The organism is Nocardioides sp. NPDC000445, from assembly GCF_040300245.1.
Taxonomy (GTDB): Bacteria; Actinomycetota; Actinomycetes; order Propionibacteriales; family Nocardioidaceae; genus Nocardioides.
Genome location: NZ_JBEPDH010000001.1, coordinates 396,096 through 509,216 on the forward strand (window position 1 = coordinate 396,096; position 113,121 = coordinate 509,216).

Here is a 113,121-nt window from a genome sequence, read left to right on the forward strand (position 1 = left end):
CGGCGAGGAGTTGCCAGGCGTGATGTGCCAGCCGATCTCGGGATAGCGGGCGGCCATCTCCTCGCTGTGGAACGACGGCTTGAGCCCGCCCAGCCCCTCGGCGGTCGTGGTGGGCCGGACGGTCTCGTCGACGACGTGGGTGCTGCCGTCGGGCAGCGTCACCGGGACGACCTCGGGGCCGAAGCTGCCGGACAGCGCGGTCGCGGCGGCGCGGCGGTGCGACTCCGCGGAGTACGCGTCGATCTGGTCGCGGTCGATCTTCCAGCGCGCGGCGACGAGCTCGGCGCCGATGCCCTGGTTGGGCAGGCTCGGGAAGCGGGCCGCGAGCGGCGCGAAGGGGTCACCGTTGCCGACCGAGGTGCCCATGGGCGCCCGGCTCATCGACTCCACACCGCCCGCGATGACGATGTCGTACGCCCCGGCGATCACACCTTGGGCGGCGAAGTGCGCAGCCTGCTGAGAGGAGCCGCACTGCCGGTCGATCGTCGTGCCCGGGACCTCGACCGGCAACCCCGCCGCGAGCAGCGCGGTGCGGGTGATGTTGAGCGCTTGGTCGCCGTACTGGATGACGCAGCCACCGATGACGTCGTCGACCAGGTCCGGGTCGAGATCGTTCCGCTCGACCAGTGCCCGCAGGACCGTTGCGAAGAGGTCGGCGGGGTGGACTCCGGAGAGCGCACCCCCTGGCTTCCCCTTGCCGGAGGCTGTCCTGGCGATGTCGACGATCACGGCGTTGGTCATAGGGGCTCTCCTGATGTTCACAGCTATGGGATCGCGATCACACTAAACCTTCTGTCGTTAGGTTTACAAGAGTGTAACCAGCAAATCACGCCCGAGCCGTCGGCGATTCGGTAAAGACATGCGAGAATCTAAAGTGATGCGGTTATCGAGGGCCGCAGGACCAAGGAGGGCACCATGGCACGACCGAGCACACCGCTGATCAGCCGAGAGGCGACCGTCAAGGCCGCCCTGGAGATCATCGACGGAGACGGCATCGATGCCCTGAGCCTGCCGCGACTGGCCCGTGAGCTCAACGTCAAGGCCCCGTCGCTCTACCACCACTTCAGCGACAAGGACGAGATCCTCGCCGCGGTGGCTCACGCGATCGTCGCCAAGACCCCCTTGCCCCGCAAGCCCGGCCAGAACGACTGGGCGGAGTGGTTCACCCAGCTCGCCCTGAACTTCCGCGCCTCGGTGCTGCGGCACCGCAACGCCGCCCCGATCCTCCTCCGGTTCATGCCGCGCGACCTGCTCACCGAGATGTACGAGCAGGCGGCCCTCTACCTGAGCGAGTGCGGCGTACCGGTCGACCTGCACGTGCAGATCCTCGACGGCCTGGAGAAGGTCTCGCTCGGCGCCGCGATCGCCGAGGCGATGCGTCCACCCTCGCGCGCCCGGGTCCGCTTCGAGCACGCCGACCCCGAACGGTTCCCGGCACTGACGGCGGCCGGCGCGGCGAACCAGCTCAACACCAAGCAGATCTTCGAGCACACCGTTCGCAGCTACCTCCTCGGCGTCGCCCACTTCGGCAGCATCGACTCCGCCGCCGGCACCGACGCACCCGCGTCGGACGCCGACTTCGCCCAGACCGCCTGACCCAGGCCCGGCCCGCCCGATCCTGCCCCGCGGTCACCCCTGGCGGAGACGTACGTCTTCCAATAACCTACTGTCGATAGGTTTACTGGAAGGGGATGGACATGGAGAGCGACCTGTTCGAGACGGACCACGAGGAGTTCCGGGAGGTGGTCCGGGAGTTCGTCTCCCGCGAGGTCCAGCCGAACCTCGAACGCTGGGACGAGCAGCGTGAGATCGACCGGGAGACCTGGCTGGCCGCCGGCCGCCAGGGGCTTCTCGGTCTGGCCGTGCCGGAGGAGTACGGCGGCCCGGGCGAGACGGACTACCGCTACCGGATGATCCTGCAGCTCGAGATCGCCCGGGTGGGTGCCAGCTCGCTGCAGTCGGGCTTCTCGACCAACGACGACATCGTGCTGAACTACCTGCTGAGGCACGCGACACCGGAGCAGGCCAAGCGCTGGCTGCCCGGGTTCGTCACCGGCGAGACGATCGGCGCGATCGCGATGACCGAGCCGGGCGCCGGCAGCGACCTGCGCGGGATCACCACCAGCGCGGTGCCGGACGGCGACGGCTGGCTGATCAACGGCTCCAAGACGTTCATCACCTCCGGCATCCTGGCGGACCTGGTCATCGTCTTCGCCCGCGCCGGTGACTCCTTCAGCCTCTTCGTCGTCGAGGACGGCACACCCGGTTTCACCCGCGGCCGCAAGCTCGACAAGGTCGGGCTACGTGCCCAGGACACCGCCGAGCTCTCCTTCGACCAGGTGCACGTCCCCGCGGACAACCTGCTCGGCGAGGTGGGTCAGGGACTGGCGTACCTGAAGCAGAGCCTGCCCCTGGAACGGCTCGGCATCGCCATCGCCGGACAGGCTTCCGCCGAGGCGGTGCTCGGCTGGACGGTGGAGTACGTCAAGGAGCGGACCGCCTTCGGTCGCCGGATCGCCGACTTCCAGGTGCCCGCGCACAAGCTGGCGCACCTACGTACCGCCGTCGAGGTCTCTCGGGCCTACATCGACCGCTGCGTGCGCGAGTGGAACGCCGGCACGCTCTCGCCGGTCGACGCGGCCAAGGCCAAGGCCTGGGCCACCGACCTGCAGCACGAGGTCATCGATGCCGGTGTTCAGCTGCACGGCGGCTACGGCTACATGCTGGAGTACCCCGTCGCGAGGGCGTTCGTGGACGCCCGCGTGCAGCGGATCTACGGCGGTGCGAACGAGATCATGACCGACATCGTCGCCAAGGACCTGCTGCGCTGAAGAGCAGAACTGCTGGTCGAGCCCCGGCGGGGCTCGACCAGCAGCGAGCTGGGTCAGCGGCGGTAGATCGACTTCGCGACCAGGTAGGGATCCAGCCCCTCCGGACCGAGCTCGCGGCCCAGGCCGCTCGAGCGGACCCCACCGAAGGGCGCGTTGATGTGCAGCTCGTAGTGGTTCACACCCACCGTGCCGCTGCTGATCCGCCTGGCCAGGGCGAGGCCGTGCTCGTCGTCCCCGCTCCACACCACTCCCCCGAGCCCGAAGTCGGAGGCGTTGGCCAGCGCGACGGCCTCGTCCTCGTCCGCGTACGGGGTGATCACCAGGACCGGCCCGAAGATCTCCTCCTGGGCGATGACACTGTCGTTGTCGACGTCGGCGAAGACGGTCGGCTCGACGTACCAGCCTGGGCGGTCGGGGATGCCGCCGCCGGTCGTGAGACGGGCGAGGTCGCGGCCCTGCCGGATATAGCCGGCGACCCGCTGCTGCTGGGCCTGCGACACGAGCGGACCGATCTGGGTGGTGCGGTCCAGGGGATCGCCGACCCTCAGCGCGTGCACCGTCTCGGTGACCGCGTCGACGACCTCTGCGTACCTGCTGCGCGGTGCCAGGATCCGGGTGGCGGCGTGGCACGTCTGTCCGTTGTTGGGCAGCGAGACCTCGAGCAGCTTCGCGGTCACCAGGTCGAGGTCGGCGTCCTCGGCGACGAGCGATGCGGACTTGCCCCCCAGCTCCAGTGTGGCCGGGCGCAGCAGACGGCCGGCCGTCGCGCCGATCACCCGGCCGGCACCTGTCGAGCCGGTGAAGGCGACCTTGTCGACGCCGGGATGCTCGACCAGGTGGGCGCCGGCGTCACGGTCACCCGGAAGTACGTTGAGCACGCCCGGCGGCAGCCCGACCCCCGCGGCAGCGTCGGCGAAGACGAAGGCGTCCAGGGCGGTCTCGGGCGCCGGCTTGAGCACCACCGTGCATCCGGCCGCGAGCGCCGGGGCGATCTTCATCACCGCGAGCGGCTGCGGATAGTTCCAAGGCGTCACCGCGGCGACCACGCCGACCGGCTCGCGGACCACCAGGGTGCTTCCGCCGGTCGGGCTGGGCCGGGTCTCCTCGAGGCTCAGCGACGCGGCCAGCTCGGCGTAGTAGCCGGTGATGAAGCCGGGAGCGATGCCGTTGACGACGTGCGAGAGCGAGATCGGCATGCCGTTCTCCCGGGTGACCAGGGCGGCGGTCTCCTTGCGGCGAGCACCGAGCGCGGCGGCGAACGCGCCGAGGAGCTGGGCCCTCTCGGACGGCGTCATCCGGCTCCACGGACCGGACAGTGCCGCACGCGCCGCGGCGACGGCGGCATCGACGTCCTCGGCGGTGGCGAGAGCCGTGGTGGCGAAGGGATCGCCGGTAGCGGCCTCGATCACCTCGTAGGTTGTCCCCTTCGCCGGATCGGTCCATTCTCCGTCGATGAAGAGTTGGGGGCGGTCATACATCGTGAGCTCCTTCTCAGAGGGTCTGTTCGCTGCCGAGGAGCACCGAGCTGACCAGCGGTGCCATCGGTCCGCCGATGAAGAGCGAGGTGTCGGCTCGGTCGACCTGGTTGGTCGAGGTGCCGCGGATCTGCCGCACGGCCTCCACGGCCAGGCCCATGCCGTTGACGAACGAGTCGGCGATGTTGCCGCCGGAGGTGTTCACCGGCAGCGAGCCGCCAGGGGCGGTGAGGTTCTCGACGGTCATCACCTCGGCGGCCGCGGGGCCGGGCGGGCAGAGTCCGTGGTCGATGAGGGAGGCGACCGCGGGGCCGCTGAAGTTCTCGTAGACCTGGACGACGTCGACCTCGGCCGGCTTCACCCGGGCCTCCGCCCACAGCCGGGACGCGACGCCCGACCCGGAGGAGGCATCGGCGAACCCCGCCGAGGTGTAGGGCTCGTCGTTCTCATTCAGCGCGGAGTAGCCGCCCGGTGCCCCTTGGGCAGCACCCAGGACGTACGCCGCGGGGCGGCCCAGCGCGCGAGCGCGCTCGGCCGAGACCACGATGAGCGCGACCGCGCCGTCGTTCTCCCGTGAGCAGTCGAAGAGGTGGAACGGCTCGACGATGAATGGCGAGGCGTCGTAGCCGGCCTCGTCGAGCGGCTTGCCGTAGCCCGCGGCGCCCGGGTTGTTCTGGGCGTGCTGGTAGGCGGCCAGGACGAGGTTGCGCATCGCCGATCGGGGCACGCCGTCGTGCTCCAGCATCCGCTGCGTACGCAGGGCGCACACGTGGGCCGGGGTGGCGACACCGTGCGGCAGGTAGTTGTTGTCGAAGTAGTACTTGGCGTAGCCGAGACGACCGGTCTCGCGCTGGGACATCCCGCGGAAGGCGACGACGCACTCGGCCTGGCCAGTGGCGACTGCGGCCGAAGCCGCGCCGATGGCGGCTGCCGCGCCGCCTCCTCCCCCGCCCCAGACCATGCTCGACCAGCGCAGCTCGCGCACACCCAGGTCGGCCGCGAGCACCGGCCCGCTGTTGTCGCCTCCGGCGTAGGAGGTGAACCCGTCGATGTCGCGCGGTGAGATCCCCGCGTCGGCGCACGCCTCCAGAATCGCCTGGAGGACGAGCTCGCGCTCGCCCACCTGTGCCTTGCCGCGTGGGTGGTGGATGTCGGCGACCCCCACGATCGCCGTGGTTCCGCGCAGACTCATCGCCCCTCCTCCCCGGTCGAGCGCCAGCGGAGCACCGGCCACTCGGCGTTCGCGGGCTGCTGGATCACGCCCGTGACCCGGTCACCGATCGCCGGCCGCGGGTCCTCGCCGAGGAGGATGCCCAGCAGCCGCACCGGAGCGTCGTCGAGCTGCACCAGGACCGTGACGTACGGGACGGGGACGTCGAGCTCGCTCATGAACGCGCGGGCGCTGCGGACCCAGGTGTGCACGGTGCCCTCGGGCCTGACCTGCGACCACTCGGTCCGGAAGGACCAGCAACCGGAGCACATGACCCGGCCGAGCGCACGGCTCTGTCCGCAGGCGCCGCACCGCGGCAGCAGGAGACGGTCCTCGCGGAGCCCCTCCCAGAAGGGGCGGTCGCTGTCGTCGCCTGCGGGGCCGGTCGGGAGGACCTCGGTCGTGGCTGCGGTCATCCCTGGCTCGCCGGGTCGAAGTTCTCCAGCGAGTCGGCCTTCCAGACGCCGTCGACGAGGCCCCAGCCCGAGCGGAGGCCGATGGTGCCGTCGGGGGTGGTGTAGACGGCCTCGCCGACGCCGCGCTCGCCCTCGCCGTCCACGCGGGCGGAGCGGATCTCGGCGGCGTCGACCTGGGCACCTGGGACCTGGACCCCTTCGAAGACTCCCGGGACCGAGCCCGGGGCCATGTCGGCGAGCACGGCCTTCATGTCGCCGGCGACGACGCCGTCGACGTGCCGGCGATAGGTCGCCTCGAAGTCGGAGGTGGATGCGGTCATGGGACTCTCCTCGGGTAGGGGTTTCAGGGCAGTTCGAAGGTGGCGTCGGCCGCGACGTCGAGCTTGGCCCCGGCCAGGTCCTCGGCCGCCAGACGCTCGGCGATCTCGGGTGCGTCCGACCGCGCCAGCGTCCGGCCACCTCCGGGCGTACGCAGCGCCGCCATCGCCGTCGTCGGCCGGCCGTCGCGGTCGTGGGCGACGGTCCAGGCCTCCATCTCGGCGGGCCCGGTGTAGGCCGTGACCACCGGCGTGGGCGCGACCGCGTCGGCCTGCGCCTGCGCCGAGGCCCGGCGGAAGCCGTCGCCGGGGGTGGGCGCGTAGATGCCCACGGCGTGCTTGGTCAGGTAGCCGCTGTTGGCGGTGACCAGCCCGGGTCGCTGGGTCCGGCGCACCTCGCGCAGCATGGTGGCGATGGCGTGGGTGCTGTAGTTGTTCCACGGTCCGCCGGCGAAGGTGAGCCCGCCGGTGACCGTCAGCGGGCGGCCGGGGTCGTCCAGCGGCAGCCCGATCGCGTTCGCCGCGACCTGCACCGCCGACGGGAAGCAGGAGTAGAGGTCGACCGGCCCCAGATCGTCGAGCGAGAGACCGGCCAGTTCCAGTGCGGTGCGCGCGGCCGCATCGATCGCGGGCGAGGCGTCGAGCCGCGGCCTCGCCGCGATCTGGGCGGTGTCGGAGGCCTCGCTCCCCGAGCGGAGGAAGACCCAGCGGTCCTCGGGCACGCCGTAGCGTCGGGCCGCCTCGACCGAGCAGACCAGCACCGCAGCCGCCTGCTCGACGCTGTTGTTGGAGTTCATCAGCTTCGTATAGGGCGAGGAGACCATCCGGTTGGCCGGCGACGCGGTGGCGATCTCCTCGGCGGTGCAGCGCCGCCGCACCCAGGCGTCGGGGTTGCCGACCGCGACCTCGTTGAACCTCGCCCACAACGCGGCGATGGCATCGCGGTGCTCGTCGGGAGTGCACCCCGAGGCGATCCGGATCGCCTGCTCGAAGAGCGGATAGACGTACGCCGGGCGGTCGAGCCCCGCCATGACCTCGCTCGGGTCCCGCATCGGCACGTCGGGACGGGTCTCGGGCGCGGGCACGGAGTCGTCCTGCCGGGTCCAGTCCGGGCGCTCGCCACGGGCTTTGAGCGCCATCCGGGTCCGCCACGCCTCGGCGCCACCGACCAGCACGACGTCGCAGCGACCGGCCGCGATGTCCTCGGCGGCGTCGTTCACCAGCGCCTGCGGATGACTGCCGCCGTTGCCGGTGTAGACGGTGTGCCGCACCCAGGCCGCCAGCCGCTGGGCCACGAGCAGGCCGGGGTCGCGGTAGCGCCAGGAGAGCATGCCGACGACGCGGATCGAGTCGATCCGCTCGACCAGCTCGGCAGCACCCGCGTCTGCCGCGGCGAGCCGGGCCGCGCGGGCGATCATGTCGACCGGCTCCTCAGGCTCTACCCCGATCTCCGGGCGCTGGTTGAACTGCCCGCCGCCGACGAGCACAGGAGTACGTGGGTCCAAACTCATGCATCGGCTCCTGAACGCGCCACGGTGAGCATCTCCTCGATGTCGACCAGTTTCACGCGCGGGCGCCGGGCCGCCCGGCCGGCACCGGTCTCGTAGGTGTCGATCTGCCGCCAGCCCTCCAGCCCGACGTGGCCGGGCAGCCGCGACTCGATGTCGTCGGACGCCTGCCGGGGCGCGGGCAAGGCGCCCGCGTCGAAGTCGGCCAGCAGGTGTGCCACGGTCTCCCGGGCGCACTGCTTGTTCGTGCCGATGACCCCGCTCGGGCCCCGTTTGATCCAGCCGGTCACGAACAGACCCGGGACCGGCTCGCCTGCCTCGTGGACGCGGCCGCCGGTATTGGGCACCACGGCACGTACCTCGTCGAAGGGGACGCCCGGCACCGCCGACCCGCGGTAGCCGATCGAGCGGAAGACCAGGCCGCAGGCGAGCTCCTCGAGATCGTCGGTGGGCACCGGCCGGACCACGCCGGAGGAGTCCGCTTCGAGCCGGTTGTGCTGCAGACGGATACCCGATACCCAGTCCTCGCCGAGAACGGCCTCGGGCGAGGCCAGGAAGCGCAGAACCACCCGCCGGGGCGCGGTCAGAGGACGCGATCCCAGCTCCTGCAGCAGGCGCTGCTTCTCGGCGGCGGCCGATCCGGGCTCGGCCTCGGCCGGGGTGAGCTCTTCGCTGCGTACGACGACGTCGATCCCGGGCGTCTGGATCAGGCCGAGCAGCTCCTTGGTGGTGAACGCCGCCTCCTGCGGTCCGCGCCGTCCGATCACGACGACCTCGCGGATGTTGCTCTCCCGCAGCTGCGCGAGCGCGTGGTCGGCGATGTCGGTGCCCGCCAGCCGTTCCGGGTCCGAGGCGAGGATCCGGGCGACGTCGAGGGCGACGTTGCCGTTGCCCACGACGACGGCACGCTCGCTGGAGAGGTCGAAGGTGCGGTGGGCGAAGTCGGGATGGCCGTTGTACCAGCCGACCAGCTCGGTCGCCGAGTGGCTGCCGGGGAGGTCCTCCCCCGGGATGCCGAGGCGACGGTCGTCCAGGGCGCCGACCGCGACGATCACGGCGTGGTAGCTGGCACGCAGCTCGTCGACGGAGATGTCCCGGCCGACCTCGGTGTTGAGGAAGAGCCGCAGTCCCTTGCGCTTCAGCGTGCGCGCGAAGGCGACCGAGGTCTGCTTGGTGTCCTGGTGATCGGGGGCGACCCCGAAACGGACGAGTCCGCCAGGGATCGGGAGCCGCTCGTACATGTCGACGGCGACATCGAGACCGCGCTTCGACAGAAGCTCCTCAGCCGCGTACGACGCCGCTGGACCGGACCCCACGATCGCCACCCGAAGCTGCTCCCCGCTCCGCCCGGCCCAGGTGGTGGGCCGGGACGGAACGGGCTCCTGCGCATAGTCGCGACGCCCGTCGCCGTCGAACCAGGAGGCGTTGATCCGTGCGTACGGCTCCTGGTCGGCGGCGAGGTCGTAGTCGGCGCTGATCGCTCCGACCGGGCACACCTCGACGCAGGCCCCGCAGTCGATGCACGCATCGGGGTCGATGTAGAGCATCTCGGCGGTGCCGTAGTCCGGCTCGTCCGGTGTCGGATGGATGCAGTTGACCGGACAGACCGGTACGCAGCTGGCGTCGTTGCAGCAGGCTCGGGTGACGACGTGGGTCATGGCGACTCGTCAGGCCTTGAAGTCGATGACGCCGCGGAGGTTGAGCCCGGCGTGCATGTCCTCGTAGCCCTGGTTGATCTCCTCCAGGGCGTAGCGGCGGGTGATGAGCTCCTCGAGCTTGATGTTGCCCTCGCGCCACAGCTGCAGGATGTCCGGCACCGCACGGGTGGGCTGCATCATCCCGAACAGGGACCCCTGGATCCGCTTCTGGTACATCGCCAGCTCGAACAGGCTCACCGGGATGCCGTACTCGGTGACGTTGCACATGCTGGTGAGCACGATGGTGCCCGCCTTGCGGGTCGCCGCGAAGGCCTCGGCGACGTGCTCGCCGTTGGCGACACCGACGGTGACGATCGCCGAGGCGGCGCCCTGACCGTTGGTGAGCTGCTGGGCGCGGTCGGTGGCCTGGGCGATGTTGACGAACGCCTCGGTCGCACCGAGCTCCAGCGCCTTCTCCCGGTGGAACTCCACCGGGTCGACGGCGAGGATGTGCGACGCACCGGCGAACTTGGCGCCCTGCACCGCGTTGATCCCGATGCCGCCGATCCCCATGATGACGACCACGTCACCGGGGCGGACCTGGGCCGCGTTGACCGAGGAGCCCCAGCCCGTCGGCACCCCGCAGCCGACCAGCGCGGCGATCTCGAGCGGGATGTCCTTGTCGATCTTGATCGCGCCCCACTCGGGGAGGATGGAGTACTCGGAGAACGTCGACACCAGCGAGCACTGACCGACGTCGGTGCCGTCCTCGGTGTGCAGACGGAAGGTGCCGTCGAGCTGGGTGCCCAGCATCATGTAGGCGCCGTTGTCGCACAGGTTCTGCATGCCCCGCGCACACCACGTACACCGGCCGCAGCCGGGGATGAAGGCGGCGACCACGTGGTCACCGACCTCGAGATCGCGTACGCCGGGACCGACCTTCTCCACGACGCCGGCGCCCTCGTGGCCACCGGCGAACGGGTAGGCCATCGCGGGGACGTCGCCCTGGGCGTAGTGGTCGTCGGAGTGGCACAGGCCCGCGTGCGAGAACCGCACCAGGACCTCGAACTCCTTGGGCTCGTCGACCTCGACCTCGATGACGTCCCACTTGCCGGGGCCGTCGAGAAGAACTGCTGCTCGTGACTTCATCGTTCAGTTCCTCACTCGAAGTCGATCTTCGCCATGGTTTCCTGGATGTACATGAACGCAGGCATGTTCTTGAGCATCTGCGCCATCTTGCCGCGCACGCGCAGCTTGCCCCGGGTCATCGCGACCGTCGGGTTGATGCTGCCGTCGAAGCAGCCCTTCCAGGTGTCGCTGGAGCCGCTGATCAGGAAGTCGGCGTTGTCGAGATCCTCCTGGGAAGCGTCGCGGACGCTGGTCACCTGGCCCTTGTCGAAGCTGACGAAGAACTGGCCCTCGAGCGGCGCCTCGTACTTGTAGGCCATGTCGAAGTCGATGTTCTTGCCCTTGTCGGCCCAGACCGGGTCGTTGTTGAGGGCATCGCCCATCGCCTGGTAGAACTCCACGGTTCCGAACTTGACGGTCATCTTGGGTACTCCTTTGGTTGGGATGCGAGATTCCGGGTACGACGGGTCAGATCGACTCGCCGAGGAAGAGCGGGAGCGAGACCACGCCCTTGACCTGGCTCAGGTGACGCTCCGGCGGGTTGTCGGGGTCGAGGCGGTAGTCCGGGATCCGCCGGTGGAGCTCCTCGAAGGCGACGCGCAGCTCGAGCCGCGCCAGGTGCGACCCGACGCAACGGTGGTTGCCGGCGCCGAAGGCGAGGTGCGGGTTGGGGTCGCGGGTCAGGTCGACCACGTCGGCGTCGGGGTAGACGCTGGTGTCGTGGTTGGCCGCGCCGAAGGGGATCAGGATCTTGTCGCCCGCCCGCAGCTGTACGCCGTCGAGGACGTAGTCCTCCTTGACGACCCGGGCCGGGCAGACCGCCGACTCCCAGCGCAGCATCTCCTCGACCGCGGTGGGCACCAGCCCGGGGTCGTCGACGAGCTGCTTGCGTACCTCGGGGTGCTCGGCCAGATAGATGACCGAGTGGGCCAGCTGGCCCTGCACCGTGTGGAGCCCGCCGATGAGGAAGAGGAACAGGATGTTGAGCACCTCGAACTGGGTCAGCTCGCGGTCCTCGAACGTGCCGTTGATGAGGATCTGGGTGATGTCGTCGGCGTCACCGGACTCGGCGCGCTCGTCGATCATCTCGCCGAAGTAGGCGTAGACCTCCATGGCTGCCGCCATGCGCACCTCGGTGGCGCGCTCCTCACTGGCACCGGGCTCCCCCAGCACGATGGTGTCGGCCCAGTGGTTGAACTGGGCGCTGTCCTCGAGGTTCCAGCCCATCAGCGCCAGGAACACCCGGCTCGGGAACTCCTTCGCGAACGCCTGGATGAAGTCGACCTGCTCCTTCTCCAGCATCTGGTCGATCAGCTCGTTGGCGATGTCGCGGATCTGCGGCTCGAGCGCTGCCATCCGCTTCGGCGAGAAGAGCGGGTTGATCAGCTTGCGGTAGATGCCGTGGTCGGGCGGGTCGACCTCGATCGGGATCATCGGTCCGTCCTGCCCGATGGTGCCGGGCACGTTGACCGACTCGCTGGAGAAGACCGTCGGGTTCTTGAGGACCTCCTGGATGTCGTCGTACTTCGTCGCGACCCAGTGCCCGCCGTAGTGCTTGCTGTGCGCGACGGGGCACTTGCTGCGCATCTCGTCGTAGACGTCATAGACGGTGTCGGCGATGTCGGGTGAGTGGATGTCGAAGTCGGTCTGGATCTCCGGGCTCTCGGCGTCCTTGAGCTCGCTCATGACGGTGTCTCCTTCTTCCGGTGGCTAGTGCGTGGCTGCGGAGGACGCGAACGCGATCGCGCGCTCCGGACAGTTGTTGACGGCGCGTTCGAGGGCGGCGGTGTCGCCGGGGGTCGTGGCCTCACCGACGACGACGCCGAAGCCCTCGTCGTCCGCGTCGAAGACGGCGGGCGCCAGCATGTAGCAGCGTCCGTGGCCCTTGCAGATCGTGCGGTCGATCGATGCCTGGCTGGTCATGGTCACTCCCACTCGCTGCCCACGACGCCGTACGCGCGCAGGTCGATGTCGGTGTCCAGCGCCGTGTAGAGGCTGCGGACCTTGGTGTAGGCCAGGAGGCCGTCGCGGCCGTTCTCCTGTCCGACGCCGCTCATCCCGCGCCCGGCGAGCGGAGTCTTGGTGACGTCGGCCTGGGCCGCGTCGTTGATCCAGGTCAGCCCGCCACGCATCCGCAGCGCGACCTCGCGGGCGCGCACCAGGTCCGTGCCCCACACCGCGGCGGCGAGGCCGTAGCGGGTGTCGTTGGCGATCCGGATCCCGTCCTCGACGTCGGAGTAGCGGATCACCGAGAGCACGGGCCCGAAGATCTCTTCGTGCGCGGCCGGGTTGTCGTTGTCGAGGTCGACCAGGACGGTCGGGCTGACGTAATGGCCTCCGGCGGGCAACCCGGTGGGGGCCTCGCCGCCGACGATCGCCCGGGCGCCTGCCTCCAGCCCGGCGGCGACGAACTTCTCGACCTTGATGCGGGCGGCGTCGGAGATGACCGGGCCCACGTCGGTGGTGAAGTCGGCTGCCGGACCGACGGTGAGCACCTTGGCGCGCTGCTCGAGCAGGTCGACGAACTCGTCGTAGCGTGAGTCCGGCACCAGCATCCGGGTCAGCGCCACGCAGGCCTGACCGGCGTGCATCATGCTGGAGAAGAGCATGCCGCGTACGGCCAGCTCGGCGTCGGCGTCGGGCAGCACCAGGCCGGCCGACTTGCCGCCGAGCTCGAGGATCACGTCCTTGGCGGTGGCGGCCGCAGAGGCCATCACCTGGGTGCCGACCGCGGTGCTGCCGGTGAAGCTGACCATGTCGACGTCGGGGTGGGCGACCAGGGCCTCACCGGCGATCCTGTCACCATGGACCAGGTTGATCACGCCGGCCGGGATGCCGGCCTCCAGGCTGGCGGCGGCGAGTGCCTCGGGCCCGATCGGGGTCAGGGGTGAGGGCTTCAGGACCACCGTGTTGCCGGCGAGCAGTGCGGGGGCGACCTTCCAGACGGTCATGAAGAGCGGGAAGTTGTAGGGCGTGAACGCCCCGACCACGCCGATCGGCTCGCGGTGCAGCTCCCACTGTCCCAGCGCCGGCCCGGCCTGGAGCGGGAAGGACTCCGGCGTTTCCAGGTGATGGGCCATGTCGGCGAAGTCGCGCAGGTGAGCGAGCGGTGCACCGACCTGGAGCATCGGGGCGAACCGCGCGGTTGCGCCGCTGTCCATGATCAGCTCCTCGACCAGGGTGTCGAACCGCTGCTCCAGCGCGCCCGCGAGCCGGCGCAGCGCTTCGGCGCGGTCCCCGACCGACATCCGGGCCCAGGGGCCCTCGAAGGCCGTCCGCGCAGCCCGGACGGCGGCGTCGACGGCAGCGGCGTCGGAGTCCGGCACCAGCCCGTAGACCTCGCCCGTGGACGGGTCATCGGCAGGGATCACGCCTTCGGCGTCGATCCACTCGCCGCCGATCAAGTTCTGGAATGCACGCATCACATGTCCTTCGTTCACTTGCCGCACGAGGGAGCCGGTGTGGCGCCCCTCACAGTCGCAAAACTTATACAATTAGGTTTACGCGGTCAATGCCCTACCCCGCACACGGCGTGGCGGCCAGTCCTCAGAGGGCCCTGACGTAGAGCAGGTCCGACTGGTCATGCTGGAATCCGAGCGCCCGGGAGGCACCCACGAAGGCCTCGGACAGGGCATCGACGTACATCTGGGCGACCCGGGCGCCATCGGCCTGGACCCGCAGGAGCGCTGTCGCGAGCAGAGCCCGGAGGTCGTCGGCGGCCACACCCGCGGTGTCGACTGCGATGCAGGCCGGATGGCCCGCTGGATCCTTCTCGTCGACGCCGACGAGGACGCTTCCGGCGGGCGCGACCAGACGGGTCCGCGCCCGCGCGAGCACAGACCGCTCCCCAGGCGCCATCGCGGCCAGATGACCCTCGACCGTCTCGTCCGGACCGTCGAGGTCAGGCTCGACGGCCGGCTTCAGGTCCTCACCGACGAACGGACGGGACCCGCCGATGAAGCGCAGGGTCTTGAAGAGCGCATGGTCGACCCGCGCGCCGAACCGGCGTGCCATCCGCTCGGCGGCGGGGTGGGCGCCGTGCGCCCACGCCCTCAGGCGGCGTACGCCCTCGACGGAGGACCAGCCGGTCGGCTGCTCGTCGAGGAGCTCGGCCAGCAGCGTGGCGATGCCATGAGAGCGGAACTCGGGCCGCACCACGAGCTGAACGTCGGCGATCTCCCCCCGCACATCGAGACGCAGGTACGCCACGACGGGCACATCCGGCAGCCGGTCGAGCGCGACGCTGCCCCGCTCGCCGGGCGGCGCGATCGAGACCAGCAGGTGGCGGACCTCTCCGCGATCCGCCGTGGTCGGGGTGGCCGTCGAGAAGCCGGCCTCGGCGTCGTACTCGACCGCATGCTCGAGCAGGCTCTCGACGTCCGCCAGCTCGTTGTCGGCCAGCTCGGTACGCCACGCGTAGGTGATCATGCCTGGCCCGTCTCGTCCGTCTCGGGGGTCTCGGCCAGGAGGCGCTTGAGCAGGCGTCGGAACACCTGGTTGGCGACCTCGTTTCGACCGAGCACCATCGACCCGGCATCGGCACTGCCCATCGCGCTCTGGGAGTCGCGCAGCACCGGGAAGTCCTCGGCGTGGAGTACCGCGAGCAGGATCTGCCAGTTCTTCTCCCACAGGTACTCCCAGCGTTCCTGGGTGATGCCGGCCTCGTCCGCGGACGGCACGATCAGGCGCATCTCCATGACCGAGTGCGTCGGCGAGGTCGGGTGCGGGCGGAAGGTGAGCAGCTGGAAGTGGTCGGGCTGCTTGAGCAGCGTGCTGTTCGGACCGAGGAAGTGGGTCTCGGTCACGTCCTCGACGAGGCTGCGGTCACCGGGCTCCTCCTCGAGCCAGCGGTCGATGCTCTTACGCGGGGCGATGAAGCGGCAGTGCCGATCGAAGTCCTCGAAGACCATCACGTTGGTGTGGATGTACTTCGCGGCGGAGTTCGGGTGGGCGTACTGGATGTGGTAGCCGTCGAGGAACGCGTCCTGCATCACCTTCCAGTTCACCGGTTCCTCGAAGCCCTCGGCACGGATGCAGCCGAGTCCGCCGAGGTCGTAGCCGGCGAGGATTTCGTCCATCTCCGGACCCAGCCAGGCGGCTACATCGATCTCCGCGTCGGCGTTGTCGACGACCCAGATGAAGCCGTGGCGCTCCTCTGCGGGGAGCTCGACGAGGCCGTAGTCGGCCTGGTCGAGGTCACCGACGGTGGTGTCCCGCGTGATGGTGCGCAGCGTGCCGTCGATGTCGTAGGACCAGCGGTGATAGGGGCACGAGAACAGCCGGCGCTTGCCGCACGGATCACCCTCCAGCAGCCCGCCGCGGTGGCGGCAGAGGTTGACCAGGGCCTTGACACCCCCGTCGCGCTGACGGGTGATGATGATGTTGTTGCGTGGCAGTCGCACGGTCTTGAAGTCGTACGTCTTCGGGATCTCGGACCCGTGGGCGACGATCGTCGGCACCCGCCCGAAGATCAGGTCGCGCTCCCGGGCCGCCAGGTCGGGGTCGGTGAACTCGTGCGCCTCGAACGGCTCGACCTTCTCGAACTGGTCCGTCGTGTCGTTACGAAGGTGGTCCAGAGCACGCCTGATCCGCGCCTCGCGGTCGGTATGGACGTCGTCCGTCATGACGTACCTCCTCTTAACTAATGATTTTAGATATTTCAAGTGATGACTGTACGCCGCCGGCCGGTCTGGCGCAGCGGGTCAGGTCCGTGCGGTGCCCTCGGGGCGGCGCAGCATCGACTGCCACGAGAGCCGTTCGGCGACAGCGGCGCGCAGCTTCATGAGCGGCCCGGTGCGGTCGAATCCGAAGGCGCCCACCAGCTGGCCGTCGTAGCGGTACTGGGCGAGGAACGGGTCGGTGGCGCCCCCGTGACCGATGAGCTCGACCTGATCGGCCGGCTCACCCAGGAGCTGGAGCTTGTGGCCGTACCACTCCGACCAGAAGTACGGAGTGATGCTGCACGGGCGGCGGTCGGTGGTCAGCGCGTTACGGACCACGAACTCGGCCTGCTCGCCGGTGGAGGTCCAGTGCTCCATCCGGGTCGACCGCCCGTTCCACGGGTTGACCCAGCGGGCGACGTCGCCCACGGCATAGACCCCGGGAACCGTGCTCTCCAGGTAGGGAGAGCAGGCCACGCCGTCACTGATCGCCACCCCCGAGCCGCGCAGCCATGCGGTTGCGGGCTCGACGCCGATGCCCACGATCACCAGGTCGGCCGGCACCGTGGTGCCGTCGCTGAGGGACACCTTCTCCGCCCGGCCCTGGCCACGGATCCGGCGCACCTTGGTGTGGGTGAGGAGCTCGACGTCGTACTGCCGGTGCAGATAGGCGAGACGCTCGGCGACGAGCGAACCGACCGCGTCGACCAGCGGAAGCTCCCGGGCCTCGACCAGCGTCACCTCGGCGCCACGGGCGCGGGCGCTGGAAGCGACCTCGCCGCCGATGAACCCGGCCCCGACCACCACGACACGTGCGCCGGGCTCGAGGGAGGCTCGGATGGCTCGCGCCTGGTCCAGGGTACGCAGCGTGGTGACCCCGTCGAGCTCGGCACCGTCGACCTCGAGCGGTCGCGGCTGGGCACCGACGGCGATCACCAGCGCGTCGTAGTCGATGTCCCACTTGTCGGTGCGGACCCGCCGGTTGCGCGAGTCCAGCGAGATCGCCTTCGTGCCGGTGAAGAGCTTCACGTCCTGCGAGTCGGGGTCGGGCAGGTGCCAGAACGGCGCCGGGTCCTCCTCCCCCGTCCCGGACTCCTTGGCTAGGAACTCCTTGGTGAGCGGTGGCCGGTCGTAGGGTCCGTGCGGCTCCTCGCCGATCACGGTGATCTCGCCGTCGAAGCCGATCCGGCGGGCCTCCTCCACGACGCGCGCGGCCCCCAGGGACGCGCCGACGATGACGAGCCGGCGGATCCCGTCGACCAGCTCGACGTCGGCCATGTCAGCGACCCTTCCACTCGGGATCGCGTCTCTCCGCGAATGCCCGAGTGCCTTCCCTGAAGTCCTCCGAGCGCATGATCCGGGCCATCGCCCGGTCATTGATCTCCCAGGGCCCCTGGTCCCAGTCGGAGCCGGCCGCGAGAGTCCGGTGGAGGGCCTCCTTGGTCGCGGCCACCGACAGCGGCGCGTTCGCGGCGATGCGGTCGGCAAGCTCCAGGGCGACCTCGAGAGCGGTGCCGACGGGCGCGACCCGATTGGCCAGGCCGAGCTCGACGGCCCGCTCCGCGCTCACCGGGTCACCGGTGAGCGCGATCTCGAGGGCGTGCTTGAGCGGCACCTGCCGCTGGGTACGGATGACGCCGCCGGCCGCTGCCATCAGGCCACGCTTGACCTCCGGCAGACCGAGCTTGGCCCCCTCGTCGATCACGGCGAGATCGGAGGCGAGGACGATCTCGGTGCCCCCACCCAGCGCGAACCCGTTGACCGCCGCGATCGTCGGGATCGAGACGTAGTGACGTACGTAGCCGGCGAAGCCCCGCTCCGGATGGTCGGGGTCGTCGACCCGCTCGCCCCGCGAGAGCGCCTTGAGGTCCGCGCCGGCACAGAACGCCCGCCCGCTTCCGGTGACCACGAGCACGCGTACGTCCTCGTCCGCGTCGGCCTCGGCCAGCGCCGCGCCGAGTCCGACCGAGACCGCCGAGTTGACCGCGTTCATCGCCTCCGCCCGACGGATGGTCGCCACAGCGACGTGGCCTCTGCGCTCCAGCGTGACGATCTGGTTGTCGGCTTCGACCGGGGCTGTGCTCATGGATGGCTTCCTTCTCGTCATACGTCGTCGTGCATGGGCGGGCTGGCGGCGGACGGGTCAGCGGACCTTCTGGTACTGCTCGACCAGGTCGGCGTACTCCGTGCGGATGTCGGTCTTGCTGATCTTTCCGCTGGGCAGCCGCGGCAGCGGCTCGTCACGGAGCACCACGTAGCGGGGCACCTTGAAGTCGGCCAGCACCTTCGACGCCTCCCGGATCACGTCCTCCTCGGTGAGGTCACCGGAGGCCTGGATGATCGCGGCCGGCGTCTCGCCGAACTTCGGGTCGGTGGCCGCGATCACGGCGACCTCACCGACCCCGGGGATCGCGGCCAGGACCTGCTCCAGCTCGACCGGCGAGACGTTGATCCCGCCGGTGATGATCAGGTCCTTGAGGCGGTCGACGAACCTGATCCGACCATCCTCGTCGCAGACGCCGAGGTCGCCGGAGTGCAGCCAGCCGTCCCGGAAGACCTGAGCGTTGATCTCCGGCGACTCCCAGTATCCGGGGGTGACGCCCGGCCCCTTGATCACCAGCTCACCGGTCTCGCCGGGAGCGGCGAACTCGCCGTCGGCGGTCATCACGGCGACCTCGGTGAAGATGTGGCCGGCACCGCAGCTGTCGGGGTGGTCGCGGAACTCGCTGACCGGGGTCGACGTGGCGATGCCGCCCGCCTCGGTCATGCCGTAGATCTGGCGCAGCGCGACGTCCTTCTTCGCCCACGCCTCCAGGAGCGCGCCCGGCACGGCCGCGCCGCCGACGACGGCGGTGGAGAGGGACGAGAGGTCGGCGTCGGCGAACTCCGGGGCCCCGGCGATCGCCTGGTAGATGAGCGGCACGCCGAAGATGGCCTCGACGCTGTGCTCCTCGATGAGCCGGACCGCCCGCGAGGGCACCAGCTGCTTCTCGATCACGAGCTTGCCGCCGAGCACGGTCGACATCAGCATGCCCCACACCAGCCCCGGCGTGAACGCCAGCGGCAGCACCAGGAGCGCGGTCGATCCGCGATGGAATCCCTGCTCGACAAGGCTGGCCTCGAAGACGATGTTGAGCAGCGTGCGGTTGGTCAGCACGACACCCTTGGAGCGCCCGGTGGACCCGCTGGTGAAGATCACCGAGATCGGATCCTCATCGCCACGGTCGATGCGGAAGGTCTCCGGGCCTCCGTCGCGCAGCGCGACCAGGTCGGCGAAGGGGACCACCCTCACCGGGGACCCGCTAGCGCCGGCCTCGGTGGCGGTGGCGACGAGCGAGTCGTCGGTCACCACGGTGGTCGCGCCGGCGTCGTCGAGCACCTTGCGCAGCTCGGTGGCGGTGAACCGGCTGTTGAGCGGCACCAGGACGGCGCCGGCCTTCAGGATCCCGAAGGCCGCAACCGGCCACGGGACGTCGTTGGGGGCCATCAGGCCCACCCGGTCGCCGGGTCGGACACCGTCGGCCTGGAGGCGGAGCGCGAACCGGCTCGACCAGTGCTCGACTGTCGCGTAGTCGAGCGTCTCGTCCTCGAAGACGAAGGCCGGTGCGTGCGGCTGTGTCCGCGCCCACCAAGCAAGAGCAGAACCGATGGTGGCGCTCATGGCATCTCCTTCAATAAACCTATTGGTTGTAGATAACAGATTTGTAACCCGTGACGTGCGTCACTGTCAATGCCCCGAGAGCGATTCAGAGGTCAAGAATGAGCGGACCCGTGCGGCAGCGGCCGACGCAGATCATCATGCAGTCGTTGGCGGCCCGCTCGTCGTCGCTGAGCACGGAGTCGCGATGGTCGGGAACCCCGCCGAGGACGCCGGTCTCACAGGTCCCACAGGTGCCTTCGCGACAGGAGAAGTCGACCTCGATCCCGATACCGGCGAGAGCGTCGATGATGCTCTCGTCCTCGGCGACCTCGACCCGCGCGCCGGTCGAGGAGACCTCGACCTCGAACGCAGCCCCGCCGGTCTCGACCAGCTCCTTCGGCGCGAAGCGTTCGGTGTGCAGGGTCTCCCCCGGCCGCGAACTCATCTCCTGCTCGACCGCCGACAACAACGGCTCCGGGCCACAGCAGTAGACACGCCGGCCGTCGACCGGCTCACCAAGGACCGCGGGCAGGTCGAGCAGCCCTCGTTCGTCCTGGGGCCACAGGTCGACCCGATCCCCGTACGCCTCCAACTCATCGAGGAACGCCATCGATCCACGCGAGCGGCCGCCGTAGACCAGGCTCCAGTCGGAGCCGGCGGCCGTCGCAGCAGCGATCATCGGCAGGATCGGCGTGATGCCGATGCCGCCCGCGATGAAGATGTGGCGCTCGGCCGGCTCGAGGCGGAAGTGGTTGCGCGGGCCACGGAGGTCGAGCTCGTCTCCCTGCACAAGCTTGTCGTGGATGCGGACCGAACCGCCGCGACCGTCCTCGACCCGCAGCACCGCGACGCGGTAACGGGTGCGGTCGCCGACCTCGCCGCACAGGCTGTACTGCCGGATCTCACCGCCATCAGGAAGGACGTCGACGTGCGAGCCCGGATCCCATGACGGAAGCTCGCCGGTGAGCGGCTCCAGCACCAGGCCGACGACCCCGTCGGCCAGGTCCTGTCGCTCGACGACCCGGACTCGCCTGCACTCCTCGGTCATCCGTCTCACCTCTCTTCCGATGCGTCACTTTATCTAATCATGTTAGGTTTGTGAACCACAACGCATAGATTCCCCCGGAGGTGGCCATGAACCCGCTCGACCTTTTCCGCATGGACGGGCGCACCGTCGTCGTGACCGGCGCGAGCAGCGGCCTGGGCGCCGGCTTCGCCCGCGCCCTCGCCCACGCAGGAGCGAACGTCGTCATCGCCGCTCGGCGCGAGGACCGGCTCAAGACCCTCGCCGACGAGCTGCGCGAGATCGGCCCGGAGCCGGCGATCGCTGTCGCCGACGTCGCCGACCCCGACGACTGCGAGCGGGTCGCCGAGGTGGCGGTCTCGGCGTTCGGCGGCATCGACGGACTGGTCAACAACGCCGGCTTGGGGTCCGCGGTCTCCTCCCTGAAGGAGACACCTGCGGGCTTCCGCCGCCTGATCGACGTCAACCTCAACGGGACGTTCTGGATGGCCCGCGCCTGCGCCGCGCGGATGGAGCACGGCGGCTCCATCGTCAACGTGGCCAGCGTGCTCGGCCAAGTGGCGCCGCGCTACCCGCAGGCCGCCTACGCCGCCAGCAAGGCCGGCGTCATCGGCCTGACCCGCAACCTCGCCGGGGAGTGGTCAGCCCGCCGCCGGATCCGGGTCAACGCGCTGTGCCCGGGCTACTTCGACTCCGAGATGACCGCCGGCGAGGGTGAGCTTCTCCGCGAGATGGTCGCCGAGCAGAGCATGCTCGGACGCTTCGGGGAGCAGCACGAGCTCGACGCCGCACTGCTCTTCCTGATCAGCCCGGCCTCGACGTACGTCACCGGCACGACCCTCACCGTCGACGGCGGCCTCACGTCCTACTGAGTCGATCCCGAGCCGGGCCAGCGCGGGCCGTACTCGGGGTAGTCGCGGGGCACCCGGAGCGGGAAGGCCGGGTCGCGTTTCTCCAGGAAGGCCGCGACCCCTTCACCGACATCGCCGAGGCCGGGCAGCTCGTAGACGCCGCGCGACTCGATCCGGTGAGCCTCCCACGGGCTCGGCGCCGCCCACATGCTCCACATCAGCTGCTTCGACAGCGAGACCCCGACGGTCGAGGCTCGCTCGGCGATCTCGGTGGCGATGGCGTAAGCGGCGTCGAGGAGGTCGGCGTCAGGAACGACGCGTCCGGCCAGTCCGCCGGCGACCACCTCGCCGGCGGACAGCAGGCGGCCGGTGAGGACCCACTCGGTGGCACGGGCAGTGCCCACGAGTCGCGGCAGGAACCAGCTTGCTGCGGACTCGATGAGCATCCCGCGCCGGGTGTAGACGAAGCCCACCCGGGTCGACTCCGCCACCACCCGGATGTCGGCGGGCAGGATCATCGAGGCACCCCCGCCGACGGCGGCGCCGTTGACCGCTGCCACGACCGGCTTGAGCATCGCAGCCATCCGAAGGGTGACCACGCCGCCCGCATCGCGGGGCACGCCACCCAGAGCACCGAAGCGCTCCACGAAGGCCGCATGCTCGGGCGAGGGGTCACGGTCGCCGTGATGGAACCCCTCGTCGAGGTCGGCGCCGACGCAGAAGTTGCGGCCCCGCCCGGTCAGCACGACCACCGCGACCTCGTCGTCGGCCTCGGCCCGGTCGATCGCGTCGACCAGCTCGCTGCACAGGCGCAGCGTCATGGCGTTGCCCTGCTCAGGGCGGTCGAGAGCGATGGTCGCCACCCTTCCCTCGACCTGGTAGTCGACCACGGGACCAGCAGTCATCTCAAAGCTCCTGACATTGGCAGATAAACCGTACGGCATTAGGTTAATCTGAAACCAGGAGGAAACAACATGGCTGCTGAACTGCTCTTGACCGGAGTCCGCGTCGCCGATCTGGGAGACGCCGTCGGAGAGGGCGCCGCCCGCCTCTTGGCGGATCTCGGCGCCGAGACGCTGAAGCTGGAACCCCCGGAAGGTGCCCGGACCCGGACCGACGAACCCGTCGTGGACGGCCGCTCGCTGCCCTACAGCGTCCGCAACGCCAACAAGTCGGCGCTGGTCGCCGACCTCGCCACCGCCGAGGGCCGGGCGGATGCTCGCGCGCTGGTCGCGGAGGCGGACATCGTCTTCCTCTCCCCCGCCACGGCCGATGCCATCGGTCTGGCGGAGCTGCGCGCGGCCAGTCCAGGCCTGGTCGCGGTGATCTCCTCACCGTTCGGGCTCACCGGTCCGCGACGCGACTGGCAGGCGACCGGCCGTACGCTGCTCGCCCTCGGGGGCGCGATGTCGCGCTCCGGCAGACCGGGCGCGGCACCGCTGGTTCCGCCCGCGCAGCTCGCGACCGCGACGGCCACCGCTCAGGCCGCCTGGCTGGCGATCGTCGCCCACACCCAGCGGACGCGAACCGGCCAGGGACAGACCATCGACCTGTCCCATCACGAGGCCGTGGCGACCGGGCTCGACCCGGCGTTCGGAGTGCAGGGATCGGCCGCTGCCGGGCGCTCGGGGAAGTTCCGGCGTGGACGTCCGCCGGCCGACTCCTATCCGATCTACCGCTGCGCGGACGGCTTCGTACGCCTGTGCCTGCTGTCCAAGCGCCAGTGGCGGGGCATGTTCGGCTGGCTGGGCGAGCCGGCCGAGTTCGCCGACCCCAGCTACGACTCGATCACCGCTCGTGTCGCCGCCTCCGACCGGCTCGAGCCGCTCATCGAGGCGCTCTTCGCCGACCGCACCGCGGCCGACCTGGTCGATGAGGCGGCCACGCGCGGGATCCCGCTCGCCCAGGTGCTCTCCCTCGGGGAGGCGCTCGCCGCGGACCACTTCACCAATGCCGGGACCGTCTCGAGCACGGAGGTGGCTCCCGGCCTGACCGCGAACCTGCCGATCGGCTACCTCACCGCCGACGGACACCTGCTCGGCCTGCGCACGCCGAGTCCGGACCTGCCGACGCAGGTCGCCACAGCCGACGCGTGGACGCCTCGCGAAGAGCGGGTCCACCTGAGCCCGGACGCGGACGATGCTCCGTTCGCCGGTCTCCGCGTCCTCGACCTCGGCGTCATCGTCTTCGGCGCCGAGGCTGGACGCGCCTTCGCCGATCTCGGCGCCGACGTGATCAAGGTCGAGAGCCGCACCTACCCAGACGGGCTGCGCCAGACCCGGCACGGCGAGGCGATGAACGCCTCGTTCGCGTGGGGGAACCGCGGCAAGCGCAGCCTCGGGCTGGACCTGCGCACCGACGAAGGACGACGGCTCTTCCTCGACCTGGCCCGGCACAGCGACGTGGTGCTCTCCAACTTCAAGCCGGGCACGCTCGACTCGCTCGGGATCGGCTTCACGGCCCTGGCCGCCGCCAACCCGGGCATCGTCGTCCTGGAGAGCTCGGCCTTCAGCGCCGACGGGCCGTGGGCTCAGCGCCTCGGCTACGGCCCGCTGGTACGGGCGGCCTGCGGGGTGACCAGCCTGTGGAAGTACGCCGCCGGCGACACCGCGTCCTGGGACGGCGTCACGGTCTTCCCGGACCATGTCGCCGCCCGCCTCGGCGCTCTCTCCGTGGCCGCCGCTCTGCTCGCGCGCAGCCGCGACGGACGCGGGCGTCACCTGCGGATGGCCCAGTCCGACGTCGTCCTCCACCAGCTCGCCGACCTGGCGCTGCTGGAGAGCCTGCGACCGGGGTCCGTCTCGGCTGTCGGCAACCGCGGACGGGAGATCTTCGGCGGTGTCTTCGCGTGCGCAGGCGACGACGAGTGGTGCGTGATCGACGCGCGCACCCCCGGCGAGGTCGAGACGCTCCGCGACGCCGTGCAGGCAGGTGACCGGGGGCTCGCCGACGCGGTCGGCGCCTGGACCGCCGTACGCTCGCCGGCCGAGATCAGCGAGCAGCTCCAGGGGCGCGGGCTGCCGGCCGCACCGATGCTCCGGCTGCCCGAGCTGCGCGAGGACCCCCAGCTGATCCATCGCCGGACCTACACGACCTTGAGCCACCCGCTCCTGGAGCAGACGCTGCCGGCGGAGGACCCAACGGCGGCGTACGAGCGGCTCGAGGTGCCGACCCTCGGGCCGGCCCCGCTGGCGGGGGCGGACACCGAGTCGATCTGCCGGGACCTGCTGGGGCTCGACGAGGACGACCTCGCGGACCTGCTGGCCCGCGAGGTCGTCTTCGTCCCCTGAGCTCAGCCGGCCGGGGTGCTCGGCGGAGCGTCCGGGTCCTTGGGACGGTAGTCGTCGGCGTACTCGACCTCGGCAGCCTTGATCTGGCGGCCCAGCCACGTGTTCCAGGCCTTGGTCTGAGCCTGGGTCGTCAGTGTCTGGGTCAGGGTCTGGGCGGCCTGGTCGAGGCTGACCGGGATCGGCTCGGTGATCTCGGTGACCAGGCCGACGTTCCAGCCGTTGCTGGTCTGGACGGGGCCGAAGGCCTTGCCACGCGGAGCCGCGAAGGCGCTCTTGGCGTAGGTGTCCTCGAGCTGGGAGGCCTGAACGGCGCCGAGGCTGCCACCCTTGGCCGCGGTGCTGGAGTCGCGGGAGGTGGTCCTCGCGAGCGTCGCGAACGCCGTGCCCTTGCCGAGCTCGGCGAGCACCTGCTCGGCCTCGTCCTCGGTAGCGACCACGATGTTGCTGATCGAGCGCTGCTCCGGGGTGACCATCTCGGCCTTGTGGTCCGCGTAGTAGCTCTGGACCTCGGCCTGGGTGACCTCGGGGACGCTCGAGGTGATCTCGGAGTAGAGCCGGCTGGTTGCGATGACGCGGGTGATCTCGGCGAGGACCTCGGTCTCGGTGACCCCGGCGGTGGCGAGGAACTGTTCGTACGTCCTCTGGTCGCCGAGCATCTGCGACTCGATCACCTTGTCCAGCTGCTGCTGCGCCTGGGTGCGGGTGACCGTGATGTCCTTCTTCTTCGCGGCCCGCTCGAGGATGAGGCTGACGGCCATCGACTTGGCGGCGTCGCGACGGAAGGAGGCCTTCTTCGCCCCCTCCGTGGGCTGCTTGACGTTGTAGAGCCCGCCGAGCACCTTGATCCGCTTGTCGAGCTCGGAGATCTTCACCGTCCGGTCGCCGACCTGCATCACGGCGTCGGAGGGAAGCGCGTTGGCGCGTTGCACGACGAGGAACGCGCCCGCGCCGACGACCGCAACCGCCACCACGGCGGCGAGCAGCCGAGGCCACCAGATCGGGACCATCGAGCGTAGGTGGAGAGGTTTGATGGCGAGCTTGGTCATGCGCTGACCTCCTGGAGTTCTCGTGTGGGTGGGTGTTCGCCGGACTCAGGCTCCGGAGCCTGGTGCTCCGTCGTGCCGAGCAGGCGGGCAACCAGATGGGCGGCGGCGTACGAGCTGATGACGCCGGCGGCGAGCAGGAGCCCGAAGTCGCGGAGCACGGTGAGGCCAGAGAGCCCGAGGGCGAGATAGCCGACCGCGCCGGCGATCGCCGCGGTCAGGACCGTCCGGCCCGACGAGGCCAGCAGTCTTCGCTCTCCGAGCATGGTGACGAACTCGCACGACGTGACCGTCACCAGCGCCCCGATGGCGAGGGTGAGCGGGCTCAGGTCGATGCCGGCGAGCCGGACGGCGGCGAAGAGCCAGCCGGCGGCGAGCAGGGCGGTGGCCAGGACGCGTACGCCGGCACGCCACGAGCGCAGCCCGAGCCCGACCAGGAGCGCGGCGACGAGGATGCCGACCGCGTTAACGGTGTAGCGGGCATCCTCCATCGCGCTCAGGCCGTCGGCGGCGAGCACGGGCAGGCCGACGATCTCGACGCGGTAGCCCTTCGGTGGCTCCGGCAGCTCCCGGCGCAGCGACTCGATGAGCCGGCGCTGGGCGCGTACGTCGTCGAGCGTGATGCCGTAGGTGGCGACCGCGGCCTGGTGGTTGCGGGACAGCACGGCGTCGGCGAGATAGTCCGGGACGACCTCGGTGCCCGCGCTGACCTGTGCCGCGGTGGCGCTGCCCCCGAGGAAGGCGAGCAGCTGGCTGTACGTCAGCAGCGGCCGCATCTGGTCGGCGTGCTCGCGCACGACGAGGCTCTGGGCCTGCTGCGACCAGGCGATCGCTTCGGGCGAGGCGACGTTCTTGCCGCGCAGCACGATGTCGAGCTCGCCGGAGAAGCCCAGCGTCTGCTCGATGCGAGCCGCGTCGGCCAGCTCGGGTACGCCCTGGGCGAGCTCTTCGGGGCTGGACTGGATCCGCATCCCCGGCAGCATCACCCAGCCCGCGATCGCGGCCGCTGCGAGCACGACCATGCTGCCCTTGGCCACCTTGGGCGACAGACTCAGCGCGCGGCGCGTCCTGCTCGCCGCGGCTCGCGGCTCGACCCGTCCGATCATCAGGCGCAGCACCAGGGCCCAGCCCACGGTCAGCACCAGGCCCAGGGCGAGAGCGAGACCGAACTCGCGCACGAAGGGCAGTGGGGTCAGCGCGAGGCTGGCGAAGGCCGCGGCCGCCGCGCCCGCTGTGACGAGCACGCCGCGCAGCCGCTCGGCCTGCAGCAGGTAGAGTGGGAAGTCGCTGCCCACGCCGAGCAGCACCGGCAGGAACGCGGCGGCACCGAGCGAGAGCGGCACCCCGAGCAGGCCGAAGACCGCGACGGTGGTCGCGGTCCCGAGCAGCGCGCAGCCGAGCGGCAGCAGGCTGTGCCTGCGCCGCCGGCTCCAGCCCGCGCAGACGAGCACCAGCGCGACCGCGCCGAGCGCCACCGCGCCGAGCCGGAGGATCTCCGTGTGAGCGCGGTCGGCGACACCGGAGACGACGACAGGCACGCCCGAGACGACCGGCCGCTCGATGCTCAGCCCGGAGCCGCGTACGGCCTTGCGGATCTCCGCCACCAGGCGCCGGGTCTGCTCCTGGTCCAGGCCGGGCTCAGGCCGGACGAGCAGGGTGGCCGACTTGGCGCTGGGCACCAGGAACCGCCACTCCGGGCGGGGGTTGCCGGCACGGTCCATCAGCACCGAGGCGACGAACTTCTGGTTCTGGACGGTCGGGAGGCCGACCGGCAGCGCCTCGGCGAGAAGCTTGCCGTAGCGGCGGTCGAAGGGGGCGAGCGCGACGTCGCCGGCCGCGGTGATCTCGGCCTTGCTCTTGTGCTGGCGCCGAGCCTTGGCCTCGGCGACGTTGCGGATCTGGTCACGCGCGCCGGCGACCTGGGCCAGCATCCCCTTGACCGAACCCGCGGTCTGGTTGAGCACCGTGCCGGGCCCGTAGACGCTGTGCACGTTCGGCAGGCCCGACAGCGACCCCTCGAGGCGGATCAGGCGCACCAGCTCGGTCGGGTCCAGGACCAGCCCGAGCTGGGTGGTGCCCTTCATCTCCACGACGACGGCGTCGCCGCCGAACGTCTCCTGATAGGCCCGCAGCTGCCGGTCGGCGCTGTCCCCGGCGGGGACGAAGGAGTCGACCTTGGTGTCGACCTCCACGCGCGAGATCCCCAATCCCACCGCCACGAGGACGAGGAGCACCAGCAGCGCGGACCTCCAGGTCACTTGTCCTCCTCGACCCGCGGAGCCTTGCCCCTGAACGGTGCCGGCTCGTCCGCCTGCCCCGGAGCCGGGTAGGGGTTGTTCCAGTGCAACGGGTTGATCGTCTGCAGGTTCAGCGGGTTGCCGCGCACCGAGTACTCGTTGAAGATCGTCGCCAGCCGCGCCGGCGCGACCCCGTTCTCGAGCGGGATGTCGAACGCGCCGCCGAAGTTGCCGAAGAAGGAGCCGATGTCGTTCGCGTACGGCTCGATGTAGGTCAGCATCGGGTTGATGTTGCGCAGCAGCAGGTCGAGGTAGGGCGTGATCGCGATCAGGTTGCGCGAGAGCGCCGGCAGCTGGTTGACGGTCTCCGGCGCGATCTTCAGCGCACCGTTCATGTAGGGAAGCAGCGCCTCGAGGCTGGCGGTGACCGAGGGCAGGTTCACCAGCGCCGCGTTGAGGTCGGGCGCCGCCTGGTCCAGGGAGCGTACGACCGGGCTGAGGTCGCCGGAGAGCTCACCGAGGGATCCGGTCGCCACCCGCGCGCTGCTCATCAGTCCGGGCAGGCGCTGCATCGTGGCCGCCAGCGCCTCCTGCTGCCCGGCGGTCGCCTGGGTGATCCGCTGGGTGTTGTCGATCACCGAGACGATCGCCCCGCGGTTGGTGTCGGCGGCGGCGAGGATCGCGTTCGTCTCCTGCACCAGCGACTGCAGGTCGTCGTTCTGCGCGGCCAGCGCGTCGACCGCGGTGTAGCCGGTGCCGCCGATCTGGCCCAGCCCCTCCATCACCTGGGTGATGCTCTGCTGGGTGCCGTCGGTCGTCGTGCCGAGGTCGGTGAGGGCCGCGGCGAGCTGCTTGCGGGTCTGCGGCGTGAACGTACGCACGACCTCGTCGATGTCGGTGGCGGCTTGGACCGACTCCGGCGACAGGGTGGTCCCGTCCGGGATCTCCTCGCCGGTGCCGTCCTTGATGTCCACGAAGGACTGGCCGATGACGGACTTGACGCCCACGCGGACGGTCGCGCCTTCGTGCAGCGGCGCCACCTCGTCGTCGAGATCCAGCACGACGCGTGCGGTGCGGCCCTCGACCTCGGTCGAGGCGACCCGGCCGACGATGACTCCGGCGACGCGAACCTCACCGGCCTCCTGGAGGTTCTTCAGGTCCGCCGACTCGAAGGAGACCTGGTAGGCGCGGTCGCCGCCCGGGAGCGTCCCGCCGGCACCCTTCCACAGGTAGCCGAACCCGAGCACGCACAGCAGCGCGATGGCCAGGATCACCACGACCGACGTACGCGGCCGAAACCGGGAGCGGGTGGTCGGGATCGTGCGCAGCGTGACACTCATGGGGTGTCTCCCTTCTTGCCCTGGTCGATGCCCTCGTCGGCGAGTCCGCCGGTGGGGTTGGTCAGGTCGACGTGGAGGTTGGCGCGGCCCATGCCGCCGTTGGCGTCGTAGAGGCTGAACGAGGACGAGGTCTGGTAGGTGAAGGCGGCCAGGTCGTCCATCCACGGCACCAGCTCCTTCGTGGCCTGAGGCAGGTAGCCGACGACCGGCTTCAGGTCGGCGAGCGCCGGGTTGGCGTCGGCGACGAAGGGCCGCAGGTCGTCGACCACGGGCCCGGCACGGTCGACGACGGGAGCTGCTCCGTTGACGAAGTTGTGGACCGAGCCGACGGTGCCGTCGAGGTTCTCGACCGCCTCGGGCAGCGTGTCGGAGGCCTTGTCGAGGTCCTTCAGGGTCGGGTCCAGCTGACCGGTGAGATCGTTGACCTCGCCCATCGACCCGGAGAGCTGCTCGGTGAACCCGGGCAGGGTGTCCAGCGACTCGGAGAGCTGCTTGTCACGCTTCGCGACGGCGCCCAGGGTCCTGTCCATCGAGGTCGTCAGCTCGGTGAGCCGTTGCCTGTCGTGGCCGACGGCCTCCGAGATGGTCGTCAGCGAGGTGACCAGCTGGGAGATGTTCGTACGCCGCTCGTTGAGGGCGTTGATGACCGGCTCCCACTGCTTCATGGTCGCGGTGGTCGCGTCCAGTCCCGCCGGGAGCGTGGTCGGCGCATCCTTCAGGCCGATCTGCGTCTGGTCGATCAGCGAGGTCAGCGCCGCCCGGGTGCGCGCGTCGAGCTTGTCCAGAACCTCGTACGGCTGGACGGCTCGCTTGGTCTGCGCAACCGGGAGCGCACCCCCGTCCTCGAGCAGATCGGCGGGCGGGCCGCCCGGATCGAGCTCGATGTACATGACGTTGAGCGGGGCCTTGGTGCGAAGGATCGCGGTGGCGTTGCGGTAGATCCGCTGCTCCTTCTCGAACTCCACGGTGACCTGGGCGGTGCCGGAGTCGGTCGGGTCGGCCGCGGTGATCCGGCCGACCGGCACACCGGCGATCCGGACCTCCTGCACCGCCTCGGGACGTACGCCGGGGGCCGCGGTGAACTCGATGGCGACCGACTGGCGGTCCTGCCACGGCAGCCGGATGTGCTGGTTGCCGAGAACGTAGACGGTCGCGGCGAGGCCGGCCACGAGCGCGATGGCCACCGCGATCGTGTCGCGCTTGAGCCCGGGGGTGTTCCGGATCCGGTCGGCGAGGGTGCTGAGGCTTACCATCAGTTTTCACCTTTCAGCTGCGGGATCAGCTGGGCGAGGGCGTCGTCGAGGTTGAGCGGCGCGACGCTGCCGGCGCTGACACCGGCCTGGAAGTTGAGCAGGCTGCCCTGCGCGTCCTGGGTCATCGAGGCCCGGTCGAGGTTGGTCACCATGTAGGCGAGCTCCTGATAGAACTTGTTGTCCGCCTGGACGCCACCGCCGGTGTCCTTGAACGGGCCGGTCCCGCGGTAGGTGCTTCCCAGCGACTCCAGGACGGGGCCGTTGACGCGGTCGATCACCGGACCCTTGATGTCCTTCAGGATCGGCTTGGTGGTCCTCGCCGTCGGCACCAGGTCCTGGACCAGCGGCTGGGCGTCCTCGAGCAGCCCGGGCAGCTTGGCTGCGACCGGCCTGGTGTCGGCGAGCATCGGCTCGAGGGTCCTGACCAGCGGGCCGACCTCCTCCGCGGTGGGCTGCAGGCCGACCGCGGTCCGGTCGAGCTGACGCAGCGTCGGGGTGAGCTGGTCGGTCGCGGCCTTCGTCTCGTCCAGGGCCGTGGGCAGGCCGGCGACGGTCGCGGAGAGGTCGTCGCTGTGGTCGGCCATCGTGGTCGTCGTGGTGTTCAGGTTCACCAGGCTGCGGGCCAGCGCAGCGTCCTGCTCGTTGAGGGTGGCCGCGAGACTCTCCACATTGCCGATCAGCTCGGGCAGGTCGCGCTGCGGCCGGGTGCCCTGGACCGAGGTCAGCAGCTTCGTGGAGGGGTCGAGGACCTGCGGCGCCTGACGGGTGAACGACCGGATGGGCTTCTGGTTCTTGTTCGACAGGGTCGCACCGGCTTCCTTGATGGTCCCCTGCAGGTCCTTCCTGGTCTCCGTCGGCAGCGCAGCCAGGATCGCGTCGAGCTCGACGGGAACATGGGTGCGGCTCTTCGGGATCGTCTCCTCGGAGTACTCCCCCGATCCGCCCGGCACCAGGTTGAGGGCGTACTGGCCACCGAGGACGGTCAGCGGCTCCACCCGGGCGCTGGGCTTCGCGCCGAGCCGCTCCTTGACACCGTCGTCGATCTTCATGTCGACGTGGGTGGTGCCATCGGCATCCTGGCGTACGTCCGAGACGACACCGACCTGAAGCCCGGCGACCTTCACCTTCGTCTTGCCGGAGACCAGACCGTAGTTCTGGTCGAAGGTCGCGTGGATGGTGTCGCCCGAGCGGACCAGCAGCGACAGCTGGGTCTTGAAGGCCAGCGCCGTGAGGGCGGCGAGCAGGACGACGATGAGCACCACCGCCCGACGAGTCAACACAGACATCAGCACTTCCCCTTTCCGTACTTCAGACCGTGGGAGAACGCCTTGCCCGGACCGGAGTACGGATCGACGTTCGCGAGCGGGTCGGGCTGGCTGGCGACGTAGACGCCCGGGAAGACGAGCATCGCGCTGAAGTAGTGCTTGTCCGGTCCGTAATTGCCGCTGAGCAGGTCGTGCTCGCAGAAGAGCGTGCCGGCGTCGGGGGCGTACGGGCTGAGCACCTCCAGCGTCGGTGCGGTCCTACCGAGCGTCTCGCGGGCGCGGCCGACGGTCGGCTCCACCTTGGTGACGGCGGGCACCAGCGTCCCGACCGGCTCCGCGGACCCTTCGGCGAACTTCTTCACGGTGACCGCGACCGGAGGCGCCTCCACCAGGAAGTCGCGCAGGTTCGGCACCGACTCGACCAGGTCGTCGACGCCTGGGCGCAGCTCGGTGACCGCATTCGCGGTGTCGTCGAGGGCCGGGTTGATCTCGGACAGACCCTGGCGGGCGGTCACCAGCGTCGTGGGCGCCTGGGCCACCGTCTGGCGGAGTGGCTCGGTGTCGTCGGTGTTGACCGCGCCGAGCGTGGTGTTGGTGGTGGTGACAAGAGTCTGGATCTGTCGCTCGTGCCCGTGGATGTGTGAGACCAGCCGGTCCCCAGTGACGAGCAGGCCGTCCAGGTCGGTCTTCGGATCGGATGCCGTGTCGAGCACGAGCGTGGCGTCGTCCATCATCCCGGGCGCGACCTGGAGGGCGCTGTAGAGGTCCTTCTGGTGGCCCGATACCCCACCGCCGACCTCGCGCAGCCCGACCTGCAAGCCCTTGCGAGCCTTGGGTGGCAGCGCGGAGAGCACCGTGTTCAGGTCGGCGGAGCTCGTGGTCTTCTCGGCCGCGATCGGCTTCCCTCCGAGCAGGCCGGAGCTCGCCGTGCCGGGATCGAGGGAGACGAACTTGCGGCCGAGGACGGAGGCGTTGCCGACCGCGGCGGTCGCGTCGGCGTACAGCTCTCGGTCGCCGTCCAGGCGCATCTTCACCAGCGCCTGGTCGTTCTCGTAGGAGATGTTCGTGACGACGCCGATGCGGATGCCGTTCTGGGTGACGTTCTGCTGGGGCTTCAGGGTGCCGACGTCGTCGAAGTACGCAGACACCTCGGTGTGGTCCTTCAGGGGCAGCGCACCGCCGCCCTGGACCAGGGTGCCGACGTAGGCGATCACGCCGCCGGCGGCGATCGCGACGATCCCGATCAGGAGTCGCCGGGCGTCTTGTCGGTGCAGTCGTGCGCTCATGAGTGGCCTCCGATGAGCTGGTCGAGGAGGTTCTGCTCCTGCGAGGACGTGAGTCCGGTCGCGCTGTTGGGATCGGTTGCCTCGGTCAGCGGGCCGGTGAGGTCCGGGAGCGCTTCGTCGGTCTTGTCGGCGCCCTTCGCAGGCTTCTCCCCGCCGACGGTGCCGATGTTCGGCAGCACCTCGGCACCGACGAGCGAGTTGAGCGCCTCGGGCGTGACGTGGACCAGCCCGCGGAAGTAATGGCTCAGCCCGTCGCGGGAGTTGGTGCTCAGCGCCCACTTGGTGACGAACGACATCAGGTCACCCAGGTGCTCGTCCAGGAGCTCGTCACCCACGGGCCGCAGCTCCGAGGCGGTCGTACGCAGGTTGTCGCCGGAGGCGCGCAGGTCCTCGGTGATCGGCTTGATCCGCTTCAGCAGCGCGTCGAGCTCGGCGAAGAGCGGCCCGAAGGAGTCGAAGGCCGGGTCGGCGTAGGGCGAGAACCGGTTGATCTCGTCGGCGATCTCGGCCAGGTCGCGGGTGACCGGGCGGGCCTTCTTCAGGGTGGGGGTGACCGTCTCGGAGACGGTCTCGAGAGAGGTCAGCGTGCGCTGGGCCTCCTTCAGCGTGGCCGGCAGCTCGGCGATGGTCGCCTCGAGCGCCGCCTGCTCATCGGCCAGAGCGTCCAGCGTCTGTCGCGCACGCGAGATCAGCAGGTCGAGCTGCTTCCCGTTCTCGCCGGTGAGCGATGCGGCGACCGGGTCCGCCTTGGCGATCAGGTCGTTGAGCACCTCGTTCTGGCTCCGCAGGATGGCGCCGACCTGGTCGAGATCCTTCATCAACGGTGCGAGCGCCTTGAGAGCATCGGCCATCTTCTGGCCGCCGCCGTTCATGGTGCCCTCGCCCAGCGTGCTGACCAGCGCCGCGAGCGCGGTCGAGGTCGGGTCGTCGAGCGTGTCCAAGACGTCTTGGAGGTTGACGGCCGAGTCGGTCTGCTTCAGCGGGACCGTGTTGTTCCTCAGGTAGGGCGAGGACTCCTTGCCCGGCTCGATGGAGACGTAGTTCTCACCGAGGGCGTTGATCGGCTGGATGAGCAGCTTCGCGTCCTCGTGGACCGGGAGTACGTCCTCATCGAGATCGAGGGTGACCCGGGCGACACCCTTCTCGAGCTTGATCGACTTGACCTTGCCGACCTGGACACCGGACGTGCGGACCTCGTTGCCGACCTCGAGAGGGCTGGCATCCTCGAAGTAGCCCACCAGCTCGGACCGGCTCACGGAGCTTCCCATCAAGTTGGTGCCGGTGACTGCCGTCGCTGCCCCGACCACGACGGTCGCGGAGATGACGGTGAATTTCGAGAGCATCATCAGTTGAGCCCGTCCCCTTCTGCATCGGTCCACGGCTGGCCGGCGATCGAGCCCGGCAGCGGCCGCGCGTCCTGTTTCATGCCCGGCGGCATGACGCCGGGGTTCTGGTCGAAGCTGCTCGCCGACGCGGTGATCAGCGCACGGGCGTAGTGGCCGGAGGCGTCCCGGCTGCCGAAGACGCCGTTCCAGTTGCTGAGCCAGCCGACGAGCTCTGGCGTGTACGGCCGCAGGTAGGAGACCATCGGGCCGGCCTGCTCGAGCGCGCTGGTCGCGGTCGGCAGGATGGCGTTGGCGTCGTTGACCAGCCCCGGCGTGTACTGCAGCAGCTCCTGGGCATCCGCGAGGGTGCCGGGCAACATGGCCAGAGCGGGACGTACGTCGGCAAGGACCGGATTGGCCTGCTTCGCGATCGCCGGAAGCCGGTCGGTCGACGGCCGCAGGGTGCGGAGCACCTTCCGGGTGGAGTCGACCGGCTCGGGGACCGCCTCCAGGGCCGTGGTGGCCGAGTCGATCGTCTCGGGCAGCTTCTCGATGCTCTGGGAGAGCTCGGCCTGGCGCGCCGCGATCTGGGTCGTGAGCGTGTTGAGGTTGTTGATGCTGGCCGCCAGCTCGGCATCGTTGGCCGAGACGTTGGAGGTCACGCCGTGCAGCTCCTTGATGATCTTCTTCAGCGCCGGCCCGTCCTGGGCGATCGCGCTGAGCAGATCGGCGATCGCCTTCACCGTCGGTCCGGCGTCGGCCAGGGTCTTCCGCAGGTCCGGCTGGGTGCCGGCGAGTGTCTTGTTGAGCTGGGCGACGAGGGTCTGCAGCTGCTTGCGGGTGGGCGCGTCGAGGGTGGCGAGCAGCTCGTCGATGTCGACGGCCTCGGCGTTGCCGGTGACCAGGTGCCCTGAGGGCATCTCCGGGTTGGTCCTCGCGCCGGGGACGAGCTCGATCATCCGGGTGCCGAGCACGGACGCCCACTTGATCCGCGCAGTGGTGCCGGCGCGGAGCGGGGCGTACTCGTCCTCGATGGCGACCTCGACCTCGGCCTGCCCATCGCGGACGCCGACCGAGGTGACCTTCCCGACGCGCTGGCCCTTGATCATGACACCGGCGTCCTCGAAGGTCGTGCCGGCCGAGGGCATCAGCAGGGTCAGGCTGTAGTCGGGCCCGGAGGTGAGCTTGACGACGCCCCAGGTGAGAAGGGAGCCGACGATCACCAGGGCGATGACGCCCTTGACACCGGCTCGTTGACGGATCGCGTTCATCGTGGCTCCTCAATCCATCCCGAGCGGGCCGTCGGCGGCTCCGGCCAGGAACTGACGCACGAACGGATCGTCGGAGGCGAAGGTCTCCTCGGCGGTGCCGGCGTGGACGATCTGGCCCTTCCACAGCACGGCCACGTGGTCACTGACCTCCTGGGCGGTCGGGATGTCGTGCGTGATCACGATGTAGGTGCCGCCGTGCTGGCGGTGGACCTTCTGGATCAGACGCCCGAGCAGCTTGGTGCGGACCGGGTCCAGACCCGAGTCGGGCTCGTCGAAGAGCACCACGTCAGGCCGCATCACCAGCGCTCGCGCGAACCCGGCACGCTTGCGCATGCCGCCGGAGATCTCGTTGGGCGCCTTGTCCACGGCCGCCTCGAGGCCGACCTCGCTGAGGTGGAACATCACCGTGTCGCGGATCTCGGCCTCGGAGAGGTCGGTGTGCTTGCGCAGCGGGAACGCAATGTTGTCGTAGATGTTCATCGACCCGAAGAGCGCACCGTCCTGGAAGAGCACGCCGAACCGCTTGCGCAGCTCGTAGCGCTCGTGCTCGGAGACGCCCCAGATGTCGCTGCCGAAGACGCGTACCTCGCCGGCGTCGGGCTCGAGCAGGCCGACGATGTGCTTGAGCAGCACGCTCTTGCCGGTGCCGGACGGACCGAGGACGGTGGTGATGGCGTTGTGGACGAACGTGAGATCGATGCCATCGAGGATGTTGCCGGAGCCGAACGACTTGCGGACGCCGACCAGCTCGATGCTGTGGGGGCTGTTCGGCGACTGCTCGAAGTCGGTGTGCGGAATCGTGAGATTCGCGGTCATCTTTTCCTCCCGTGGACGTGGCGCGCGAGTCATCTAGTTGCCGATCGGTGCGTTGGGGGTGTTGCCGTAGAAGAGCTGGACCAGAGCCATGCCGATGAGGCTGACGAGGACGAGGTTGACGAGCATCGACCGCGCCGTGTTGAGGCCGACGCCGACCGGGCCGCCCTTGGCCGTGTAGCCGAAGTACGAGGCGACGGTGAGGATCACGACGCCGAGGACCGTGCCCCAGATGACAGCGAGGACAAAGTCCCGCGGGTTCTGGAACAAGAACAGGTAGTACTGGAAGCCACCCGGACTGACCGTCTGCAGCAGCTGGACGTTGAAGAGGAACCCGGCGAAGAAGTTGACCACCATCGAGGTGACGAAGATCAGGGGCATGGTGATGGCTCCCGCGATCACCCGGGTGCTGACCAGGTAGGGGATCGACCGGATACCCATGACCTCCATGGCGTCGATCTCCTCGGAGATGCGCATCGCGCCGACCTCGGCCACGATGCCGCAGCCGATCTTCGCCGCGACCATCCAGCCGAAGACCACCTGGATGATCCCGCGGACCCCGGCCACCGAGTTGACCGCGGCGATGTAGGAGTCGATGCCGATGCTGGCGAAGAGGAAGTTGGCGGTCAGGCCCATGACCGCGCCCATCATGAACAGCATCGCCAGGATCACCAGGCTGTTCTCGCGGACGATGGCGCTGGCGTGCCGCACGATCTCCGAGGGGTAGAGACGGATCGCGACCGGAATCTCGGCGAAGACCTTGCCGACGAAACCGACGAACTCCCCCACCCCGTCCAGGCGGTCCTTCGGCGGTGCGGCCGGTCGGCGGCGCCGGGTGGCGACGGGCGCGACGGGGCGTACCGGGCGTACGGGCTCGGCGGCGGTCATCGGAAGTTCCCCAGGTTCGGGAAGAGGCCGAGCAGCAGCGCGTTGAAGGCGAGCTGGAGCACCCAGACCCCCACGAAGGAGAGCACCACCGCCTGGTTGACCGCGCGACCGAGGCCGATCGCGCCGCCGGAGGCGTGGAGGCCCTTGTAGCAGCAGATCGTGCCGATCAGCAGGCCGACCAGGAAGCAGTTGGCGACCACTGCCAGCACCTGCACCGGAGAGACGTTGGCGAACAGGTTGCTGTGGAAGTCGGCGCTGGTCTGGCCGGCGACATAGTTGGCGCCGACCTGCATCGAGACGATCGTGACGATGATCGACGGCACCGAGATCAGGGTCGTGAGCAGGGTCAGCGAGACCACGCGGGGAACGGCGAGGTCTCGGATCGGGTCGACGCCCATGACCTCCATGGCATCGATCTCCTCGCGGACCTTCCGGGCCCCGATGTCGGCGGTCAGTGCCGAGCCGATCACGCCCGCGACGACCATGGACACGATCCACATCGTGAAGGTCCGCATCGCCTGCAACAGCAGCAGCGGGCCGAAGAGCTGTGTGGCTCCGGCCATCGCGAAGAATTGGACCGTCAGGATCGACATGAAGATGAGGAACCCGAAGATCGCCGCGGCGATGGGGAGCGAAGCCTGCTTCAGGGTCTGGTACATGTCGTCGGCGACGTCGACCCAGTAGCCGCGCGGATGCAGCACCGCGCTCTTCACGATCTTCACCAGCAGGTCGACCATCCCGCCCGCCTCGACCACCGGTCGCCGAACCTTCGGCGGCAACCATCTGAGCGAGTTGGACAACGGGTTGTCGTAAGGACCACGCCTGACGATCGGCGGGGCAGCGGCACCTGTGCTCATACCTGTCTGCGCTCCTCGTGCAACTTGATGGGACGGGCAGGAACACCACCCGAGGCGGGTTCCAGCTCGGCGCATCGGGATGCGACGCGCATCACACTCAACGAGGTCATGTGATGCAGGTTACGGGAAAATCCGTATGGCTTTAGGTTTTTTTTCTATAGGTATTAGTTTTACGTTGACGATGCCTCGCCGGCTCCGACATGGGCAGCACGCTGCCAGGCGCCCCGACGGCCGGCGTCAGCGCGACGCACCGGAGGTGCGCGCATCGGAGCGAAACGATCCGAGTCCGCCCATGACGTCGCACAGAGGCTCCGAGAGCGGAACGACAATGTGCCTCAAAAGCGATCGAGCCGCGTTCTCAACCTTCGGTGAAGGTTCAGAACGCGGCTCTGATCAGGTGTTTCGGTGGAGGTGAGGGGACTCGAACCCCTGACCCTCTGCATGCCATGCAGATGCGCTACCAGCTGCGCCACACCCCCGTGGCGTTGTCCCGGTTGATCACCCCGGGCAACGAGAAGAACAGTAGCGGAATGCTCCCGCGATCACGAAATCGGGGTGCCCATTCCGTACGTCGCGAGTCGCCAGGGCGCCGACGGGATGAGCCCGTGGGCGGACTCCCGGGCGGTGAGCTCGATCCAGGCGCAGTTCGTCAGCGGGGCGAGGGTGGTGACGACGGACGGGTCCCAGCCGAGGAAGGCGGCCAAGCCCTGCCGGATGGCACCGCCGTGAGCGACGACCACGACGGTCTCGCCGGGCGCGACGGTCTCGGCGACGTCGTGGAGCGCGCCGCTGAAGCGTGCCGCGACGGTGGGCCAGGACTCGCCGCCGTAGGGCTCCCAGCTGGCCGGCATCTCACCGAAGCGCTCGAGGATCTGGGCGCGGTTCATCCCTTCGGCCTCCCCCGCGCAGACCTCCCGCAGACGCGGGTCGTACGCGGCCTCGAGACCGGTCTCCTCGGCGACGTACGCAGCGGTCTGCCGGGCCCGCATCAGGTCCGAGGAGACCAGGCGGGTGACGGCGAAGGTCGTCCCGAGAGCGCGAGCGGCGGCCTTGGCCTGCTGGTGGCCGGTCTCGGCCAGCTCGATGTCGGTCTGGCCCTGGTAGCGGCCGTCGGCGTTCCAGCCTGTGACTCCGTGGCGGAGCAGGACGATGCGACGGATCTCCGCAGGCTCGACCACCGGACCTCAGCCCTCGGAGACGATGTCGGCGGGCAGCGAGATCGATGGGCAATCACGCCAGAGCCGCTCGAGGGCGTAGAACTGGCGCTCCTCCTCGTGCTGGACGTGCACCACGATCTCGCCGTAGTCGAGCAGCACCCAGCGCCCCTCCTTGTGCCCCTCGCGGCGCAGCGGCTTGGAGCCGAGGTCGCGGAGCTTCAGCTCGACCTCGTCCACGATCGACTGCACCTGCCGCTCGTTGGGGGCAGAGGCCAGCACGAAGGCGTCGGTGATGGCCAGCTGGTCGCTGACATCGAAGGCCAGGATGTGCCCGGCCTTCTTGTCCGAGGCCGCCCGGGCGGCGGTGATGGTGAGCTCGATGGCGTGCTCGGTCGCGGTCATACGCGGTCCTTATTGTGGAGAGTCTTGGATTGAGGGGCCCCGGGTTCCCTGGGCCGGTAGAGGTCGTGCTTGCCGATGTACTGCACCACGCCGTCGGGGACGAGATACCAGACCGGCTCGCCACGGCGACGCCGCTCGCGGCAGTCGGAGGAGGAGATCGCCAGAGCGGGGATCTCGAGCATGGTGATGCGGTCGGAGGGGATCTTCGCGATGACCTCGGGATCCATGGCGTAGCCCGGGCGCGTGCACCCCACGAACTGGGCGAGCTCGAAGAGCTCGTCGGTGTCGCGCCAGGTGAAGATGTCGGCGAGCGCGTCGGCCCCGGTGATGAAGTAGAGCTCGGCGTCAGGAAGCGCCTTGGCGAGGTCGCGCAACGTGTCCCGCGTATAGGTGCGGCCGGCTCGGTCGATGTCGACCCGGCTCACGGTGAAGCGCGGGTTGGCGGCGGTCGCGATGACCGTCATCAGGTAGCGGTGCTCGGCCGGCGAGACATCCCGGTCGGCCTTCTGCCACGGATCGCCCGTCGGCACGAAGACGACCTCGTCGAGGTCGAAGAACGACTGCACCTCGGAGGCCGCCACCAGGTGGCCGTGGTGGATGGGATCGAAGGTGCCACCCATCACCCCGACGCGGCGCTTGCCGGTCAGGCCCTCCAGACCTGGCTCGGGCGCTCCCCCGCTGCCCATCGGATCAGCGCTCAGGAGTGCTCACGGCCACCGGCGAACCAGACCAGGACCAGGAGCGCGAAGACCAGGATCGCCAGGGCGCCGCCACCGATGACCCACTCGATGCCAGAGGTGCCGTGCTCGGCCCCGTGCTCAGCGGAGGTGATGATGCTCGACACAACAGAGTTCGACATGGCGCACAGATTACCTTGTGGCTGCTGCCGCTAGCGCACGTGCCCGTCCCCGGTGACCACATACTTCGTCGAGGTCATCTCGGGCAGACCCATCGGGCCCCGGGCGTGCAGCTTCTGGGTCGAGATCCCGATCTCCGCGCCGAAGCCGAACTCGCCGCCGTCGGTGAACCGCGTCGAGGCGTTGACCATGACCGCCGCGGAGTCGACGGCGGCGGTGAACCGCCGGGCGGCGCCCAGGTCCTCGGTCAGGATCGCCTCGGTGTGACCGCTCGACCAGCGCCGGATGTGGGCGATGGCGGCGTCGAGGTCGGGTACGACCGCGGCGCTGATCTTCAGCGCCAGGAACTCGGTCGCGTAGTCCTCGTCGGTGGCGGGCTCGACGAGGTCGTACGCCTGGAAGGCCTCGTCGCCGTGGATCTGCACCCCACGCTCCTGCAGGGCAGGAACGATCATGGGCAGGAACTCCTTGGCGATGTCGGCGTGCACGAGCAGCGACTCGGCGGAGTTGCACACGCTGGTGCGCTGGGTCTTGGAGTTGATGACGATCGAGACCGCCTTCTCGAGATCGGCGGCCTTGTCCACGTAGACGTGTACGTTGCCCACCCCCGTCTCGATGACCGGCACCGTCGACTCCTCGACGACACTACGGATCAGCCCGGCGCCACCACGCGGGATGAGCACGTCGACCAGGCCGCGGGCCCGCATCAGCGCCTTGACCGAGTCGTGGCCCTCACCCGGCACGACCTGGATCACGTCGGCCGGGAGCCCGACGGAGACGACGGCGTCGCGCAGCACCGCGGCGATCGCCACGTTGCTGGACGCGATGTTGGAGGAGCCGCGCAGCAGCGCCGCGTTGCCGGACTTCAGGCAGATCCCGGCCGCGTCCACGGTCACGTTGGGACGCGCCTCGTAGATCATCCCGACGACGCCGAAGGGCACCCGCACCTGGCGCAGCTCGAGGCCGTTGGCGAGGGTGCTGCCGCGTACGACGTCTCCGACGGGGTCCGGGAGCGCGGCGAGCTCGCGGAGCGCGGCAGCGATGCCGTCGAGACGCTCCGGGGTCAGGGTGAGGCGGTCGATGATGTTGGCCGGGCTGCCCGAGGCCTCGGCCCGGGCGACGTCGTCCGCGTTGGCCTCCAGCACCTCGTCGGCCCGCGCCAGGAGGGCGTCGGCCATCGCGTGCAGCGCCGCGTCCTTCACGCTGCGCGGCGCGACCGCGAGCTCGTAGCTCGCCTCTCGTGCCTTCGCCGCCACCTCTCGGATCACTGCCTCTGCACTCATGCGAGAAAGCCTATGCCGTCGGCGGCACGCAGCCATCACCCTTTCGCCGTGCGGACCGCAGGGCCGGGGTCAGTCCTCGTCACCGAGTCCCAGCAGGACGCCGAGACCTCCGAGCGGGTCGAACGGGCTCTCGGACGGCTCAGGCGTCGCCATCGGCTCGCCGCTCCCCGATCCGGAGGCCGAGGGCCGAACCTTGCGCGGCGCCTTCACCGGCGTCGGCTCGGGCGCGCCCGTCGGTCGCGCCGAGGGTGACTCGCGCCTGTCCTGCTTCGCCGCAGCGGACGGCGAGGTGCTCGCCGCAGGCTCGGACTCGGTCATCGCCGGGTAGTCCACCGGCGGCCGGTAGGACTTCCGGACGTACGCGATCCCCGATGTCGCACCTGCGAACAGCGCCGACAGCACGAGCGCCGAGATCCAGGGCGTCCAGCCACGCCACCAACTTCCGGCGGGGCCCCGAGCCCCGTCGAACTCACTCACTCCCACAACCATCCCCCAGGTTGCGCCGGCACCGTCCGGCGCGCTCCGATCCTAGCCGCGATCGGCGCCCTCCGGGGCGGTGTGGACATCCCCGGATCGGGCGATCTCGAGCAGGAGGTCGTGTGCCCGGGCGGCCACCGGATTGGCGGTACGCCGCGCCCCGAGCTCGACCAGCGCGACCAGGTCCGCGGCCCGGGCCAGCTCGAGAGCATCCGTGGCGCTGCCCCCACGCACCGCGACGTAGCCCTCCAGCACCCCCGAGACGTACGCCACCCCACGATCGAAGCGCACCAGGTTGCCGAGGTCGGCGAACGGTGAGCCGGCGTGGGCGAACTCCCAGTCCAGCACCGCGCGCACGCGTAGCGTCTCCGGGTCCACGATGAGGTTCTTGGGGTTGAGGTCGCTGTGCACCAGGCTCACCCGGGAGACCGTGTCGAGCAGGTCCTGGGCGTCGGCGGCCACGTCCCGCAGACCCTCCAGGTCGGCCGGTGACCAGTCGAGACGCTCGGCGTACGACTCGACCCACTCGGTCAGGTCCAGGGCGAACGTCTCGACCCGCAGGTCCTTGTCGGCGAAGGTCCCGGCGGTCAGGAAGGGCATCCCGGCGAGGGTGCCCGCGACCTCTCCGAAGCCACGCCCGAGCCTGCCCTGCTGCGCGTCGTCCAGGTCGGGGAGCAGCAGGTCGCCGCGTACGCCCTCGACGAACTCGGTCACCAGCAGCGCGGGCGTGCCCGTGGCCGGGTCGGCGCGGCGTACCTCCAGGACGTCCGGGACCGGGACGAGGCCCCGCACCAGACGGTGCAGGGCCTCGTGGACCTCCGCGGCCTGCGGGTGGTGGCGCGGGTCGGCGAAGACCCGCACGACCGACCTCTCCCCGCCTGCCTCTGCCAGGAACGTCTCGCCCGACCAGCCGCCGTCGAGCGGCCGAAGGCCCCCACCGAGTTCACCGAAGCTCACCCGGCGAGGGTAGCGGCCCGACGGTCAGGCGCAGGGGCGGGTCTTCGGCTCCAGGTAGATGCGGTGCGTGGCCCGCGGGCTGTCCCACATCTTGTTGAATCGGGCGGTGTAGGCGGTGTAGTAGCTCTTCGAGGTGAACCGGAAGGTGACCTCGTCGTTGCTGAACGACGGCGGCGACCAGTTCTCCGAGCCGGTCCAGACGCTGTAGGTGCCCCGGTCCGCGAATCGGCCGTTGACGCTCATCCACTTGTAGTGGGAGTAGCAGCGCGAGCCGTAGACGATGTTGTCGCCGCTGGTCGACTTCTTCTGGCCCCAGTCCCAGGCGGCGTCGCGCGCCGGGATGCCGACCGCCCTCAGCTTGCGGTAGACCACGTTGCTGGTGACCGAGCCGATCACCCGGACCACGCAGCCGCGCTTCTTCAGCCGGACGACCTCGTCGGCGATGCGCTCACCACGGCGGCCGTACCAGGCGTACATGTGGATCCGCAGGATCGTCTTGCCCTTGGTGCCGTAGCCGCTCGGCGCGCTGCAGCCGATCAGCCGCAGTCGGTCGATGACCCGGTCGCCGGTGCCGCGGGCGTAGATCTCGTCGCTGGTGGTGCCTGGACGCGTGCGCTGGAAGCCGACGGAGGTGCCGCCACCGGACCACGACACGTAGCGCGGCGTGGCCTTCCGGTCCGCCTTGAGCTCGCTGAACATCCGCAGCCAGGTCTTCCACAGGCTGTCGTTGGCGTAGATCGTCTGGGCGTCGTTCCACTGCGAACCGGCCGCGCCGCCACCGAGGTTGCCGGAGCTGTTGATGATGACGTTGCGCTTGGCGCCGATCTGGGTGAACGAGTGGATCTTGATGTGCAGGTTGCCGGTGTCATAGCCGCGGCAGGCGCCGGCGCAGCCGTAGATGAAGCTCGGCCGGGAGCGCCGGGTGCCGAGCTGGGCGGCCAGATTCCGCTCCCCGCTGCTCCACATCTTCCGGTTGACCAGGATCTGCACGTGCACCCCGCGCTTGTGCGCGGCGATGAGGTGCTTGACGGTGTCGGCGCGGTCCAGGTTGTAGGTGACGAACCGGATGTAGGAGCCCTTGGCCGCGTAGCGGATGCTGTTGTTGATCCGGTGGACGATGAAGTTGCGCTGCGTCGCGTCGCCGGTCGGGTTGTTGAAGAACGGCCCCGCCGGCGGCGTCCAGGTCGCCGCGGTCGCCGGTGTCGAGACCACGGACATCGTCGCGATGACCATGGCCGCCACGCAGCCAGCCACAGCCGAAGCGATCGAGATCTTCCGGGTCGTCCTCGACCTCAGCGCATTCACCCACATGCGGCCGGACTATACCCAGCGACGTATGGCCCGCAACGACAATTCCCAGAACAAGATGCCAAACCGAAAGAAACCCGCCTCCGAGCCGTGCTCGGAGGCGGGTTTTCGGGACGTACGTCACACGCACATGAGGTCGGTCTCGACCCGCGGTCACAGCCTCGCAAGCTCGGCTGTGCGCTCGCTCGACCCCTTCGGGTTTGTCCGGCGCAAGCGCCGGACAACCTCAGGCCTTAGCCGCCTTCACAGCCTCGGTGACGGCGGGGAGGACGGTGTGCAGATCGCCCACCACACCGAAGTCGACGAGCTCGAAGATCGGTGCCTCCTCGTCCTTGTTGACCGCGACGATGGTCTTCGAGGTCTGCATACCGGCACGGTGCTGGATCGCACCGGAGATCCCGTTGGCCACGTAGAGCTGCGGGGAGACGGTCTTACCGGTCTGGCCGACCTGGAAGGTGTGCGGCATCCAGCCGGAGTCGACCGCGGCACGCGAGGCACCGACAGCTGCACCGAGCGCATCGGCGAGACCCTCGACGGCGGAGAAGTCACCGCCGGTGCCACGACCACCGGAGACCACGATCGCGGCCTCGGTGAGCTCGGGGCGGCCGGAGGCCTTACGCGGCTGGGAGGCCACGATCTGGGCGGTCTTGGCGGCGTCGGAGATGGTCACCTCGAACGGGGTGACCGCGGCGGCGCCGGCCTTCTCGACCGGGGCGGCCGAGTTGGGCTTGACCGTGATGATCGGGGTGCCCTTGGTGACCTTGCCCTTGACCGTGAAGTTGCCGGCGAAGACCGACTGGGTCGCCACACCGGACTCATCCAGGTCGACCGCGTCGGTGATCAGACCGGAGTCGAGCTTGATCGCCAGCCGGGCGGCGACCTCCTTGTTCTCCGCGGAGGAGGGCAGCAGGATCGCGGCCGGGGAGGCGGTGCCGGCCAGCTGCGCGAGCGCCTCGGCCTTCGGGGCCACCAGGTAGCCCTTGATCTGGGCGTCGTCGATGACGTACACCTTCTCGGCGCCGTAGCCCTTCACGGCCTCCGCGGCACCAGCGGCACCGTCGGCGCCACCGATGTAGACGGCGGAGGGCTCGCCGAGCTTGGCGGCCAGGGTGAGCAGCTCGTAGGTCGGCTTCTTGACCTGACCACCCACGTGGTCGATGAGAACGAGAACTTCAGCCATGATTCAGAATCCTTCCCGGCCTCAGATGAACTTCTTGGACGCGAGGAACTCGGCCAGCGCCTTGGCGCCCGAGCCGTCCTCGTCGGTGACGATCTCGCCGGCGGTGCGCGGCGGGCGGGCCGCCGTCTCCTCGACCGCGGTGTAGGCGGCACCCAGACCCACCTGGGCGGCGTCGACACCGAGGTCGGCCAGCGACCACGTCTCCAGCGGCTTCTTCTTGGCCGCCATGATGCCCTTGAACGACGGGTAACGCGCCTCACCGGACTGGTCGGTGACCGAGAGGACCAGCGGCAGCGTGCCGCCGATGACCTCGGTGGCCACGTCACCGTCACGCTTGATCCGGATCTGGTCGCCCTGGGTCTCCACGACCGAGGCCAGGGTGACCTGCGGCAGACCGAGGCGCTCGGCCAGCATCGCCGGGACGACGCTCATGCCGGCGTCGGTCGAGGCCAGACCGCCGACCACGAGGTCGACCGGACCGAGCTTCTCGATCGCCTTGGCCAGCACCAGCGAGGTGGCGATGGAGTCCGAGCCGGCGATCGCGTCGTCGACGACGTGGACGCCCTTGTCGGCACCCATCTGCAGCGCCTTGCGCACAGCGGCCTCGGCGGCCTCCGGACCAACGGTCAGCGCGGTGACGGTGATCTCCTCACCCTCGCGCTTCTCCTTGATCTGCAACGACTGCTCGACGGCGTACTCATCGAGCTCGGAGAGCAGACCGTCGACGTTCACGCGGTCGACGGTGAAGTCGTCCTCGAACTGCCGGTCCGCGGTCGCGTCCGGCACGTACTTCACAAGCACAACAATGTTCATGATGGTGCGGCCTTGCCGGCCCCTCCTGGAATGGTCGTAGTTCGCCAGCGATGTTACCCGTCAGTCACATACGGATGACAGGTGCCTACGCGTTGAGAATGTCACATGGGCTCAGGGCCGGATCACACCGGCCACGATGCGGCCGACGATCAGCCACGCCAGCGCACCGATGCCCCAGTTGAAGAGCGCGTTCTTGATCTCGGCGTCCTCACCGCTGAACTGCTTGATGCCGTTCTCCCGTGAGAACAGGCCGAGGTCGGCGATGTCGGCGAGGTCGAGGATGAACGCCACGAGGGTGTTGTCCTGGTTCGCCTTGAGCGCGATCAGCAGCGCTCCGATCGCCAGCGCCAGCGCGGCGAGCAGCGCGATCGCCCAGACGATCCTGGAGGCGTAGGAACGGATGGTGTGGACGATGCCCGGGCCGGTGGACGTCTTGGTGTCGGACACGCGGTTCACTTCCCTTCGAAGTTGGCTTTGCCGGGGCCGTTCTCCAGGAACGATGCCATCCCGGTCTGGGAGTCCTTCGTCGCGAACACGCCGGCGAACTGCTGCTGCTCGATGGCCAGCCCGGTGGCGAGGTCCACCCCGAGCCCCTTGTCGATCGCCGTCTTCGCCGCCGCCAGAGCGTACGGTGCCGCCTTCTTGAACTGGCTCGCCCACGCGAGCGCCTCCTCATAGACCGAGGCCGCCGGTACGAGCCGGTCGGCCAAGCCGATTGCAAGCGCCTCGTCTGCCTTGACGAAGCGGCCCGAGAAGATCAGATCCTTGGCCTTGGACGGCCCGACCAGCCGTGCCAGCCGCTGGGTGCCGCCGGCACCGGGGATGATTCCGAGCAGGACCTCCGGCTGACCGAAGGTCGCGTCGTCGGCGGCGATGCGGAAGTCGGCCGCGAGCGCCAGCTCGCAGCCTCCACCCAGCGCGTAGCCGGTCACCGCGGCCACCACCGGCTTCGGGATCTCCGCGACGGCCGTCACCGCGGCCTGCACGCCCGCGACCCGCTTGGCCATCTCGGAGTAGGAGAGGCCGGCCATCTCCTTGACATCGTTGCCGGCGGCGAAGAGCCTCTCGCCGCCGTAGACCACGACCGCGCGTACGTCATCGTCGGCTGCCGCCTCGGTCGCGACCTCGAGCAGCTCGGCCTGCACCTGGAAGCTGATCGCGTTCATCTTCGGCCGGTCGAGGCGGATCGTGCCGACGCCGTCCTCGACGGCGAGGTTGACGAAGTCACCCATCGTGGCGCTCCCCTGTCTGTGAAGGCGGTTACATGTGTCCGGAACACTATCGGGTGCCTTCCGCCTCTTGTCTGCCGGTTCGCGGTACAGGCGTTGCGTGTATCGCGTAACCCGCGCCGGTAAAGGGACGTTTCAATAACATGACCGATATTCGTTCCAGTCGCGCCAGGGTGAGCCTCGGTGCCGCGCTGAGCATCGCCCTCGGCGCTTTCGTGCTGGTGACGCCGGTCTCGGGTGCCGCGCTCTCCACCACTGATGACACTGCCACCACGGCCGACGTGTCCCGCTCCGGCGGGCTGCTCGGTCACGAGGCCGATGCCGGCCTGGACGTACGCGACCGCGTGCTGCCCACCTCAGCCCAGGAGTCCGCGGCCCAGGCCCTGGACGCCGTCGACATCCGCTGGAACGCCCACGGGACGCCGACCTCGCTGATCACCGCCGACGGCGTGCTGGCCACGGCCGGCTCCTCGGACCCGGTCACCGCTGCCCGGGGCTTCCTCGCCGACAACGCGGCGGTCTTCGGGCTCACCGCGGCTCAGCTGGGTGACCTCGAGCTCGTCAGCGACCAGAAGCTGGCCGACGGGGGCGGTCATGCCGTGCTCTTCCGGCAGACCTACGACGGCCTGTCCGCCGCCACGGAGGGGATGGTCACCGTGGGCGTCGCCGACGGCGCCATCACCTATGTCTCCTCCTCGCTGTCCAAGGTGACCGGCTCCCCGGCGAAGGCCGAGCTCACCCCGACCGAGGCGTGGCTGAAGGCGGCGGCCTCGGCCGGACGCCCGATCTCCGGGTCGAAGGTCGGCGAGATCGTCACCGACGCCGCCGCGAAGCTGACCGACTGGACCAAGCTGACGGTCCCCGGCCTGGCGACCGACCAGCTGGTGCGGCTGCGGGCACTCCCCGTCCCCGGCGAGGGCGTACGTCCTGTCTTCCAGGCCACCGTCGTCGACTCCGCCGCCGCCACCCTCCTGGGGCAGACGGTGCTGGTCGACGCGGTCACCGGCGAGGTGCTCCTGCGCCGCGACAACGTCGACCACGAGAACGACGTCGAGGGCCCGTTCACCGGCACCGCGCTCGGGGCCTGCGGCCCGAAGCACACCTTCGAGATCTCCGACGACAAGACCCGCACCCTGGCCGCGGTCGCGATCGGGCTGCCGACGGACGACTTCACCGTGAAGCTGTTCGCTCCTGATGGGAAGCTGCTCGTGGAGGGTGACCTGCTCACCAGCCCTGAGACCGCGACCTACACCGCCGAGAGGATCGACCCCGGGACGTACGCGGTCCAGGTCTGTCCCTTCGACGACTCGCTCCTCGTCGGCAGCTACACGGTGACCGTCGCGTCCTCCGATGCCAGCGCGGAGACCGGTGACCTGCCGGGCAGCAACCCGCGCTGGTCCTACTTCCCCGGCACTCCCGACGCCGCCTCGACCGGCGGTGATGCGGTCCCGGCCAACGATGTGATCGCGTGCTGGACCAAGGTGGCCGAGTGCAGCGGGCCGGAGCTGAAGAGCCTGGCCAACGCCGGCCCGTGGGACACGCTGCTCAACACGACCGTCGGCGTGCCTTCGCTGACGACCATCGGCAACAACGCCAACACCCACGAGGGCTGGCTCTCGCCGCTGGCCGCCGGCGGCCTCGAGCAGGCGCCGATCTCGCCGGTGCGTGACTACACCGGCACGTTCACCGACGCCTGGAACAACTCCAAGTGCGCGCCCACCAACATGGTGCCGGGCGGCAACGACGTCAACTACGTCGTCGGCAACCTGTTCGCGAGCCACAACCGGATGCACGACTGGTCCTACTTCCTCGGCTTCACCGAGGCGAACTACAACCTGCAGACCGACAACCTGGGTCGCGGTGGACGTGGCCTCGACGCCGAGGTCGGCAACGCTCAGGCCGCAGCAGCCGACTCCCAGGTCGTGGAGCAGACCGGGCTGCTGACCGGTCGCAACAACGCCAACCAGCTCACCCTGATGGACGGCGTCCCGGGCATCACCAACCAGTACCTCTTCCAGCCCGCCGCCGGCGCCTTCTACGCGCCCTGCACCGACGGCTCGCTGGACTTCGGGATCGTCGGCCACGAGTACACCCACGCCATCTCCAACCGGATGGTCGGCGGGCCCGACGACGGCCTGACCTCGGAGCAGGGCGGCGCGATGGGTGAGTCGTGGAGCGACCTGGCCGCGGCCGAGCACATGTTCGCCCACGACCTCTACAACGGCGGCAGCCCGTGGGCCGTCGGCTCCTACGCCACCGGCAACACCGACGTCGCGATCCGTGACTTCGCGATCGACAAGAACCCTCTCAACTTCTCCGACTACGGCTTCGACAGCACCGGACCCGAGGTCCATGCCGACGGCGAGATCTGGAACGGCACGATGTGGTCGGTACGGAAGGCGCTGGTCGACAAGTACGACGCCACCTACCCCTACGCCGACAAGGCCCTGCAGCGGCGCTGCTCGGTCGGGACGACCACCGCCTCGCCGCTGGCCGCCGACAAGTGCCCCGGCAACCGCCGCTGGATCCAGCTGGTCTTCGACTCGTTCCTGCTCCAGCAAGGCGCGACCTCGATGCTGGACGCCCGCGACGCGTTCCTGGCCGCCGACCAGATGCGCTTCGGCGGCGCCAACCGCCAGGTGATCGCCGACGCGTTCGCCCGACGCGGCATGGGCCAGTACGCCACCACGACCGCCGACGACCACGAGCCGACCCCGAGCTTCGCCTCGCCGGCCTCGCGCAACGTCAAGGTCACCTTCACCGCACCGGCGCCCGGGAAGGTCTACGTCGGCCGCTTCGAGGCGCGGGCGACCCCGATCGCCGACACGCTCTCCAACACCGCGCTCGGGTCGGTGGCTCACTTCGTGCCGGGGACGTACGAGCTCCTCTACGTCTCCGCCACCGGTGGCGCCCAGCGCAAGACGGTCACGGTCTCCCCCGCGGAGATCACCAAGACCGTCTCGTTCACGACCGGGACCAACCTGGCCGCGGCCGCCAACGGGGCCAAGGTGCTCACCTCGACCGAGGGCTCGCGCAACCCGGCCGCCCTGATCGACGGCACCGAGGGCACCAACTGGGGCGGGGTGACCGCGGACAACGTGGACGCCACCACGCCCTCGATCGCCGTGGACCTCGCCGGTGGGACGCGCACGGTGAAGACGGTCAACGTCAGCGCCTACCTGTCGCCGGCCACCGACACCGACGCCGACTCAGGATCGCGCTTCACCGCGCTCCGGAAGTTCGCCCTGGAGGCGTGCGTCTCCGCGTGCGACACGGCCGGGGCGACCTGGAAGCGCTTCTACACCTCGGCCGACGACGCCTTCCCCGGAAAGCGCCCGAGGCCGGTCGCGCCCAACCTCAACCTGCGCACCTTCGACGTCCCCGACACCTCCGCCGCGGCGGTCCGTCTGGTGGCGTTGGAGAACCAGTGCACGGGCTATGCAGGCTACGCCGGTGAGCAGGACGCCGACCCGCTCACGACGACCGACTGCAAGACCGGCTCCGACCGCGGCACCATCGTCCACGCCGCCGAGCTGCAGGTCTTCGGGCTGTAGCCGGACCCGCATCTACCCTGGCGCCCGCACGGACGCCAGGGTAGAACGGGACGCAGGCGGGCGGGGGTCCTGCCGGTCTGGAGATCGACGATGAAGGCTCTGAGGTACGTCACGATCGGCGCTGCGCCGGAGATCAGCGAGGTTCCGGTGCCCGAGCCGGCACCGGGCCAGGTGCGGGTGAAGATCACCGCCGCCGGCGCCTGCCACTCCGACTCCTTCCTGATGGGCCTGCCGGAGGATGCCTGGCATTCGTTCGGTTACCCGCTGCCGATGACGCTCGGGCACGAGGGTGTCGGGGTCGTCGACGCCCTCGGCGACGGGGCGCACGGGATCGAGCCCGGTGAGCCGGTCGCGATCTACGGTCCGCAGGGTTGCGGCCGCTGCTACCCGTGCGCGCAGGGCAAGGAGAACTACTGCGAGCGCGCCGCCGAGCTCCACATCAGCCCGCCAGGGCTCGGCACCGACGGGACCATGGCCGAGTACGTGCTCGTGCCGGACGCCCGCCACCTGCTGCCACTCGGTGACCTCGACCCGGTCGCCAACGTGGCGCTCACCGACGCCGGCCTGACGCCCTACCACGCCATCAAGGGCTCCCTGCCCAAGCTGGTCGCCGGCTCGACCGCCGTCGTGATCGGCGCAGGCGGCCTCGGCCACGTCGCGATCCAGCTGCTGCGAGCCCTCTCCCCCGCGACCGTGATCGCACTCGACCTCAACGAGGACAAGCTCGCCCTGGCCACCGACGTAGGCGCCCACCACGCCTTCCTGTCCGACAAGACAGCCGCCGACAACATCCGCAAGGTAGTCGGCGCGCGCGGCGTCACCGCCGTCTTCGACTTCGTCGGTGCCCAGCCGACCGTCGACCTGGCCTCGTCCGTGATCGGTGTGGAGAGCGACCTGGTCATCGTCGGCGTCAACACCGCCAGCGCTCAGGTGGGCACGCTCTCCAAGCCGTACGACGCGGTGATCCGAGCTCCCTACTGGGGTTCGCGCTCGGAGCTGATGGAGGTCTTCGACCTCGCCCGCGCCGGGCTCGTGCACGTGGAGACGGAGCGGTTCTCCCTGGACGAGGCACCTGAGGCGTACCGGCGACTTCACGAGGGCACGCTTCGCGGCCGCGCCGTCGTCGTCCCCTAGTCCGGCCTCGCCGCAAACGCGGCTCCAGCAAGCAACGCAGCAACGACCACAGTCCCAGCAAGCACCCAGTAGAGCGCGTCATACCCGCCCAACACCGTCGCCAGCGCAGCCCCCACAGCAGGAGCAAGCGCACCAGCAACCCCAGCAGGAGCCGAGTAGACACCGTTGAGCGCGGCGTACCTCTCCGGCCCCCACACGTCACTGACGACGGTCGCAGCGATGAGCGTGTAGAGCCCGCGAGCGGTGCCGGTGAGCACCGCGACGACGATCATCACCCAGCCGACCGCAGGCAACAACGGAAGCAGCGCAACCGAGGCGGCGAACCAGAGCACTCCCCCGAGCATCCGGGCGCGGACACCGAAGCGCCGTGCGAGCATCGGATAGAACGCACGCCCCGCGACCTGGCCGGCGCCGCTGAGCCCGAGAGCCCAGGCGGCGGTGGTGGCGCTCAGCCCGTGCTCGACGAGGAACGGCACCAGGTGGACGATCGAGGCGAACACGGCCAACGAGACCAGCGTGCCCGCGAGGGTGAGCAGCACGAACCGGCTGCTGCGCAGCACGTCCCGGTCCCGCACAGGACGGCCGTCCTTGGCCGGAGCAGAAGGCTTCCAGGCGAGATCGAGCACGACGATGCTCGGCACGAACGTCAGCACGACGAAGGCGCCGGCCAGGATCACGTACGTCCATCGCCACTCCACCCACCCCGCCAGCGCATCGGTGAGCGGCGCGAAGATCGTCGAGGCGAATCCGCCGGCGAGGGTGAGCGTCGTGATCGCATCGACCCGCCGCGTACCGAACCAGTGGGTCAGCGCCGCGAAGGCCGGCGGGTAGAAGGTGCCGGCGGTCGAGAGCCCCACCAGCAGCCAGCCCAGCGCGAAGATCCAGTACGAGGGCGCGGCAGCGACCACGAGCAGCGACACCGCCCCCAGCAGACTGGCCCCAGCCATCACCCACCGCGGCCCGAAACGCTGGATGACCCGCCCGACGGGGATGCCCGCGACGGCGCCCACCAGCGTCCCGGCGGAGAAGGCGGTCGTGATCGCGGCCGCCGACCATCCGGTGGTGTCGACGATCCGCGGCTGCAGGACGGTGAAGGCGTAGTAGAGGACGCCGTACGCCGCGGTGACGGTCACGCAGAGCGTGACCAGCACCGCGAGCAGTGGCCGACCCTCGACCCGCTCTTCCATCGCCGACCTCCCAGCAGCAGCACGTAGGTCGTCACCCTTGCACGCGCCACCTCGGGGCCGGCGTCGGCCTCAGCGTTCCAGCTGGACCTGCTCGACGACGCCGCTGAGCTTGGAGGGGTTGCGTACGTAGTAGAGGCCGGTGACCTTGCCGTCCTCGACGTGCAGAGTGACGACGCCGTCGACTTCGTCGCCGAAGTAGACCAGCATCCCGGGGGCACGGTTGACGCTGGTCAGCTCGAACCTGGGGATGCCGAACTTCGTGGCCAGGCCCTCGAAGAACCGGAGCACCTTCTCGGCGCCGTGGATCGGCCTGCGGGCCGCCTGCACCACACCGCCGCCGTCGGAGAAGAGCACGACGTCGGGGGCGAGCACGTCCAGCAGCGACTGCAGGTCGCCGCCGGTCGCGGCGTCACGGAACCGCTCCAACGCGCGCCGCGCCTCGGCCGCCGAGACCGACTCGCGCGGCCGCCGCTCGGCGACGTGGTCGCGCGCCCGGTGGGCGATCTGCCGCACCGCGGCGGGCGACTTGTCCACCGCAGCCGCGATCTCGTCATAGCCCAGCGCGAAGACCTCGCGCAGCACGAAGACCGCGCGCTCGGTCGGCGAGAGGGTCTCCAGCACCAGCAGCACCGCGGTCGAGAGCGAGTCGGCGAGCTCGGCGTCCTCGGCGACGTCGGGCGCGGTCAGCAGCGGCTCGGGCAACCACGGGCCGACGTACGTCTCCTTGCGGCGCGAGAGCGTCCGGATGCGGTTGAGCGCGAGCCTGGTCGTGATCCGCACCAGATAGGCGCGGTGGTCGCGCACCTCCTCCAGCGGCACCTCGGCCCAGCGCAGCCAGGTCTCCTGGAGCACGTCCTCGGCGTCGGCGGCCGAGCCGAGCATCTCGTACGCCACCGTGAAGAGCAGGTTGCGGTGGGCGACGAAGACCTCGGTCGCGGCGCCCGCGCTCGCCCCCTCGGACTCACTCATGTGCCCGACCCTACCGACGCGGGAGTCAGCGGGTTCGCTGCCTTCGGAATCCTGAACGTGCTGGGCATCGGTGCCCTCCTGTGTCGTGGGATCGTCTCGTCACCCATCCAGACACCGACGACCCCCGGGCTGTGACAGGTCCGCCTCGCTAGGGTGGTCGCGTGAGCGAGCCAGAGACGACGACGGTGGCGGAGGGCGTTGCCCGGATCGAGTGGGCCGCGGGCGAGGCCGTCGATGTCGTACGCCGCGAGGTGGCCGCCGCGCTGCTCACCCATCATCGGGTGGAGGCGCTGGTCGACCCGGAGGACCCGTCCGAACAGCGCACCGCGACCTGGTCGGGACTTCACCGCGAGGGGCTGCTCCGCGGCGTGGCGGGCGGCAAGGACCGGATGATCTACGCCCGGGTCGCGAGCGATGCCCCGGTGGAGGCGCCCGAGGGCTTCCGGGCGCTGCTCAACTCGTTCCTCCCGCGCAAGCGCGCGATCGGGCAGATGCTGGTGCGCGACGCCGAGGAGCGCGTCCTGATGTGCCAGCTGACCTACAAGAAGGACTGGGACCTGCCCGGCGGCATCGTGGAGGTCGGCGAGTCGCCGAAGCTCGCCACCACCCGCGAGATCGAGGAGGAGCTCGCCCTCGTCCTCCCCGCCGGCGACCTGCTGCTGACCGACTGGCTGCCGCCGTGGGGCGGCTGGGACGACGCCGTCTGCCTGGTCTTCGACGGCGGCGTCCACCCGGCATCGATCGTCGAGCGCACCACCCTCCAGCCTCGCGAGATCCGCTCCGTGGCGTTCTGCACCCTCGACGAGGTCCGCGAGCGGGCCGCCGACTTCACCGCGCGCCGGGTCGAGGCCGCCCTGGCGGCGCTGAAGGGCGGCCCGACCTATACCGAGTCGGGCCGCCCCTAGCTCTGGCTCACCTCGACGCGGTCAACTCCGCGACGACCACCGCCCTCGGACGGAGGTTGACCGGCCCGAGCAGACCGGAGGTCGGCGGGACCTGGTTGGCCTTGCCGCGCTGGTTCAGCAGCGTGTTGGTGACCCGGACCTCGATCGTGTTGGCGCCGGCACGGAGCGCCTCGGTGGCGTCGATGACGTACGGACGCCACAGCGCCCGCGGCAGCACGACCCCGTTGATGGTGACCTGCGCGATGTCGCGCACCTCGCCGAGGTCGAGCAGCATCCGCCGTCCGGCCAGGTCGGCGGCGGTGACGTCGACGGAGGTGCGGTAGGTCGCGCTCCCGGAGAAGCGGGGGTCGATGGTCGTCCACGATCCCAGCGGCCGGGTCTGCTCCGTCTCGCCTTCCCGCTCGAGCTTCACCGTCCACGGACCGTCCAGCGCGATCGGCTGCAGCGCGTCGGTCGTCGTGGCCTCGCCGCGGTAGGTCCGCTGCCCGTCCTTGCCGGTGAGAGCCGTCGTCCCGGGCTCGTCGACCAAGACGGTCGCCTCGAGCGCCTTCCCGCTCCGGGTCACCGACTCGGCGACCTGGTCACCGACCAGGTGCGCGCCTGCCGTGGTGCCCTTCTGGAAGACGATCGCGAGCGTCTCGTAGGGGTCGAGGCGCAACGGCACGGTGGTCTCCTTGCTCCCGCCCTCGTCGTACGTCGCGGCGACCTCGGTGCTGCCGTCCCGCGGATCCCAGATCTCCGGCACACCGTCGACCGGGAGGGTCGCCGAGGTGGTGACGGCCTGGTCGCTCTCGTTGTTGACCAGGAACGCGACGTCCCCGTCCCGGCTGGTACGCAGCACCCGCACCGCCGGTGCGGCCGGGCTGAGCTCGGCGGCGGAGACACCGGCGGAAGCCGCGAGCCCACCGAGAGCGTCCGCGTCCGCGACGAGGGCGACGTGGCCCTCGCCGTGACGGGTCCACCCCGCCGAGGCGCCACCGAACAGCGAGCGCAGCTCCCGCTCCAGCTCCGCGCTCCGACCGCCGGCCTCGAGCTCGGGCAACGGCCCGACGGCCGCCACCCGGCCGCCGCCGCGTACGAACTTCTTCAGGGTCCGAGCCGTCTCCAGGTCCAGCACCGGTGTCGTCGGCAGCACGAGCATCCGGTAGCTCGCCTCGCCGACCTTCAGCACGCCGTCGTCGGAGCGCGCCTGATAGCGAGTGCCCGGATCACCGGACAGCGAACCGTCGCTGACCAGGTCGAAGTCGACCTGGCCGCGCTCGAGCGCGAAGGCGGCGCCGCTGAGGTGGTCGTCGAGCTCGTGCTCCGCGTCCGTCGACCTGGTCTGCTCCGCGGCCCGCTGCGGCTGGACCAGGGCGGTCCGGGCGAGCGAGTCGCCCCGGCCGAGCTCCATGACCCGGCCGATCCAGGCGTCGACGTCGCCCATCGCGTCCCAGTAGGTGCTGGCGGGCCCGAACGGCGGCGCGAAGTAGACCTGCTTCTCGTCGGTCCACATCGCGTGCAGCGCGGTGAAGTTGGCTCCCCGGGTGGCCAGAGCACCGATCGTGGCGTGCATGTACTCCGGCGCGACACCCCACCCGGAGTTGCCGAACACCTCCACCAGGGCACGCTCGGCGCCGCTCTGGTGGGCCGCCGAGGCGGCGTTGCGCATCAGGGTGGTCTGCTTGCCCGCGGTGTAGTCGGTGGTGATCATGTCGGTGCCGGGGACCTGGGCGTACTGGTTGTTCTTGGCCAGGTCGCCGGTGCTGTGCATCCGCTGCTGCGGGCCCTCTTCGTCGAGGAGCGGGTTGGTGATCAGCTGCAGCCCGTGCTCGCCCATCCAGGTGGCCTGGCGCTGGTAGTAGTTGGTCGCGAACGCGTCGTTGACCGCGCGCCAGTAGGTTCCGGCGTGCTGCTCACCGGTGCGGCCGAGCTGATCGGAGGCGGCGGCGTACGCGACGCCCGGGGACCCACCCGCGTCCTCGATCAGGTCCGCGAGACCATCGGACCAGGCGAGCCGCTTGAAGGGCCACGGCTCGGCCGAGGAGATGAACGGCTCGTCGTCCCAGAAGCCGGGCACCACCGAGCCCATCGCCCAGCCGAAGCGGCGCAGGTCTCGCCCTGCACCACCTCGAGCAGCCGGTCGGTCGCGTCGGGGTCGAGCAGATTGAGGTAGCCGCGGTGGTAGCCGCTGGTGTCGTCGACCAAGGTCGTGTGGGCGAAGGTGTCGACCTGCCATCGCCCCGCCGGCACCGACCAGGAGCCGTCCTCGAGGTTCGGAGTGAGCTCGACCAGGTCGCCGCCGTCGGGCGATCCCGTCGGGCGAGCCGCTGCCGCGACCGTGTCCTTCAGCCTGACCAGCGGGCCGCCGAAGTCGCCGATCGCCTCGCTGTCGTCGAAGGTCTCCGACCACAGCGCGGCCCCGGCCGGGTCGGTCACGGTCAGGTCGTTCCACTGCACGCGCTGAAGGCCCTCGACCGCGTCCTCGATCCCGACGCCACCGAACTCCGCGCTGACCGCCGGAGCACCCGCGGCGTACGTCGCGTCGACCGCCACCGGCTGGACGGTCTTGTTGATCACCGGCTGGATCCGGTCACCGGCGACGGTGACGCTGATCGTCTGCTCCCGACGTGGCGAGAATCCCGGCGTGTTCACGCCGGTGGTCAGCCGGGTCCGCGAGCCGCCATCGAGGCGCCAGACGCTGGCCTTGCCCTTCACGTCGACGTCGACGAGGTAGCCGCGGCTGCCGTCCTCGGAGGCGCGTACGACGAGCTGCGCGCCGGAGGCGGTCAGGGTGACCTTCCCGGTCGCGGTGTAGTCGCCCCAGGTCGCACCGGAGCTGATCGGGTGCGCGCCCTCGCGGATGGCCGCGTCCACGACGAGCCGTCCGCCTTCGACGCTGAGACCGCTGGACTCGGCCGGGTCGATCGTCGCCGGGCCTTCGACGACCCGCGTCGAGCGCTGCAGGGCCTTGAGCCGCAGCTCGGGGCTCGGCTCGTACGTCTTGTCCCCCACCGTGCCGCCGTTGGCGATGATTCCGCCGGCCTTGCCGCTGGGGAAGTTGCTGTCGTTGAACAGCCAGATCCTCATCCCGGTGCGCTGCGCCTCCCGCAGGACGTGCTCGACGATGTCGAACCAGGCGTCGGTGAAGAACGCCGGCTGCATCTTGTCGCCGCCGTAGGGGAAGAGGACCGCCTCGTAGACGCCCTTGTCGCGCATCTCCGCCATCTGCGCGTCGACGACGTCCGGGGTCACGTTGCCCGTCCAGTACCAGTAGAACGCCGGGCGGCTGTCGCTGGGCGGATCGGCGAAGGCCGCCGGATCGAAGCCGCGCGCCTCGGTCGCCGCCTCCGTCGCCTGGGTCGCCACCGCAGGATCGGTGGGTACGGCCCCGAGCGCGAGCGAGGTCGCCAGGGCCACGGTGCCGGCGAGAACGCCGGTGAGTCGGATCATTTTCTGCTCCCTACCTGGTGATGAACGTGTACGTGCCGGTCCCGACCTCGAACTCGGCGAACCCGGGGACCGTCGAGGTCACCCGGCGGGCGCCGGTCGGGGTGGTGACCCGGACGCCCTCGGCTGCCGGGACGCGGACGGTCGCGGTGGTGTTCGGCGGGATCGTGACGGTGAGCCGGACCTGTCCGTCCGCCCGGACCCACGAGCTGGAGATCGTGCCCCGGACCGACTCGTAGGAGGACGCTGCCGACTCGACGTCGCCGACGAGCGCGGGCTCGATGACGACCTTCTTCCAGGCCACCGAGTCGTCGGCCTGGGTGATGCCGGCGACCCCACCGGTGAACCAGGCGTCGATCGCGCCGAGCATGTAGTGGTTCTGCGAGGCGCCGGAGCTGGTCCAGCTCTCCGGCAGCGAGGTCGCGCCGGCGGCGAGGAACTTGCCGTAGCTGACCCCGTCGTCGCGCTGCACCCAGTCGTGGAGCACGTCGTCGAGCCGCTCCCGGGAGAGCAGGTCGACGGCGGCGTACAGACCCACCTCGCCGACGACGATGTGGTCGTCCGCGGCGCGGATCTGCTGGACGAACCTGTCCAGGACGCCGGCACGCAGGTCGGCCGGGACGAGGTTCTCCTGAAGCGCCAGGGCCTGGCTGGCCTGGTCGCCGTTGCCGTAGAGACCGGTCTCCGGTTGGTAGAAGGTCGCGTGGAAGGCCGTGGCCACCTCCGCCGCCTTCTGCTCGTACGCAGCGGCGTCCGCGTCGCGCCCGAGGGCGCCCGCGATCCGGCTCATGTGGGTGAGGATGCGGTGGTAGGCCCAGGTCTGGGTCAGCGCCGGCGGTGTGGCGGGCGAGGCCGGGGTGATCCAGTCACCGAGGCCGCCGGGGACGATGCCTTCCTTCGAGATCGAGGTCAGGTAGTCGGCGTACTCCACCATCTGCGGCCAGTGGGCACGCATGGCGCTGTCGTCGCCGTACCACTGGTAGATCTGCCAGGACGAGACCGCCAGGGTCGCGCCCCAGTTGGCGTCGTGCCGGAAGGCTCCGGCGAAGAGGGCGTCCTCGGGCGCCGTGGTCGGGATCAGCCCGTTGCCCTGCTGGGCGTCCACGACGTCCTGCAGCATCTTGCGGTAGTGCGCCTGGACGTCGTAGCCGTAGGCCAGGGTGTCGAAGACCAGGTTGGTCTGGTCGAGCCAGCCGAGCTTCTCGCGGTGCGGGCAGTCGGTGAAGACGGAGTACATGTTGGACTGCACCGAGCGGTCGATGATCCGGTGGATCCCGGTCATCTGCGGGTCGGAGGTGGTGAACGAGCCGACCGCCCGGTCGCTCGCGCGCAGCACCAGCCCCTTCACCGTCTCGGCGGTCGGTGCGGTGGTCAGCCCCTCGACCTGGAGGTAGCGGAAGCCGTGGTAGACGAACCTCGGGGTGAACGTCTCCTCGCCGGTGCCGGCCAGGGTGAACCGGTCCCGGATGTCGCCACCGACGCTGCCCTGGTCCACGGTGCCGTCGGCCTTGAGCTTCTCGGCCGGACGCATCGTGATCGTGGTCCCGGCCGGACCGCTGGTCGTCAGCTGCTGCCAGCCGGCGAAGTTGGTGCCGAGGTCGAAGACGTACGTCCCCGCCTTCGGCTCCTTGACGGCAACGGTCTCCAGGGTGTCGACCTGGCGGATCGGCGGGCTCTGCTGAGCCACCAGCGCCGGGTCGCCCGCCGGGGCGCCGATGTCGACCGCGTCGCGCCAGCCGTCACGGTCCGCGCCGGGCTCGTTCCAGGCGCCGAGGTCGCGCCGGGCGTCGTGGTCCTCGCCGCCGTACCAGTTCGAGAAGGTGACCTCGCCGAGGGTCGACTTGAACGAGGAGCCGGTCGCGACCGTCTGGCGCCGGCCGTCGCGGTAGGTGATCTCGAGCTGTCCCATCGCCCGCGGGGCGCCGTGCCCGGCGGCCGCCTTCATGTACCGCTTGGGGATCTCGGGGGTGTTGAAGACGTTGTAGATCCCGTTGCCGAGCTCGATCCCCCAGGTGTTGCTGCCCCTGCGGAGCAGCCGGGTCACGTCGTACGTCGCGTAGGGGACCCGGACGCTGTGCTCGGTGTTGCCGGGCTGCAGCAGATCGGGCGAGACCGGCTCGCCGTTGAGCGAGGCGTCGTAGACGCCCTCGCCGGTGACGTAGAGCCGCGCGGAGGCGACGTCGTCACCCGCGGTGAAGTCTCGGGCCAGCACCGGCAGTCCGTCCGGAGAGGCGTGCAGGTTGGAGATCGCGGTCACCTTGGTCCGCGGCCCGACCTTGGTGAAGGTCGTGTCATCGGCGGAGACCGAGACCTGGAAGTCGCGGGGGAAGTTCGGCGTGGTGCCGTAGTCGCTGGGCGCGTCCCACAACGAGTAGAGCCGGACCGTGTCGATCGCCGTCGGCTCGCCGAGGTCGATCGTGATCACGATCGGCTGGTCCTGGACGTCGGTCTCGGGGTGGTAGTCGCTGCGGTAGCCGCGCGGGTCGTCCGCGGTGGTGACCTTGCCGTCGGTCAGGTAGGCGGGATCCCACACGCCCGGCTCCGAGTTCTCCTCGGAGACCGTCACGGTGGCGCCCTCGGCCAGGTTGGCCCCGTCGGCGCCGTGGGTGACCTCGATCTCGCCGAGCTCGAGGCGCGGCTTCCAGTCCGGGTCGTCCAGGGGCTCGCCGGGTCGGCCGAGGTCGATCACGGTCAGCCGTACGTAGCGGGCTTGCTGGGCGCCGATGCTGACGTCCTGGTGAAGCGGAGCGGCCCAGCGCTCGTCGGTGATCCACCGGCCCTGCCAGTCGGACTCGTCGAGCAGACCCATCTCGAAGGAGGCCGGCCGGCTCCACTCGCTCACCTGGCCGTCGGCGTCCCACACCCGGACCTGCCAGAAGGCCTTGTCGCGGGAGCCGAGGCGGTCGCCCGCGTAAGACGTCGCCATCGCGGCCGAGCGGACGCGGCCGCTGTCCCACAGGTCAGGGTCGCCCAACCTGCTGCGGGTGGATGCGACCCGGACCTGGTAGGCCGTCTGCCGGGCGACGCCGGCACCGTTGCGCCACTGCAGATCGGGGGTGAGGTCGTCGATGCCGATCGGGTCGCTCACCCCTCCGACGCTGAGTCGGGCCGGGGCGGAAACCCCGCCGGACGGGTCGCTCGCGACCGCCGCGGACGGCATCAGACCGACTGCTGACGCCACCAATGCCAGGGTGACCAGGGCTCTCATCGCACCTCCTGAAACGATTCAACTCCAACGGAGGTTCAGTATGGCGCACGTCACACGTATGACGGGAGGCCCAATGCCGGACTGGCCGCATGCGGCCAGTCCGGCACTCAGGCCAGGAGAGCGCTCAGCTGCGCTTCCCGCTCTCGACGAGATCCGGGAGCGGCCCGGCGACCCCACCGGACCGCGGCAGGCGTACCACTCCCTGAGCGACCAGCGCCCCGATCACCAGGAGAGCACCGCCGGCGAGCTCGCCCGCGCTCGGCACCTCCCCGAGCAGGAGCCAGGCCGAGCCGATCGCTACCGGGGGCACCAGCAGGATCCACGGCACCACCGACGACGCCGGGTGCCGCGCGAGCAGCGAGTTGAAGATGCCGTAGCCGACGAACGAGGCCAGCACCACCGTGTAGGCCGTGGAGACGAGTGCCTCCCAGCCGAAGGCGGCCACCCCCTCGCGAACCCCCTCGGGTCCGTCGAGAACCAGCGAGAGCGCGAGCAGCGGGATCGGGACGACCAGGGCCGACCAGACCGTCAGCGAGAGGCCGCCGGGCACCTTGGCCGCCCGGGAGATCACGTTGCCGATCGCCCACGACAGCGCGGCGAGCAGGCAGAGCACCAGCGCGACGACGGGCACGTGACCGCCCCGTCCGAGCGCCACCACGACCAGCCCCAGAGCGCCGGCGACGACGCCCACCACCTGCATGAGGGTGGGCCGCTCGCGCAGCACGCCGGCCGCGAGGACGATGGTGAGCACGACCTGCGCCTGGAGCACCAGTCCGGCGAGCCCAGGCGGCATCCCGGCCGCCATGCTCGTGTAGAGCAGCCCGAACTGGCCCAGGCTCATGAAGATCCCGACCGCCGCCACCACCCGCCACGAGGCCTTCGGCCGCGGGAGCAGGAACACCGCCGGGAAGGCGACCAGGACGAACCGCACCGCGAGCAGGAGCAGCGGCGGCACCGTATGCCCGTCGCGCGTCTCGAGGCCCCAGTCGATGACGACGAAGTTGAAGCCCCACAGGACGGCGACGAGCACGGCGAGCAGCGAGTCACGACGGTTCACACCCTCAACGATGACCCCCAAGAACATGAAGCACCAGCGAATGATTCTTCATCCGATGACGTAGCATTTCTTCATGATCGACCTCGCCTCGCTCGTCGCCCTCCGCACCGTCGACACCCACGGCTCGGTGGTGGCGGCCGCCGACGCCCTGGGCTTCACCCCCAGCGCCGTGTCACAGCAGGTCAAGCGGCTCGAGCGGCAGGTCGGCGTACCTCTTCTGGAGCGGATCGGGCGCGGCGTCATGCTCACCCACGCCGGCCGGCACCTGGTCGAGGAGGGGTCTCGGCTGCTCGCCGACATGGAGTCGCTGGAGTCAGGACTGCACGAACAGGCCACCACCGTGGCCGGTCGGCTGCGGCTGACCGCCTTCTCGACCGCGATGCGCGGACTGGTCGCACCGGTCGCGGGCCGCCTCCGCGTCGACCATCCCGACCTCGCCCTCACGCTCTCCGAGCGCGAGCCGTGGGACACCGTCGACCTGGTCGCCACCGGTCACAGCGAGATCGGCGTCGTGCACTCCTGGGGCGACGTGCCGCTCTCCATCCCCGACCATCTCGTCACCACCGAGCTCCACCGGGACATCGCCGACATGATCGCCCATGGCGACCATCCGCTGGCCCAGCTCGCCAAGGTGACCCCGCACGACCTCGTCGCCGAGGACTGGATCGCGACGCCGGAGGGCACGATCTGCCGGCAGTGGCTGAACCGGATGTACGCCGGCACCGGCCAGCTGCCGCGGATCGCTCACGTGTCGATGGAGTTCGACAGCCATCTCGCCCTGGTGCGAGCCGGGCTCGGGATCGCGCTCATCCCACGCATGGGCCGGGCGGCGCTGGGTGAGGACCTGGTCGCCGTACGCGTCGTCGACCCGGTCCCCACGCGCGAGATCCTCGCGCTGCACCGGCGCACGATGGCCGCCTCACCGGCGGTCACCGCCGTGCTGACCGCCCTCGCGGCTGAGAACGATCGAGATCAGAACAGGGCAGAGGCCAGCGACTGACGGCCCTTGAGCACCCGCTCGTCGTCGTTGCCGACCGCGGCGAAGAGCCCCAGCAGGTGCTGGCGCGCCTTGTTGCGCTCGTCCCCCGACGTACGGCGCACCAGCTCGACCAGCCGGAGGAAGGAGTCCTCCACGTGGCCGCCGAGCAGGTCCAGGTCGGCGACGAGCGTCTGCGCGTCGACGTCGTCGGGCGCGGCCGCGGCGGCGGCACGGGCAGCGTTGAGGTCGACCCCCTGCGTACGCTGCAGCACCTTGGCCATCGCCAGCCCGGCGGCGGCCTCGGAGTCGGCGGGGTTGGAGGCGATCAGCTTCTCGTACTCGGCCACGGCGGCGTCGATGTCGCCGCGTTCCAAGGCGTCCTGGGCCGGGGCGTAGCGCGGATCCATCGCCGGCTCGTCCCCGTCCTCGGACGCCACGGCACCGCCGAGGGCGTTGGGCTTGTGCCGCCCGCCGATCCCCTGGGTGGTGAGCTGCTGGCCGAGCTGCTGGAAGACCGTACGCAGCTCCTCGAGGTTGAGCGCGCCCGGGATCGGCTGGGTGACCGGCCGGCCATCGAGCAGGATGTAGAGGAGCGGCACCTGGGGAACCTGCAGCGCCTGCGCGATCTGCGGGTTCTTGTCGATGTCGACCAGGCCGACCAGGAAGCGGCCGTCGTACTCCTCCACGACCGTCGACACGTCGCGCGCGTAGGTGACGCTCTCGGGGGCGCGGGAGGCCGAGTAGAAGACCAGGACGACCGGAGCGGTCATCGACGCCTCGAGCACCGACTGGAAGATCTGCTCGTCGACCTCGACGGTGTAGGAGCCGGCGCTCCGCCCCTGGGCGGGAGCCGCATCGGCCGGACCGCCGAAGGGGGCGTCCTGTGCGGGCGTGGTGCTGGCGAGCCCGGAGAGGTCGACGGCTCCGGGACGGGAGAACGGCTGCTGCGTCATGCGGTCAATCCTATGGGGTGGCCTAACCCACGCTGCCGCGGAGACCCGCGCGCTGGACGACGCGCTGGATGGTCAGGTCTCGCTCGTTCGGCCGGCCGACGAAGTAGATGTTGTTGAGGCCCTGCTCCTGGGCGGCCGACTCGAAGACGAAGTGGCCGTAGTTGAAGATCTGGCCGGTGAACGACTGCTTCACGGTGATGTCGAGGACTCGCGCCAGCGGCATGGTCGCCAGCTCGCTCGAGAGCACGCCGTGGACGCGGAAGATGCGCATGTTGGTGACCACGAACCGGTCCCGGCTGATCACGAGAGCCCGCCAGAATGCGTACCCGACGAGCCCGAACGCGAGCAGGACCAGGATCCAGGCGACATTCATGTTGATCGTCGCTGCCACGATCATCAGCGCCAGCCCGAGGATCGCGTAGACGACCGGCTTGATGTAGGAGACCCAGTGATGGGTGACCTCGTCAACCACGACCTCACCTTCGTCACGCAGAAGGTGCTTGGAGATGTCGACACCGAAGAGGTTCACACCGCCCACGATAGTGACTCCGCCGAACCCATGGCGAGAGAACAGGCCGTACGCCGGGACAACTCTAGTCGTCGAGGAGGGTGTCGGCCGCGGCGTACGGGTCCCGTACGCCCTTGACCACCTCTGCCGCCAGGGCGTCGAGGTCGCCGTCCGAGCCGACGCTCGACCATCGCGCGCGCAGGGTCTCGACGGCGATGGCCTCGACCTCGGCCCGAGCCCGACGCGTACGCCGCAGCTCCAGCGTCCCGCTGGAGCGCAGCCACTCGCGGTGCTCGTCGAGCGCGCCGACGACCTCGGCCAGCCCCTTGCCGGACTGGGCGACGGCGGTGAGCACCGGCGGGGTCCAGGCCCCCTCGGTGCGGTCGGTCAGGCGCAGCATCCCGCGCAGGTCGCGCTGGACCTTGGTCGCGCCGTCACGATCGGCCTTGTTGACGACGTAGAGGTCGCCGATCTCCAAGATTCCGGCCTTCGCCGCCTGGATGCCGTCACCCATGCCGGGCGCGAGCAGCACCACGGTGGTGTCGGCGAGCCCGGCGATCTCGACCTCCGACTGGCCGACACCGACGGTCTCGACCAACACCATGTCGAACCCGGCGGCGTCCAGCACCCGGATCGCCTGCGGTGCCGACCAGGCCAGGCCGCCGAGGTGGCCGCGGGAGGCCATCGAGCGGATGAAGACACCCGGGTCGGTGGCGTGGTCGGTCATCCGGATCCGGTCGCCCAGCAGCGCGCCGCCGGAGAACGGCGAGGACGGGTCGACCGCCAGCACCGCCACGGTGCGCCCTTCCGAGCGCAGCTCGCGGACCAGCGCGGAGGTGGTGGTCGACTTCCCGACCCCGGGCGCGCCGGTGAGCCCCACGATGTGGGCGTTCCCGCCGTGAGGCGCGAGCGCGGCCATCACCTCACGGAGCCGCTCTCCCCCGCCGACCGGGGCGTTCTCGACGTACGACACCAGCCGCGCGACCGCCCGGGGCTCACCGCCCCGGGCGCGCGCGACCAGGTCGCTCACTTCAGCGATGGCTCAGGCCTTGGGGACCCGCACGATCAGGGCGTCGCCCTGACCGCCACCGCCACACAGCGCGGCAGCACCGGTGCCACCGCCGCGGCGCTTGAGCTCGTTGGCCAGGTGGAGCACGACCCGCGTACCGGACATGCCGACGGGGTGGCCGAGGGCGATCGCGCCGCCGTTGACGTTGACGATCTCGGGGTCGAGGCCGAGCTTCTTGGTGGACTCGATGCCGACGGCCGCGAACGCCTCGTTGAACTCGACGAGGTCGAGGTCGGCGGCGGTGATGCCCTCCTTCTCGAGGGCCTTGGCGGTGGCGTTGGCCGGCTGCAGCTGCAGCGAGGAGTCGGGGCCGGCGACCATGCCGTGGGCGCCGATCTCGGCCAGCCACTCCAGACCGAGCGACTCGGCCTTCTCCTTCGACATGACCACGACGGCGGCAGCACCGTCGGAGATCTGCGAGGCGGAGCCGGCGGTGATGGTGCCGTCCTTGGAGAACGCCGGACGGAGCTTGCCGAGCGACTCGGCGGTGGTGTCGCCGCGCACACCCTCATCGGCGCTGATCACGATCGGGTCGCCCTTGCGCTGCGGGATGGAGACCGGAACGATCTCGTCGTCGAAGACGCCGTTCTTCTGGGCCGCGGCGGCGCGCTGGTGCGAGGTGGCGGCGAAGGCGTCCTGCTCCTCACGGGTGAGCTTCACGCCCTCGGAGTTGATCTGCTCGGTCAGCCCGCCCATCGCCTGCTGGGTGGCCTGGTCGTAGAGCGCGTCGTACGCCATCGAGTCGACCAGCGTGGTGTCGCCGTACTTGAAGCCCTCGCGGGACTTCGGCAGCAGGTGCGGCGCGTTGGTCATCGACTCCATGCCGCCGGCGACGATGATCTCCGCCTCACCGGCGCGGATCAGCTGGTCGGCCGTGGCGATGGCGTTGAGGCCGGAGAGGCAGACCTTGTTGATCGTGATCGAGGGCACGTTCATCGGCAGCCCGCCGGCGATGCCCGCGGCGCGCGCCGGGTTCTGGCCGGCACCGGCCTGGATGACCTGGCCCATGATCAGGTAGTCGACCTGATCCGGGGAGACGCCCGCCTTCTCCAGGGCGCCCTTGATGGCGATGCCGCCCAGATCGGCCGCGGACAGGCTCTTGAGCCCGCCGAGCAGGCGGCCGATCGGCGTGCGCGCCCCGGCGACGATGACGTTGGACATGGGTCCTCCAAATGTTGGTGGTGCTGATCTGCTCCGAGGTTACTAATTAGTAACCTCAGTTGGAAGAGTGTTGAGCGCAGCCCGGTGTGGCTGTCATCACACATTGTGCCCGTTGACCCTGACCTCAAGGAGAGTAGGCCCATGACATCCGTAGAGATCCCACCGCACCTGTTCACCCAGATCGACCACGTCGGTCTCGCCGTCGCGGATCTGGACGCGGCGATCGACTTCTACGAGAAGACCTTCGGCATGAAGCTCGCCCACCGCGAGACCAACGAGGAGCAGGGTGTCGAGGAGGCGATGATCGCGATCGGCGACTCCGACAACAAGCTCCAGCTGCTCGCCCCGCTCAACGAGAACAGCACCATCGCCAAGTTCCTCGACCGCAACGGCCCCGGCATGCAGCAGCTCGCCTACCGGGTCACCGACGTGGAGCACGTCTCGGCGATCCTTAAGGAGCGCGGTGTACGTCTTCTGTACGACGCACCGCGACGCGGCACCGCCGACTCCCGGATCAACTTCATCCACCCCAAGGACGCAGGCGGCGTTCTGGTCGAGCTCGTCGAGCCGGCCGCCGACGCCGCGCACTGAGCCCGAGAGCTAACCACGGCACGTGAACGATCCAAGAGTCATGTGTCACATCAGGCTGGTCATTGCGGTTACTCACCAGTAATGTCCACCGAACTAGAGTCAACCGCGACCCCTACGACGACGCAGGAGCCGACCATGCAACACATCCTCGACGCGATCCTCGCCGGCGATACGCCCGGCGAGGAGTTTGCGAACCTCGAGATCCCCGACCACTACCGTGCCGCCACCGTCCACAAGGACGAGGTCGACATGTTCGAGGGCGTCGCGACCAAGGAGAAGGACCCGCGCAAGTCCCTCCACGTCGAGGACGTCGCCCTGCCCGAGCTCGGTCCGGGCGAGGCCTTCGTCGCGGTGATGGCCTCGGCGATCAACTACAACACCGTGTGGACCTCGATCTTCGAGCCGGTCTCCACCTTCGGGTTCCTGGAGCGCTACGGCAAGGAGTCCGAGCTCGGCGCCCGCCACAACCTCGACTACCACATCGTCGGCTCCGACCTGTCCGGCGTCGTGCTGGCCGTGGGCGCCGGCGTGACCAAGTGGAAGCCCGGCGACCGCGTCGTCGCCCACTGCCTCTCGGTCGAGCTCGAGGCCCCCGACGGCCACAACGACACGATGATGGACCCCTCCCAGCGCATCTGGGGCTTCGAGACCAACTTCGGCGGCCTCGCCGACGTGGCGATGGTCAAGGCCAACCAGCTGATGCCGAAGCCCGAGCACCTGACCTGGGAGGAGGCCGCCTCCCCCGGCCTGGTCAACTGCACCGCCTACCGCCAGCTCGTCTCCGCCAACGGCGGCAACATGAAGCAGGGCGACAACGTCCTGATCTGGGGCGCCTCCGGCGGCCTCGGCGGCTTCGCGACGCAGTACGCCCTCAACGGCGGCGCCAACCCGGTCTGCGTGGTCTCCAACGAGGAGAAGGCCAAGATCGTGCGCAACATGGGCGCCGAGATGGTCATCAACCGCTCCGAGATGGACTTCAAGTTCTGGAACGAGGACGGCACCCAGCAGAACCCGAAGGAGTGGCTGCGCCTGGGCAAGGCCATCCGCGAGCTCACCGGCGGCGAGGACATCGACATCGTCTTCGAGCACCCGGGCCGCGAGACCTTCGGTGCCTCGGTGTTCGTGACCCGCAAGGGCGGCACCATCACGACCTGCGCGTCGACCTCGGGCTACATGCACGAGTACGACAACCGCTACCTGTGGATGAACCTCAAGAGGATCATCTCGAGCCACTTCGCGAACTACCGCGAGTCGTGGGAGGCCAACCGCCTCATCGCCCAGGGCAAGATCCACCCGACGCTGTCGCGGACCTACACCCTCGAAGAGGTCGGCCAGGCCTCGCTCGACGTCCACCACAACAAGCACCAGGGCAAGGTCGGCGTGCTCTGTCTCGCTCCCGAGGAGGGCCTCGGCGTCCTCGACGAGGAGAAGCGCGCGGCTCACATCGACAAGATCAACCTGTTCCGCGGAATCTGAGACAGCCAGCCCGGGTAAATAGCCCATTTGAGACTGGATTCACGGCCGGTCTCCCCTTGCGCGAGGGGTGACCGGCCGTAGTCTTGCCCTTTGGGAGCAGAGGGCAAGACACAAACCCCCCTAAAGTGTGAGGAATCCGCCACAAATGACGAATGAGGGACTATCCATCTTCAACGAGGCTTCAGAGCCTCGGAAGAAGCCTGACCAGGACTCGACGGAGACGCAGGTTCTCCCACGGGTTCCTGGCGCTTCCGGATCGCCCAGCTCCGGCCACAACTCGGCTCCACCGGCTCCTGGCTCACTCCCAGCCTTCCCGGTCGTGCGGCGTGGCGGATACGACCCCGGCACGGTGAACGCGCGGGTGCAGCAGCTGCTCCAGGCCAACGGCCAGGGTCAGTCGGCGCTGCGCAACGCCCAGCGCCGCATCGCCGAGCTCGAGCGCAAGGTCACCGACCTCAAGGCAGCTGCCACCCAGGGCAACGAAGCCCCGTCCTACGCCTCCCTGGGTGGTCGCGCGAGCGCGATGCTCCGGCTGGCCGAGGAGGAGGCCGCCGCGGTCAAGGAGTCCGCTGAGAAGGAGGCCGCGGTCATCCGCGAGGCCGCCCAGCGTGAGGCCGCCGCGACCAAGGCGTCCGCCCAGCGCGACATCGAGGCGCTGCGTACGACGCACTACAAGGAGATCGACGATCACCGCGAGAAGGTGACCTCGGAGGTCCAGCAGGCCCGCAAGATGGTGCAGGCCGAGAGCGACGAGCTGCTCGCCGCTGCCAAGCGCGAGGCCGACCAGATCCGGCTCGCCGTGCAGCAGGAGGTCACCCAGCTGCGTACGTCGACCCAGCGTGAGGTCGAGAAGGCACGCGCCGGCGCGGACCGCGAGGTCCAGGAGGCCCGGCGGATGCTCGCCGTCGAGCGCGAGCGTCTCGCCCGCGAGGCCGCCGACCACCACGACCAGGCGATGGCCGAGACCGCTCGCATCGTGACCGAGGGCGAGACCCGCGCCGCGGACGCCGAGGAGCGGGCCCGGATCGCTGCCCAGCACGTCGCCGACCAGCGCGCCGAGCTGGCCAAGGAGTCCGAGGGGATCATCGCTCGCGCCCGCCGCGACGCCGAGGCGATCCTGTCCAAGGCTCGCGCCGAGGCAGACCACCTCGCCTCCACCGCGACCGTCGAGGCCGAGAAGGGCCACGCGATCATCAAGGCCGAGGTCGACCGCCTCACCAAGCGTCGCGACGCGATCGCCGCTCAGCTCTCCTCGCTCACCGACCTGGTCTCCGGGTTCGGCAAGACCGAGGACCCGGCCGAGCTGGAAGCGCCGAAGCCGATCACCGAGGACGAGGACATCGTCGACGGTGAGCTGGTGGTCGACGAGAGCGTCACCCTGGTCGACTCGGACGACGACCTCGACGACGACTACGACGACTACGACGAGCCCTCCGAGAAGACCGCCATCCGCGAGCCCGAGACTGCGACCGAGAGCCGGTGAGCGGGGCCGCTGCCGACCGTCCTGCGGACGGTCCGGAGACGACGTCTGCCCAGACCGACTCCGCCGACGACGCGACGGTCGACAGCGAGGCCGCGATCGACGTGGAGGAGCCGGAGCAGGAGAGCGAACGGGACAAGCGGTTCGGTAAGCCCGGACCGCCGTTCGACCGGAGGTCGCCCTACCTGTTCGGGCTGCTCCTGGGCCTCGGTCTGCTGACCGCCTACGCAGCGGGCAACCTCCTCACCACGATGGGGAGCGTGATCCTCCAGGTGGTGGTCTCGCTCTTCATCGCCGCGGGGATCAACCCGATGGTGGTGTTCCTGCAGCGGCGTGGCTTCCCACGGCCGTGGGCGGTGCTGAGCGTCATCCTCGGCGTGCTGGGCGCCCTCGTGCTCTTCTTCGTGGCGCTCGTGCCGGTGATCAGCGACCAGGTCGCCAAGATCTCGGCCAACGTCCCGGACTGGGTCGATGAGCTCCAGCGCAACCAGCGCATCCAGCAGCTCAACGAGGAATACCAGATCCTCGACAAGGTGCAGGACTACGTCGCCAGCGGCGACTTCGTCAGCAGTGCCTTCGGCGGAGCGCTCGGGGTGGGCCTGGCGGTGATCAACGTGCTCGTCACGGGCTTCATCGTCATCGTCCTGACGCTGTACTTCATCGCCGCCTACGACCAGACGAAGAACGCCATCTACCGTCTCGCCCCGGCCTCGCGCCGCGAGCGGGTCAGCAAGCTCGGTGACCGGGTCTTCGAAGGCATCGGGGGCTATGTCTCCGGGGCGTTCGTCGTCGCGCTCTGCGCCGGTCTGTCCACCCTGGTACTGCTCTTCGTCATCGGGATGGGCGAGTACGCCGTCGCCCTGGCCTTCGTCGTCATGATCACCGACGTGATCCCGATGATCGGGGCCACCATCGGCGCGGTCATCGTCTGCGCGATCACCTTCGCGACGACCGACCTGAAGACCGGCCTCATCGCGGTGATCTTCTACATCGCCTACCAGCAGTTCGAGAACTACGTCGTCTATCCGCGGGTCATGTCCCGCTCGGTCGACATCCCCGGCGTCATCACGGTGATCGCGGCCCTCATCGGTGCCTCGCTCCTCGGTGTCGTCGGCGCCCTGCTGGCGATCCCGACGGCGGCCGCCATCCTGATGCTGGTCCGCGAGGTCTACGTCAGGGCGCAGGACGAGCGCTAGCTCCACCCACCTGTGAAGCGCCGCACGCAGCCGATGCGTGCGGCGCTTCGCGATGTCAGGAGGCGGTCGTCGACTGCTCTCCCTGCTGGACCGCGATGATGCCGACCAGCACGACCAGCCCGCCGATGAGCTGAATGACGCCGGGCGCCTCGCCGAGCAGCAGCCAGGCGACGACGACCGCCGAGACGACCTCGAGAAGCCCCACGAAGGACGAGAGCCGCGAGCCGAGGGTGCGGGTGGCGGCGATGCCGGTGGCGTACGCGACCGAGCAGGTCAGCACGCCGAGACCGATCAGCGGGCCCCACCACGGCATCTCCAGGCCCGCCAGGACCACCGGCGCGGTCTCCATCGCGAACGGGATGGCTCCGACCAGGCAGAGCAGCGCGAGCAGGACCGTGGCGCCGGTCAGACCGAGCCAGGCCAGCGCGAGCGGCGGCAGCGTGGTGCTGGAGTGGGCGTTGAGCACGTAGTAGCCGGCCAGCCCGACGGCGGCGGCGGAGCCCCACAGGATGCCGAACGGGTGCACGTTCGCACCGCTGACCAGGTCGAGGACGAGCACGAGCCCGGCGATCGCGACCAGCGCACCGACCATCGTCAGCCGCGAGGGCCGCTCGCCGTGCCGCAGCCACATCCAGGCGACGACGAGCACCACCCCCATGTACTCCAGCAGCAGCGCCGGCCCGACGGCCATCCACTGCACCGCCGAGAAGAACGCGAACTGCGGCACCACGATGGCCAGCAGTGCGTACGCCACCACGACCCGCCAACTCGCGGCCGCACCCCGCCACCGGCCGGCGAGCGCGCGCAGCGCGAAGGGGGCCAGCACCACCGCGCCGATGCCGACGCGGAAGATCAGCACGCCGCCCGTCGACCAGCCGGTGTCGAAGAGGCCGCGTCCCAGCGGGCCCGAGAGGCTGAACGTGACCGCCGACACGACCGCCATGAGCAGCCCGGCCGCCACCAGCGGCGTCTTCTGCGTGCTCTGCGGCACCGCCTCGTCATTGGTCAAAGTCGTCATGACACATGACAATCCCACCGGCGCGGTAATGTGTCAACATGGTTTTCACCCATGACACGGACGTAGCCCTCCAGGCAGCCGCGGCGCTGGCGAACACCCTTGCCCTCTCCCCCGGCTCGGTCGACGAGCTGGCGACCGTGGCGGCCCTCGACGAGTTCTTCGTGACGTACGACTACACGGGGCGGCACGACCGCGACCGAGCCGAGCTCGACGAGGTCCGCTCGCTCCGCGTCCGGCTGCGCGATCTGCTCACCGCCGAGCGCGACGAGGCCGTGCGGCTGACCAATGAGATGCTCGCCGAGCACCGCGCGACTCCTCAGCTGGTCCGCCACACGAACTACGACTGGCACATCCACGCCACCGAGCCCGACGCCCCGCTGGCCACGCGGATCGCTGTCGAGACGGCGATGGCCATGGTCGACGTCATCCGCGCCGGCGAGCTGTCCCGCCTCTCGATCTGCGCCGACGACAACTGTGCCGGCGTGGTCGTCGATCTCTCCCGCAACCGCTCCAAGCGCTACTGCTCACCGACCTGCACCAACCGCAACGCGGTCGCCGCCTATCGGGAGCGTCAGGCGAGCACGAAGTAGCGGAGCGCGACGTAGACCCAGGCGACGGCGAGGGTCACGATCGTGACCACGATGCCGTACCTGGTGAACCTCCAGAAGCTGATCGGGTGGCCGGCCTTGGCGGCGAGGCCGAGCACCACCACGTTGGCGCCGGCGGCGACGGCGGTCGTGTTGCCACCGAGGTCGGCGCCGAAGACGAGGGCCCACCACAGTGGGCTGTCTGCGCCCGAGGACGGCGTCGCGGCGACCATCTCCTCCACGATCGGCACCATCGCCGCGGTGTAGGGGATGTTGTCGACGAAGCCGCCCACGACGGCCGAGCCGATCATCAACCCGGTCACCCCGGCGAGCTCGTTGTCGCCCATCAGCTCGGCGGCGTACGTCCCGAGGGACCCGATCACACCGACCTCGACCAGCCCGCCGACCAGCACGAACAGCGCCATGAAGAAGGCCAGGGTCGACCACTCGACCTCCTCCAGGAACGCCTCGGTCTGCGTCTGGGAGACGACCACCATCGCGCCGGCACCGAGCATCGCGACCAGCGACGGGTCCAGGTGGAGCTCGGTGTGCAGCCCGAACGCGAGCATCACCAGGGCCAGGACGGCCAGGCAGCGGTAGAGCAGCCCACGGTCCGGGATCGCCGAGGCGGGCGGCTCGATCAGGCCGTCCAGGTCGACCCGGCCACGGAAGTCACGCCGGAAGAGCACCCGGACCAGCCCGATCAGCACGACCAGCAGGATCAGGCACAGCGGCAGGGAGTGGATCAGGAAGTCGTCGAAGGTCAGGTTGGCCCGGCTGGCCACGATGATGTTGGGCGGATCGGCGATCAGGGTCGAGGTGCCGCCGACGTTGGCGGCCAGGATGAGCGAGATCAGGTAGGGCATCGGACGCAGGCCCAGCCGCTCGCAGACCGAGAGCGTCACCGGTGTGACAAGCAGCACGGTGGTCACGTTGTCGAGGATCGGCGAGAGCGCCGCGGTGACCAGGATCAGCAGCGTCGCCAGGCGCGCCGGGCGGCCGCCGGAGTGCTTGACCGCCCACAGCGCGAGAAACTCGAACAAGCCGGTCTGTTTGAGGACACCGACGATCACCATCATCCCGAAGAGCAGGAAGATGACGTCCCAGTCGACCCCGGTCTCGTGGCTGAAGAAGGCCGACTCGGCGTTGATGATCCCGAGCGCGACCATCGCGGCGACGCCACCCAGAGCGGCGGCGACGCGGTGGACGCGCTCGGTGGCGATGAGGCCGTAGGTGACGATGAAGACGGCCACCGCTGCGTACACGATCATGCGTTGAGCTCCATGCCATCGACCCTCCGTTACCGGAGACTCGATCCGAATGGGTGCTGCCACCCATAAGGCCAGGCCACCGAGCATGTCAGGGTTGGGGCATGAGCCACCTACCCCTCTACTGGCGGGTCTGCCTGACCAACTGGGCCGTGTTCTGCGTCGGCACCCTGGTCCTGGCGCTGTCCCCGGCCCGGGTCTCGGAGCGCGTCCTGGCCTCGGAGGCGGTGGTGCTGGCGGTCGGGCTGGTGGTGATGGCGACCCTCAACGCGCTCCTGCTGCTGCGTAGCCTGGCGCCGATCGACCGGGTGATCCGCACCATGGACTCCGTCGACCACCTCTCCCCCGACCAGCGTCTGCCGACCCCGGGCAAGGGCGCCGGCGCGCGGCTCGTGGCCAGCTACAACGCGATGCTCGAACGGCTGGAGACCGAGCGGAGCACCAGCAACGCCAAGGCGCTCGCCGCGCAGGAGGCGGAGCGACACCGGATCGCCCAGGAGCTCCACGACGAGGTGGGACAGTCGCTCACCGTCGTACTCCTGGGGCTCAAGGGGCTGGAGCGACAGGTGCCGGAGGAGGTACGCCCCGAGCTCGCCGCCGTCCGCGAGTCCGCGCGCACCGGCATCGACGACGTACGCCGCGTGGCCCGCCAGCTACGGCCGGGCGTGCTCGAGGATCTCGGCCTGCACGCCGCCCTCGCCTCCCTGGCCACCGACGTCGGCGCCCTGGGCCGCACGACCGTACGCCGCACCATCGGCCGCGGGCTTCCCGAGCTGCCCCAGGACCGTGAGCTGGTGATCTACCGGGTCGCCCAGGAGGCGCTCACCAACGTCGTACGTCACGCCCACGCCGCCACCGCCGAGCTCTCCTTGTGCAAGGTCGGCGACACGGTCGTCCTCACCGTCTCCGACGACGGCCGCGGCAGCGCCGCCCTCGTGGCCGGCGCCGGGATCAGCGGCATGCGGGAGCGGGCCCTGCTCGTCGGTGCCGACCTGAGCGTGACCAGCGCCCCCGGCCGTGGCACCACCGTCCGCCTGGAGGTGCCGCTGTGACGCCCACGCCCGCGAAGATCCGGATCCTGCTGGCCGACGACCACACCCTCGTACGCCGCGGCGTCCGCCTCATCCTCGACGCCGAACCGGACCTCGAGGTGGTCGCCGAGGCCGCCGACGGAGCCGAAGCCGTCGCGGCGCTGCGCGACGTCGCGGTCGACCTGGTGATCCTCGACGTCGCCATGCCCCGCATGACCGGGCTGCAGGCCGCACGCACGATCGCCCGGATGCGTACGCCTCCGAAGATGCTGATGCTCTCGATGCACGACAACGAGCAGTACTTCTTCGAGGCGCTCAAGGTCGGCGCCAGCGGGTACGTCCTCAAGTCGGTCGCCGACGAGGACCTGGTCAAGGCCTGCCGCACCGCCATGAGCGGCCAGGCCTTCGTCTACCCCGGCGCGATGAGTGCGCTGGTCCGCGACTATCTGGACCGGCTCAACCGTGGCGAGAGCCTGCCGCGCACGGTGCTGACCGAGCGCGAGGACGAGGTGCTCAAGCTCATCGCCGAGGGCCACTCGACCCGGGAGATCGCCCGCGAGCTGACGATCTCCTACAAGACCGTCGAGCGGCACCGCGAGAACATCCTCGCCAAGCTGGGCCTCCGCGATCGCACCCAGGTCACGCGATATGCCATCAGAGCGGGTCTCATCGAGCCCTGAGAAGGCCTACCGTCGAAGGATGGACCCACGGCTCGACGCAGACCTCGCCGGGATGACCGATCTCCTCGGCGCGATCCAGGACTACGCACAAGAGATCATCGCCGGACTCGACGGCAGACCGGTGACGTCTCCGTTCCGGCCACCCTCCGTCGAGCGGCTACCGGCCCGGGGCGCCGGCGGCCAAGCCGCTCTGCGTCACTTCGAGACCCGTTGGGCACCGGGCCTCTCGGCGAGCGCCGGCCCCCGCTACCTGGGCTTCGTCACCGGCGGGGCGACCCCGGCCGCGGTCGCCGGCGACTGGCTGACCCCGGTCTTCGACCAGAACACCATCACGGTCCAGGACTCCGCCGCCAGCGACCTGGAGCGCGAGACGGTGCGCTGGCTCCTCGACCTGCTGGGCCTTCCTGGCGACTTCAGCGGAGCGTTCGTCACCGGCGCGACCATGTCCAACCTCACCGGGCTGGCGCTGGCGCGCGAGTGGCTCGGCGACCGGCGCGGAGTATCGGTCTCGACCGAGGGCGTCGCGGCGCTCGGTCCGGTCGTCGTGCTGTCGGGCGCCGCCCACTCCACCGTCTCCAAGGCGCTCTCCGTGCTCGGCCTGGGCCGCGACAGCCTCCAGCCGGTGGCTCTCCTCCCCGACCGCGATGCGGTCGACGTCGAGGCGTTGCGGACCGCGCTGCGCGACCAGGGCGGCCGGCCCGTGATCGTCGTCGCCAACGCCGGCACCGTGAACACCGGCGACTTCGACGACCTGGACGCCATCGCCGACCTCCGCGACGAGTTCCCGTTCTGGCTGCACGTCGACGGCGCCTTCGGAGCCTTCGCTGCCCTCTCCCCCGCCCACGCCCACCTCGTCGCAGGCCTCTCCCGCGCCGACTCGATCTGCGTCGACCTGCACAAGTGGCTCAACGTCCCCTACGACTCCGCGATCCAGCTCAGCCGCCACCAGAACCTCCAGGCCCGGGTCTTCAGCAACGCCTCGGCCTACATCGGCCTCCCCGGGGCCTCCCCCGACTTCGTACACCTGACCCCGGAGAGCTCCCGGCGCCTGCGCGCCCTGCCCGCCTGGTTCACCCTGTACGCCTACGGCCGCGACGGCCACCGCGAGATCGTCGAGCGCACCATCGCCCTGGCTCACCGCACCGGGCGGCTGCTCGCCGAGATCGACGGCGTCGAGCTGCTCGCCCCGGTCCGACTCAACATCGTGTGCCTGAAGGTCCCCGGCGATCCCGCCGACCTCGCCCGCCGTGTCGCCGATACCGGCGTCACCTTCGTGACCCCCACGGTCCACCAGGGCATCCCGGCCCTGCGGTTGGCGTTCAGCAACTGGCGTACGTCCGAGGCGGATGCGGATCGGATCGTCGAGGTGTTCCGGCGGCTCCTGTCGGGCAGCTAGCCCACTCTCCGCCCACCGTCCCAGGGGGTCAGGCGCCGAACTCCCGGGCGCGCAGCTTCGCCAGGTGGGCGTGCACCAGCGGAAGCACCGACGCACCTTCGCCGCTCGCGGAGGCAACCCGCTTCATCGACCCGGCACGTACGTCGCCGACGGCGAACACACCCGGCACCGTCGTCTCCAGACTCGCGGGCGGGCTCCCGTCGACCCACGCCTCGCGGGGTACGTCGCGTCCGGTCAGGACGAACCCGTGCTCGTCGAGCGCGACCCCGTCCGCCAGCCACAAGCAGTCAGGTTCCGCGCCGAGCAGGCAGAAGAGGCCGTCGGCGGACGTCTTGGTGTCCTCGCCGGTGTCCAGGTTCTCCAGTCGCAGCCACTCCAGCCGACCGTCGCCACCGCCGTCGCCGACGATCGTGCGCGGCCGGACCTGGATGTTCGACGTCGCGTCGATCTCACGTACGAGATAGGCCGACATGGTCTCCGCGAGGTCGTTTCGCCGGACCAGGATCGTCACCGTGCTCGCGAACTTGGCGAGGTGGATGGCTGCCTGTCCGGCCGAGTTGCCCCCACCGACCACGAACACGTCCCGGCCCTGCATCTCGCGCGCCATCGACGTCGCGGCGCCGTAGTACACGCCAGCGCCCACCAGGTCGTCCACCGCGGGCACCCCGAGCCGGCGATAGGTCACGCCCATCGCTAGCACGACCGTACGGGCGCAGAACTGCGCGCCGCGCACGTGCACGTGCTGGTGCTCGGGCTCGTCGACCGGACCGGGCTCGATCCCGGTCACCGGACGCCCGGTGAAGAATCGCGCGCCGAACCTGCTGGCCTGGATGCGGGATCGCTGGGCGAGGCGCATGCCCGAGATGCCACGTGGGAAGCCGAGGTAGTTACGGATCATCGAGCTCGACCCTGCCTGGCCGCCGATCGCGTCGCGCTCCACGACGACCGTCGCCAGACCCTCCGACGCGGCGTAGACGGCCGCCGCGAGGCCCGCTGGCCCGCCACCCACGATGGCGACGTCGGCGATCACTCCCTCAGGGATCTCGTCGAACCCGCCGTAGATGGCCTCGGCGGCCGTCGCCGCCGTCGCGCCGGAGACCACGCGGCCCGTGAAGGTATGGACCAGGGGCAGCTGCGCCCCCGGACCTGCGGCCTCGATGATCTCTTTCGCCTCGTCGTCGCTCGGCTCGAGCGCGCGATGCGGGAACCCCATTCGTTCGAGCAGGTCCCGGATCGCCGCCGCGTCACGGTCACCCGGCTCGGCGACGACGTCTGTCACGGTCACCAGGGGTCTGCCCACCGACCATCCCCACTCCGAGAGGAGCTCGATCAGCGCGGTGTGGAACTCCTCGTCCCGCGGGCCGCGCGGGATGAGGACGTAGGTGTCCATCTCTCGCTCGAGCGCCGCCGCACGCAGGTCGTCCAGAGCGCCGGAGAAGTCCTCCCACGAGACCAGCGCAACCCGGCGTGCCGTGGCCACGATGCCCGGTACGCGGCGCAGGAAGTCGATCGAGGTGCCTTCGTCGAGCACGTGCTCGACGGCGACCATCGCGATCTGCGCACCCTCGGCCACGAGCCCGCTGGTCCGGTCGAGGCCCGCGTCGAAACCCACCACCGTCTCGACCCGGTAGTCGCGGTCGTACCGCGCCCGGAACTCCCGCTCGATGACGTCGGCATGCTCGCCGCCGACCAGCACGATGACGGGTCTGTCACGCTCCATGCCGCACAGCGTAGACGCCGCGGTGGCTCAGTCGCCCAAGAACTGACGCAGGGCCGCGAGGAAGGTCTCCGGCTTCTCTGAGTGCACCCAGTGACCGGCCCCCTTGATGGTCACCTTGCGGTAGCGCGGGAACCACTCCTTCATCGCCGGCGCGTACTCGTCGGTGACATAGTCGGACAGCTCGCCGGCCACCCACAGCACGGGGCCGTCGTACGGCTCGTACGCCTTCAGCTCCTCGGTCGGCCAGGCGCCGAGACGGTCGAGGTCGCGGCCGAGCACGGGGAGGTTCATGGACCAGCGCCAGCTGTCGCCGTCGCGGCGGAGGTTCTGCAGCAGGAAGCCGCGGACGGTCGCGTCGGGGACCGCCTCCCGCATCCCGGCGTCGGCCTCCTCGCGGCGGGTGATGCGGTCCAGGTCGAGGCTCCGCATGGCGTCGACGTACGTCTTGAAGCCGCCGACGCGGTCGTAGACGACCGGCGACATGTCGGCCACGACGAGCCTCGCGACCAGCTCGGGCCGGGTGATCGCGAGCAGCATCGCCACCTTGCCACCCATCGAGTGGCCGACCACGGTCGCGGGGTCGTCGGCCGAGAGGAGCTCGGCGACGGCCGCGGTCACCTCGAGGTAGTCGAAGGTGTCAGGCTGCGGGGAGCGGCCGTGGTGCGGCAGGTCGACGAGCGTGACCCGATGCTTGTCGGCCAGCTGCTTGCCGAGGGTGTTCCAGTTGCGTCCCTGGCCGAAGAGTCCGTGCAGGAAGACGACACGACTTCCGGCGTCGCCGAGCTCGAGCGTATGAAGTGGTGGCACCGGGGAAGCGTACAAACTCAGAAGTCGAAGCCGTCGAACATGTCGCCGATGCCGTCGCCGATCCCGCCGAACATGTCGCCCATGCCCTCACCGATGCCGCCGATCGCGTCGCCCATGCCCTCGCCGATCTCACCGAAGGCGTCGAAGCCGCCGAAGGCGCTGAACATCAGCCCGGCGAACATCCAGTCCATCGGCCCGAAGCTGCCGAAGTAGCCGGCGGCGTAGGGCCGGTAGGCCGGGCCACCCTGCCAGTAGGGAACGCGCTCGTTGCCGACCATCACCTTGCGGGTGTCGGGCTCCGCGCCGACCTTGACGCGCTCGGCGTCGAGCGCGCAGGCGGGTACGTCACGGGTGGTGCCGCCCGGCGGCGCCCAGGCCACGTCCTCGACCGAGAGCCCGTGGCGGGGGTCGAAGAAGCACGGCGGGCGACGCTTCGGCAACGGCTCGCCGGCGACCCGCGCCTCGACGCAGGCGATCGCATAGCGGCCGTCCTCGACGATCGTCGTGATCTTCTTGACGTCGTCGGGCTCGGTCATCTTGTCGACGGTGCGCTTGGCCGTCTCGTACTCGTCCAGCGCGCGCTGGTAGTCGGCGTTGGCGCCCTCGTCGAGCTCCTTGCCGGCCATGTCCAGGTCGAGCTTCTGCAGCTCTTCACCGAACGCGGTCACGTCCTCGAAGGCGAGCTGCTTGACCGGCTCGAGGTCAGCGCGCTGCTTTTCCAGCGCTCGCGCCTGCGAACGCTTGCTGGTCACTACCACGGTCCCGATCACCGCGACGACGATGAGAAGTGCGATCAGAAGTCCCACGTCTTTCAGCGTACTGCCACGGTGGTCGGGCCGGGAGGGACCTCTTCTCAGGAGTAGTCGCGGAAACCCTTGCCGGTCTTGCGGCCGAGGTAACCGGCGGTGACCAGGTGCTCCAGCAGCGGGGCGGGCGCGAAGCCCGGCTCGCGGAACTCCAGGTAGAGCTCGCGCTCGATGGCCAGCGAGACGTCGTTGCCGACCACGTCGAGCAGCTCGAACGGGCCCATCGGCAGCGCACAGCCGAGCTTCATCGCGGTGTCGATGTCGTCGGCGGTCGCGTAGTGACCCTCGAGCATCTTGACTGCGTCGTTGAGGTAGGGGAAGAGCAGCGCGTTGACGATGAAGCCGGCCCGGTCCCCGCACGAGACCGGCGACTTGCCGACCTTCGAGCACAGGGCGCGTACGGTCTCGGCGACCTCCTCGGCGGTGGTGACGGTGGAGACGACCTCGACCAGCTTCATCACCGGCGCCGGGTTGAAGAAGTGCATCCCGACGACGTCGGAGGGCCGCTTGGTCACCTTCGCCAGCTCGATGACAGGCAGGCTCGAGGTCGTGGTCGCCAGGATCGCGCCCGGCTTGCAGATGTCGTCGAGGTTCTCGAAGAGCGTGGTCTTGATGGCCAGGTCCTCGGCGATCGCCTCTACGACGATGTCGACGTCGGCCAGGTCGTCCAGCGAGGTCGTACCGGTGAGCCGGCCGAGGATCTCCGGCTTCGCCGACTCCTCCAGCTTGCCGCGTCCGATCGCCTTGTCGAGGCTCTTGGTGATCCGCGCGGCGACACCGTCGACCTTGTCGGCGCTGCGCCCGACGTACGTCACGTCGTAGCCGCCCTTCGCGAAGACCTCGACGATCCCTGAGGCCATCGTGCCGGTGCCGACGACGCCGATCTTCGCGATCGTGCGGCGCAGCTCATGGGTGGCGTCGGCGCTCGGGGTCAGCGCGTCCGGGACGACGACCGGCGAGTCGGCCGCCTCGTAGGTGTAGAAGCCGCGGCCCGACTTCCGTCCGAGCATGCCGGCGGTGACCATCTGCTTGAGGATCGGCGCGGGGGCGTGCAGCCGGTCGCGACCCTGGCGGTACATCGTGTCGAGGATCTCGTAGGAGGTGTCCAGGCCGATCAGGTCCAGCAGCGCCAGCGGCCCCATCGGGTAGCCGCAGCCCAGCCGCATCGCGGTGTCGATGTCCTCGCGGGTGGCGTAGTGGCCCTCGAACATCGAGACCGCGTGGTTCAGGTAGCCGAAGAGCAGCGCGTTGGCGATGAACCCGGCCCGGTCACCGCAGACCACCGGCGACTTGCCGACCTTGCCGACGACCTCGCGCACATCCTCGAGCACGTCCGGCTCGGTCACCACGGTGCGTACGATCTCGACGAACTTCTGCACCGGAGCGGGGTTGAAGAAGTGCACGCCGACGACCCGGCCCGGGTGGTTGGAGGCGGTCGAGATCTCGGTGACCGACAGCGACGAGGTGTTGGTCGCCAGGATCGTCTCGGGAGCCACGATCTCGTCGAGGGTGGCGAGGATCGACTTCTTCAGCTCCAGCGACTCCACGACCGCCTCGACGACCATGTCGACGTCCTTGAGCGCCGTCGGGTCGGTGGCGAAGGAGATCCGGCCGAGCAGCGCCTCCTGCTCCTCCTCGCTGAGCTTGCCGCGCTTGACCGCGCGGCCCGTCGAGTGCGCCAGGTGGGCCTTGCCACGCTCGAGGCCCTCCTCGTCACGCTCCACCCCGACCACGGTGAACCCGTTGCGGGCGAACACCTCCGCGATCCCGGCACCCATGGTGCCCAGGCCGACGACTCCGACTGTCTCGATCGTGCGCTCACTCATGCCCCGCATCCTGCCACGGTGTGATGCCCGGCACGCCGGGACGTCGCTAGATTCGGGCACTGTGACCGACCAGACCCAGACCACCGAGCGCATCGACGCCGAACGCATCGACGCCGAGCGGATCATCCCCGCCTCCCCCACCGACATCTTCGCCGTTCTCATCGACCCCGACGGCCATGTGGCCATCGACGCCGCCGGCATGCTCCAGTCCGCGGAGGGATCGCCCGTGGGCGCGGTCGGCGACCGGTTCGTCGTCCACATGGACCGCGAGGCCCTGGGCGACTACCCGCTCGGCAAGTACGACGTCACCGTGATCATCACCGGGTTCGAACCCGATCGGTCCATCGAGTGGACCATCGAAGGCACCATCAAGCCGCCGATCGGCCACCGCTTCGGCTACGAGCTCGAGCAGCTCGACTCCGGCGACACCCGCGTCACCTCGTACTGCGACTGGTCCACCGCCCTCCCCGAGTGGAAGGCGATCTTCCCGGTGATCGACCAGAAGTCGATCCGGGCCACCCTCGGAATCCTGGAACGAGCCGTACGCCGCGGCTACCCCAAGCCCTGACCGAAGCGTCACCCCCGCCGGCCGAGGCGTCACTCGCGCGAATCGAGCCGGCACCGAAGTGCCGACTCGATTCGCGTAGGTGACGCCTCGGCCGACGTACGTGACTTCTCGGCGGGGGCTGGGATCGGCGGGGCTGGGATCAGTAGGTGTGGAAGCCCTCGCCGGTCTTGCGGCCGAGCTTGCCTTCCTGGACCTTCTGGACCAGAAGGGCGGCGGGGTCGAAGCCGGGCTCGCCGAACTCGTTGCGGAGCTCGGTCTGGATGGCCAGGGAGACGTCGTTGCCGACCACGTCGAGGAGCTCGAAGGGGCCCATCGGGAAGCCCGCGGTCTCCTTGATCGCGGCGTCGATCTCGGCGATGGCGACGCCGGACTCGTGCAGCTTGACCGCGTCGTTGAGGTAGGGGAACAGCAGCGCGTTGACGATGAAGCCGGAGCGGTCGCCGCAGGAGACCGGGACCTTCTTGACCGCGGTGGACAGTGCGCGCACGGTCTCGTCGACCTCGGGCGAGGTGAGGTCGGTGGTGACCACCTCGACCAGCTTCATCACCGGCGCGGGGTTGAAGAAGTGCATGCCGATGACGTCGCCGGGGCGTGCGGTGACCTTGGCGAGCTCGGTGATCGGCATCGAGCTGGTGGTGGTGGCCAGGATGGCGCCGGGCTTGGCGATCCGGTCGAGGTCCTTGAAGAGCTCGGTCTTGACCTCGAGGTCCTCGGCGATGCCCTCGACGATCAGGTCGGCCTCGCCGAGGTCCTCGCGCGACGTGCTGCCGGTGAGGCGGCCGAGCACCGCGGCCTTGGTCTCCTCGTCCGAGCGGCCCTTCGCGATGGCCTTGTCGAGCGACTTGGTGATGCCGGCGACGACCCCGTCGAGCTTCTCCTGGGAGCGGCCCACGAAGACGACGTCGTACCCGGCCTGGGCGAAGACCTGGACGATGCCGGAGGCCATCGTGCCGGTGCCGACCACGCCGATCTTCTCGATCGTGTGGCGCAGCTCCGGAGCCTTGGCGTGGTCCCCGGCCACCGCGGCGAACGTCCCCGCCTCGCCGGCGACCTTGGCGAGCAGTTCGGCGGGCTTGTGCAGGTTGTCGCCGGTCTCCTCGAAGCGGGCGAGCAGCGCGTCGCGTACGGCGGCGGCGCCGATCTCGTCGGCCGTGGCCAGCGGCCCCTGGGGGTAGCCGCAGCCGAAGCACATGGCGTTGTCGATGTCGGTGGCGGTGGCGTAGCCCGACTCGAGCATGCGAATGGCGTGGTTGAGGTAGGGCAGCACGAGCACGTCGTGGATGGAACCCTGGGTCGAAACCGTCATGCGACGGAAGACTGCCAAATTTATTACCCATGAGTAACCCCTGGTGGCGTGACGCTGCTCACATGGGGCCATGCGATACGTTCTCCCGGTGAGACTCGTCGTTGCCACCTGCCAGGTCGACTACGCGGGGCGGCTCACCGCCCACCTTCCGATGGCCACCAGGGTGTTGATGCTCAAGGCCGACGGATCGGTGCTGGTCCACTCCGACGGGGGCTCCTACAAGCCCCTCAACTGGATGTCGCCGCCCTGCACCCTCTCGGAGGGCAAGTCCGACGACGGTCGCATCGAATGGACCGTCACCTCCAAGACCGACGACACCCTGCGGATCCTGATCGACGAGATCCACCACGAGACGTCCCACGACCTCGGCATCGACCCCGGCCTGCAGAAGGACGGCGTCGAGAAGCATCTCCAGGAGCTCCTCGCCGACCACCCGGCGACGCTGGGCGAGGGACTGACCCTCGTACGCCGCGAGTACCCGACCGCGATCGGGCCGGTCGACCTGATGTGCCGCGACGCCGACGGGAAGTCGGTCGCGGTCGAGATCAAGCGGCGCGGTGAGATCGATGGCGTCGAGCAGCTGACCCGCTATCTCGAGCTCCTCAACCGAGACCCAATGCTGGCCCCGGTACGCGGCATCTTCGCTGCTCAGGCGATCAAGCCCCAGGCCCGTGTGCTGGCCGAAGATCGCGGTATCACCTGCGCAATCGTCGACTACGACGCGCTCCGCGGCCTCGACGATCCGACCGAGAGACTCTTCTGACCAACAGTTGGTGCACGGTCAGGCAAGTTCACGTCGGGGAAACCCCATTCCCTACCTTTGAGTAGGAACTGCGTGACAAGATTCACGCCATGTCCATGAACTACTCGGGGCATGGCGTTGGGGGCCGCCTGTCCGTGAGCGACGTCGAGGCGATCATGATCGATCTACTCACGATGCAGCAGATGCACACGGCGGAGTTCCATGCGATCAAGAACCGGATGGAGCGCACCGACGCTGCGATCGACAGCGTCAACGCGCGCCTGGACAGCGTGGAGCGGCGGCTGGACGACCTGCTGATCTCGATGAGCCAGCTGCTCAACTGGGCAAACCCCCGCTGAGACCACCCCCGTCGGTCGAGCCGGGCGAGCGCCAGCGAGTCCGTGTCGAGACCAACACATCCCGTCTTCCGCGACAGCAGACCGTGTTGGCCTCGACACGCCTCCGCCTAGCGGCTCCGAGGTCTGAACGAAGTGGCCTTCGACCAGCGGTTACTGCACGGTGATCGGCTCGCCGCCGGAGACGAGGCGCCAGTCGACCGAGGCGAAGGCGGCCGGGTCGATGACCTGGTGGGCGGTGACCCAGTCGATGAGCAGCTGGCGGATCTCGACCTGCTGGTTGTAGACCACGGTGGCGTCGGTGACGTGCGGGAAGCCGCCGCCACCGGACTGGCGGTAGTTGTTGACCGCGAGCACGAACTCCTGCGCGTCGGTCACCGCGACGCCGTCGTAGGCGAGGTCGGTGATCCGCGAGCCCACCGCGACCGAGATGTCGATGTCGTAGGTCAGCGCCGCGTCCAGGCCCGCGATGGTGTCGAAGTTGTAGTCGGGCGTGCCGTTGGGCGCGGTGTCGGTCGGCGCGTTGGTCACGGCGTCGATCGGGAACGGGCCGGTGCCGCTGACCTGCTTGAAGTAGCGGGCGCTGAACTCGAGGTAGTCCTTGAGCTGGGCGCCGGTGATGCGCACCGCCATCAGGGTGTTGTCGTAGATGTAGAGGCCGGCCACGTCGCGTACGGTCACCTCGCCCGCGGGGAAGGCCGCGGCACGGCTGAACGGGGCCGCGATCGAGATGACCGGCAGGTCGGCGTCGGAGCCGGTCAACGCCGCCTTGACCGCGTCGCCCTGGACGTAGTTGACGAAGTCGATGATGGGTACGTCCTCCACGACCGCCCGCGCGGCCAGCATCTCCATCGCCGAGGTGCCGACGACGGAGTTGACGTAGGAGATCACGACGTCGTGCTGCTCCTGGACGGCGGCCGAGACCTCCGGGTCGGCGTCGACGGTGTTGGAGTTGAGCGTATGCGAGGTCGCCGACTGCAGGACCCAGCGAGGTCGGCCGTGGCGCTTCTCGCGGCGTACGACCAGGTCCATCACGGAGACGCGCATGCCCCAGTAGAGCGGCTCGGTCAGCAGGACCTGCTTGCCGGTCGCGGTGTTGGTGACGTAACGCTGGGTTATCTCCCGGTGGGCGTGGCCGACGAGGATCGCGTCGACGTCCGGCACCTGCTCGGCGACGAGGGTCGAGGCGTTCTCCGGGGGCAGCTCGTCACCGTAGGAGCTGGAGGTGTCGGCGCCGGAGTGGGCGCTGATGATGACCAGGTCGCAGCCGGCCTTCTTGAGCTCGGGCACGAAGATCTTGGCCTGCTCGACCAGCCCCGGGAACTCCATCTTCCCCTCGACATTGGCCTTGTCCCAGATCGCGATGCCGGGGTTGGTCAGCCCGAGCACTCCGACGCGGAGGCGGCGGCCGCGGCCCAGGTCGTAGTCCTTGATGATGTAGGGCGGGAAGACCGGCAGCTTGGTCGACGGGTCGACCGCGTTGGCGCCGAGCATCGGGAAGTTCACCTGCTCCTCGAACTTCCGGGTCGTGTCGATGCCGTAGTTGAACTCGTGGTTGCCGAGCGCGGCGGCGTCGTAGCCGACCAGGTTCATCGCCCGCGCCATCGGGTGGATCGCGCCCTCGGTGATCGGGTCGATCCGGGCGTAGTAGTAGGCCAGCGGGGTGCCCTGGATCGTGTCACCGGCGTCGATGGTGAGGATCGGCTCGCCCCGACGATCCTCGCGGACGGCGTCGATCAAGGTCTTGACCTTGGCGACGCCGATCTCGTTGCCTGCGCTGTTCGAGAACTCGGCGTTCTTGTAGTAGTCCCAGTTGAAGACGTTGCCGTGCAGGTCGGTCGTGCCGAGCACGGTCAGCCGAACCGTGTCGGGCTTGCCCGCGTGTGCCGGGGCGGCGGTGTAACCGGCAGCGCTCAGCGCCGCGGCGCCCGTGACAGCAGCACCGGACAGGACAGAGCGGCGGGTGGCGTGAGGCATCGGTAACGTCCTTGCGCGAGTAGGTAGTCGAATGCAAGGCAATTCCTACCACCTCGGACGCAACTTGGCGGCGCCTTCCGTCAAGCAGCCAGATGCTTCTTCTTGACGGGCTTGCCGTCGAGGGTGACCAGACGGCGCTTCTTGACCGTCATCCCCTCGGGCAGGGTGCCCTCCTTGAGCATGCGGATCGGGCACCGCTTGCAGCGCGACTTCGACACGCAGCACTCCGTCTTGGGAGGCTTCTGTTTCTTGCCCACGCTCGAAGGGTAACAGCAGGGTTAGGCGTGCCTTACTTCCACGAGCGCGGCCACCTCGGAGGCACAGCCCCAGCTCAGCGTGACCCCGGCGCCGCCGTGGCCATAGCAGTGCACCACCCGCCCCTCGCGCTCCAGCCGGACCGAGGGCCGCGCCGGCCGGAGGCCGACCAGATGGGCCCTGACCTCGGCGTTCGCGATCTCCGGCACGGCTGCGGTGGCGTCAGCCAGGATCCGCTCAGCCGTACGCGGATCCGGGCTCTGGTCCCAGGCGTGCGGCACCGACGTACCTCCCACCACGGTGTCGCCACCGCGCGGGAAGACGTAGGAGGGGGCGTCGCCCTCGGCCTCCAACCACTCCTCGGTGGCGCCCGGTCCGAGGACGACGATCTGGCCCTGGACCGGGTAGAGGCTGGTGTCGCCGACCAGCTCGCGCGAACCGAGTCCGGTCGCGTTGACCACGACGTCGGCGTCCAGACTCGCCAGGTCGTCGACGGTCCCGGTCGTGATAGTTCCGCCCGCCTCGGTGATCCGCCGCTCGAGCCACGGCAGGTAGACCGGCATCTCGGCGATCGGGACGGTGAACTCGGCACGGCCCTCGGTCACGGTCAGGTCGGTGAGCGGCTCGGCCCACCACAGGTCGGCCTCGGGGTTGTGCTGGGTGCCGTGCACCATGCGTACGCCTGCCTCCGGCTCCTCCTCGGCCAGCCGGGCGAGCTCTCGGAAGGTCTCGGCCGCCCAGGCCGTCACCCGGTCGCGTGGCTCGGCGAGGTAGGGGAACCAGAACCCGCCGGCCACCGCCGAGGTGGTCCCGCTCGTCCGCTCCCGGCCGATCACGGTGACCTCGTGACCGGCTTCAAGCAGCCGTACCGCGCACGAGAGCCCGATGACTCCGGCTCCGACCACCGTTACTCGCATGCGCGGCAGGCTACTAGGCCTGATCACCGGGCGAGGCGACGAGCCAGCACCGGGATGACGATGGCGGCGGCGACGACGTGCAGCAGCATCAGGACGACCGCGCTGGCGGCGTCGAAGCCGAAGGTGACGTCGGGGACGAGCGAGAGGACGGTCAGCACGACGGTGGTGACCACGAACGTACGTCGCGGGTGGCGGGCCACGCGGGCCATCACCGCGGCCATCGCGACCCCGATGAGCGAGAAGAGGGCGGTCAGCTGGGCGTAGCCGGCGAGCGGGATCGTGCCGCTGGCGGTCTCGAAGCTCACCCCGGCCGCCGAGGCGGCCATGGCGAGGACGGTGACGACCGCGCTGGCTACGACCGTGGCGCCGAGGCCATGGAGCCAGACATGCTTGCGGGCAGCGCGGGTCGAGCGGGTGGTCTGCTGGGCGGTGGTGATCGTGGACATCTCGTACTCCCGTGAAGTGGCGGGAGGCGCTGTCCGCCTCCCTCTGCCCCTTTCACGAATGGCCACGACACCGGATCGACACGGCTCCCGAACTTTTTTCGGAAGCCGTGTCGAACCTCTGCTCAGGAGAGGTCGTTGGCCTTGCGGATGACCTCGACGATGTCGGCCATGATCTCGGTGAGGCTGAAGTCCTTGGGCGTGTAGACCGCCGCGACCCCCGACTCGATCAGCGTCTTTGCGTCGGACTCGGGCACGATGCCACCCACGATGACGGGTACGTCACCGAGACCCGCCTCGCGCAGCCCCTCGACCACCGACGGCACGAGCGACATGTGCGAGCCGGAGAGGATGGAGAGCCCGACGACATGTACGTCCTCGGCGACCGCCGCGGCGACGATCTGCTCCGGGGTGAGCCGGATGCCCTGGTAGATGACCTCGAAGCCGGCGTCACGGGCGCGGACGGCGACCTGCTCGGCGCCGTTGGAGTGACCGTCCAGGCCCGGCTTGCCGACGAGCATGCGCAGCTTGACGCCGAGCTCCTCGCCGGTGGCCTTGACCCGGTCGCGTACGGCCGACAGCTCGGCGCCGGCCTCCGCCGCACCGACGGCGCCGGAGACGCCGGTGGGCGCCCGGAACTCGCCGAAGACCTCGCGCAGGGTGCCGGCCCACTCCCCCGTGGTCGCGCCCGCACGGGCGGCTTCCAACGTCGCCGACATCAGGTTGGCATCGGTCTTCGCGGCGGCGGCCAGAGCGGCCAGCGCCTCGGAGACGGCCGCCTCGTCACGCTCGGCCTTCCAGGCTTCGAGGGAGGCCTTGGCGGCCTCCTCGGCGCGGGGGTCGGCGACCATGATCGCGGCGTCCAGGTCCGCGGTCAGCGGGCTCGGCTCGGTGGTGGTGAACTTGTTGACGCCGACGATGATCTCCTCGCCGGACTCGATGGCGGCGCGACGGCGCGCGTGCGAGGAGACCAGCTCGGACTTCATGTAGCCGGTGTCGACCGCGGCGATCGCCCCGCCCATGGCCTGAACCCGGTCGATCTCCTCCTTGGCGCCCGCGACCAGCTCGGCCACCTTGGCCTCGACGACCGGGGAGCCGTCGAAGAGGTCGCCGTACTCCAGCAGATCGGACTCGTAGGCGAGCACCTGCTGCAGACGCAGCGACCACTGCTGGTCCCACGGACGCGGCAGGCCGAGCGCCTCGTTCCAGGCGGGCAGCTGCACCGCGCGGGCCCGCGCGTTCTTGGACAGCGTCACCGCGAGCATCTCCAGCACGATCCGCTGGACGTTGTTCTCCGGCTGCGCCTCGGTCAGGCCGAGGGAGTTGACCTGCACGCCGTAGCGGAACCGGCGCATCTTCGGGTCCTCGACGCCGTAGCGCTCACGGGTGATCTCGTCCCAGAGCTCGACGAAGGCGCGCATCTTGCACATCTCCTCGACGAACCGCACGCCCGCGTTGACGAAGAACGAGATCCGGCCGACGACCTTGCCGAAGTCCTCCTCGGACACCTGACCGGAGGCCTTGACCTGGTCGAGCACCGCGATGGCGGTGCACATCGCGTACGCGATCTCCTGCACCGGCGTGGCCCCGGCCTCCTGCAAGTGGTAGCTGCAGATGTTGATCGGGTTCCACTTGGGGATCTGGTGGACCGTGTAGGCGATCATGTCGCTGATCAGCCGCAGGGAGTGCTCCGGCGGGAAGACGTACGTCCCCCGGGACAGGTACTCCTTGATGATGTCGTTCTGGGTGGTGCCGGCCAGCTTGGCGGCCACCTCGGCAGGGTCCATCCCGGGGTTCTGCTCCTCGGCGGCGACCTGATACATCGCGAGCAGCCACATGGCGGTCGCGTTGATCGTCATCGAGGTGTTCATCTCGGTGAGCGGGATTTGGTCGAAGAGCTTGCGCATCTCCCCCATGTGCATGATCGGCACGCCCACCTTGCCGACCTCGCCGCGGGCGAGGACGCTGTCGGGGTCGTAGCCGGTCTGCGTGGGCAGGTCGAAGGCGACCGAGAGACCGGTCTGGCCCTTGGCGAGGTTGGTGCGGTAGAGCTCGTTGGACGCCTCGGCGGTCGAGTGGCCGGCGTACGTGCGCATCAGCCAGGAGCGATCCTTCGCCGGGCGGCTCTGCTCGGAAGGCGTGGTGTCCGTCATAAGAGGCATGCTAGCCCCTCGGTTACCGCTCAGTAACCGGCTCCGGTGTGGAAGATGTCACTCACCGGGCCACTCCTTTACCCATCGCGCCGCTAGGCGATGAGCGGCGAGTTCTCCACCTCGAGAACACGATAGAGCCTGGAGAGGTGGAGCATCCGGCGCACCGCCGGAGTGCAACCCTGCAGAGTGAGGCGGCGACCCTCGGCATGGGCCTGCCGGGTCGCGACGGCGAGCAGCTTCAGCGCCGTCACATCGGCACTGCTCACACCGGAGACGTCGAGCACGACGTCACCCTCCACCGAGTCGAGATGGTCGTAGATCACGCTGCGTGCCATCCAGGTGCTGCGTACGTCGAAATCTCCGCTCAGCACCAGCGTCGGCCCGTCGATCAAGATCTCCATGCCCTGCCTCCATCCCCCAGGAAGTGGATTGCCCCTACACAGAAGCTCTACGCATCACATGACGCTCCCTCTCGCCCACTATGACGCTCGGCGAATCCGATTGGTTGCACCTCACCAGCCTCATTCGTCACATCTGTCCCAATTTTCTGTCAATTGACCACGTTCGCCGAAAATGGCCCCTCCGCATAGGCTCAGCGCATGGTCAACCTGACGCGCATCTACACCCGCACCGGCGACGCCGGTGAGACCCGGCTCGGCGACATGAGCCTGACCGCCAAGACCGATCTGCGGCTGGAGGCGTACGCGACGACCGACGAGGCCGGGGCGGCGATCGGTGTCGCACTGGCTCACGGGGGCATCGACGAGGACGTCGTGAAGGTGCTGACGACCGTCCAGAACGATCTCTTCGACGTGGGCGCCGACCTGTCGACCCCGGTCGTCGACGATCCCGAGTATCCGCCGCTCCGCGTCGAGCAGGCCTACATCGACCGACTCGAGGCCTGGTGCGACGACTACAACGAGCCGCTGGAGAAGCTGCGCTCGTTCATCCTCTCCGGCGGCACCGTGGCCGCGGCCCACCTGCACGTGGCCCGCACCGTCGTGCGCCGCGCGGAGCGGGCGGCCTGGGCTGCGTACGAGGTCCACGGCGAGACCATGAACAAGCTCGCCCTGACCTACCTCAACCGCCTCAGCGACCTGCTCTTCATCCTCGCCCGGCACGCCAACCGCGAGCAGGGCGACGTCCTGTGGGTGCCGGGCGGCGAACGCTAGAGCCAGCCGCGACGGCCCGCCTCGTAGCCGAGCTGGAGGCGGGTGTCGACCCGCGCGCGGTCCATCATCTGGCGCACCCGCCGCTGGACCGTACGCAGCGACAGCCCGAGCTGCGCCCCGATGGAGGCGTCGGTCAGGCCGGCGAGCAGCAGCGAGAGCACCTTGGTGTCCAGGGGCTCGAGGCGATCGGCGGCCGTCTCGACCGTGCCCTCGGGCGTCGCGACGAGCTTGGGGGCCGAGGTCCAGATCAGGTCGAAGAGGGCGATGATCGCGTCGAGGAGGCCGCTGGGGTGGAGCAGCAAGGCGTCTTGGACCGTGTTGTGCTCACCGTTCATCAGCGGGATCAGGGCGATCTCCCGATCGACGATGAAGGCTCGCAGCGGCACCGTCGGCACGACCCGCAGCTCGATCCCGATCTCGAGGCCGGAGTCGATGGTCTCGTAGATGCCGGGGGTGTCGAAGACGGAGCGCTCGAGGACGATGTCGTGCCGGACGCCGCGTTCGATCGCGGCCCGCTCGGCCTCGTCGGCATCCTCCCGGGTGACGACCGCGGCCTGCGGCTTCTGCAGCGCCTGGATGCACTTCTTCGCCGAGTACTGCAGCTGGGCGAACCGCTGGGCGATGGCCTCGGTCCCGTGCACGACGTCGACGACGTCGGCCACGTCCCGGCGAGCGACCGAGCCCCGATACAGCCCGGCGAGCTCGGTCATCTCGACCTGCGCGCGGCGCAGCTCGTCCTGGCGCTGGACGAGCAGCGCCCCGAGCGCCACCGCCGGCGGGGAGGCGACGTAGCGATCCTGACCGGCCGAGGCGCGGGCGACCAGGCCCTTCCCCTCCAGCGCGGACAGCACCGCCGAGACCGCGTAGGTGTCCAGCTCGGCCGCCTCGGCCAGCTCTTCGAGGTTGGCCGACGGCGCGGCGACCAGCTGGCGGTAGACCGTCTCCTCGAGATTGTCGAGACCGAGCGCATCGAGCATCCGACATGCCTTTCCGTGGCGGGGCAACGAACGACGGTCATCATGGCAGATATACGACACGTCACATTCCCGCCATGGCGGTTCGACTTGCATTCACCGGCAACTTGGCCGAAAGTATTCATCGCCACCTCGGTCCGGATCCCCCCGCTCGGATCGAGGTGGCTTTACTTTTCCGCGACAAAGTTGTCGCGATCGGTTCGGATCCGGTTGTCCGGGACGGGATGTCGGGCGTGCGTCTATGCATGCCGATGAATGCACCGCAACCCCGTGCCGATGCGCCGCTGGTCTAGACCACTGCCACCGCACCGAACGAGGCGCTGCTCACCACGAGCGTCCACGAAGTCGCAGAACCCGCCTCATGCTGGAAGAATAGATCGGGTGCCCTTGCTCGAAGCTCTCACGAACGACCTGCTCCGCGAGACCTTCGACCCCCAGACCATCGAGCGTGCCGAGGCCTACGCGGCCCAGGGCCGGGTCGGCGAGCCCCGGGTCACCGAGATCGGCAGCAGTGCGCTGCGAGCGGCGGCCGAGGTCAGAGGCACCAGCCCGGCTCCCTACCGCGTGACCCTCAACCTGGACTCCAGGAACGGCGTCGTCAGAGCGACCAGCTCGTGCAGCTGCCCCGTGCACAACAACTGCAAGCACGGTGCCGCGCTCGGCCTGGTCCTCGCCGGCTCGCGCGCCGCGGCGGCGCCGATGGGGCCGTCGTGGGAGACGGAGCTGCGTACGCTCCTGGGCCAGCTCGCCGAGGACAACAAGCCCGAGGACGACCTGCCCGCGCTGGCGCTCGAGATCGACGTACACAGCCCTCGGTCGGCCGTGGCGGGCTCCCCCACCGTCGAGCTGCGCCCGATGCGCATGGGCAACCGCGAGCGCTGGGCGAAGACCGGTGCCGACTGGGCCAACATCCCCAACGCGGTGCCCGGCAAGGACTTCCCCCGCAGCCAGCTGCTCCCCCTGCAGGAGCTGGCCCGCCAGCTACGGTCCGACCGGCTGCTCTACGCCCGAGGCTCCTCGCTCAGCCTCGCCGACTTCGGCGAGCACGCGGTCAGCCTGCTCCGCGACGCGATCCGCGGCGGTGTGACCGTCCTGCCCGGTGAGAACGTACGCGGCGTGGTGATCTTCGAGGAGCCGCTCTCGCTCGCCGGCGAGCTGCGCCGCGAGGACGGCGAGGCGGTCCTCCGCTTCGGGCTGGCCCACGGTGACCGGGTCTACGCCGGCCCGACGGTGCTCCCGATCGGTCGCCCGACCCGCTCGGTGGGCGTGCTCGATGCCGGGGTGCTCCATCTCGCCGACCTTTCCGGACCGCTCTCGACCCACGCTCAGCGCCTGGTCACTGCCCGGGACCCGCTGACCGTCCCCGAGGCCGAGATCGGCACGCTGAGCGCCCTGCTGGGCCCGTTGGCCCGGCTGGTCCCGCTGCGCTCGGCCGACGACTCCCTCGACATCCCGGAGCCTCCCGCGCCGCGCCTGACCCTGACGGTCACCTGGCGCAGCTCGACGCATGCCACGCTCGGCTGGACCTGGGCCTACGGCGTACGTCACTACCCGGTGGACTCCCGCGAGGACCTCGGCCTGGTCCGCAACCCGGCCGAGGAGGCCGCGCTGCGCGCGAAGGTCTCCACCGAGCTGCTCCGCAAGCAGGAGGTACGCGACGGCGACGCGCTCGCGCTCGCCATCCACGACCTGCCGGCACTGCGTGAGGTCGACGGCGTCGAGGTCACCGAGGTCGAGCGGCCCGACTTCCGCGAGACCGACGAGGACCCCGAGATCTCGTTCGAGATCACCTCGCCCGACGGTGCCGCCGTGGCCGGGCAGGACTGGCTCGACCTGCAGGTCGTGATCCGGATCGGCTCCGAGGCCGTGCCGCTTCCCGACGTGCTCGGAGCGCTGACCCGCGGCGACGACCACCTGATCCTCCCCAGCGGCACCTACATCACCACCGACCGCCCCGAGCTCGACCGACTGCGCAACGTCGTCGAGGCCGCCGGGCAGCTCCACGAGCGCACCGGCGACGGGATCGCGGTCGGCAAGCACGACCTCGGCGTCTGGGCCGAGCTCGCCGAGCTCGGCGTGGTCGACCAGCAGGCCGCTGAATGGGTCCAGCGCGCCCAGGCGCTGCGCGACCTGCGCGAGATCCCCCGGCCGGAGCCGACCGGACTGGCGACCGAGCTCCGCCACTACCAGCTCGACGGCTTCCACTGGCTGGCGTTCCTGCACGAGCAGGGTCTCGGCGGCATCCTCGCCGACGACATGGGTCTGGGCAAGACGCTCCAGGTGCTGGCCACGATCTCCCACGCGGTGCACACGCAGCCGGGCCCCCGTGCCCCCTATCTCGTGGTGGCGCCCACCAGCGTCGTACCTGCCTGGGTCCAGGAGGCCCGCCGCCACACCCCCGGCCTCCGGGTGAGCACCGTGAGCAAGCGCATCGACTCCGTCGCCGAGGCCCGTGAGGACGCCGACGTCGTCGTCACGACCTACGCCATCCTCCGGCTCGAGCAGGACGCCTTCGCCGGGCGCCCCTGGGCCGGTCTCGTCCTCGACGAGGCCCAGCAGGTCAAGAACCACCAGTCCAAGACGTACGCAGCGGCCCGCCGCATCGATGCCCGCTGGCGTCTCGCGGTGACGGGCACGCCGTTCGAGAACCGGCTGATGGAGCTGTGGGCGCTGCTCTCGATCACGGCGCCGGGGCTCTACCCCAGCCCGCGGCTGTTCCGCGACACGGTGGTCTCTCCCGTCGAGAAGTCCGGTGACGACGCGGCGCTGCGCCGGTTCCGGACCCGGCTGCGTCCGTTCCTGCTGCGGCGTACGAAGGAGCTCGTCGCCGACGACCTGCCGCCCAAGCAGGAGCAGGTCCTCGGCGTGGACCTCAACCCGGCGCACCGCAAGATCTACGACGCCCACCTGGCCAAGGAGCGGCAGCGGATCCTGCACCTGCTCGACGACTTCAACGACAACCGGGTCGCGATCCTCAGTGCGCTGACCAGGCTGCGACAGCTCTCCCTCGACCCGGGCCTCGTCGACCCCGATGACGACGATGTCGGATCCGCCAAGCTCGACACGCTTGTCGACCACATCGAGGAACTCGCCGCCGAGGGTCACAAGGCGCTGGTCTTCAGCCAGTTCACCTCGTTCCTCGGCCGGGCGCGCACCCGGCTCAAGGAGGCGGGCATCGACGCCGCCTACCTCGACGGCGCCACCCGCGACCGCGGCGCGGTCATCGAGAGCTTCCGCGACGGCGACGCCCCGGTCTTCCTGATCTCCCTGAAGGCTGGCGGCGTCGGTCTGACCCTGACCGAGGCCGACTACGTCTTCGTGCTCGACCCGTGGTGGAACCCCGCCGCCGAGGCCCAGGCCGTCGACCGCGCCCACCGCATCGGCCAGACCCAGCACGTCATGGTCTACCGGCTGGTCTCGACCAACACGATCGAGGAGAAGGTCATGGAGCTCAAGGAGCGCAAGGCCGAGCTCTTCGCGAAGGTCGTCGACGGCGAAGGCGCCATGGGCTCCACCATCGGCGCCGACGACATCCGCGCCCTCTTCGAGTAGCCGAGTCGGCGCATCTGCTCGCCTTGGAGCGAAGCGGGCGCAGCCCGTCTGTTGTAGCCGAGTCGGCGCATCTGCACGCCTTGGAGCGAAGCGAAGCGAGCGAGGCGTGCGGATGCGCCGACTCGGCTCGAAATCACCTACGCCGCCTTGCGACCGTCGCAGCCAACGCCGCCGCAGGAACCATCAGGACGGCGACGACCAGGAGCGCCCTCAGGGTGCCGATCTGGTCCCCTACGGCACCCAGGATGGGCGGGAAGCCGAGGAAGGCCCCGTAGGCCAGCGTGGAGACGACCGAGACGCGAGCAGCGGCCCGGGTCTCGTCGTCGGCGGCGATGCTGATCCCCAGCGGGAAGCCGAGGGCCGCGCCGAAGCCCCACAGGACGATCCCGGCCAGCGCGAGCCCGAACGAGCCGGCGAACACCGTCAGCACGATCCCGATGCCCGCCAGCGCCGCCGAGGTGATCAGGACCGGCTGCCGGCCGACCCGGTCGATCACCTTCGCGCCGGCGAAACGGGCGAGGCTCATGCAGAAGACGAACGCCGCATAGCACGCCACCCCGACCCGGTGGCTCACGTCGTAGCCGTCGATCATCGCCAGCGAGACCCAGTCGTTGGCACTCCCCTCGGCGGCGGCGAAGGCGAGCACCATGAGCCCCAGCAGCAGTGTCTGGGGTGAGCGCCAGGCGGCGATCAGCTCACGCCGCGGCGAGTGCCCCTCCGGGGGCGCCCCGGCCGGGAGGAAGCCCAGGGTCCCCCACCAGCAGACCGCCAGCGCGATCGCCGCGACCCCGGCGATGTGCCACACCGTCGGCAGCGTGCCCACCAGGGCGATGCCCAGCAGTCCGCCGAGCACGGTCCCGACGCTCCACATGGCGTGCAGCTGCGGCATCAGCGTCTTGCCGCCGAGCCGCTCGACCGCGGCCCCTTCGACGTTCATGGCGACGTCCCAGACCCCGTAGCCGACCCCGTACGTCACCAGGAACAGCGCCACCAGCCACGCCTGTTCCAGCCAGCTGCCGGAGATCGCCACCAGGGTCAGGGAGGCGACGCAGAGCAGCGCGCAGCGGCGTACGACCCGGGCAGCGCCCCAACGCATCACCAGTCCCCCGGCGAGCGGCAGCGCGGCGACGGAGCCGATGCCCATCGCCAGCAGCATCAGGCCGACGGCCGAGTTGTTCAGGCCGAGGCTCTCGCGGAGCGCGGGGATGCGGGAGATGAAGGTCGCGGACAGCAGACCGTTGGTGGCGAACGCCACCACCGATCCGGCCTGGGCACGGCGGAGAGGCGTCACAAGTAAAGGCTAGTAGGCCCCGGGCCGCGTCCAGGTGCGGGGATCAGTCCCGCTTCTTCTCGTACGGCCCGCCGCGGCCGAAGATCGGCAGCACCCACGGCTGGCGCAGCGGGGCGCCGGCGAGCGCGACGACCGCGAAGGCAGCCGCGAGCACCCAGGCGATCCCGTAGAGCGCGCCGCCGAGGCCGAAGGTCACGATCGTGACGGCGAGCAGGGTGAGCTGCAGGTTGAGGGCACCGGCGGCGTGGTGCTTCACGAACTCGGAACGCTTGCCGACCGTGTAGTAGAGGATCGCCGGGCCGACGACGATCGGCACCAGGGTCGTGGCCTGGGCGAGGGCGCCCAGAAGCCGCTCCTCGGTGGTGGGCGGCGGCAGCAGGTCGCGGGCGGGCTTTGCCACAGCCGGAGCTGGGGCCGGCTGCGCGATCAGGTCGCGGGTGATCGGCTCCAGGGCGGCGTACGTCTTCGACTTCATGGTCAGGTCGAAGCGGAGGTCGAACTCGGCCTGGTCGAGCCGGCCGTCGGCGTAGGCGGACTTGAGGACGTCGATCACGCGGTCGCGATCGGCATCGGTGCAGCGAAGCTCGTCGCCGGCGACCGAAGCAGGTGGAGTGGGCGGGGTCGGGATCGGGGCAGTTGAGGACATACCTCTACGATCCGCCGCGAATGCCTTCCGGACAATCAGGGAAGCCCCCGAAAGCAAACCGACCGACCCCGGTGTTGTGCCGGAGACGGTCGGAGGAAGACGTCAGAAGACGGTCCAGGTGGACCGCATCGGGCGAGACTCCAGCCAGGCCTGGAAGCCGATCAGGGTCTGCTGGTCCATGGCCAGGTCGATGTGCTCGCCCTTGACGTCGCAGGTCACGATCAGGCTCTCGGGGTAGAGGACGAGCTCCTCGATCCCCTCAGGAGAGCGGCTGGAGACATAGACGATCTCGACCCGGCGCCAGACCCGTTTGGGCTTGGGCGAGAGGGAGAAGATCCGGAACCACTCCAGCTGCGCATCGCCGGAGTAGCGGCCGATGCCGATGACCCAACCGCGCCCGGGACTGGTGTCCCGGACGCGGTGGCTCAGTTCGAAGACGCCGCCGTTGCGAGCGAGCAGACGGCGGCGCACAGCGATCCCGACGCCATAGGCGAGGACAAGCAGAAGCAATGCGGCCACAACGGCCAAGAGCAGCTCCCACCATGCCATCCGGGTATCGCCCCTCTTTCCCTAGGAGGCCTTCTCGACAGCGCGGATGCGTGCCTCGGCACGACGGATGCGCTTCTCGGCGTCGTTGTTGGTGCCGAGCAGGCGACGGGCCTCCTCGAGCTCGACCTCAGCCTGGCTGAGGTCGATCTCGTGGGCCAGCAGCACGTGCTCGGACAGGATCGAGACGCGGTCGTTGGCCACCGAGAGGAAGCCACCGTCGACGGTCGCGATGACCTCGGTGCCCTCCTCCGGAGTGATCTCCACGACCGCCTCGGTGAGAGCCGACAGCACCGGCGCGTGACCGCGCAGGACGCCGACATCACCGTCGACCGTTCGGGCGATGACCATGGTGGCCCCGCCGCTCCAGACCACGCGGTCTGCAGCGACGAGCTCCACCTGAAGTGCGTCCGTCATCAGAGGCTCTTCTGGATCTCGGCCCACTTCGCCTCGACGTCGTCGAGGCCACCGCACATGAAGAACGCCTGCTCGGCGACGTGGTCGTACTCACCGTCGGCGATCTTGTTGAACGCCTCGATGGTGTCCTTGACCGGAACCGTCGAACCCTCGATGCCGGTGAACTGCTTGGCGACGTAGGTGTTCTGCGACAGGAACCGCTGGATCCGGCGAGCGCGGGAGACGATGATCTTGTCTTCCTCGGAGAGCTCGTCGACACCCAGGATCGCGATGATGTCCTGCAGCTCCTTGTTGCGCTGGAGGATCTGCTTCACGCGGACGGCGCAGTCGTAGTGATCCTGACCGATGTACTGCGGGTCCAGGATTCGCGACGTCGAGGTCAGCGGGTCCACGGCCGGGTAGATACCCAGCGACGCGATCTCGCGGGAGAGCTCGGTGGTGGCGTCCAGGTGGGCGAACGTGGTCGCCGGAGCCGGGTCGGTGTAGTCGTCGGCCGGCACGTAGATCGCCTGCATCGAGGTGATCGAGTGACCACGCGTCGAGGTGATCCGCTCCTGGAGCAGACCCATCTCGTCGGCGAGGTTGGGCTGGTAACCCACGGCCGAAGGCATCCGGCCCAGCAGGGTCGAGACCTCGGAGCCCGCCTGGGTGAAGCGGAAGATGTTGTCGATGAACAGCAGCACGTCCTGGCCCTGGACGTCACGGAAGTACTCCGCCATCGTCAGCGCCGAGAGGGCCACGCGAAGACGCGTGCCCGGCGGCTCGTCCATCTGGCCGAAGGTCAGGGCGACCTTGTCGTAGACGCCGGCCTCCTGCATCTCGTGGATGAGGTCGTTGCCCTCACGGGTGCGCTCGCCGACACCGGCGAACACGGAGACACCACCGTGGTTCTTGGCGACTCGGGCGATCATCTCCTGGATGAGGACGGTCTTGCCGACGCCCGCACCACCGAAGAGGCCGATCTTTCCACCGGTCACGTAGGGGGTGAGGAGGTCGATGACCTTGATGCCCGTCTCGAACATCTGGGTCTTGGACTCGAGCTGGTCGAAGGCCGGAGCCTTGCGGTGGATGCCCCAGCGCTCCTTGACCTCGACCGTGGCCGGGTCGACATCGAGGATGTCGCCGGTCGCGTTGAACACGTGGCCGAGGGTGACGTCACCCACGGGCACGGTGATCGGGTTGCCGGTGTCGCTCACGGTGGCACCGCGGACGACGCCGTCGGTCGGCTTCAGCGAGATCGCGCGGACCATGCCGTCACCGATGTGCTGGGCAACCTCGAGCGGCAGAACGGAGGTCTCACCGTTGATGGTGACCTCGACCTCGAGCTTGTTGTAGATGTCCGGCATGGCGTCGACGGGGAACTCCACGTCGACGACCGGGCCGATCACGCGGGCGATGCGGCCCGTCGTGGTCTTCTCGTCAACCTGTGCGGTCATTTTCTAGTCAGTCTTTCTGTGGGTTCTCAGTCGTTCGCAGCCTGGGCGTCGGCGAGCGCGTTCACGCCACCGACGATCTCGCTGATCTCCTGGGTGATGCCGGCCTGGCGAGCCTGGTTGGCAACCCGGGTGAACTTCTTGATGAGCTCGTCGGCGTTGTCGGTAGCCGACTTCATCGCCTTCTGACGCTGGGCCAGCTCGGAGGCGGCGGCCTGCAGCAGCGCGAACCAGATCCGGCTCACGACGTACTGCGGGAGCAGCGAGTCGAGCACGGCCTCGGCCGACGGCTCGAACTCGTAGAGCGGCAGGACGTCGCCCTCGGCCGGAGCCTCGGTGCCCTCCACGACCTCCAGAGGCAGGAGACGTACGGCCGTGGGCTTCTGCGTCATCATGGTGATGAACCGCGTGTAGACCACGTGGACCTCGTCGACGCCGGGAGCGGCGGCCTTCTCGGCCTCGGTGCCCTCGACGAAGACCTCGATCAGCTTCTCGCCGATCTCCTTGGCCGCCTCGTAGTCCGGACGGTCGGAGAAGCCGGTCCAGGCCTGCGACACGGAACGACCGCGGAACTTGTAGAAGGCCTCCGCCTTGCGTCCGGTGACGTAGAGGTCGACCTCCTTGCCCTCGGCCTTGAGCTTCTCGACCAGACCCTCGGCCTCCTTGAGCACGCTCGAGGAGTAGGAGCCGGCCAGGCCACGATCGCTGGTGACCACCAGCACGGCGGCGCGGGTGGGCGCCTCCGGCTCGGTGGTCAGCGGGTGGTCCACGTTGGAGTAGGTCGCCACCGCCGAGACGGCGCGGGTGAGCTCACGGGCGTACGGCGCGGCCGCATTGGCCCTCTGCTGCGCCTTGATGATCCGGGACGCAGCGATGAGCTCCATGGCGCGCGTGATCTTCTTCATCGACTCCGTCGACTTGATCCGCGCGCGGAGTTCACGCACTGACACGGCCATGGGTCAGCCCCGCTTCTGCTTGACGATCTGCTCCTGCTCGACGTCCTCGTCAGCGAGGGCCTCTTCCTTGGCGGAACCCGGCTTGACCGAGGCGCCGTCCGAGGTCTCGAACTGGTCGAGGAAGCTGCTGTAGGCATCGTTGAGCGCGGACTCGGTGGAGTCGTCGAACTTCAGCGACTCGCGGATCGCGGACAGGATGCCCTCGTGCGAGCGACGCAGGTAGTCGAGGAACTCCTGCTCGAACTTGAGCACGTCGGCGGTCGGGACGATGTCCAGGCGGCCGGTGGTGCCCAGCCACAGCGAGACGGTCATCTCGTCGATCGGGTAGGGCGAGTAGGCCGGCTGCTTGAGCAGCGCCATCAGCCGCTGACCGCGGGCCAGCTGCTGCTTCGAGGCCGCGTCCAGGTCGGAGGCGAACATCGCGAAGGCCTCCATCGCGCGGTACTGCGCGAGGTCGACCTTGAGCGAGCCGGTGACGCCCTTGAGCGCCTTGGTCATCGCCGCGCCACCGACGCGGGAGACCGAGACGCCGACGTCGATCGCCGGACGCTGGTTGGCCGCGAACAGGTCGGACTGCAGGAAGATCTGACCATCGGTGATGGAGATGACGTTGGTCGGGATGAACGCCGAGACGTCGTTGGCCTTGGTCTCGATGATCGGCAGACCGGTCATCGAGCCCGCGCCCATCTCGTCGGAGAGCTTCGCGCAACGCTCCAGCAGCCGGGAGTGCAGGTAGAAGACGTCACCCGGGTAGGCCTCACGGCCCGGCGGGCGGCGCAGCAGCAGCGACACGGCGCGGTAGGCCTCGGCCTGCTTGGTCAGGTCGTCGAAGACGATCAGGACGTGCTTGCCCTCGTACATCCAGTGCTGGCCGATGGCCGAGCCGGTGTAGGGGGCGAGGTACTTGAAGCCGGCGGAGTCGGACGCGGGAGCGGCCACGATGGTCGTGTACTCCAGCGCGCCGGCCTCCTCGAGGGCGCCACGCACGGAGGCGATGGTCGAGCCCTTCTGGCCGATGGCGACGTAGATGCAGCGAACCTGCTTGTCGGGGTCACCCGAGTCCCAGTTCTGCTTCTGGTTGATGATCGTGTCGATGGCGACCGTGGTCTTACCGGTCGCGCGGTCACCGATGATCAGCTGGCGCTGGCCGCGGCCGATCGGGGTCATCGCGTCGATCGCCTTGATGCCGGTGGCGAGCGGCTCGTGAACGGACTTGCGCTGCATCACGCCAGGAGCCTGGAGCTCCAGGGCGCGACGGCCGACCGTCTCGATGTCGCCGAGGCCGTCGATCGCGTTGCCCAGCGGGTCCACGACGCGGCCGAGGTAGCCGTCACCGACCGGGACGGAGAGAACCTCGCCCGTACGTCGGACCGACTGGCCCTCCTCGATCTTGTCGAAGTCGCCCAGGACGACGACACCGATCTCGCGGGTCTCGAGGTTCAGGGCGAGACCGAGGGTCCCGTCCTCGAACTCGAGGAGCTCGTTCGCCATGGCCGAGGGCAGGCCCGAGACCTGGGCGATGCCGTCGGCGGTCCGCGCGACAGTGCCGACCTCCTCGGTCTTCGCCGCCTCGGGCTTGTAGTCCGCGACGTACTTTGCCAGCGCGTCCCTGATCTCGTCGGGACGGATGGTGAGCTCCGTCATCTCTGCCTTCTCTCTCGTTCTTACGTCGAAGTCTGTGTCACACAGGGGTCATACGGCCAGTTGGGGCCGTGATGCCGGATCAGCCGGCGAGTGCTCGCTGCGCCCCGTCGAGGCGGCTGGAGATGGTGCCGTCGATGACGTCATCACCGATCGAGACCTTGATGCCGCCGACGATGGCCGGGTCGACCACGATGTTCAGGTGGACCTCGCGGCCGTACTTCGTCGCGAGGGCCGCAGCCAGGCGGGTGGTGTCCGCCTCCGAGAGCGGGGCGGCCACGCGGACGACCGCGGTGCTTTCGCCCGCGACCGCGGCGGCGACCTTCTGGTATTCACCCAGCGCGACCGTGGCGGTGCGGTAGGTGCCCGCCAGCGCCTGCTTGGTCAGGGTGACCGTCGCCGGCAGCGCCTTGCCGCCGAGAAGGTCATCGACCAGCGTGACCTTGTCCTCGGTGGTGCGAGCCGGGTCGGAGAGCGCGTCGCGCAGCTCCGGCGTCTCCTGCACGGCCTGCTGGACCGCGAACAGCTCGTCGGCGAGGCGCTTGGCCTCGCCGCCGGCGCTGCGGACCGCGGCGATCTCGCTCAGTCGCTCGATCGCATCGCTCAGGTCGCCGGCGTGCGTCCAGCGGTGCTTGACCGCCGACTCGAACACGCCGAGTCCCGTCGCGTCGACCTTCCCGCCGAACAGCTCGGCGACGAGGCCGGTCTTGGCCTCCTTCGGCACCGACGCGTCGGTGACGAAGCGGCGCAGAGCTGCCTCGCCGCGGAGGGTCTGGGAGACCTCGAAGAGGGTGTCGGCCGCCTTCGCCGCCGCCTCGGGAGAGGCGGAGACAGCGGTCTTCAGCTCCTCGGTCAGGGCGGCAACGGCGTCGGCCGACGCTCCACGGAAGTCCATCAGTGAACCCCTGCCTCGAGGTCAGCGAGGAACCGCTCGACCACACGGCTGGAACGCTCGTCGTCGTCCAGCGACTCGCCGACGATACGACCGGCGAGACCGGTGGCCAGCGAGCCGACCTCGGTCTTCAGCGACGTAGCAGCCGCCTGGCGCTCGGCCTCGATCTGCGCCTTGCCGGCGGTGATGATGCGCTCGGCCTCGGCCTGTGCCTCGGCACGAAGCTCGGCCTTGATCGCGGCGCCCTCCTCGCGAGCCTGCTCGCGGATGCGGGCAGCCTCGTGGCGGGCGTCGGCCAGCTGGGCCTCCAGCTGGGCGAGCTTGGCATCTGCCTCGGCCTGCTTGGCGTTGGCGTTCTCGATGCCACCTTCGATCGCCGCGGTTCGATCGGCGTACGCCTTCTCGAAGTTCGGAACGATGAACTTCGCAACTCCCACGAAGAGGAGGGCGATGACGATGAAACCGAGGATGATCTCCGGGACGTGCGGGACCAACGGGTTGATCTCGGTCTCCGCAGCGGTTACCTGGGTAAGGATCATGTCGGAACCTTCAGTAGTTCCCTACGTCAGCGAAGGACGAAGGCGAGAGCCAGGGAGATGATGAAGAACTGCTCACAGAGCGCGAAGCCGAGAATCGCGATCGCCTGCAGGCGGCTCTGGGCCTCCGGCTGACGGGCAACACCGGCGACGTACGCGGCGAAGATCAGACCGACACCGACACCCGGGCCGATGGCGGAGAGGCCGAGGCCGATGATTCCGAGCTGTCCCGACAGTTCCATGGGATTTCCTTCCGGTTGTGACGCGATCTGCGTCAGTTGTTGTGCGTCGACTTGGGTTGGCTGTTTAGACGAGGCGTCAGTGCTCGTCGGCGACTGCACCGGCGATGTACATCGCCGAGAGCAGGGTGAAGACATAGGCCTGCAGGAACATGATCAGCATGTCCAGGAAGGACACGAAGATGCCGAGCAGGAAGGCGAAGACGCCGGCGGTGATGCCCTGCCACACCGGGGTGTAGTGCAGGATCAGCCAGGCGCCGCCGATGGAGAAGAGCGCCACCAGCAGGTGGCCGGCGAACATGGTCGCGAAGAGACGGATCGCCAGCGTGAACGGGCGGACCACGATGTTGGAGAGGAACTCCAACGGGACCATCATGAGAAGGATCGGGCCGCTCACGCCGCTGGGCACGGTCTGGAGCTTGAGGTAGCCGACGAAACCGTGCTTCGCGATGCCGACGATGTTGTAGATCAGCCAGGTGATGACCGCCAGGGCCGCCGTGTAGCCGATGTGCGACATCGTGGGGAACTGGACGAACGGGATGATCCCGTAGAAGTTGTTGATGATGATGAAGATGAAGACCGTGAAGAGGTACGGCACGAACCTCATGTAGTCCTTCGACCCGATGATGTCGCGGGCGATGGAGTTGCGGACCATCCCGTAGACGTATTCACCGGCGAACTGCAGACGGCTCGGAACCACGGCGGCCTTGCGGGAGGCGGCGTAGAAGAAGCCGAAGCCGATCACGACGGACAGCAGGACCAGGAGACTCACCTTGGTCAGGGCCCAGTCGCCGGACCCGACGATCGGCGGAAGGAAGAAGTCCGCGGGCCCCGGGATATGAGGCCCCGACTCCGACGCCATAACGGTGGCGGCAAGCGACTTCACGCTGTCTCCTGTTTGTTCGAACTTACGATTCTGGGTGGCGAGCCTCTGAGGCTCGGGCATCATCCCGGCGGCCGCCCCCGACGGCCCGGACGATATCAGGCGCTACTGACGGGTCACGAGTCTGCCCCGGGCAGGTCGAAGAGCGGGATTCGCTCGCGTCGCACCAGGAACGCGAACGTGGTCGTCCAAGCGATGGTGAGCGCCATGACCGAGAAGGCTGCCGGACGTACGACAGCGTCTCCCCCGGTCTGCGAGACGACCAGCAGGACAACGAAGAGAACCATGCCTGACAGCGTGAAAACACCGACAGCGGCGGGCAACGACAGCGCGGGCGACTTCGCCGCGATCCAGAACATCGCCCAGGAGCCGACCGCCAGCACGACAACGGTGGCGATCGATCCGATCGCAGCACCGGTCAGACCATCGGTCCCGGCAAGAACAAAGGCCACCGCGAGGGCCGCGAGCACAGCAACTGCGGACACTGCGGCAGAACCTCGCAGCACCTTGGACTTGCTGGTTGCGGTCGTCATCGTCGGCGGCCGTTCTCTCTGGGGGCATTTCACGTGTTCAGGAGCGTGTCCTGAACGCTCGTGAAAACTATCACAAGCGTCTTTGGGTGCCCTAATTGATCGATCAAGGCTCCGCTACCGGGGCTGGTTCTCCAGCGGGGTGAGGTCCTCGGGGACCTCGAGGAGCTTGTCGGTGCGCTCGCCGCGGATCTTCGGGAGGACGAAGGTGAGGAGCACGATGAGGGCGGTCGCGACGACGACGCCGACGATGACGACGGGGCCGCGGTAGAGGGTCACGAAGACGGAGCCGAAGGACATCAGGCCGGCCCAGAGCCACATGATCAGCACGGCACGGCGCTGGGAGTGGCCGATCTCCAGAAGGCGGTGGTGGAGGTGCTTCTTGTCGGCGGCGAAGGGTGACCGGCCGGCGCGGGTGCGGCGTACGACGGCCAGCACGAGGTCGACGAGGGGGACCACCAGGATCGTCAGGGGTAGCAGCAGCGGCAGGAAGGTCACCAGGAGCGCGGTGGAGGCGTCGAAGGCGTTCACGTTCAGCCCGCCGGCGTTGTAGGAGCCCGAGAGGGTGACCGCGCTGGCGGCGAGGATCAGACCGATCAGCATCGAGCCGCTGTCCCCCATGAACAGCCGGGCGGGATGCCAGTTGTGGATGAGGAAGCCGACGCAGGCCCCGGCGAGGGCGACGGTCAGCAGAGCCGCGGTCGAAGCGCGGCCGATGTCGTTGATCCGGGTGAACTGGTAGCAGAACAGGAAGAGCGCCAGGGCGCCGATACCGACGACCCCCGCGGCCAGACCGTCGAGTCCGTCGATGAAGTTGACGGCGTTGACCACGGTGATCACCACGAGCCCGGTGAGCAGCGCGCCCTGGGCGGGGTCGATCGAGAACTGGGTGCCGTCGGGGAACGTGATCAGGCTGTACTGGAGGTTGAAGCCCACCAGGATCGCCGTCGCCAGCACCTGACCACCCAGCTTGGTGAGGGCGTCGAGCTCGAAGATGTCATCGACGACGCCGACGATGCAGATCAGCGCGCCGGCGAGGATCACCACGCCGGTGTCCTGGAGCACGAAGTCCGGCGCATCGGCCAGGAACGGCAGCTCGCGGGCGACCAGGTAGGCGGCGACGAGGCCACCCAGCATCGCCACGCCACCCATGTAGGGGATCGGAACGGCGTGTACGTCGCGGTCGCGGACCTTCGCGACGGCCCCCGTGCGCATCGCGAACTCGCGGGCGACGACCGTGAGCAGGTAGGTCACCACGGCGGCGACCAGGAAGAGGAGGACGTAGGCGCGCATCAGGCTTCTGTGTCAGCGTCCGTGGCGGGCGTGTCGGTGTCGGTCACGGACGGGTCCGGATCACCCGGTCGGCGGATGGCGACATCGTGCGGGGCGAGGATCTCGTTGATCCGATCGATGCTGATCGCGCCCTCCCGGAGGACCTTCGGCTCGTCACCGGTGGCGGAGATGATCGTGGACGCCTCGCCGACCGGCGACTCGCCCCCGTCGATGATGGCCTTGACCATCTTGCCGAGCATCTCGTCGGCCTGGTCGGCGTTGGTGGCGGCGGGCTTCGTGGTGCGGTTGGCCGAGCTGGTCGCGAGCGGACCGACCCGGTCGATGATGCGACGCAGGATGTCGGAGTCGGGGATGCGTACGGCCACCGTCTGGCGGGCCTCGCCCAGGTCCCACTGCAGCGACGGCTGCTGGTGGAACACGACCGTCAGCGCACCGGGCCACAGCTCCTCGACGAGGCTGCGCGCCCAGTCGGGGATCCGTGTCGCGAGGGCGTCGAGGGTGGCGACGTTGGAGATCAGCACGGGCGGCGGCATCGAGCGGCCTCGGCCCTTGGCAGCGAGCAGACCGGCCACGGCGCCCTTGTCGAACGCGTCGGCGGCGATGCCGTAGACCGTGTCGGTCGGTACGACCACGAGCTCGCCGGCCTGAAGGGCAGCCACAGCAGCATCGATCGCCTCGGTCTGCTCGTCCTCGGTCGCGATCGGGTAGCGCTCAGTCACAGTGCTCATGTTGCCAGTTGTGCGGTCGTGAAGCGCGGACGGCCTGCCAGATCGAGGTGATCGCGTACGTCCTGCCATCGTCCGGTGGCGGCGAAGACCGCCGGGGCTCCACCGTTCTGACCGTCCGGTCCCTGCTCGTCGGCGTGCTCGAAGCCGACCACTCCCCCGGGCTTGAGCAGCTCGGCGGCCCGCCGTTCCAGCACGCGGATCGCGTCCAGCCCGTCCTGCCCGGAGAAGAGCGCGAGGTCCGGGTCGTGGTCGCGCGCCTCGGCCGCGACCGACTCCCAGGCCTCGAGGGGGATGTACGGCGGGTTGCAGACGAGCACGTCGACGCTGCCGTCCAGGTCGGTGAACGCCTCGGCCATGTCGCCCTGTCGCAGGTCCACACCGGTGCCGGTCAGGTTGCGTACGGCCCAGGGGTAGGCGTCCTCGGAGAGCTCGACCGCGTGCACCTCGGCGCCCGGGACCTCATCGGCGATGCTCTTCGCGATCGCTCCCGATCCCGTGCAGAGATCGACGATGACGGGCTGGTCGATGGTCGCCGCCCGGTCGATCGCCCAGCCCGCGAGCAGCTCGGTCTCGGGCCGGGGCACGAAGACGCCAGGACCGACGGTGAGCTCGACGTGCCGGAAGTACGCCACCCCGGTCAGGTGCTGCAACGGCTCGCGCTCCGCGCGGCGGGCGAGCAGGTCCGCGTAGGCCTTCTCGTGATGCTCTGCCACGTCGTCGACGAGGAAGAGGCGGTTGCGGTCGGTGTCGAGGACGTGGGCCAACAAGATGGCCGCATCGGCGTCGGGGCTCGCGACTCCGGCCTCTGCGAGCTGCTTTCGGGCACTTGCCAGAAGTGTGCGCGGGGCGGTCATGGGCAACTGCTCCTGAATGTGTTAGTCATGCTTTACCCGGCTGAGGGTAACGTTCGGGCGCCTCGACGGTTCTTCCGGTCATATCGGGGGACGCGGGACTGGCCGCCACACCTCGTCGGGCGCCGTGCTGCCCCACCATCACACCCGAGATCTCCCCCGGAAGGAAACATCACCCCATGAAGTGGCTCTTGCTGCTTGCACTCATCCTCGTCCTCGCCCTCCTGATCTGGTTCTTCTTCGGACGGCCAGTCCGCAAGGACGCCAAGGTCGCACACCGAGCGGACGACGAGACCCCGGCAGCCGAGGCAACCACTGCGCCCGTCGCCGCTGCCGCCGTCCCGGCCGAGGCCTCCGTGGCTGAGGCTCCCGCAGCTGAGGAGCCCGCGGCCGAAGAGTCCACCGAGGCTCCTGTCGAGGCCGAGGTCGCCGAGACGGCCACCGACGACGTGACCGAGGCGGACACCGCTGCTGTCGTCGCGGAGGCCGAGAGCGTCACCGCCGCTGCCGCCGCTGAGCCCGAGACAGCCGAGGCTCCGGCCGCGGAGGCTGACGTGGCGGCCGAGCCGGAGGCAGCCCCGGCCGCCGAGGCGCCCGCCGGCACCAACGGCGCTCCCTACGCCGGCGCCGTGCTGCCGGCCGCTGACGGAAGCAGCTCGGATGCTGCGTACGACATCAAGGGCAGCAGCGGGAAGAAGTACCACACGACGGCGAGCCCCTACTACGGCCGCACGAAGGCAGCCGTCTACTTCGACTCCGAGGAGTCGGCCAAGGCGGCCGGCTTCGTCGTGGGCTTCAAGAAGAAGGCCAACGCCTGACCTGCACAGACAGACGTCGAAGGTCGCAGTCACTCGGTGACTGCGACCTTCGGCGTTGTGGCTGTCCTCAGGAGTCGAGGGAGGCCAGGCGGGCCGCCAGATCGGCGTCCACGGCGCTGCCGATCACCGGCTCCAGGTCGCCGTCGAGGACCTGGTCGAGGTTGTAGGACTTGTAGCCGGTGCGGTGGTCGGAGATGCGGTTCTCCGGGAAGTTGTAGGTGCGGATGCGCTCGGAGCGGTCGACGGTGCGCACCTGCGAGCGGCGGGCGTCGGATGCTTCCGCGTCGGCAGCGTCCTGGGCTGCCTGGAGGAGGCGCGAGCGGAGCACGCGCATGGCCTGCTCCTTGTTCTGCAGCTGCGACTTCTCGTTCTGCATCGAGACGACGATGCCGGTGGGGATGTGGGTGATCCGGACCGCCGAGTCGGTGGTGTTGACCGACTGGCCGCCGGGACCCGAGGAGCGGTAGACGTCGATGCGGAGGTCGTTGTCGTTGATCTCGACATCGATCGGCTCGGCCTCGGGAACCACCAGGACACCGGCGGCAGAGGTGTGCACGCGGCCCTGCGACTCGGTGACCGGCACCCGCTGGACGCGGTGTACGCCGCCCTCGAACTTGAGCAGCGCGTAGGGCGCCCGGCCGGGCTCGGGGGTCCCCTTCGCCTTCACCGCGACGGTGACCGACTTGTAGCCACCGAGATCGGACTCGTTGGCGTCGAGGAACTCGAGCTTCCAGCCCTGGCGCTCGGCGTAGCGCGTGTACATCCGCAGCAGGTCGCCGGCGA

Annotated in this window: 105 protein-coding genes and 1 tRNA gene (2 of these 106 running past the window's edge); 23 read left to right on the forward strand and 83 right to left on the reverse strand. The window is 69.6% G+C overall.

Going from position 1 to position 113,121, the window contains the following annotated elements; all coding sequences use genetic code 11:
• A protein-coding gene (locus ABT304_RS01850; RefSeq protein ID WP_350713084.1) for a thiolase family protein crosses the window boundary here: on the reverse strand, window positions 1–741 show its 5' portion. The gene continues 435 nt to the left of window position 1, outside the view; only the first 741 of its 1,176 coding nucleotides appear in the window; it begins with the start codon at window positions 739–741; its stop codon lies off the left edge, out of view.
• Between the two features lie 174 nt (window positions 742–915).
• Between ABT304_RS01850 and ABT304_RS01855 the strand changes: the two genes are divergently transcribed.
• Together ABT304_RS01855 and ABT304_RS01860 are read left to right on the forward strand one after the other, a co-directional pair.
• Window positions 916–1,596: a TetR family transcriptional regulator gene (locus tag ABT304_RS01855; RefSeq protein WP_350713085.1), complete on the forward strand. Its 681-nt coding sequence runs from the start codon at window positions 916–918 to the stop codon at window positions 1,594–1,596.
• Window positions 1,597–1,697: 101 nt separating this feature from the next.
• Entirely contained in the window at window positions 1,698–2,831 is a 1,134-nt protein-coding gene (locus tag ABT304_RS01860; protein ID WP_350713086.1) for an acyl-CoA dehydrogenase family protein, read from the forward strand.
• A 53-nt stretch (window positions 2,832–2,884) separates the two neighbouring features.
• On the opposite strand, the gene ABT304_RS01865 is transcribed toward ABT304_RS01860, so the two are convergent.
• From ABT304_RS01865 to ABT304_RS01945, 17 genes are all read right to left on the reverse strand, one after another.
• Window positions 2,885–4,309 (reverse strand): aldehyde dehydrogenase, encoded by a 1,425-nt coding sequence (locus ABT304_RS01865; RefSeq protein ID WP_350713087.1) that lies wholly within the window; start codon window positions 4,307–4,309, stop codon window positions 2,885–2,887.
• Window positions 4,310–4,322: 13 nt separating this feature from the next.
• Window positions 4,323–5,498 carry a thiolase C-terminal domain-containing protein gene (locus ABT304_RS01870; RefSeq protein WP_350713088.1) on the reverse strand — a complete coding sequence of 392 codons (1,176 nt, stop codon included), beginning with the start codon at window positions 5,496–5,498 and terminating at the stop codon, window positions 4,323–4,325.
• A complete protein-coding gene (locus tag ABT304_RS01875; RefSeq protein ID WP_350713089.1) occupies window positions 5,495–5,932 on the reverse strand; it encodes a Zn-ribbon domain-containing OB-fold protein in 438 nt (145 codons plus the stop codon). The genes ABT304_RS01870 and ABT304_RS01875 overlap by 4 nt, the downstream gene beginning before the upstream one ends.
• Window positions 5,929–6,252 (reverse strand): hypothetical protein, encoded by a 324-nt coding sequence (locus tag ABT304_RS01880; protein WP_350713090.1) that lies wholly within the window; start codon window positions 6,250–6,252, stop codon window positions 5,929–5,931. Before ABT304_RS01880 ends, ABT304_RS01875 begins: the two co-directional genes overlap by 4 nt.
• A 23-nt stretch (window positions 6,253–6,275) precedes the next feature.
• Complete coding sequence (locus tag ABT304_RS01885; RefSeq protein WP_350713091.1) at window positions 6,276–7,760, reverse strand: acetyl-CoA acetyltransferase; 1,485 nt, start codon at window positions 7,758–7,760, stop codon at window positions 6,276–6,278.
• Window positions 7,757–9,415 (reverse strand): FAD-dependent oxidoreductase, encoded by a 1,659-nt coding sequence (locus ABT304_RS01890; RefSeq protein ID WP_350713092.1) that lies wholly within the window; start codon window positions 9,413–9,415, stop codon window positions 7,757–7,759. The genes ABT304_RS01885 and ABT304_RS01890 overlap by 4 nt, the downstream gene beginning before the upstream one ends.
• Before the next feature lie 9 nt (window positions 9,416–9,424).
• A complete protein-coding gene (locus ABT304_RS01895; RefSeq protein ID WP_350713093.1) occupies window positions 9,425–10,543 on the reverse strand; it encodes an NDMA-dependent alcohol dehydrogenase in 1,119 nt (372 codons plus the stop codon).
• A gap of 11 nt (window positions 10,544–10,554) precedes the next feature.
• Complete coding sequence (locus tag ABT304_RS01900) at window positions 10,555–10,944, reverse strand: SCP2 sterol-binding domain-containing protein (RefSeq protein ID WP_091047968.1); 390 nt, start codon at window positions 10,942–10,944, stop codon at window positions 10,555–10,557.
• Between the two features lie 46 nt (window positions 10,945–10,990).
• Entirely contained in the window at window positions 10,991–12,208 is a 1,218-nt protein-coding gene (locus tag ABT304_RS01905; protein WP_350713094.1) for a cytochrome P450, read from the reverse strand.
• A gap of 24 nt (window positions 12,209–12,232) precedes the next feature.
• Entirely contained in the window at window positions 12,233–12,445 is a 213-nt protein-coding gene (locus tag ABT304_RS01910) for a ferredoxin (RefSeq protein WP_350713095.1), read from the reverse strand.
• A gap of 2 nt (window positions 12,446–12,447) precedes the next feature.
• Window positions 12,448–13,944, reverse strand: coding sequence for an aldehyde dehydrogenase family protein (locus ABT304_RS01915; RefSeq protein WP_350713096.1), 1,497 nt, complete (start codon window positions 13,942–13,944; stop codon window positions 12,448–12,450).
• Window positions 13,945–14,068: 124 nt separating this feature from the next.
• The gene (locus ABT304_RS01920; protein ID WP_350713097.1) at window positions 14,069–14,950 is read right to left on the reverse strand and encodes a GNAT family N-acetyltransferase; all 882 of its coding nucleotides are present in this window, start codon (window positions 14,948–14,950) and stop codon (window positions 14,069–14,071) included.
• Window positions 14,947–16,146, reverse strand: a complete 1,200-nt coding sequence (locus tag ABT304_RS01925; RefSeq protein WP_350713098.1) for an aromatic ring-hydroxylating oxygenase subunit alpha — start codon at window positions 16,144–16,146, stop codon at window positions 14,947–14,949. The genes ABT304_RS01920 and ABT304_RS01925 overlap by 4 nt, the downstream gene beginning before the upstream one ends.
• 78 nt (window positions 16,147–16,224) lie before the next feature.
• Entirely contained in the window at window positions 16,225–17,460 is a 1,236-nt protein-coding gene (locus ABT304_RS01930) for an NAD(P)/FAD-dependent oxidoreductase (RefSeq protein ID WP_350713099.1), read from the reverse strand.
• Window position 17,461: 1 nt separating this feature from the next.
• Entirely contained in the window at window positions 17,462–18,268 is an 807-nt protein-coding gene (locus ABT304_RS01935; protein WP_350713100.1) for a crotonase/enoyl-CoA hydratase family protein, read from the reverse strand.
• Window positions 18,269–18,325: 57 nt separating this feature from the next.
• A complete protein-coding gene (locus tag ABT304_RS01940) occupies window positions 18,326–19,843 on the reverse strand; it encodes a class I adenylate-forming enzyme family protein (RefSeq protein ID WP_350713101.1) in 1,518 nt (505 codons plus the stop codon).
• A gap of 85 nt (window positions 19,844–19,928) precedes the next feature.
• Complete coding sequence (locus ABT304_RS01945) at window positions 19,929–20,870, reverse strand: PDR/VanB family oxidoreductase (RefSeq protein ID WP_350713102.1); 942 nt, start codon at window positions 20,868–20,870, stop codon at window positions 19,929–19,931.
• A 110-nt stretch (window positions 20,871–20,980) separates the two neighbouring features.
• On the opposite strand from ABT304_RS01945, the gene ABT304_RS01950 reads away from it, so the two are divergent.
• Window positions 20,981–21,718, forward strand: coding sequence for an SDR family NAD(P)-dependent oxidoreductase (locus ABT304_RS01950; RefSeq protein WP_350713103.1), 738 nt, complete (start codon window positions 20,981–20,983; stop codon window positions 21,716–21,718).
• On the opposite strand, the gene ABT304_RS01955 is transcribed toward ABT304_RS01950, so the two are convergent.
• Window positions 21,712–22,602 (reverse strand): enoyl-CoA hydratase-related protein, encoded by an 891-nt coding sequence (locus ABT304_RS01955; protein WP_350713104.1) that lies wholly within the window; start codon window positions 22,600–22,602, stop codon window positions 21,712–21,714. The two genes, ABT304_RS01950 and ABT304_RS01955, sit on opposite strands and share 7 nt — an antisense overlap.
• A gap of 69 nt (window positions 22,603–22,671) precedes the next feature.
• Here ABT304_RS01955 and ABT304_RS01960 point away from each other — a divergent pair, with 69 nt between their 5' ends.
• Complete coding sequence (locus tag ABT304_RS01960) at window positions 22,672–24,987, forward strand: CoA transferase (protein ID WP_350713105.1); 2,316 nt, start codon at window positions 22,672–22,674, stop codon at window positions 24,985–24,987.
• Window positions 24,988–24,989: 2 nt separating this feature from the next.
• On the opposite strand, the gene ABT304_RS01965 is transcribed toward ABT304_RS01960, so the two are convergent.
• The 24 genes from ABT304_RS01965 to ABT304_RS02080 all read right to left on the reverse strand — a co-directional run bounded on the left by ABT304_RS01965 (window position 24,990) and on the right by ABT304_RS02080 (window position 48,231).
• Window positions 24,990–26,033, reverse strand: coding sequence for a peptidyl-prolyl cis-trans isomerase (locus tag ABT304_RS01965; protein ID WP_350713106.1), 1,044 nt, complete (start codon window positions 26,031–26,033; stop codon window positions 24,990–24,992).
• Window positions 26,030–28,288, reverse strand: a complete 2,259-nt coding sequence (locus ABT304_RS01970; protein WP_350713107.1) for an MMPL family transporter — start codon at window positions 28,286–28,288, stop codon at window positions 26,030–26,032. Before ABT304_RS01970 ends, ABT304_RS01965 begins: the two co-directional genes overlap by 4 nt.
• The gene (locus tag ABT304_RS01975) at window positions 28,285–29,607 is read right to left on the reverse strand and encodes an MlaD family protein (RefSeq protein WP_350713108.1); all 1,323 of its coding nucleotides are present in this window, start codon (window positions 29,605–29,607) and stop codon (window positions 28,285–28,287) included. Before ABT304_RS01975 ends, ABT304_RS01970 begins: the two co-directional genes overlap by 4 nt.
• Window positions 29,604–30,860: an MlaD family protein gene (locus tag ABT304_RS01980; RefSeq protein ID WP_350713109.1), complete on the reverse strand. Its 1,257-nt coding sequence runs from the start codon at window positions 30,858–30,860 to the stop codon at window positions 29,604–29,606. Before ABT304_RS01980 ends, ABT304_RS01975 begins: the two co-directional genes overlap by 4 nt.
• Window positions 30,860–32,146, reverse strand: a complete 1,287-nt coding sequence (locus tag ABT304_RS01985; protein ID WP_350713110.1) for an MlaD family protein — start codon at window positions 32,144–32,146, stop codon at window positions 30,860–30,862. The genes ABT304_RS01980 and ABT304_RS01985 overlap by 1 nt, the downstream gene beginning before the upstream one ends.
• Window positions 32,146–33,411: an MlaD family protein gene (locus tag ABT304_RS01990; protein ID WP_350713111.1), complete on the reverse strand. Its 1,266-nt coding sequence runs from the start codon at window positions 33,409–33,411 to the stop codon at window positions 32,146–32,148. Before ABT304_RS01990 ends, ABT304_RS01985 begins: the two co-directional genes overlap by 1 nt.
• The gene (locus ABT304_RS01995; RefSeq protein WP_350713112.1) at window positions 33,408–34,757 is read right to left on the reverse strand and encodes an MlaD family protein; all 1,350 of its coding nucleotides are present in this window, start codon (window positions 34,755–34,757) and stop codon (window positions 33,408–33,410) included. Before ABT304_RS01995 ends, ABT304_RS01990 begins: the two co-directional genes overlap by 4 nt.
• Window positions 34,757–36,007 (reverse strand): MlaD family protein, encoded by a 1,251-nt coding sequence (locus tag ABT304_RS02000; RefSeq protein WP_350713113.1) that lies wholly within the window; start codon window positions 36,005–36,007, stop codon window positions 34,757–34,759. The genes ABT304_RS01995 and ABT304_RS02000 overlap by 1 nt, the downstream gene beginning before the upstream one ends.
• A gap of 9 nt (window positions 36,008–36,016) precedes the next feature.
• Window positions 36,017–36,823, reverse strand: a complete 807-nt coding sequence (locus tag ABT304_RS02005; protein ID WP_350713114.1) for an ABC transporter ATP-binding protein — start codon at window positions 36,821–36,823, stop codon at window positions 36,017–36,019.
• A 33-nt stretch (window positions 36,824–36,856) separates the two neighbouring features.
• Window positions 36,857–37,708: an MlaE family ABC transporter permease gene (locus ABT304_RS02010; RefSeq protein ID WP_350713115.1), complete on the reverse strand. Its 852-nt coding sequence runs from the start codon at window positions 37,706–37,708 to the stop codon at window positions 36,857–36,859.
• Entirely contained in the window at window positions 37,705–38,565 is an 861-nt protein-coding gene (locus ABT304_RS02015; RefSeq protein WP_350713116.1) for an MlaE family ABC transporter permease, read from the reverse strand. Before ABT304_RS02015 ends, ABT304_RS02010 begins: the two co-directional genes overlap by 4 nt.
• Window positions 38,566–38,971: 406 nt before the next feature.
• Window positions 38,972–39,044 (reverse strand) — tRNA-Ala (locus tag ABT304_RS02020).
• Window positions 39,045–39,107: 63 nt separating this feature from the next.
• On the reverse strand, window positions 39,108–39,743 hold the full coding sequence (locus ABT304_RS02025) for a histidine phosphatase family protein (protein WP_350713117.1): 636 nt from the start codon (window positions 39,741–39,743) through the stop codon (window positions 39,108–39,110).
• A 6-nt stretch (window positions 39,744–39,749) separates the two neighbouring features.
• Window positions 39,750–40,124: a ribosome silencing factor gene (gene rsfS / locus ABT304_RS02030; RefSeq protein WP_091047921.1), complete on the reverse strand. Its 375-nt coding sequence runs from the start codon at window positions 40,122–40,124 to the stop codon at window positions 39,750–39,752.
• Window positions 40,121–40,810 (reverse strand): nicotinate-nucleotide adenylyltransferase, encoded by a 690-nt coding sequence (gene nadD, locus ABT304_RS02035; RefSeq protein ID WP_350713118.1) that lies wholly within the window; start codon window positions 40,808–40,810, stop codon window positions 40,121–40,123. The genes rsfS and nadD overlap by 4 nt, the downstream gene beginning before the upstream one ends.
• Before the next feature lie 11 nt (window positions 40,811–40,821).
• Window positions 40,822–40,983: a hypothetical protein gene (locus ABT304_RS02040; protein ID WP_160027856.1), complete on the reverse strand. Its 162-nt coding sequence runs from the start codon at window positions 40,981–40,983 to the stop codon at window positions 40,822–40,824.
• Between the two features lie 30 nt (window positions 40,984–41,013).
• The gene (locus ABT304_RS02045; protein WP_350713119.1) at window positions 41,014–42,264 is read right to left on the reverse strand and encodes a glutamate-5-semialdehyde dehydrogenase; all 1,251 of its coding nucleotides are present in this window, start codon (window positions 42,262–42,264) and stop codon (window positions 41,014–41,016) included.
• 69 nt (window positions 42,265–42,333) lie between these two features.
• The gene (locus ABT304_RS02050; protein WP_350713120.1) at window positions 42,334–42,741 is read right to left on the reverse strand and encodes a hypothetical protein; all 408 of its coding nucleotides are present in this window, start codon (window positions 42,739–42,741) and stop codon (window positions 42,334–42,336) included.
• Between the two features lie 51 nt (window positions 42,742–42,792).
• The gene (locus ABT304_RS02055; RefSeq protein WP_350713121.1) at window positions 42,793–43,698 is read right to left on the reverse strand and encodes a phosphotransferase family protein; all 906 of its coding nucleotides are present in this window, start codon (window positions 43,696–43,698) and stop codon (window positions 42,793–42,795) included.
• A gap of 24 nt (window positions 43,699–43,722) precedes the next feature.
• Complete coding sequence (locus ABT304_RS02060) at window positions 43,723–44,931, reverse strand: phospholipase D-like domain-containing protein (protein ID WP_350713202.1); 1,209 nt, start codon at window positions 44,929–44,931, stop codon at window positions 43,723–43,725.
• Window positions 44,932–45,232: 301 nt separating this feature from the next.
• Window positions 45,233–46,186, reverse strand: a complete 954-nt coding sequence (locus tag ABT304_RS02065; protein WP_350713122.1) for an electron transfer flavoprotein subunit alpha/FixB family protein — start codon at window positions 46,184–46,186, stop codon at window positions 45,233–45,235.
• 21 nt (window positions 46,187–46,207) lie between these two features.
• Entirely contained in the window at window positions 46,208–46,999 is a 792-nt protein-coding gene (locus ABT304_RS02070) for an electron transfer flavoprotein subunit beta/FixA family protein (protein ID WP_350713123.1), read from the reverse strand.
• A gap of 111 nt (window positions 47,000–47,110) precedes the next feature.
• The gene (locus tag ABT304_RS02075; protein ID WP_350713124.1) at window positions 47,111–47,446 is read right to left on the reverse strand and encodes a hypothetical protein; all 336 of its coding nucleotides are present in this window, start codon (window positions 47,444–47,446) and stop codon (window positions 47,111–47,113) included.
• Window positions 47,447–47,451: 5 nt separating this feature from the next.
• Window positions 47,452–48,231, reverse strand: coding sequence for an enoyl-CoA hydratase/isomerase family protein (locus ABT304_RS02080; protein WP_350713125.1), 780 nt, complete (start codon window positions 48,229–48,231; stop codon window positions 47,452–47,454).
• Between the two features lie 140 nt (window positions 48,232–48,371).
• Here ABT304_RS02080 and ABT304_RS02085 point away from each other — a divergent pair, with 140 nt between their 5' ends.
• The gene (locus ABT304_RS02085) at window positions 48,372–51,782 is read left to right on the forward strand and encodes a M36 family metallopeptidase (RefSeq protein ID WP_350713126.1); all 3,411 of its coding nucleotides are present in this window, start codon (window positions 48,372–48,374) and stop codon (window positions 51,780–51,782) included.
• Window positions 51,783–51,872: 90 nt separating this feature from the next.
• Complete coding sequence (locus tag ABT304_RS02090; protein ID WP_350713127.1) at window positions 51,873–52,916, forward strand: NAD(P)-dependent alcohol dehydrogenase; 1,044 nt, start codon at window positions 51,873–51,875, stop codon at window positions 52,914–52,916.
• Here ABT304_RS02090 and ABT304_RS02095 read toward each other — a convergent pair.
• Together ABT304_RS02095 and ABT304_RS02100 are read right to left on the reverse strand one after the other, a co-directional pair.
• The gene (locus tag ABT304_RS02095; protein ID WP_350713128.1) at window positions 52,913–54,103 is read right to left on the reverse strand and encodes an MFS transporter; all 1,191 of its coding nucleotides are present in this window, start codon (window positions 54,101–54,103) and stop codon (window positions 52,913–52,915) included. The genes ABT304_RS02090 and ABT304_RS02095 overlap by 4 nt on opposite strands.
• Before the next feature lie 69 nt (window positions 54,104–54,172).
• The gene (locus ABT304_RS02100; RefSeq protein ID WP_350713129.1) at window positions 54,173–55,072 is read right to left on the reverse strand and encodes an RNA polymerase sigma-70 factor; all 900 of its coding nucleotides are present in this window, start codon (window positions 55,070–55,072) and stop codon (window positions 54,173–54,175) included.
• A 161-nt stretch (window positions 55,073–55,233) separates the two neighbouring features.
• Here ABT304_RS02100 and ABT304_RS02105 point away from each other — a divergent pair, with 161 nt between their 5' ends.
• Window positions 55,234–55,977 (forward strand): NUDIX domain-containing protein, encoded by a 744-nt coding sequence (locus tag ABT304_RS02105; RefSeq protein ID WP_350713130.1) that lies wholly within the window; start codon window positions 55,234–55,236, stop codon window positions 55,975–55,977.
• 7 nt (window positions 55,978–55,984) lie between these two features.
• Here ABT304_RS02105 and ABT304_RS02110 read toward each other — a convergent pair whose 3' ends face one another.
• The 4 genes from ABT304_RS02110 to ABT304_RS02125 all read right to left on the reverse strand — a co-directional run bounded on the left by ABT304_RS02110 (window position 55,985) and on the right by ABT304_RS02125 (window position 63,671).
• Window positions 55,985–58,048 carry a glycosylhydrolase-like jelly roll fold domain-containing protein gene (locus ABT304_RS02110; protein ID WP_350713131.1) on the reverse strand — a complete coding sequence of 688 codons (2,064 nt, stop codon included), beginning with the start codon at window positions 58,046–58,048 and terminating at the stop codon, window positions 55,985–55,987.
• Window positions 57,943–59,409 (reverse strand): hypothetical protein, encoded by a 1,467-nt coding sequence (locus ABT304_RS02115; RefSeq protein ID WP_350713132.1) that lies wholly within the window; start codon window positions 59,407–59,409, stop codon window positions 57,943–57,945. The genes ABT304_RS02110 and ABT304_RS02115 overlap by 106 nt, the downstream gene beginning before the upstream one ends.
• Before the next feature lie 10 nt (window positions 59,410–59,419).
• Window positions 59,420–62,614, reverse strand: coding sequence for a family 78 glycoside hydrolase catalytic domain (locus ABT304_RS02120; RefSeq protein WP_350713133.1), 3,195 nt, complete (start codon window positions 62,612–62,614; stop codon window positions 59,420–59,422).
• A 124-nt stretch (window positions 62,615–62,738) separates the two neighbouring features.
• Entirely contained in the window at window positions 62,739–63,671 is a 933-nt protein-coding gene (locus ABT304_RS02125) for an EamA family transporter (protein WP_350713134.1), read from the reverse strand.
• A gap of 73 nt (window positions 63,672–63,744) precedes the next feature.
• Here ABT304_RS02125 and ABT304_RS02130 point away from each other — a divergent pair, with 73 nt between their 5' ends.
• Window positions 63,745–64,671, forward strand: coding sequence for a LysR family transcriptional regulator (locus tag ABT304_RS02130; protein ID WP_350713135.1), 927 nt, complete (start codon window positions 63,745–63,747; stop codon window positions 64,669–64,671).
• On the opposite strand, the gene ABT304_RS02135 is transcribed toward ABT304_RS02130, so the two are convergent.
• The 4 genes from ABT304_RS02135 to ABT304_RS02150 form a co-directional block, all read right to left on the reverse strand.
• Entirely contained in the window at window positions 64,644–65,603 is a 960-nt protein-coding gene (locus ABT304_RS02135) for a co-chaperone YbbN (protein WP_350713136.1), read from the reverse strand. The two genes, ABT304_RS02130 and ABT304_RS02135, sit on opposite strands and share 28 nt — an antisense overlap.
• 22 nt (window positions 65,604–65,625) lie before the next feature.
• Entirely contained in the window at window positions 65,626–66,132 is a 507-nt protein-coding gene (locus ABT304_RS02140; protein WP_350713137.1) for a PH domain-containing protein, read from the reverse strand.
• 64 nt (window positions 66,133–66,196) lie between these two features.
• A complete protein-coding gene (meaB, locus tag ABT304_RS02145; RefSeq protein WP_350713138.1) occupies window positions 66,197–67,141 on the reverse strand; it encodes a methylmalonyl Co-A mutase-associated GTPase MeaB in 945 nt (314 codons plus the stop codon).
• A gap of 12 nt (window positions 67,142–67,153) precedes the next feature.
• A complete protein-coding gene (locus tag ABT304_RS02150) occupies window positions 67,154–68,341 on the reverse strand; it encodes an acetyl-CoA C-acetyltransferase (RefSeq protein ID WP_350713139.1) in 1,188 nt (395 codons plus the stop codon).
• 141 nt (window positions 68,342–68,482) lie between these two features.
• Here ABT304_RS02150 and mce point away from each other — a divergent pair, with 141 nt between their 5' ends.
• The 4 genes from mce (at window position 68,483) to ABT304_RS02170 (ending at window position 73,084) form a co-directional block, all read left to right on the forward strand.
• On the forward strand, window positions 68,483–68,932 hold the full coding sequence (gene mce, locus ABT304_RS02155; RefSeq protein ID WP_350713140.1) for a methylmalonyl-CoA epimerase: 450 nt from the start codon (window positions 68,483–68,485) through the stop codon (window positions 68,930–68,932).
• Between the two features lie 135 nt (window positions 68,933–69,067).
• Window positions 69,068–70,408, forward strand: coding sequence for a crotonyl-CoA carboxylase/reductase (gene ccrA / locus ABT304_RS02160; protein WP_160027802.1), 1,341 nt, complete (start codon window positions 69,068–69,070; stop codon window positions 70,406–70,408).
• 319 nt (window positions 70,409–70,727) lie between these two features.
• Window positions 70,728–71,891, forward strand: a complete 1,164-nt coding sequence (locus ABT304_RS02165; RefSeq protein WP_160027800.1) for a coiled-coil domain-containing protein — start codon at window positions 70,728–70,730, stop codon at window positions 71,889–71,891.
• On the forward strand, window positions 71,888–73,084 hold the full coding sequence (locus ABT304_RS02170; RefSeq protein ID WP_350713141.1) for an AI-2E family transporter: 1,197 nt from the start codon (window positions 71,888–71,890) through the stop codon (window positions 73,082–73,084). The genes ABT304_RS02165 and ABT304_RS02170 overlap by 4 nt, the downstream gene beginning before the upstream one ends.
• 55 nt (window positions 73,085–73,139) lie before the next feature.
• On the opposite strand, the gene ABT304_RS02175 is transcribed toward ABT304_RS02170, so the two are convergent.
• Window positions 73,140–74,102, reverse strand: coding sequence for an EamA family transporter (locus ABT304_RS02175; RefSeq protein WP_350713142.1), 963 nt, complete (start codon window positions 74,100–74,102; stop codon window positions 73,140–73,142).
• 38 nt (window positions 74,103–74,140) lie between these two features.
• On the opposite strand from ABT304_RS02175, the gene ABT304_RS02180 reads away from it, so the two are divergent.
• The gene (locus tag ABT304_RS02180; protein WP_350713143.1) at window positions 74,141–74,692 is read left to right on the forward strand and encodes a CGNR zinc finger domain-containing protein; all 552 of its coding nucleotides are present in this window, start codon (window positions 74,141–74,143) and stop codon (window positions 74,690–74,692) included.
• On the opposite strand, the gene ABT304_RS02185 is transcribed toward ABT304_RS02180, so the two are convergent.
• Entirely contained in the window at window positions 74,674–75,960 is a 1,287-nt protein-coding gene (locus ABT304_RS02185) for an ArsB/NhaD family transporter (protein ID WP_350713144.1), read from the reverse strand. The two genes, ABT304_RS02180 and ABT304_RS02185, sit on opposite strands and share 19 nt — an antisense overlap.
• Window positions 75,961–76,061: 101 nt before the next feature.
• On the opposite strand from ABT304_RS02185, the gene ABT304_RS02190 reads away from it, so the two are divergent.
• The 3 genes from ABT304_RS02190 to ABT304_RS02200 are packed head-to-tail and all read left to right on the forward strand — an operon-like array spanning window position 76,062 to window position 79,064.
• A complete protein-coding gene (locus ABT304_RS02190; protein WP_350713145.1) occupies window positions 76,062–77,009 on the forward strand; it encodes a HAMP domain-containing sensor histidine kinase in 948 nt (315 codons plus the stop codon).
• Window positions 77,006–77,668, forward strand: a complete 663-nt coding sequence (locus tag ABT304_RS02195) for a response regulator (RefSeq protein WP_350713146.1) — start codon at window positions 77,006–77,008, stop codon at window positions 77,666–77,668. Before ABT304_RS02190 ends, ABT304_RS02195 begins: the two co-directional genes overlap by 4 nt.
• 19 nt (window positions 77,669–77,687) lie before the next feature.
• The gene (locus ABT304_RS02200) at window positions 77,688–79,064 is read left to right on the forward strand and encodes a pyridoxal phosphate-dependent decarboxylase family protein (RefSeq protein WP_350713147.1); all 1,377 of its coding nucleotides are present in this window, start codon (window positions 77,688–77,690) and stop codon (window positions 79,062–79,064) included.
• A 28-nt stretch (window positions 79,065–79,092) separates the two neighbouring features.
• Here the strand turns inward: ABT304_RS02200 and ABT304_RS02205 are convergent, their stop codons facing one another.
• Genes ABT304_RS02205 through ABT304_RS02220 form a run of 4 tightly spaced genes read right to left on the reverse strand, consistent with a single transcriptional unit; the run spans window position 79,093 to window position 84,223 of the window.
• Complete coding sequence (locus tag ABT304_RS02205; RefSeq protein WP_350713148.1) at window positions 79,093–80,784, reverse strand: NAD(P)/FAD-dependent oxidoreductase; 1,692 nt, start codon at window positions 80,782–80,784, stop codon at window positions 79,093–79,095.
• Window positions 80,785–80,811: 27 nt separating this feature from the next.
• Window positions 80,812–81,591: an alpha/beta fold hydrolase gene (locus tag ABT304_RS02210; RefSeq protein WP_350713149.1), complete on the reverse strand. Its 780-nt coding sequence runs from the start codon at window positions 81,589–81,591 to the stop codon at window positions 80,812–80,814.
• A gap of 17 nt (window positions 81,592–81,608) precedes the next feature.
• Window positions 81,609–82,397: a hypothetical protein gene (locus ABT304_RS02215; RefSeq protein WP_350713150.1), complete on the reverse strand. Its 789-nt coding sequence runs from the start codon at window positions 82,395–82,397 to the stop codon at window positions 81,609–81,611.
• 47 nt (window positions 82,398–82,444) lie between these two features.
• Window positions 82,445–84,223, reverse strand: coding sequence for a 3-hydroxyacyl-CoA dehydrogenase family protein (locus ABT304_RS02220; protein WP_350713151.1), 1,779 nt, complete (start codon window positions 84,221–84,223; stop codon window positions 82,445–82,447).
• 61 nt (window positions 84,224–84,284) lie between these two features.
• Between ABT304_RS02220 and ABT304_RS02225 the strand changes: the two genes are divergently transcribed.
• Window positions 84,285–84,791 (forward strand): SRPBCC family protein, encoded by a 507-nt coding sequence (locus tag ABT304_RS02225; protein ID WP_350713152.1) that lies wholly within the window; start codon window positions 84,285–84,287, stop codon window positions 84,789–84,791.
• A gap of 139 nt (window positions 84,792–84,930) precedes the next feature.
• Here the strand turns inward: ABT304_RS02225 and ABT304_RS02230 are convergent, their stop codons facing one another.
• Entirely contained in the window at window positions 84,931–86,097 is a 1,167-nt protein-coding gene (locus ABT304_RS02230; RefSeq protein WP_350713153.1) for a 3-hydroxyacyl-CoA dehydrogenase family protein, read from the reverse strand.
• Window positions 86,098–86,185: 88 nt separating this feature from the next.
• On the opposite strand from ABT304_RS02230, the gene nucS reads away from it, so the two are divergent.
• Both nucS and ABT304_RS02240 read left to right on the forward strand, forming a co-directional pair.
• Window positions 86,186–86,860 carry an endonuclease NucS gene (gene nucS, locus ABT304_RS02235; RefSeq protein WP_350713154.1) on the forward strand — a complete coding sequence of 225 codons (675 nt, stop codon included), beginning with the start codon at window positions 86,186–86,188 and terminating at the stop codon, window positions 86,858–86,860.
• A gap of 89 nt (window positions 86,861–86,949) precedes the next feature.
• Window positions 86,950–87,198 (forward strand): hypothetical protein, encoded by a 249-nt coding sequence (locus ABT304_RS02240; RefSeq protein WP_141795502.1) that lies wholly within the window; start codon window positions 86,950–86,952, stop codon window positions 87,196–87,198.
• A 150-nt stretch (window positions 87,199–87,348) separates the two neighbouring features.
• On the opposite strand, the gene ABT304_RS02245 is transcribed toward ABT304_RS02240, so the two are convergent.
• The 6 genes from ABT304_RS02245 to ABT304_RS02270 form a co-directional block, all read right to left on the reverse strand.
• Window positions 87,349–89,172: a bifunctional metallophosphatase/5'-nucleotidase gene (locus ABT304_RS02245; RefSeq protein ID WP_350713155.1), complete on the reverse strand. Its 1,824-nt coding sequence runs from the start codon at window positions 89,170–89,172 to the stop codon at window positions 87,349–87,351.
• An 80-nt stretch (window positions 89,173–89,252) separates the two neighbouring features.
• Window positions 89,253–89,429 (reverse strand): hypothetical protein, encoded by a 177-nt coding sequence (locus ABT304_RS02250; RefSeq protein WP_350713156.1) that lies wholly within the window; start codon window positions 89,427–89,429, stop codon window positions 89,253–89,255.
• A 21-nt stretch (window positions 89,430–89,450) separates the two neighbouring features.
• The gene (locus ABT304_RS02255; protein ID WP_350713157.1) at window positions 89,451–90,344 is read right to left on the reverse strand and encodes an NAD(P)/FAD-dependent oxidoreductase; all 894 of its coding nucleotides are present in this window, start codon (window positions 90,342–90,344) and stop codon (window positions 89,451–89,453) included.
• A 23-nt stretch (window positions 90,345–90,367) separates the two neighbouring features.
• Entirely contained in the window at window positions 90,368–90,790 is a 423-nt protein-coding gene (locus ABT304_RS02260) for a DUF6069 family protein (protein WP_350713158.1), read from the reverse strand.
• Window positions 90,791–90,912: 122 nt separating this feature from the next.
• Entirely contained in the window at window positions 90,913–92,940 is a 2,028-nt protein-coding gene (locus ABT304_RS02265) for an ethylmalonyl-CoA mutase (protein ID WP_350713159.1), read from the reverse strand.
• A gap of 92 nt (window positions 92,941–93,032) precedes the next feature.
• Window positions 93,033–93,341, reverse strand: a complete 309-nt coding sequence (locus tag ABT304_RS02270; protein WP_160027767.1) for an STAS domain-containing protein — start codon at window positions 93,339–93,341, stop codon at window positions 93,033–93,035.
• 198 nt (window positions 93,342–93,539) lie between these two features.
• On the opposite strand from ABT304_RS02270, the gene ABT304_RS02275 reads away from it, so the two are divergent.
• The gene (locus ABT304_RS02275) at window positions 93,540–94,112 is read left to right on the forward strand and encodes a cob(I)yrinic acid a,c-diamide adenosyltransferase (protein WP_160027765.1); all 573 of its coding nucleotides are present in this window, start codon (window positions 93,540–93,542) and stop codon (window positions 94,110–94,112) included.
• Here ABT304_RS02275 and ABT304_RS02280 read toward each other — a convergent pair.
• The gene (locus ABT304_RS02280) at window positions 94,109–95,089 is read right to left on the reverse strand and encodes a helix-turn-helix domain-containing protein (protein WP_350713160.1); all 981 of its coding nucleotides are present in this window, start codon (window positions 95,087–95,089) and stop codon (window positions 94,109–94,111) included. The two genes, ABT304_RS02275 and ABT304_RS02280, sit on opposite strands and share 4 nt — an antisense overlap.
• A 74-nt stretch (window positions 95,090–95,163) precedes the next feature.
• Here ABT304_RS02280 and ABT304_RS02285 point away from each other — a divergent pair, with 74 nt between their 5' ends.
• Window positions 95,164–95,379, forward strand: a complete 216-nt coding sequence (locus ABT304_RS02285; RefSeq protein WP_350713161.1) for a hypothetical protein — start codon at window positions 95,164–95,166, stop codon at window positions 95,377–95,379.
• Between the two features lie 88 nt (window positions 95,380–95,467).
• On the forward strand, window positions 95,468–98,638 hold the full coding sequence (locus tag ABT304_RS02290) for a DEAD/DEAH box helicase (RefSeq protein ID WP_350713162.1): 3,171 nt from the start codon (window positions 95,468–95,470) through the stop codon (window positions 98,636–98,638).
• Window positions 98,639–98,771: 133 nt separating this feature from the next.
• Here ABT304_RS02290 and ABT304_RS02295 read toward each other — a convergent pair whose 3' ends face one another.
• From ABT304_RS02295 to prmC, 15 genes are all read right to left on the reverse strand, one after another.
• Window positions 98,772–99,929 carry an MFS transporter gene (locus tag ABT304_RS02295; protein WP_350713163.1) on the reverse strand — a complete coding sequence of 386 codons (1,158 nt, stop codon included), beginning with the start codon at window positions 99,927–99,929 and terminating at the stop codon, window positions 98,772–98,774.
• A 43-nt stretch (window positions 99,930–99,972) separates the two neighbouring features.
• Window positions 99,973–100,575 (reverse strand): DUF1707 domain-containing protein, encoded by a 603-nt coding sequence (locus ABT304_RS02300; RefSeq protein ID WP_350713164.1) that lies wholly within the window; start codon window positions 100,573–100,575, stop codon window positions 99,973–99,975.
• Between the two features lie 102 nt (window positions 100,576–100,677).
• Window positions 100,678–101,094, reverse strand: a complete 417-nt coding sequence (locus ABT304_RS02305) for a DUF2550 domain-containing protein (RefSeq protein ID WP_350713203.1) — start codon at window positions 101,092–101,094, stop codon at window positions 100,678–100,680.
• Window positions 101,095–101,145: 51 nt separating this feature from the next.
• Window positions 101,146–101,538 (reverse strand): F0F1 ATP synthase subunit epsilon, encoded by a 393-nt coding sequence (locus tag ABT304_RS02310; protein WP_045547377.1) that lies wholly within the window; start codon window positions 101,536–101,538, stop codon window positions 101,146–101,148.
• The gene (atpD, locus tag ABT304_RS02315; RefSeq protein ID WP_350713165.1) at window positions 101,538–102,974 is read right to left on the reverse strand and encodes a F0F1 ATP synthase subunit beta; all 1,437 of its coding nucleotides are present in this window, start codon (window positions 102,972–102,974) and stop codon (window positions 101,538–101,540) included. Before atpD ends, ABT304_RS02310 begins: the two co-directional genes overlap by 1 nt.
• A 26-nt stretch (window positions 102,975–103,000) precedes the next feature.
• Complete coding sequence (locus ABT304_RS02320) at window positions 103,001–103,927, reverse strand: F0F1 ATP synthase subunit gamma (RefSeq protein ID WP_350713166.1); 927 nt, start codon at window positions 103,925–103,927, stop codon at window positions 103,001–103,003.
• A 3-nt stretch (window positions 103,928–103,930) separates the two neighbouring features.
• Complete coding sequence (gene atpA / locus ABT304_RS02325; protein ID WP_350713167.1) at window positions 103,931–105,571, reverse strand: F0F1 ATP synthase subunit alpha; 1,641 nt, start codon at window positions 105,569–105,571, stop codon at window positions 103,931–103,933.
• A 79-nt stretch (window positions 105,572–105,650) separates the two neighbouring features.
• On the reverse strand, window positions 105,651–106,463 hold the full coding sequence (locus ABT304_RS02330) for a F0F1 ATP synthase subunit delta (RefSeq protein WP_350713168.1): 813 nt from the start codon (window positions 106,461–106,463) through the stop codon (window positions 105,651–105,653).
• Window positions 106,463–106,999, reverse strand: a complete 537-nt coding sequence (locus tag ABT304_RS02335; protein ID WP_350713169.1) for a F0F1 ATP synthase subunit B — start codon at window positions 106,997–106,999, stop codon at window positions 106,463–106,465. The genes ABT304_RS02330 and ABT304_RS02335 overlap by 1 nt, the downstream gene beginning before the upstream one ends.
• A 26-nt stretch (window positions 107,000–107,025) precedes the next feature.
• Complete coding sequence (locus tag ABT304_RS02340) at window positions 107,026–107,238, reverse strand: ATP synthase subunit C-like protein (protein ID WP_141795487.1); 213 nt, start codon at window positions 107,236–107,238, stop codon at window positions 107,026–107,028.
• A 76-nt stretch (window positions 107,239–107,314) separates the two neighbouring features.
• Window positions 107,315–108,121: a F0F1 ATP synthase subunit A gene (gene atpB, locus ABT304_RS02345; RefSeq protein ID WP_350713170.1), complete on the reverse strand. Its 807-nt coding sequence runs from the start codon at window positions 108,119–108,121 to the stop codon at window positions 107,315–107,317.
• Between the two features lie 113 nt (window positions 108,122–108,234).
• Window positions 108,235–108,603: a hypothetical protein gene (locus tag ABT304_RS02350; RefSeq protein WP_350713171.1), complete on the reverse strand. Its 369-nt coding sequence runs from the start codon at window positions 108,601–108,603 to the stop codon at window positions 108,235–108,237.
• A 162-nt stretch (window positions 108,604–108,765) separates the two neighbouring features.
• Complete coding sequence (locus ABT304_RS02355) at window positions 108,766–109,941, reverse strand: glycosyltransferase family 4 protein (protein WP_160027740.1); 1,176 nt, start codon at window positions 109,939–109,941, stop codon at window positions 108,766–108,768.
• Complete coding sequence (locus ABT304_RS02360; protein ID WP_350713172.1) at window positions 109,941–110,669, reverse strand: L-threonylcarbamoyladenylate synthase; 729 nt, start codon at window positions 110,667–110,669, stop codon at window positions 109,941–109,943. Before ABT304_RS02360 ends, ABT304_RS02355 begins: the two co-directional genes overlap by 1 nt.
• On the reverse strand, window positions 110,666–111,523 hold the full coding sequence (gene prmC, locus ABT304_RS02365) for a peptide chain release factor N(5)-glutamine methyltransferase (protein ID WP_350713173.1): 858 nt from the start codon (window positions 111,521–111,523) through the stop codon (window positions 110,666–110,668). Before prmC ends, ABT304_RS02360 begins: the two co-directional genes overlap by 4 nt.
• Window positions 111,524–111,699: 176 nt before the next feature.
• Here prmC and ABT304_RS02370 point away from each other — a divergent pair, with 176 nt between their 5' ends.
• Window positions 111,700–112,338 carry a sunset domain-containing protein gene (locus ABT304_RS02370; protein WP_350713174.1) on the forward strand — a complete coding sequence of 213 codons (639 nt, stop codon included), beginning with the start codon at window positions 111,700–111,702 and terminating at the stop codon, window positions 112,336–112,338.
• Between the two features lie 67 nt (window positions 112,339–112,405).
• Here ABT304_RS02370 and prfA read toward each other — a convergent pair whose 3' ends face one another.
• On the reverse strand, window positions 112,406–113,121 hold the 3' portion of the coding sequence (gene prfA, locus ABT304_RS02375) for a peptide chain release factor 1 (RefSeq protein ID WP_160027735.1). 364 nt of this gene lie beyond the right edge of the window; the window shows 716 of its 1,080 coding nt (coding positions 365–1,080); its start codon lies off the right edge, out of view — the gene reads right to left on this strand; it ends in the stop codon at window positions 112,406–112,408.

Excerpts from the sequence above, each read along its gene's own strand:
- ABT304_RS02130 (WP_350713135.1), top strand. The coding sequence starts at position 63,745 with ATGATCGACCTCGCCTCGCTCGTCGCCCTCCGCACCGTCGACACCCAC.
- ABT304_RS02180 (WP_350713143.1), top strand. The coding sequence starts at position 74,141 with ATGGTTTTCACCCATGACACGGACGTAGCCCTCCAGGCAGCCGCGGCG.
- ABT304_RS01905 (WP_350713094.1), bottom strand. The coding sequence starts at position 12,208 with ATGAGCGAGCTCAAGGACGCCGAGAGCCCGGAGATCCAGACCGACTTC.
- ABT304_RS01895 (WP_350713093.1), bottom strand. The coding sequence starts at position 10,543 with ATGAAGTCACGAGCAGCAGTTCTTCTCGACGGCCCCGGCAAGTGGGAC.
- ABT304_RS02135 (WP_350713136.1), bottom strand. The coding sequence starts at position 65,603 with ATGACGCAGCAGCCGTTCTCCCGTCCCGGAGCCGTCGACCTCTCCGGG.
- ABT304_RS02185 (WP_350713144.1), bottom strand. The coding sequence starts at position 75,960 with ATGATCGTGTACGCAGCGGTGGCCGTCTTCATCGTCACCTACGGCCTC.
- ABT304_RS02115 (WP_350713132.1), bottom strand. The coding sequence starts at position 59,409 with ATGATCCGACTCACCGGCGTTCTCGCCGGCACCGTGGCCCTGGCGACC.
- ABT304_RS01880 (WP_350713090.1), bottom strand. The coding sequence starts at position 6,252 with ATGACCGCATCCACCTCCGACTTCGAGGCGACCTATCGCCGGCACGTC.
- ABT304_RS02045 (WP_350713119.1), bottom strand. The coding sequence starts at position 42,264 with ATGAGTGCAGAGGCAGTGATCCGAGAGGTGGCGGCGAAGGCACGAGAG.
- ABT304_RS01930 (WP_350713099.1), bottom strand. The coding sequence starts at position 17,460 with ATGGCCGACGTCGAGCTGGTCGACGGGATCCGCCGGCTCGTCATCGTC.
- ABT304_RS02245 (WP_350713155.1), bottom strand. The coding sequence starts at position 89,172 with ATGCCTCACGCCACCCGCCGCTCTGTCCTGTCCGGTGCTGCTGTCACG.
- ABT304_RS02200 (WP_350713147.1), top strand. The coding sequence starts at position 77,688 with ATGGACCCACGGCTCGACGCAGACCTCGCCGGGATGACCGATCTCCTC.
- ABT304_RS02085 (WP_350713126.1), top strand. The coding sequence starts at position 48,372 with ATGACCGATATTCGTTCCAGTCGCGCCAGGGTGAGCCTCGGTGCCGCG.
- ccrA (WP_160027802.1), top strand. The coding sequence starts at position 69,068 with ATGCAACACATCCTCGACGCGATCCTCGCCGGCGATACGCCCGGCGAG.
- ABT304_RS01860 (WP_350713086.1), top strand. The coding sequence starts at position 1,698 with ATGGAGAGCGACCTGTTCGAGACGGACCACGAGGAGTTCCGGGAGGTG.
- ABT304_RS02065 (WP_350713122.1), bottom strand. The coding sequence starts at position 46,186 with ATGGCTGAAGTTCTCGTTCTCATCGACCACGTGGGTGGTCAGGTCAAG.
- ABT304_RS02360 (WP_350713172.1), bottom strand. The coding sequence starts at position 110,669 with ATGAGCACTGTGACTGAGCGCTACCCGATCGCGACCGAGGACGAGCAG.
- atpA (WP_350713167.1), bottom strand. The coding sequence starts at position 105,571 with ATGACGGAGCTCACCATCCGTCCCGACGAGATCAGGGACGCGCTGGCA.
- ABT304_RS01910 (WP_350713095.1), bottom strand. The coding sequence starts at position 12,445 with ATGACCAGCCAGGCATCGATCGACCGCACGATCTGCAAGGGCCACGGA.
- ABT304_RS02310 (WP_045547377.1), bottom strand. The coding sequence starts at position 101,538 with ATGACGGACGCACTTCAGGTGGAGCTCGTCGCTGCAGACCGCGTGGTC.
- ABT304_RS02265 (WP_350713159.1), bottom strand. The coding sequence starts at position 92,940 with ATGACGGACACCACGCCTTCCGAGCAGAGCCGCCCGGCGAAGGATCGC.
- ABT304_RS02015 (WP_350713116.1), bottom strand. The coding sequence starts at position 38,565 with ATGAGCACAGGTGCCGCTGCCCCGCCGATCGTCAGGCGTGGTCCTTAC.
- ABT304_RS01890 (WP_350713092.1), bottom strand. The coding sequence starts at position 9,415 with ATGACCCACGTCGTCACCCGAGCCTGCTGCAACGACGCCAGCTGCGTA.
- ABT304_RS01855 (WP_350713085.1), top strand. The coding sequence starts at position 916 with ATGGCACGACCGAGCACACCGCTGATCAGCCGAGAGGCGACCGTCAAG.
- ABT304_RS01990 (WP_350713111.1), bottom strand. The coding sequence starts at position 33,411 with ATGAGCGCACGACTGCACCGACAAGACGCCCGGCGACTCCTGATCGGG.
- ABT304_RS01985 (WP_350713110.1), bottom strand. The coding sequence starts at position 32,146 with ATGTCTGTGTTGACTCGTCGGGCGGTGGTGCTCATCGTCGTCCTGCTC.
- ABT304_RS02340 (WP_141795487.1), bottom strand. The coding sequence starts at position 107,238 with ATGGAACTGTCGGGACAGCTCGGAATCATCGGCCTCGGCCTCTCCGCC.
- ABT304_RS01885 (WP_350713091.1), bottom strand. The coding sequence starts at position 7,760 with ATGAGTTTGGACCCACGTACTCCTGTGCTCGTCGGCGGCGGGCAGTTC.
- ABT304_RS02005 (WP_350713114.1), bottom strand. The coding sequence starts at position 36,823 with ATGACCGCGAATCTCACGATTCCGCACACCGACTTCGAGCAGTCGCCG.
- ABT304_RS02070 (WP_350713123.1), bottom strand. The coding sequence starts at position 46,999 with ATGAACATTGTTGTGCTTGTGAAGTACGTGCCGGACGCGACCGCGGAC.
- ABT304_RS02000 (WP_350713113.1), bottom strand. The coding sequence starts at position 36,007 with ATGAACGCGATCCGTCAACGAGCCGGTGTCAAGGGCGTCATCGCCCTG.
- ABT304_RS01940 (WP_350713101.1), bottom strand. The coding sequence starts at position 19,843 with ATGAGCGCCACCATCGGTTCTGCTCTTGCTTGGTGGGCGCGGACACAG.
- ABT304_RS02270 (WP_160027767.1), bottom strand. The coding sequence starts at position 93,341 with ATGGAGATCTTGATCGACGGGCCGACGCTGGTGCTGAGCGGAGATTTC.
- ABT304_RS01975 (WP_350713108.1), bottom strand. The coding sequence starts at position 29,607 with ATGAGTGTCACGCTGCGCACGATCCCGACCACCCGCTCCCGGTTTCGG.
- ABT304_RS02285 (WP_350713161.1), top strand. The coding sequence starts at position 95,164 with ATGGCGGTTCGACTTGCATTCACCGGCAACTTGGCCGAAAGTATTCAT.
- ABT304_RS02355 (WP_160027740.1), bottom strand. The coding sequence starts at position 109,941 with ATGCGCGCCTACGTCCTCCTCTTCCTGGTCGCCGCCGTGGTGACCTAC.
- ABT304_RS02100 (WP_350713129.1), bottom strand. The coding sequence starts at position 55,072 with ATGAGTGAGTCCGAGGGGGCGAGCGCGGGCGCCGCGACCGAGGTCTTC.
- ABT304_RS01900 (WP_091047968.1), bottom strand. The coding sequence starts at position 10,944 with ATGACCGTCAAGTTCGGAACCGTGGAGTTCTACCAGGCGATGGGCGAT.
- ABT304_RS02110 (WP_350713131.1), bottom strand. The coding sequence starts at position 58,048 with ATGGGCTCGGTGGTGCCCGGCTTCTGGGACGACGAGCCGTTCATCTCC.
- ABT304_RS01920 (WP_350713097.1), bottom strand. The coding sequence starts at position 14,950 with ATGATCACCTACGCGTGGCGTACCGAGCTGGCCGACAACGAGCTGGCG.
- ABT304_RS01865 (WP_350713087.1), bottom strand. The coding sequence starts at position 4,309 with ATGTATGACCGCCCCCAACTCTTCATCGACGGAGAATGGACCGATCCG.
- ABT304_RS01935 (WP_350713100.1), bottom strand. The coding sequence starts at position 18,268 with ATGAGCACAGCCCCGGTCGAAGCCGACAACCAGATCGTCACGCTGGAG.
- ABT304_RS01960 (WP_350713105.1), top strand. The coding sequence starts at position 22,672 with ATGGCTGCTGAACTGCTCTTGACCGGAGTCCGCGTCGCCGATCTGGGA.
- nadD (WP_350713118.1), bottom strand. The coding sequence starts at position 40,810 with ATGGGCAGCGGGGGAGCGCCCGAGCCAGGTCTGGAGGGCCTGACCGGC.
- ABT304_RS02175 (WP_350713142.1), bottom strand. The coding sequence starts at position 74,102 with ATGACGACTTTGACCAATGACGAGGCGGTGCCGCAGAGCACGCAGAAG.
- atpD (WP_350713165.1), bottom strand. The coding sequence starts at position 102,974 with ATGACCGCACAGGTTGACGAGAAGACCACGACGGGCCGCATCGCCCGC.
- ABT304_RS02220 (WP_350713151.1), bottom strand. The coding sequence starts at position 84,223 with ATGAGTGAGCGCACGATCGAGACAGTCGGAGTCGTCGGCCTGGGCACC.
- ABT304_RS02230 (WP_350713153.1), bottom strand. The coding sequence starts at position 86,097 with ATGACGGTTTCGACCCAGGGTTCCATCCACGACGTGCTCGTGCTGCCC.
- ABT304_RS02095 (WP_350713128.1), bottom strand. The coding sequence starts at position 54,103 with ATGGAAGAGCGGGTCGAGGGTCGGCCACTGCTCGCGGTGCTGGTCACG.
- ABT304_RS02330 (WP_350713168.1), bottom strand. The coding sequence starts at position 106,463 with ATGGACTTCCGTGGAGCGTCGGCCGACGCCGTTGCCGCCCTGACCGAG.
- ABT304_RS01870 (WP_350713088.1), bottom strand. The coding sequence starts at position 5,498 with ATGAGTCTGCGCGGAACCACGGCGATCGTGGGGGTCGCCGACATCCAC.
- ABT304_RS02190 (WP_350713145.1), top strand. The coding sequence starts at position 76,062 with ATGAGCCACCTACCCCTCTACTGGCGGGTCTGCCTGACCAACTGGGCC.
- ABT304_RS02240 (WP_141795502.1), top strand. The coding sequence starts at position 86,950 with ATGTCCATGAACTACTCGGGGCATGGCGTTGGGGGCCGCCTGTCCGTG.
- ABT304_RS02255 (WP_350713157.1), bottom strand. The coding sequence starts at position 90,344 with ATGCGAGTAACGGTGGTCGGAGCCGGAGTCATCGGGCTCTCGTGCGCG.
- ABT304_RS01915 (WP_350713096.1), bottom strand. The coding sequence starts at position 13,944 with ATGCGTGCATTCCAGAACTTGATCGGCGGCGAGTGGATCGACGCCGAA.
- ABT304_RS02275 (WP_160027765.1), top strand. The coding sequence starts at position 93,540 with ATGGTCAACCTGACGCGCATCTACACCCGCACCGGCGACGCCGGTGAG.
- rsfS (WP_091047921.1), bottom strand. The coding sequence starts at position 40,124 with ATGACCGCGACCGAGCACGCCATCGAGCTCACCATCACCGCCGCCCGG.
- ABT304_RS02320 (WP_350713166.1), bottom strand. The coding sequence starts at position 103,927 with ATGGCCGTGTCAGTGCGTGAACTCCGCGCGCGGATCAAGTCGACGGAG.
- ABT304_RS01945 (WP_350713102.1), bottom strand. The coding sequence starts at position 20,870 with ATGACCGAGGAGTGCAGGCGAGTCCGGGTCGTCGAGCGACAGGACCTG.
- ABT304_RS02260 (WP_350713158.1), bottom strand. The coding sequence starts at position 90,790 with ATGTCCACGATCACCACCGCCCAGCAGACCACCCGCTCGACCCGCGCT.
- ABT304_RS02120 (WP_350713133.1), bottom strand. The coding sequence starts at position 62,614 with ATGAGAGCCCTGGTCACCCTGGCATTGGTGGCGTCAGCAGTCGGTCTG.
- ABT304_RS02080 (WP_350713125.1), bottom strand. The coding sequence starts at position 48,231 with ATGGGTGACTTCGTCAACCTCGCCGTCGAGGACGGCGTCGGCACGATC.
- ABT304_RS01950 (WP_350713103.1), top strand. The coding sequence starts at position 20,981 with ATGGACGGGCGCACCGTCGTCGTGACCGGCGCGAGCAGCGGCCTGGGC.
- prmC (WP_350713173.1), bottom strand. The coding sequence starts at position 111,523 with ATGACCGCCCCGCGCACACTTCTGGCAAGTGCCCGAAAGCAGCTCGCA.
- ABT304_RS01965 (WP_350713106.1), bottom strand. The coding sequence starts at position 26,033 with ATGACCAAGCTCGCCATCAAACCTCTCCACCTACGCTCGATGGTCCCG.
- ABT304_RS01875 (WP_350713089.1), bottom strand. The coding sequence starts at position 5,932 with ATGACCGCAGCCACGACCGAGGTCCTCCCGACCGGCCCCGCAGGCGAC.
- ABT304_RS01995 (WP_350713112.1), bottom strand. The coding sequence starts at position 34,757 with ATGATGCTCTCGAAATTCACCGTCATCTCCGCGACCGTCGTGGTCGGG.
- ABT304_RS01925 (WP_350713098.1), bottom strand. The coding sequence starts at position 16,146 with ATGACGGACGACGTCCATACCGACCGCGAGGCGCGGATCAGGCGTGCT.
- ABT304_RS02370 (WP_350713174.1), top strand. The coding sequence starts at position 111,700 with ATGAAGTGGCTCTTGCTGCTTGCACTCATCCTCGTCCTCGCCCTCCTG.
- ABT304_RS02280 (WP_350713160.1), bottom strand. The coding sequence starts at position 95,089 with ATGCTCGATGCGCTCGGTCTCGACAATCTCGAGGAGACGGTCTACCGC.
- ABT304_RS02010 (WP_350713115.1), bottom strand. The coding sequence starts at position 37,708 with ATGACCGCCGCCGAGCCCGTACGCCCGGTACGCCCCGTCGCGCCCGTC.
- ABT304_RS02150 (WP_350713139.1), bottom strand. The coding sequence starts at position 68,341 with ATGTCCAACGTCATCGTCGCCGGGGCGCGCACGCCGATCGGCCGCCTG.
- ABT304_RS02205 (WP_350713148.1), bottom strand. The coding sequence starts at position 80,784 with ATGGAGCGTGACAGACCCGTCATCGTGCTGGTCGGCGGCGAGCATGCC.
- ABT304_RS02090 (WP_350713127.1), top strand. The coding sequence starts at position 51,873 with ATGAAGGCTCTGAGGTACGTCACGATCGGCGCTGCGCCGGAGATCAGC.
- ABT304_RS01980 (WP_350713109.1), bottom strand. The coding sequence starts at position 30,860 with ATGGTAAGCCTCAGCACCCTCGCCGACCGGATCCGGAACACCCCCGGG.
- mce (WP_350713140.1), top strand. The coding sequence starts at position 68,483 with ATGACATCCGTAGAGATCCCACCGCACCTGTTCACCCAGATCGACCAC.
- ABT304_RS02335 (WP_350713169.1), bottom strand. The coding sequence starts at position 106,999 with ATGATCCTTACCCAGGTAACCGCTGCGGAGACCGAGATCAACCCGTTG.
- ABT304_RS02060 (WP_350713202.1), bottom strand. The coding sequence starts at position 44,931 with ATGGTCATCGCGACGATGTCCGTGGTCTCGACACCGGCGACCGCGGCG.
- ABT304_RS02300 (WP_350713164.1), bottom strand. The coding sequence starts at position 100,575 with ATGTCCTCAACTGCCCCGATCCCGACCCCGCCCACTCCACCTGCTTCG.
- ABT304_RS02040 (WP_160027856.1), bottom strand. The coding sequence starts at position 40,983 with ATGTCGAACTCTGTTGTGTCGAGCATCATCACCTCCGCTGAGCACGGG.
- ABT304_RS01955 (WP_350713104.1), bottom strand. The coding sequence starts at position 22,602 with ATGACTGCTGGTCCCGTGGTCGACTACCAGGTCGAGGGAAGGGTGGCG.